Source organism: Paraburkholderia sp. MM5496-R1 (assembly GCF_050436205.1).
GTDB classification, from domain to species: domain Bacteria; phylum Pseudomonadota; class Gammaproteobacteria; order Burkholderiales; family Burkholderiaceae; genus Paraburkholderia; species Paraburkholderia tuberum.
In genome coordinates, this window is the sequence record NZ_JBNDLT010000003.1 from 741588 (window position 1) to 855070 (window position 113483).

The following is a 113483-nucleotide window of genomic DNA, read 5'->3' on the forward strand; positions in this document are numbered from 1 at the left end:
GCCCACGGCGACGTCATTGAAAATCGATGAGAAATACTCAGGGCGAATCACTAGAACCAGATTACCGATCTGCCGATTGTCGCTCTTGTCGATGATGGCGCGCACCATCCCGAGATCTTGCTGACCGGCCCCGTTGTCATAGCTGCCCCAGTAAGGCCGGCCATTTCGATCGGGAGCCTGCTGGACCAGATGCACCACACTCCGCGTCAATTGCGCGAACGCCTGGGTGTCCGTGATCCGGTTGTCCTTGTCGAGCAAATATTTCTGGTTGATGAAATCAACCGCGCCGTAGTGCTCCAGGAGCAGTCGGGTCAGATCCTGGCGAGCTTCGCTCTGCTCCTTTTCATTGCCGTGTGCAACGCGGGTCAGCGCGTCTTGAACCTGATCGGAGAGCACCAGAAGGCTGCTCTCCGTCTCGATCTGCTCCATCCGCAACGAGATGTTTTTGGATACCTGTTTGACTACCTCTTTGGAAAATATCTCCGCTTTGTGCTTGAACTCTGCTGTTGACTCCACATACGAAATGTAGCTGGAGACAAGTATCGGTATCAGCGAAAGCAGGATGAACGCGGTTATCAGCCGGTAGCGAATTTCGACCCGGCGCAGCAGGTCCAACGAGAAGTAGGCGAATGCGCTTCGCAGCCAGGCGATCAGTGGGCTCATTTGTAGTGCATCTTCGCTTCATTCTTAACAGACTCGTCCAGGAGTTTTGCAGCCTGCATTGGCGTGATTTTCCCGAACAGCACATCCTGTATCAATCTATGCAAGCGCTCGATGGAATTGGAAGGTAGAAACGAATAGTACGGGCTGCCGGTCACAGCATAGCGACTGACCATGTTTGTGTAGTCGACGATCTTCTGATCGCTCACCAGCGTCCCTGGGAACTGCTTGAATGGAGAAATGTTCTGGCGCTTGACCTGGAGGATGGAAAACCCCTGCCCAGCGACGAACTCGAGAAAACGCATTGCCGCGGCCTTGTTGGGCGTTTCCGACACCGCAAACCCGGTTTCGCTGCCGATCACGGGCACCACCTGCTCGCCTGGCGCGTTCCAGGGCGGGATGAGCACGCCAACTTCAAAGGGATTGCCGTGCAGCAACAGACCGGCTGCCCAGCTACCGTGAAAAGCCATCGCGACTTTGCCCTCCTTGAATAGCCGTATGCCATCGTCGTAGCCAGTTGTCGTGAACGATTCCTGTACGAAACCCCGTTCCGGCATCAGCCTGATCCTGGCGAAAATATCCGCTACCTGGGAGGTGTTCAAATCCAGCGTGCCATCGCTGATTTTGTCCTTCCAGTCTGGCTCGCGCGCAACCACATTGTTAGCAAAGCCTGAACTGAAGGGGCCGTTGCCGAGCATATTTGGGAAGCCGCCGTTCCACATTATTGGCGTATAGCCCGCACGTTTGAGCTGTTCGCAAACCGCCAGGAATTCGTTGAAATTGGTCGGCAGCTCCCTGATTCCCGCCTTCGCAAACATGTCCTGGTTGTAATAGATCAAAGTCGTAGCCATTCCCCCCGCTATTCCAAAGTGCCTGGATTGGCGACTGGTCCAGTCCTTTTTGAGAGGATCGAGCATGTTGTTCCAGGCGGATGTCTTGCTAACGTCGGCGAGGAGCCCTTGATCGGCCAGGTCGGCCGCGTAGGCATTCGGGTTGATACTCACCAGATCGGGCAAGTTGCCGGAGGCGATCCGCGGCTTGATATTTTCTTCCACCGAATTGCCAATCATGAACTGCACATCCACGTGTATGTCCGGATTCAGCTTGCTGAATTCGGCAGCAATCTGAAGCATTTCTTCCGGCCAGTCAGGAGCCCAGATCAAGGCGGTGATGGTGGTACTGGCCGGCCCGCTCGTGCTCGAAGAATCGTGGTCTCGCTGATGGCAACCGCACAACGAGAAAAGAATGAAACAGGCCAAGACCGACAGCAAGGAGCCAAACTCAGTTTGTCGCACGTGGGGTTCACTTTTTCAGATTCGGCTTGGATTGGGCGGCCCTCGGCAGAGGCTATGGGCGCATTCGATGGCAAACCGGTGAAACTTTCATCGCGGTCGAATCACTTGCATAACCATGGCGGCGTCCCTGCAGCGGTAAGTTGTGACGAAGCCCGGCATGCCGCTGCGCATTTCATCGCAAATCTTTCTCGCTGCCGGCCGATCTTTTGTCATCGACGACGCCTATCGATCGGCACCGGAATGTTTATAAAACAGGGCTGCTTGGAGCGCTTGACGGGTCGGCACTCACACGGCATATCGGCAACAGACGCAGATACTTTAACTGAAGGGAACGCCTGTACTTCCGGTCGTCCGCTCAGGGCCGATGACCCGCCGAGCGACTGGCAGGAATGGATCGCCGCTGTAGTTTGGAAGCTGCCGAATATGTGGTGACGGGTTCACGGTCGGCTTGGGGTCGATTTGACGCAATCGCGGACCACCTTACTCCCGCAAGGGATGTCGACCGCGCGGATCAATCACGAACTGTGGCAGCAGTCGTTCACCGACCTCGCATAGTTTTCATTTCCTGTGACACCGGCCACACGTCTACGCGTTAACCCTAAAGGTTCCGTCGACTTATATCAATTTTTGCAACAAACATTACCTACCTCACAACTTACTCTGGCCAGTTCGCCAAATTACAATGCAATCACTGACTACGAACAAGCAAGTTCGCAGCAAGATAAAACCCTGAACTGGAGGTAAGTATCATGAAATCGCTGATTCAAGCCGTTGTCATCGCCGTCGCTGTCGCCGCTCCGGTCGCCGCGTTCGCGCAAGCCAACCAGCCCGTGACCCGCGCTCAAGTGCGCGCCGAGCTGATCCAACTGGAAAAGGCCGGCTATCAACCTGGTCACGCCGACCCGCACTACCCGGCTGACATCCAGGCTGCGCAAGCCCGCGTCGACGCGCAAAACGGCGTCGGTCAAGCCGCTACCGGCTTCGGTGGTGTGGTGAGCGGTACGTCGCAAACGAGCCATGCGGCTCCGACGAGTGGCCCGAAGTCGGTCTACTTCGGTCAGTAAGCGGTAGGTGGCAGGCGGTTCGTCAAGCGCAGCTGTGTGGCCACGAAGCCCTACGGCGAAACGAACCGCGAGCACTTCCAAATAGCGCGTCCTTGCGACGCGCACCCCGATTCAAATGAACTGGCCCGCGACTCGGGTATCTCCGAGCGCGGGCCAGTTCGTATGTGGTTACCTCCGTCATCGGGCTCCCGATGACTTCGCCCAGGCCTTCACGGTCTGGGCGCTTTTTCGTGCCGCTCTGCGTGCGCCGCGATGAATTCTCGGCTGCCCGCGCTCAGTCGCGTGCGATCAGATTGCCCACCTGGCCACGCCCGGTCACGAGGCAACTCGACAGGAAGCTCTCGCTCTGCGCGCTCGCGCCAGCGTCACCAAAGCCCTTTTTCAATGCGTCCGATTTGACGAGCGCCGCGCCCTGGTGACACGTAATCGTGCCGACCTCGCCCGCCTGCGCACGCATCAACGCCCGATCCGCCATCAGATAGCCAAGCAAAAGCACCAACGCAATATTGAACGCTTGTCGCATGGGTCGCCTCCTTTTCGAAGAGACTAACGTGAAGCGCGAATGCAGTGGCCTGGGGCTTTCCCGATTGTTGAAGATTCAATGATCCAGAATAAATCGCGACTACTGCGGGCGATTCGTAGTGCATTGAAGCGATTCAGTTTTATTCGATGCGCGTGACTGTGCGCGCAACCGTAGGCGTTTACGCCTACAGCCGAGTCTCGATCCGCGCGATGCGGCTATTGATCGCATGGCGCACCAGCGCATTCGACGGCACCAGCAGCAGCGATGACGCGATGATCCGATACACGTCATGGCGCGTCACCTTCGACACTTTCGCCGGATCGAGCCACGCGTCGTTATCCGCGAGCAGCAGTAAGGTGTCGAGGCCGATGAGGATCGGCCACAGGCAGGCGAGCCGCAAGCGCACCGCGCTCACCGGAATCGCGAGCGTATAGTCGAGCGCCGCGCGGAAATGATCGAGCGTCTTGCGCAGCAGTTCGGCGAGCAGCGGCCGCGCGCGCATCGAATTGGCCGGTTGCAGCAGATCGCGCGCGCTCAGACCGTGGCGCTCGAGCATGCTCTGCGGCAGATAGCAGCGGCCGATGCGCAAATCTTTTCCGCAATCGCGCAGCACGTTGGTCATCTGCAATGCCTTGCCGAAACGCACGCCACGCTGCTTCATCGTGTCGGGTTGTTCTTTCAGCGTGCCCGGCATGTGCGCGTAAGTCATCGTGGTCCAGAACTCGCCGACGCAGCCCGCGACCAGATACGTATAGCGATCGAGTTCGTCGTATTCGCGCAGCGCCGCGATCTGGCCGGAGCGTTCGTCGGGGAACGTGCGTAGATCGAATTCCATGCCCTCGGTCAGCGTCGTGACGATCGCGCGCACCGAGTGGCAGTCGGACTCGCTCAGTTGCGCGAGCACGTCGAGCGCGGGGCTCAACGATTCGAGCAGCAGCTTTTCATCCGACTGCGCCTGCTGACCCGCGACTTCCGCGGCGATGCGCTGGAACGGCGCGCTGTCGACGGCCACGCCATCGACCTGATCGCGCAACGCGAGCAGCAATTCGAGGCGTTGGCCTGGCGCGATCAGCGAAGTGTCCGCAATCGTATCGGCCGCGCGCGCGAGCAGATACGCAAGGCCGATCGGATCGCGCATGCCGATGGGCAGCACGCGCAGCGTCAGATAGAAGGAGCGTGAAACGCCTTTCAGGAGCGGGCCGAGAAGAAAGGCCCGGGTCGGATTCGGCATGGGTTGGATCGGTTGGCAAATAGGCGGGTGTAAGCCCGCTGGGATCAGGCGCTGCCGAATTGTATACGGCGCGGCGCGTCACCCGGTACACCATGAACCAGCATCAGAAGCCGTCCGCCGAAGCCGGCGCCACTCGCAGCCGCCGTTCGAACCTGCACCTGACCTATGGGATCGGCAGCCTCGACCGCAGCCTGCGGCGCCGTATGAGCGAAGTGCTCGCCTTTCCGTTTCATTGCATCGGTTTGCAAGTTCGACCGGCCGCCGCACTTCACTCCCCCTCATACCGCATGCACCGGCTCCTCGCCGCCGGCCTTTTTCGCCCTCTCACGCCGCCATGTCGAGCACACGCCGTTCGCCGGGCAAGCGTTGCCGGATAGACTCCCCGCATTTCACGCCGCGGGAGACTGTCGCTCGCGATCGGGAATGGGGATTGCTGCCCCAACGGATTTGAGCATAGGACGGTTACGACCAGGCCGTCGCTTGCACTTTGAACGACACATCGACAATGACTACCGACGCATCCAACACGTCCCGCCCGTCCGACGCAGCGCGACCTAACGCGGCCCGGCCTGACGCGGCGCGACCTGACGCGGCCCGGCCTGACGCGGCGCGACCTGACGCGGCCCGGCCTGACGCGGCGCGACCTGACGCGGCCCGGCCTGACGCGGCGCGACGCAATGTCGAAACCGGCGTGCCCGGTTTCGACGAGATCCTCGGCGGCGGTCTGGTGAGCGGTGGCGTCTATCTACTGGAGGGCATGGCCGGCGCCGGCAAGACGATCCTGTCGAGCCAGATCGGTTTTCATCGGGTGCGGCAAGGCGAGAAAGTGCTGTACATGACGCTGATCGCCGAATCGCACGACAAGCTGCTCGGTCACCTGAAAGGCCTGAGCTTTTTCGACGAAGCCGCGGTCGCGCAGCAGATGCTGTTCGTGTCCGGCTATCACGAGCTGATGCAGGACGGCCTCGACGGTTTCCTGAAGCTGATCGCGTCGAGCATCTACGACTACCGGCCGAGCCTGATGATCATCGACGGCTTTCGCAGCGCGCGCGAATTCAGCGAAACCGAGCTGTCGCTGTCGAAGTTCATCCACGAGCTGAACGCGCTGGTCGCCGCGATGGACTGCACGACGCTGCTGCTCGCGCCGCTGTCGGGCAACGAGTCGCATCCCGAGCACACGCTGGTGGACGGTCTGATCGAGCTGAACAGCTATCACGACGGCATGCGGCGCGCGCGCGAAATCGAAGTGCACAAGATGCGCGCGCGCGATCATCTGATGGGCAAGCACTTCTTCCGCATCGCCGGCAGCGGGCTGCTGATGTTCCCGCGCCTCGAAGCGCAGTGCGCGGAGCAAGCGGGCCCCGTCGATCTGAAAGCACGGCTCGGCTTCGGCTTGCTGCACCTGGACAACCTGCTCGGCGGCGGCTTCGCGCAAGGCGCGACGACCACGCTGATCGGTCCGTCGGGCGTCGGCAAGACGCTGCTGTGCCTGCAGTTCCTCGCGGCCGGTCTCGCACGCGGCGAGCGTTGCGTGTATCTCGGCTTCTACGAGAGTCCGCAGAGACTCATCGGCAAGGCCGAAGCGGTGTCGATCGCGCTTGCCGATGCGTGGCAGGACGGTCGTCTGATGGTGCTTTGGCACCCGGCGATCGAACTCGCGGTCGATGAAATCGCGTCGAAAGCGCTCGCCACCGTCAAGCAGACCAGCGCGACGCGCATCGTGATCGACGGCGTCGAGGGCTTTCGCGATTCGGCGTTGCGTACCGAGCGCTTCGACCTGTTCCTGAACGCACTGCTGCATCAGTTGCGCGAAGCGGCCATCACGACGCTCGTCACGGAGGAGCTGCCGCTGTACAGCGATCCGGGTCACGCGAAGGCCGTGCGCGTGTCGGCGCTGACCGAAAACCTCGTGCTGCTGCGCTACGCCGAGACCGAAGGCGGACTGCGGCGCGTGATTTCGGTGGTGAAGCAACGCGAAAGCGCGCACGACACGTCACTGCGCGAACTGTCGATTTCGTCGCAAGGACTCGACGTGATCGACGGCTCGCCCGGCGCCGCCGGCATCCAATCGACGCCGGGCCTGTCGGCCACGCTGCAATTGGGGCGAAAAACCTAGCCGCCCATGAAAACCATTCTGGTGGTGGACGACGAGTTCGACATCCTCACGGTGTGGCGGCTGCTGCTGGAACGACACGGCTATGCGGTACGGACGGCGTCGAACGGCTCCGTCGCGCTCGAACTGGTCCGTTCGAGCCGGCCCGATATCATCGTGTCCGATTGCATGATGCCGGTCATGTCGGGCCTCCAGTTGTGCACGACGCTGTATGAGGACCCAGAGCTGCGCGAGATTCCGATCATCCTGTGCAGCGCCGCATCGGACATTCCGGTGCAGCCGAATCCACATTTTGCCTACGCGCGCAAGCCGCTTTCGTTCGACCAACTGCTGGCGATGCTGGTGCGCATGGGCGGTTGACGGCCGCCCTTCCTCCCCCCGCCTTCTCTGCCCCTTTCCCCCGCTAAAACACAGCTTGAGACGCTCGCGCCATTTGTCGAGCGTTTGCAGCGTTCTGCGATTCTCCGTGGCCTTTTACAGTAGGCCATCGATCGCGCATGGCCAGCAACCCGCAGCGCGACGCAACTTTCGGAGGTCGTCATGAACAGCAATCGTGGTGCGGTTCCCGCTGGCTTCTTGAGCATCGCGGTGGGCTCGTTGGCGCTGGCCAACCTGTGGCGCGTCGCAATCCGCCTGTGGCACTTGCCGGCCGTCGCCGGCAGCGTGGTGACGATCGCGGCGCTCGCCGTCTGGGTCATCATTCTGTTCGCCTACGCGCACAAGTGGTTCGCACGGACCGACGACGCACGCGCCGAACTGAATCATCCGGTGCAGTCTTCGTTCGTCGCGCTCGCGCCGATCTCGACGCTGCTTGCCGCGCAACTGCTGCAGCCGTACGCGCATACCCTCGCGCTGACGCTGTACGGCATCGCGGCGATCGCGCAACTTGGGCTCGGCGTCTATCTACAGGGCAAGCTGTGGCAAGGCGGCCGCAAGCCCGAACTGACCACGCCGGCGATCTATCTGCCGACGGTCGGAGCGGGCTTCGTCGCGGCGGCGAGCTCGGCCGCATTCGGCTTCCATCAACTGGGCGAGCTGTTTTTCGGCGGCGGCATGCTGGCGTGGCTCGCGCTCGAATCGATGATCCTGCATCGCGCCGCCGTGCATGAACCGCTGCCCGAAGCGCTGCGCCCGACCCTCGGCGTGCAACTCGCGCCGCCAGTCGTCGGTGGTGTCGCGTATTTGAGCCTCACCAGCGGCACGCCCGATCTGTTCGCCTACGCGCTGCTCGGCTACGGTCTCTATCAGGCGCTGATGCTGCTGCGTTTGCTGCCGTGGATCCGCCAACAGGCATTCGTGCCCGGCTACTGGGCGTTCAGCTTCGGCGTAGCGGCGTTGCCGACGATGGCCCTGCGTCTCGTCGAACGCGGCGCGACGGGTCCGATCGAATTCGCGGCACCGGTTCTGTTCGTGGTGGCGAACGCGATCATCGCGATTCTGGTCGTGAAGACGCTTCAGCTGCTCGTGCAAGGCAAGCTGATGCCGCCCGTGGCGGCGAGTTCGACGGCGGCGGCGCCGGTCACGCAAGTCACGACGGCCGTGCGAATCGCCCGGGTTCAATAAGCTGCGGGCAGCGACCGAACGCGGCGGCGACGCGCAAAGCGTCCCGCCGCGTTTTTGCATTTGTGTCAGAACCCGTGCAACGATACGACGATCAACGCAGCCGCGACGATCGCGACCACGTCCTCGATCAACGCCGCGGGCGCATCGCGCCCGAACATGCTGGCGAGCGAACTGCGCACCTTCGCGCCGCCGAGCGTGCCGATCACCGCGCCTACCGCGCCGACCACCGCGCCCACCACCCCGACGATCATGCCCCCCGCCAGGCCGCCATGCGCGCCGCTAATCGCCGCGCCGCTCAGCGCACCGAGCACGATTCGCGCGCCGAACTGCAGCGGCACCTTGCGGCTCGGCGTTTCGGGCAATTGATCCGTGATCAGTTCGATGACCGCCAGCACGGTGAAGATATACGGCGTGGCCGCGAAGCCGAGGAAGGCAAGCGACGTGCCTTGCAGCGGCAGCCATCCCAGACGCGCGGCCCAGCTGACGGCGGTGGGGGCGATCATCGAGCGAAGGCCGGCGACGACGCCAATCAGCAAGGCCAGAACATACACGGACATAGCGGACTCCCGATCGAGGGCAATGATGCAAGGTTGCACGAGCCGACGGCTTACCTGGACGAACGTCGGCAGAACATGTCGAGCATTCCATCTGGACAGTCAACTTCTCACCACCTACATCGAGGCAATCCGCGGCGGCCGTTCACCGTCGCTCACAATTGCCGGCTCTTCATTGCCGACTCGCCACCGCGCGTCTGGCGCGGCGCCGGGCATACGATTGCCCCCGTCGATGTGGCCCCAGTGTCGCACAATTCGACTAGCGAATAAGAGACAGGGAGTCGGCGAAGTGGGCCGATGGTGATAAGTTAGCCCACTCACAAGAAAATCTTGTATCTGCACCATGAGACCGTATCTTCCGCTCAACGCGCTGCGCGCGTTCGAATCGTCCGCGCGGCATCTGAGCTTCACGCGCGCGGCGCAAGAGCTGAACGTGACCCAAGCCGCGGTCAGCCAGCAGGTCCGCTCGCTGGAGGAGCGGCTCGGCACCGCGCTATTCAAGCGTTTGCCGCGCGGCCTCGCGATGACCGACGAAGGGCTCGCGCTGCGCCCCGTGCTGTCCGACGCGTTCGATCGTATCGAGGCGGTGCTCAAGCAGTTCGACGGCGGGCATTTTCACGAGGTGCTGACGGTCGGTGTGGTCGGCACGTTCGCGCTCGGCTGGCTGATGCCGCGCCTGAAGTCGTTTCGCGACGCGCATCCGTTCGTCGAGCTGCGGCTGCTGACCAATAACAACCTCGTCGACCTCGCGACCGAGGGCCTCGATTTCGCGATCCGTTTCGGCGATGGCACGTGGCCCGGCTCGCTCGCCACCCAACTGCTCGACGCCCCGCTCGCGCTGCTCTGCACGCCCGAGATCGCCGCGCGCCTCGCGCGGCCCGACGATCTCGCCAACGAAACGCTGCTGCGCTCGTACCGCATGGACGACTGGATGAACTGGTTCGCGGCCGCGGGCATCGCGCCGCGGCCGGTGCGCGGACCGGTGTTCGATTCGTCGCGGTTGATGGTGGAAGCGGCGATACAGGGCGCGGGCATCGCGCTCGTGCCTGCGTTGATGTTCGAAAGGGAGATCAATACCGGGCGTCTGGTGCGCCCGTTCGACGTCGAGGTCAAGGCGGGCAGTTACTGGCTGACCTGCCTGAAGGGCAAGCCGATGACGCCGGCGATGTTGCTGTTCAGTCAGTGGCTTGCCACGGAAGCGGCCACGGCGGGTCACGCATGAGTTTCTACGCGGCCGTGCGGCAATACCCGTTCATCGCGGGCCGCTCGGCTTGCGGCGGGAACACGTTCCACGATCCGTCGCCGTGGCGGAAGAAGAAAATCGACAGCAATCCTGCCGGCTTCAACGCCTGCACACATACATAGCGTTGCTGTTGCGACGCGCGATGGCAGAACCGCACCACGCGCGCGGGCATCGACGGCGTGGGCGCGAGCCATTTGTCGACGGCCCAGTGCAAGCTTTTTTCTGCGGCTACCATGATGTTCTCCTCGAATCGTCCCGTTCCCGACGCGCTGCGTTCACGCGACTTGCGCGAGTTGCGCCACGCGGTGTTCGTTCCTCGCCCCGCTCTCGACAAACGCCTTCACGAGGCACAGCAGTGCGCGCATGCCCGTGCTCGGATGGCGCAAGCAGCAATGCACCTGTTCGCTGCGGCTTTCGCCGAGCAGACACCACGCGCAGAAGTGTTCGCAGTTGTTGGTCAGCAGGCGATAGCGGTTTTCGCCGAGGCGGGAGCGCGCGCGGCGCACCGCATCGGCGCCGACGTAGATCGCGCTCGGCGTGGCGCGAACCGACAGCGAATGGCCGGCGGCGAAGCGCGCGAGTTCGACTTCCTCGACCGGTCCGGGATGCGCGGAGGCCGCAAAGCCCGAGTAGTGCACGACGCGGCCATTGCCGACATAGATGCCGTGATGTTCGTAGCCGTTGCGTTGCGTGACCAGGTGCGCGCCGATCGGCAGATCGATCGTCGATGATGCGGTGTCGCAAGCGGCTGCGGATTGCGGGTCGTCGTCGCGTGTATCGAGCGTTTGGGTGTTCATGGCTGGCCTCGTTCGCATTTCCAACACTGTTGCGACAGCTTGTGCATCATCCGGGCCAGGCGCCGGAAAACCCCTGTTTACAGGGTTGACGGCCGATCGAGCGGTTTTCTGAAGAGGAAGATGTCAGGACGGGACCAACAGAAATCGCGCTGATCTGTTGGTGTGCGACGCTCATTTGCGAGTCGTGTCGCGGGTTGATTTCAACTGAATGGAGAACCCGTGGGACCCCGCCGAATGTGTTGGGTCTCACACCTGTTCGAACGTGGGCTTGTTGGCCGCGAGCCGACCGATCGCGTCGACCGCGTTCGTGGTAAAGCCGCGCAAGCCGCGCCAGTCAATGCGCCGCGGGCTTCGCGTCGAATCCGCCCCCGATTGGCATGGCCTTTGCACCGTCTGGTGCAGAGTCCATTCAGCCGCGCGCATTGCGCACGCGGCCAACCGGAGAACGACATGTCCTGCATCAAATTGAACGACCTCTCGCTGAACCTCGCGCTCGATCGCAAGGCGATGGCGGCGATTCGCGGTGGCGGCGGCGCGCCATGGATCTATGGCTGGATTCAGCCGTACGTGCCGCAAACGCCGAGCATTGGGCCGGTGGTCAATCTGTACGAGGTCTCCAACAACTTCTATGCTAACCAGATGATCAACCAGTTCCAGTCGGTCGACGTACGCAACACCGGCGCGAACGCGAACCTCACCGTGTCTCCGGACGCACGCAACCGAAACGATATGGTGTAGCCGTTGTGACATGCGAGAGCCAATTTCGCTGGACGTCGTCCGCGCGTTCCGACACGGGACGGGTCCGCGAAATCAACGAAGATGCCTGCCTCGACGAGCCCGAAGCGGGACGCTGGGCTGTCGCCGATGGGATGGGCGGTCACGCGGTCGGCGACGTTGCCAGCCGCACCGTGATCGACGCGTTGACTCAACTGGCGGCGCCGCACGGCCTCAGGATGCTGATCGCCGATGTACGCACGCGTCTGCAAACCGCGAACCGTCAATTGCGCGACGAAGCCGCGCGCCGCCAGGTGCAGCGCATCGGCAGCACCGTGGTCGTGCTGCTTGCATGCGATCGCTTCTGCGGCTACGTGTGGGCCGGCGACAGCCGCATCTACCTGTACCGCGCGGGGCAATTGCGGCAACTGACGCGCGATCACAGCCAGGTCGAGGAGCTGCGCTCGCTCGGCGTCATCACCGACGAAGAGGCGCGCCATCATCCCGCGCAGCACATGATCACGCGCGCGGTCGGGGCAACGGATTCGCTCGAACTCGACGACGACGCGATCGAAGTCGCCGATGGCGACGTGTTCCTGTTGTGCAGCGACGGTCTCAGCAACGAACTGAGCGACGACGAGATCGCCGCCGTGCTGACCACGGCGGAGCGCGAAAACGCAAGTTGCGAACTCGTCGACCTCGCGCTCGCGCGCGGCGGGCGCGACAACATCACCGCAGTGGTCGTCGAAGCGCAGGACCCGAATGCCGCGGACAAGACCTTGCTGAACCCGGCGCCTTGATGATCTTCAGGCGCGCGTTTCACCGAGCGGTCAGTGGTCCTTCACTCAGCCTTCGTCGTCTTCCTCGTCGCGCTCGTTCGCGCCGTTCTTCGTGGGCGGCGCATTGCGATTGCGGAAATCCTTCGAGTGCAGGCCGTGCTTTTTCAGCAGCATCTGCAAGTGCGAGCGATTCATATCGATGCGCCGCGCCAGTTCGGCGACGGTCCCGCTGACTTCACGCAGTCCGCGTTCGAGGAACGCTTTTTCGGCGTCGTCGCTGGCCGCCCGCTTCGCGTCGCTCAACGACATCAGATTCGCGACGCTGATCGGCTGCTCGCCGCTCGCCTGCCCGCCCTCCGCCTGCGCCGCCGGCGAACCGGGTGCGGCGGGTCGCATATCGAGCGGCAAATGCTCGATGTCGGCCATGTCTGCAGCCAGACATGAGATGCGATACATCACGTTGCGCAATTCGCGAATGTTGCCCGGATACGCGTAGCTCAATAGAAAGTCCCGCAAACGCGGCGTCAACCTGACTGGCCGGCGTTTCAGCGTGCCCGCCGCTTCGTCGCCGAACCACGCAATCAGCAACGGAATTTCGTCGCGCCGTTCGCGCAGCGGCGGCAACGTCACGTGAATCACGCTAAGCCGGTAGAACAGATCCTCGCGAAACCGGCCTTCCTCGCTGAGCTTGCGCAGATTGCGATTGGTCGCCGCGACGATGCGCGTATCGACCGCGATCGTTTCGTCGGAGCCGACGCGTTGAATCTCGTGCGCCTCGAGCACACGCAGCAGCTTGACCTGGCCCGCGAGCGGCAACTCGCCGATTTCGTCGAGAAAGATCGTGCCCGTATGCGCGCTTTCGAATTTTTCCCTTGCGGTCGCTCGACGCGCCGGTGAATGCGCCCTTGCGATGCCCGAAAAGTTCGGATTCGAGCAGATTTTCCGGAATCGCGCCGCAGTTCACCGAAACGAACGGCTTGTCCGCACGCGAGCCATTCGCGTGAATCACTTTCGCCATCAGCTCCTTGCCGGTGCCGCTTTCTCCATCGATCAACACCGGCAAATCGGTTGGCGCCGCTTTTTCCGCGATTTCGAGCGATTCGAGCAAACGCGGGTTGTCGCCGAACGTGCCCTCGAAAATGAAGCTGCGTTCGAGTAGTGCCTTGCGGCGCGCACCGCGCGATTGCTCCGCGCTCGTCTGCGGCTCGCCCGCGGTGGCCGCCTGCACGAAGCGCTCCTTGTGCGAAAGCTGCATCACTTCGTCGCGCAACGACGTGGCCTGCCTCAGCAGCTTGTCGATATCGGCGCGTTCGAGCCGCGACGACCAGCGCAACGTGGAGCGCAGGATCTCGATCCGCTCGATCAGTCCCGCGTACGATATCGCGGGACTCGCCTCTTCAATCTGGTCGAGTATCTTCATCATGATGCACTCAACTGTTTCTGCACGAGCTGATAGTACATGCCGCCGCGCTGGATCAGCTCCTCGTGACGGCCCTGTTCGACGATCGCGCCTTCATACAGCACGAGAATCTTGTCCGCGCGCATGATCGTGCTGAGCCGATGCGCGATGATCACCGCCGTGCGGCCCTTCAGGATGTCGTGCATATTGCCGAGAATATTGCTTTCCGATTGCGAGTCGAGCGCCGACGTCGCCTCGTCGAACACGAGCAGACGCGGATCGTGATACAGCGCACGCGCAATGCAAAGCCGCTGGATTTGACCGCCCGACAAACCGATGCCGCGCTCGCCGACGATCTGCTCATAACCGAGCGGCATCTTGCTGATGAAGCCATGCGCGTCGGCCATTTTCGCGACTTCCTCGATGCGGCGGCGCTCCGGCGCGTCGTCGCCGCTTGCGATGTTCTCGGCGATCGTGCCCGAGAACAGCAGATTGCTTTGCATCACGTAGCCGATTTGCGCGCGGAAATAAGTCTTGTCGATCACGCCGGAGTCATAGCCGTCGATCGTTATTTTCCCTTCGCTCGGCTGATAGAAGCCAACCAGCAGCTTCGCGAGCGTGGTTTTTCCCGACCCGCTGCGCCCGACGATCGCGACCAGTTCACCCGGCTTGATATCGAAGCTGATGTTCTCCAGCACATAAGCGGAATCCTCTTCGCCATAGCGGAAGTACACGCCTTGCAGGCTGATTTCGCCTTGCAGCTCCGGCAGCATCACGCGCGAGGACAAATCCTGCGGCTTCTGTTCGGGCTCGATATCGAGCACATCGCCGAGCCGTTCCATCGCGACACCCGCATCGTTGAGCATGCTCCACAAGCCGACGAGACCCATCAGCGGACTCAATACGCTGCCCATGAATGCATTGAACGCGATCAGCTGACCGATCGTCAATTCACGCGCGAGTACCAGATTCGCGCCGACCCAAAGAATCGCAATCGTCGTTGCCGCATTCAGCAATTGACTGCCGAAGCCGACCAGAATATTGAATGCGTGAGCGCGATATTGCAATTCGAGCGCCTTTGCGTATTTCTTCTCCCAGCGCAACCGTACCGGCCGCTCGATGCCCATGCCCTTGACGGTCTCGACGCCGGACAGAGCTTCCATCAGGAACGACTTCGCCTCGGTCGACGCCGTGAACACCTCGCGGGCGTAGCCCTTGATCTTCGGCGTCGCGATCACCGTGAGTCCCATGATCGGAATCACGAACGCGATCAACACCAGCGTCATCTTCACGTTGTACACGAACATGATCGTGAAGTAGATGAAGATCATCAGCAGATTCAGCGCGGTCGTCACGGTGGATTCGGTCAGGAACGCGCGGATCGTCTGGTTTTCCTGAAAGCGCGCGAAGATATCGCCGGTCTTGCGCTTCGCGAAGAACGAGAACGGCAGCGACAACGTATGCTTGAAGAACTGCGACATCATCGCGAAGTCCATGTTGCGAACCATGAAGTTCGCCAGATACGCGCGAATCGTCGACATCAACTGCGTGAAGACATTGGAGATGATGAGCCCGCCGATCAGCATATGCAGCAGACTGACGTTCTGATGCACGATCACGCCGTCCAGAATGTTCTGAATGATCAGCGGTGGAATCACGCCGAGCACCTGAATCACGAAGGTCGCCAGAAACAGATAGCCGAGTATCTTGCGGTACGGCTTCAGATAGCCGACAAAGCGAATCCACGGCGAGCGCTCGGCCGACATCTGCAGCAGCTGCGATCCGCCGGTAAACAATAGGCAGGTGCCGCTCCACCCGCGTTCGAAATCTTCGACGCTCAGCTTTCTGAAACCGAGTGCCGGGTCTGCCACCCAGACATAGTCTTTCGACAGCCCGTACACGACCACGTAGTGATAGCCCTCCCAATGCACGATGAACGGCAGATCGAAGCCGCGCAGCGAATCGAACGTGCATTGCACGCCGCGCGTCGTGAAGCCGAGCGACTCGCCCGCGCGCGCGAGGCTGTCGAGCGTCGCACCCTGCGTCGTCACGTTCGCGAGTTCGCGCAATTTGCCGAGCGTCATCGGAATGCCGTAATGGCGGCAGATCATCGCGAGACACGCGGCGCCGCAATCCATCTCCTCGGCCTGCTCGACGAGCGCGAAACGCCGGATGATCTTCTCGCCGAGTTCCGGTTTGCTCTGCAGGTCGAGCATCAACGGCAGCTTGCGCCGCTGTTCGAGCCGCTTTTGCCGCTGTAATTCGCGGTCGCCATAGCGGATGCGCTCGTCGAGCACTTCTCGCAGTTTCGGATTGCGCTCGAGAATGAAATGAACGGTGCGCTCGGGGATGACCAGCAGCCGCGTGTCGGTGGTTGCAACGACCGATGCCATCTGTTCCTGGCGCATCAGGCACGCCTTCTCGCCGAATATCTCCCCTTTGCCGAGCGTCGCGAGCGTATAGTCGTGGCCCTCCTCCTGCCGCACGATGCGCACCTGGCCTTGCCGCACCACATAAAGCCGCCTGTCGTCGCGGCCGTCCTGTTTCAGAATCTCCTTGCCGGCAGCGACCCGTTTTGCGCCGACGCTGCGCACGTACTCTTCGAGTTCCGCCTTGTTCAGCTTGCCGCGCAGATCGAACAATTGCGCGACGAAGCCCCCGGCCGAATTGATCGCCACATAGCTGGCGACGAACGCCAACGCGGCGGCGTTGCCCGCCATCACCGGTTCGATCGCGCTGCGCGGAAGGAACAGCACTTCGGTCTTGCCCGACGAACGTACCGACGCTTCGTGAACATACGAGCGCAACATCGCAATGTCGGCAAAGATCTCGCCCGACTTGCGCACGCCCATGCTGGTTTCCTTGCCGTGCTCCTCGGAGAAGATGCGTACCGTGCCCGAGCGGATCACATAGAGACCTTCGGCCACGTCACCGGCCGAGCACACCGTTTCGCCGAACGGATAGAACTTTGCCTGCGCGTACTCGGCAAGCCGCTCGATTTCGTCGCGCGAGAACGGCGACAGGATCTCCACCGAAGCGAGAAATTCGGCGGTGGAAGGCGCGGATGGCGCGGTCTGGAGGGCGTCCATGTATCGGTGAGCCTCGCTTTATCGGGCGCTAGTCGGGCACTAGCGCGCTTCGATCACGTGTTCCTGGGCGCGGGCAATGAGCCAGCTCTCGCGCAGCAAACGGCGGATTTCGGTGGCCACGTCGGCATCGAGCGTGGCCGGATATTTGGCCGTGACCGCGAAGATCTCGAAACACGAACGGTCGGCCGACGGAAACGGCCCAAGCAGATCGCCGACCGCCGCATTGAAGATCTTCGCCTCGATATCGGGCTTCAGCGAACCGCGCAGTACCTTGCCGATCACGCCGCCCGACTCGCGCGTATCGGCAATCGAATGCTCGCGCGCCATCTCGCCGAAGGCGTCGGGGTCGTCGTGCAGGTACGAGATCATTTCCTTCGCCTTGCCTTCGCTATCGAGCACGATATGGCTGACTTCGATCGCGTCGAACTTCGGTGAATTCAGCGCGAAGTAATCATGGATCGCCGCCTCGTTACCGATGTTGTCGAGCATCTTCTCCTGATAAAGCCCGTCGGTAATGAACGCCTCGAATTCGTCGAGGCTCACGTGCAGCGCGTCGAGATAATGATTCATGTCCGCCGCGCGATGCAGCCCGCGCACGCGGCGAAACTGGTCCGCGCGCTGCTGGATTTCGTCGGCGCTGACGGCGACGCCCTGCTTCTTCGCCGCATGGACGGTAAGCTTGTCGCGCACGATCTGCTCGACCAGGCTCTCGAACTGGCCGGTCAGTTTCAGAAGACGAATGAACTCGTCCACGTCCACGACTTCATCATCGATACGCACTATCGCGGTCATTTGCTCGGCTCCTTTCGTGGATGTTTGATTCGCGCGCTCAACCCGCCACCTCTCTGAACGGATCGAGACCGAGGTCGATCAGGCGCCGCTCGCGCACGACGATTTCCGCATTGGCGGTCATGCCGTAACGCAGCGGATAACGCGTGCCGGCCACCTGGTAGTAGTCCTTGTCCAGCGTGACACGGCCTTCGTAGACCGGTTGCTTGTCCTGCGCGGATGGCTTCGTGGCCGGCGAGATATAGGCGAGCGTGCCGCTGATCAACCCGTAGCGCTGGTAAGGAAACGCGTTGAACTTCAATTTGACAGGCAGGCCCACGTGCAGAAAGGCGCGGTCGTGTTCGGAGATTTCGATCTTCAGCACGGGCCGCGCGTCTTTTGGCGCAATGCCGCCGAGCGGTGCATTCGCCTGAATCTTGTCGCCGCGCTGCGTCGACGTGACGTCGGTGATCACGCCTGAAACCGGCGCGAGAATCAGCAGAAAATTGTCTTTATCGATGTTCTCGAAACGCACCCGCGCGGCGGCATCAGCTTCGAGGCGCGCGCTTTGCAGTTGCACGCGCAGTTTGTCTTCCGCATCGGTGATGTCGCGCACCGCCTGATCGTATTGCAGCTGCAGATCGGTGCTTTGCTGGCCGCTCGTCGCCAGTTGCGCATTGGCCTGCGCGTATTCATGGCTCAGACGAAAGTCGAGCTCGGCCAGCTTCGACTGCGCGACACGGTAAGCGTTATCCGCTTCGAGCGCGGCCGTGCGTTTCTGCTCGACCTGTAATTCGGCAATGCCACCGCCGCCCGGCTGCGCGAACAGCCGCGAATAGCGATCGAGTTCCTGATTCGCCGCTTCGCGCGTGCGGCGCGCGTTGTCGAGCGAGCTGCGCGCTTCGTCGAGTTCGGCCTTCTGCCCTTCGGCAAGCTTCGTCGTGCCTTCTGAAACGCGATTCTCGTGCAAGCGCTCCTCGACTTCGAGTTGCGCTTTCAACGACGTGGCCTTGCGTTCCATCAACGCCTTCTTCTCCGGGAACTGCTTCCATTCGCGTTCGGCGTCTTCGAGCTTCAGTTGTGCCTGTAACGCGTTGCTCGCTGCCTCGATCGCGCCGCGCGCATTGAGCCGCGCGAGCACGTCGCCTTTCGACACCGGCTGCCCCTCGGCGATATACAGATCCGCGAGTTCGCCGTCGATCGGCGTATAGATGCGCCGCACCTCCGATTCCGGCGCCAACGTGCCGGGCGCGCTGACGATCACATCCGCGCGGCCGACGAACGACCACAGCAAACCCGACACGACGAGCGCGACCATCGCCCAGATCAGCGCGCGCGCAAGCCGCACCGGCTCGGACGTCAGAATCGCAATGCCTTCGACGCTATGATCTTCGAGCGCCTCCGACAACGGTCTAGGGTGAGGATCGCGTTTCACTCTGATCGCCTCCAATCAACGCGAGCTTCGCTTTCAGCAGCCCAGGGTCCAGCACCATGCGCAACTCGGTCAACGAGCGGCGCTGCAAACTCGCTTCGGCTTCGATATCCGCGAGCAGGCGATCGAAGTCGGCGGGATGATCGGCCTTCAACTGCGTATAGATGCGCATGCCCTGGCGTGCCGCCGTCTGCGCCTCACTCAGCAGACGCGCCTCGTTGCGAAAGCCCGGCGAGATGCCGGCTTCGAGCCGCTGCGTGCCGCCGATCGGGCCGTTCGCGCGGTACGCTTTCCACAGGCTTTGCGCGCGCACCAGCAGATCTTGCGCATGCGCGAGTGCCTTGTCATGCAATGCGGCCACGTCTTTCTGGATCGCCTGCACGAACCATGCGTCGGTCCGCGGATCGAGGCTCGCGTAGAACGACAGCAGACGCTGGTCGTAATCTTTCCCGTCACGCGTTTTCCGCAGATCGTTGTATTGATCGGACAACGCCTGCTTGTGCGTCGCTTCGGCCGCGAGCACATCGGACCACGGGCTCGCCGGCATCGACTGCAAATCGTTCAGCGCCTGCTGCGCGTCGCCGCGCTGCCACGCGGCATCGACCGCGTCCTGCCGTTGAACGATGTCCGGCGACGGCAAGCGCGTCGCCGCAAGCTGCTGGAATTGCGCCTGAAAAGGCGGCGTGCTGAAGCGCACCGTTTTCATCATCGCCAGCAATGACGTCAATTGACGGCTCAACGCGGCATTCAGCAACCCGGTGTATTGGCGCAAATCGTCGCGCACTCTATCGAGCCCCGCGAGCCGCGGATAACGCTGCGCGTAATCGTCGAGTACCGGCGGCAGCGCGTCGGGTTTGTCGCGCGAAAGTTCGGTATGAATTACGCCATTGAGCCGATCGATCGCGGCGACGTACACCGAATCGTCGCTTTCGAGCTTGCGCAGATGGCTGAGCGTGTGTGCGTAGGGCTCCGCGAAGACCGGCACGTAACTCGCAATCCGATCGAGCGCGCGCTGGTGACTCGCCGCGTCGTCGTCCCAGCGGTGCAGCAGACCGTTGATCGTCGCTTCGTCCGTATACATGCGGATCGGCGCGTCGACGCCGCCACGCGCCGCGACGAAGCGTTCGAGATCGCCGACCCATTGCAATTCGCCGACCAGCGACGCGGCATCGGCGTCATTTCCGCTCAACGCCCTCATGTTCTTCAGCAGCGTGTCGGCCTGGTCGAACTGCGCTTTTTGCACGGCTTCGATCCAGCCCGGCAAGTTCGCTTTCAACAACGCCTCGCTCGCGAGCGCGCTGATTTTCGTGTCCGCCGGATGCGTGGCCCGATAGCCGCGCGCCATCGTGAGAGCGCTCGAGTAATCGCCGCTCGCGAGCAGGCTCTTCAACTCCCGTTCCGATGAACCGTGCAGATAAAGGCCCACGCCAAGCGCAACCACGATCGCGATACCCGCTGCGCCCCATGCCGCCGCGCGCCGCACATTGGTGCGCTCGCCGTCCGCTAACGCCTTGTGGAGTTCGCCGGCGACCATCTTCCAGCGACGCGGCTGACCTCTTGCCGCGCTTTTAGCTTTGCCGCTTCTTTCGTTCGCGCCGTCTCTCGTATCGGCGGGATGCCCCGCCTGCGCACCTTTGGCGCCCTGCGCGCCATTTGCCGTCCCTACTCCGTCACGCTTCGCGCGCGCGGAGCCCGGCTGCGCCGCTTCATTCACTTCGTCTTCGCGTTGCAGCGCCGGATCGACGCAAAAGATGTCGAGAAACGAATGCGCAGCGCCGACGAAGGTCGTCTTGTCGGCATCGGCGGCACTGTCGACAGCGGGCTGAAGAGAGAGCTGGGTCACGGTGGGTTCGCCGTCGGCGGAGCTCTGTAGCGACACCCTGTAGACGAAGTGGTCGCCACCAAATGCAACGACGTCGCCCTCCGCCAGTGCAAGCGCCGATTCGCCGATCCGCTGTCCATTCACGAACGTGCCATTGGTGCTGCCGAGATCCTCGACATAGAGCTCGCCGCCCTTCAGAAACAGGTGCGCATGGCGCCGGGAAATGTAATTGACCTGATGCGGATACCGGTCTTTGTAGCGCGAGAAAACCTCGTCCGTTTTACTGATCAGAAATGGAAAAGCCAGCACGTCGACCGGTTGCAGACCCAGGTCATCGCGCTGCGGCACCAGCAATAGATGAATGAGGGGAGAAGCGCTTCCACCCGTGACGACGCGCGCGCGCGGCTCGATGCCGACGCGATAGCGCAGTTCACCGCCAAAGCAGAGTTCATCGCCGGCGCGTACACGCGCGGGGGTCTGTCGCACCGCGATGCCGTTGACCGTCGTGCCGTTCTTGCTGCCGAGATCGGCAACATACATCGCGCCATGCTCGATGAAAACGCGCGCATGTCGGCGCGAGAGAGCGGCGGTCCATGGTGCGGGATAGTCGCTGAACGGCGCTTCGCTGCGGCCGACGGCGAACAGGTTGTCGACGATGCGAATGGCGTCGAGCGCGGGGCGCTGCGCGCAGGCAACCGGTGACAACACCACGTCGAAGGCAGCGTCCACTGTCACGCGCATTTCAGCAATCGGAGCTTCGCCGGTGGCCATTTTATCTGGATCGCTAAGCGTTTACCTGCCGCGGCGGGAACGCGGGGCGAACTGGACGAAGGACAACGGCGCAACGATATTGTCGTGAAGAGCCACGCAAACGCTGACCCCTAAAGGATTGTAAGTCACGCATCGAGAGTGTCAATTTGGATATCGCCGGATGAGAAGACCGCGGATAAGCCGTCAGCCGACGAAATACCCGCGCGGTACGCCAACTCGTGGATTAGCTCAATGTTTCGTTACTTCTCTTTGACCTGCGCTTGCACGTCGACACCGGGCCATCCGCCGCCGAGCGCCTTATAAAGCGTTACCGTGTCGGACAGAATCAATTGGTGGTTTTCCAGCAACGCCTGTTGCGCCTCCAGCAAGGTCCGCTCGTCTTCGAATACTTCGAGTTGCGACACGACGCCAAGGCGCAGTTGCGACTGGATCTGATCAGCGACGATCTGCAGGCGCGACACCTGCTGCAGCAATTCCGCGTGCTGCGCCTTATGGGCACTCAGATTGACGAGCGCGTTCTCCACTTCCTCGAATGCGCCCATCACGGCCACGCGATATTGCTGCTCGGCGACTTTCGATTGCGCCTCGGTCACCTTCACATGTGCGCGCACGCCCGGATCGAACAGCGGAAAATTGATGCTCGGCATCAGGCCGAACGTGAACGACTTCAGCAACTGGTTAAGCGCGTAACTTGCCGTGCCGCCTTGCGCGGTGAGGCCGATGCTCGGCAATTGCGCGAGCTTCGACTGACCGACGAGGTCATAGGCCTCGAGCACCCTGAATTCGGCCGCCACCACGTCGGGGCGGCGCGACAGCAATTGCGCGGGCAAACCATCGGGCACGCCCGGCAATTTCACGCGCTCCTGTAAATGGCCCTGCGGCACATGGAATTCGCCGGCCGGCACGCCGAGCAAGGTGCATAGCGCGTTGTCGGAGACCGCCCGCGATCGGCGCAGATCATAGAGATCGTTGGTGAGCCGGTTGATCTCCGCCTGCTGGCGCAACACCTGCGTTTGCGGCACGAGCCCATTGCGCGCCTGGCCTTCGTAGATCGCCAGGATTTGCTTGTTCGTGGCGATGGTCTTTTGCTGCTGTGCGATCTGGTCGTCGAATTGCAGGATCTGGAAATAGGTACTGGCCACATTCGCGACGAGTTCGAGATATCCCGCGCGCCAATCCGCCTCGCTCGCGTGGAATTCGGCCTTTTGCGCCTGCACGCCTTTTTCGACCTTGCCCCAGATGTCGATGTCCCAGTTCACCTGCAGCGCGAGGTTGTACGTCTTCGTCAAAGGCTGGCCAGTCGTCTTCGTGTAGTCGGCGCCGGCACCGAGGTCCGCGGTCGGCAACGCGGCCGCGCCTGTCTCGCTGATCTGCGTGTGCGCGACTTCGATACGCGCGGCCAGCACCCGGATATCGAAGTTGCCGTCGATCGCCTTGTCGATCAGCGTATCGAGGTACGGGTCCTGGAAGCCCTTCCACCAGTCGCGCTCGATCGTCTCCGCGGCCGATACCGGCGCGCCATTGCGATCCGACCACGATGTCTTGGCCGGCGTGTCCGGGCGTCGATAAGCCGGCATGCTGACGTCGACGCACGCGCTCACTGCCAAAGCGCACATCGTTGCCGCGCAGATCCCGCTTAGCACACGGGCTATGCGGCGAGGCGTCCTGGCTTCAGCAGGAATCCGCTGAAGGTCCAGCGAATCACACGACGAATCGAACGATGATTCCGGCAATGCTGACACGGTGGTCTCCAGTTGCACCCGCCTGTTTCGCACGAGATGCCCGGTTTTTCAGCCCGAGCCGCTTCCGCGCGGCTTCGGCAATGAAGCGGCGGAAAAGTCGATGCGGGGAGCGGCGGATACGCGAAGGATGCGTGGAAAGGACGATTGGATTAGCGGTCTTTTGAGCGATGCGCCTGTTGGGGCACGCACACGCGGCCGCCCGGGCCGCGTGTGCGCCGCTCACTACCCGTTGTTGACGTTGCTCGAGTAAATGGTCGGTTGGATGTAGGTGGCCGTACCGCTGACTAGCGCCGAGTCGTTGCCGTTAGCGCTCTGGATGTTCATTTCCGTGTTGATCATCTGCGTCGTGGAGACGTTCTTGATGCTAGTCGGCGCATAGACGGGCGCATAGCTGAGGTACGACGGCATCGAATAGTAGCCGTTGCCACCGCGCACGGCGCTCATCGCCTTGCTGTCGAGTTGTTCGGTGTTGGACAGGTCCTTGATCATCAGCGTGTTCATGGCAAATCTCCTGGGAATGGGAAAGCGCATCGTGGTGCGTCGGGTTCGAGCAACTTGTCTGCTCGGGCGCTACTGATGCATGGCCTATGCCAGGAGTGCCTTGCTTTCGTCATTCGCGTCCTGAACGCCTTGTAGCAAAGACCAGGAAGATCGGACCCGCTGTCCCGACGCTGACGAGCGGCACAGCGAGACCAGTGAATGGTGGATCGCAGCCAACAGCGCGCGCGACATTGTTGGCTGCTCGATGACAGTCAGCGCGCGATCACCGTGATCTTCTTCGAATACACCGGCGGGTTGTGCGGCATATGCATGTCGTCGCCCATCAACAGCTGCAGCGTATGCTTGCCCGGCGGCAATGAAATCATCGTTTCCGTTTCGCCCGCGCCGAAATGCAGATGATGGCGATCCGAGGGTATCTCCTGATCCATCGGCGGCAGATCGGTATCGATCAGAAGATGATGGTGGCCTGTGTTCGGGTACTTCACGCCTTTCGGCGCGACCCCCATGAAACGCAGACCGAACCACACGCGAAACGGTTTATTGGCGGGCACCACCTGGCCATCGTTCGGATAGCCGATATACGCGTAGGCGCCGGGCGGCGACGGCGTCGCTGCCCACGCGCCCTGCGGCGCGGTCGATACCGTCAGCGCCGCTGCGACGAATGCCGCGGCCGCAATGATCTTCTTCATCAGGACTCTCCGTTCCGGCTTGACCGGTTCGAACGAACGGACCGCGTTAGTTCTTTAGCACGGTGATGGTGATCTTCTTCGAATACACGGGCGGTACGTGCGGCACGTGATTATGGTCGCCGAGAATCAGCTGCAGCGTGTGCTTGCCGGGCGGCAACTCGATGCGCGCGTCGGTTTCGCCCGCGCCGAAATGCAGGTGCTGGCGATCCGATGGAATCTCCTGATCGAGCGCGGGCAAATCCGTGTCGATCAGAAGATGATGGTGGCCGGTATTCGGAAACGCGACGCCCTTCGGACACACGCCCATATTGCGCAGCCCCATGCGCACCCACAACTTGCCGCCGTGAATCACCGCGCCATCCGACGGCCAGATGATGTACTCCTCGGCCCCCGGCGGAGACGGCGTCTGCTCGGCGCGCGCAATGCCGCCAGTGCCGATACCGAGGCAGACCGCGACGAGCGTCGCGCACACCGCCGCGCGTAATCCGCCGCGACGCGCTTGCGCCGGATCACGACTGCCGAAAAGAAAGGAAACATGGGTTCTTCGCATAGCGCACTCTCCCGAACAGGAGTCATGGCTGGGGCCCGGCTATCGATGACAATCCGGGTGTTCGAGCGGCATGTCGCGGGTCGAAACCGGCAGGCAGCCCACCTAGTTAAAACGACCGAGTGACGTGACTTTCTGAATCAGCTTAGGACGTAACTTGCCAAAAAGATACGCAATGCTCGTTAACCGTATGACGCGTTAAGGACTCCCGGACAGTTGTGACGCAAAGCGCGTGCTATCGTTAATAAAGAGCGCGGGCAGCGCGAGCCTGGTGCACGAATGCCTGAACTCTGTCCGGTACAAACGGGATATAAAGATGTGGCGACGATTCCTGCTGGTGTGCATGGTTGGGGCAATCCAGGCGCAGTGGGACGGTGCCGGTGCCGCGACGCAACGTGAAAGCATCGAGCCGAGCCCGGCTTGGGTAGCGAGTCATCCGGCGCGGCCGGCGGAGACCGCTTTGCTCCTTTCACCCTTTGCTTCGTCACGCGACGACACGCATTCGCGGCGTGTCGCGCTCGTGATCGGAAATGGCGAGTACGGTGACGCCACTAACCCGATCCGCGCCAACGCGCCGCGCGACGCCGAATCGATCGGCGCTGCGCTCCGTGCGCGTGGCTTCGAAGTCATCACGCGCACGAATGCTACGCCGCCGCAAATGCGCGCGGCCATCGACGAATTTCAACGACGATTGCAAACAGGCGATATCGGAGTGTTCTATTTCGCCGGACACGGCATGCAGGTAGGCGCACAAACGCTGCTTTTGCCGGTGGGACTCGATGCGCGAGGCGATATCCGCGCGCCGGTGTCGCTACTGAATAACGGCGTCGATCTGAATACCGTTTTGCATGCGATGCAATCCGCCCGTGCCGGCCGGCTCAATCTCGTGATTCTCGATACGTGCCTCGACAATCCATTTGCCCCCGCCGCGGTTGCGATCGATAAACCGAGGATCGCTGCCAACACCGTGATTGCCTATGCAACCGCACCGGGCGGTTTCGCGGCGGACGGTCCGCGGCATGGCGTCTATACCGATGCCTTGCTGCAAGCGCTCAACGACGCCGACGCATCGTCTCGATCGCTCGCCGCGCTGTTCCGACAGGTCGGCGCCGAAGTACGCGCCGCTACACGCGGAACGCAGCAACCCTGGCTCTCTGTCGCGCGGTCATCCATTCCCACAAGTGGCGAAGGCGCTATCGAGTCGTCGAATACATCAGAGCGTCGGGCCATCACGCCGCGCAGTCGCGGCATCATGCCCAAGGAAAGCGGCGAACAATACGAAATCACGTTCTGGGATTCGATCAAGGACAGCAACTACCCAGCCGATTACGAGGCTTATCTGAAGGCCTATCCGAATGGCCGCTTCGCCACACTCGCGCATGCGCGTATCGATCGATTGCGCGCGGCGGCATCGACTCCCGCGGTGAGTGCCGCGCCGGCTGCACCGCCAGCCGCGCCCGCGACGCAGAGCGGTCACGTCGCGCCACCCACGCCGCCTGCCCAGGTCATGCATCCCGCGACGCAAGCCAGCGCAGCCGCGCCGCCGCCGCGCCCCGCTGCCGCGCCATTCGCCGAAAAGACCGTCGCCCATCCACCGACGGCCGGTGAAATCCGCGACTGCGCGGCCTGTCCGGTCATGGTCGCGGTACCCGCCGGCTCGTTCGCAATGGGCAGCAATACCGACGATCCGTCGGAAAAGCCCGTGCATCACGTGAGCATTGGCGCGCCCTTCGCGATCGGTAAATTTCCCGTGACGGTCGAGCAATGGAATGCGTGCGTCGCCGCCGGCGCCTGCCAGAAGCTGACGCCGGAGAGCAATAGCATCAAGACCGCACCCGCGCGCGATCTCAGTTGGGACGACGCGCAGCAGTACGTCAAGTGGCTCGCCAAAACGACCGGCAAACCGTACCGTCTGCCGACCGAAGCCGAATGGGAATACGCGGACCGCGCCGGCACCACGACCGCGTACTGGTGGGGCGAGCAGATGCGCAAGGGCAACGCCAATTGCAAGGACTGCGGCGACCCGTGGCACAAGGAAGGCCCGGAAAACGTCGGCACGTTCGCCGCGAATCCGCTGGGTCTGTACGACATGAACGGCGGCGTCTGGGAGTGGACCGCCGACTGCTGGCACAACACCTATCAGGGCGCGCCCGTCGATGGCCACGCGTGGGACTCGCCCGGCTGCGAGATGCGCGCGATTCGCGGCGGCTCATGGCGCGAAGGCGGCGACTACATGCTCAGCGCGACGCGCTTCAAATACAGCGCGGGCGTGCGCCAATCGCAGAACGGTTTTCGCGTCGTCAAGGATCTGCACTAAAAGCCGTGTCGATTGGCTCCCTGACGGATCATCGCGTCGCGGGTTTGGTCGTAATCGGGGCGAAGTCCGCCAACAGGCGATCCTGCCCGTATTGACCGCCAATCTGCTTGAGCCGGGTCTCGAGCGCGCGCAGATAAACAGCGCGCGCTTCGCTTTCCGGGCGCAGCTTGTCGAACAGCGGCACCGGCGTCACCACCAGCACCACCATTTCCGAGCCGAACGGCTTCGATACGGTCCAATCGCCCGCATTGCTGCCGATCGTGTACGGACCGCCGTTCGCCTGCATCTGATTGTCCGGCCACAGACGACTGGGCACCATGTGCACGACGTGGCCGTCTAGCTGGTAGTAGTCGACGGTCGCAAAGGAATCGAACGGCGGCGCTTTCAGGTCGACCACCAGCGAGTCGTTCTCGGTCAGAAAACCGCTTGGCGGACGCATCTGCAGCGACGCCACGCGCCCCGCCTGCCAGTTGCGCACCAGAAACGGCGCGAGCGTTTTGACGAGGTCGCATTTATCGTCGGCGAGCGGCCGCACGTCTAGCGAAACCGTATCGACGCCAGGCAGCGCCGCCAACGTCTCCTTCAGATGCGCGGCACCGTATCGCTGCGACAGGAAACCGCGTACCGTCAGTGCGTGGTCCTGCACCGCGCCCGATAGAGCCGAACAGGGCACCTGGGCAAGCGTGGGCGTGATCGCGGCGAGCGTCAACGCGGGCTTCGGCGCGGGCGCCGGCGTTGTCTGCGCGACATTCGTTGCAGGCGCGACAGCGGACGCCCCAGCCGCCCGATCGACCTGATCGCCCTGCGATCGCGCCGCCTCGGTTGGCGCGGCTTGGTGCCGGCTGGACCCCGAGCGAAAAGCGAACACGCCCACGGTGACCGCGCACACGACGGCGAGGCCTGCGAGCCCTACCCACGCGAGCGTCCCGGACTTCTCCGCGCGCGCTTCATTGTCGAACTCGGCGATAAAGCGCACGACGCTCGGCATCCGCGTATTGCGATCGAACGACAACGCGGCACGCAACGCGCGCCACTGTCGCGCATCGAGATTCGCCGGACGCTGCGGCTTGAAATCGGCATTGCGCGCCTGCGTGGCCGACAGGCGATCGAACGGATGATGTCCCGTCAACAGCTCGTACGTGATGCAGCCAAGCGCGTAGATATCGTCGCGCGGGTCCGGCTCGCGATGCTCGATCATCTCCGGGCTCGCATAGGCCGGCGTCAACGCGCCCAGACTGCCGGGATCGAACACCGTCGCGTCGCTCTCCTCTTCAGGCCGCTGGAATACGCGCGCGATGCCGAAGTCGATCACTTTCACTTCGGCATTCGTGGTCAAAAACACGTTCGCGGGTTTGAAATCGCAATGGACGAAGCCGCGCTCGTGCGCGTACGCGAGCGCCGCGCACATGCCGCGCACGATCGGCAGCGCGGCCCGCACCGGCATGCCCTGATAGCCCGGCGTGCGCAGCAGCTGGCTCAGGGGCTTGCCGCTCAGGTACTCCATCGTCAGATAGACGATCGGCCCGTCGCGGTCGAAGTCGTAGACGGTGATGATGTTGCGATGCGCGAGTACCTGCGCCTTGCGCGCCTCGCGCTGCAGCGCGACCAGCGAATTCGGATTGCCGCGAAACTGGACGTTCAGCACCTTGATCGCGAGATAGGGCTTGCGATCCGACGCTTCGAGCTTGCGCAGATCGAGCGCCTTGTACACGGTGCCCATGCCGCCCACGCCAAGGCACTCCTCGAGCACGAAGCGGTTGTTCAGCGTATCGCCGATGCCTTTGATGGTCTCGTGCGCGGCGCTTCCGGCAGTACTCGCGGCGCCCGCACTGCCAGCGCTCGACGACCGCAGCGACGGTAGATCGACCGTGGTCTGGATGCCGGTTTCCTCGCCACCCGCCGCGACGTTCGACACGCGCAGCAACTCGATGCGCCGCCGCACTTCCAGGTAGAGATCGTCGGGCAACGGCGACCGATGATGCGCGGCGTACAGCGTCTCCAGCAGCCGCGTCGGACCGAGTTGCTCGGTCGCCAACGCGCTGTCGAGCTGCGCGACGAACTCGTCACGCGATAGCTCGCCGCTCTGGAAGTCGAGAATCACACGCGCAAGGCTAGCCATTTGTGCGAAGCACCGCCGTTGCCGCTGGACCGTGTCGCATGCGACCGACGCCACGCGGGTCGATAGAAAACCTGTCGTATCCAGTTACATGTGCCGTTTCGATACTAGCTCCCGGTCCGCGCTTTCGCAAACCAGGCAAACCAGGCATGAGCCGCGCGCCGCGCCGCGTGCTGGCTCGCGCAATGTCGTGCGCCATCCAACAGGGTCCGCCGCGATGTCGGACCGCGGCCACCGCTCCGAGCGCGTCAGCGTGCTTCGAGCTGACCGGCACGGTGGTCCCTCCACGCGCAAAACCCTTATACGACAGGGCTGTGCCGATTTCCTCAGGAACCTTGATTAATACTGGCACAGCCTGTGCGTTAGTGATGTCCGAGCAAACGAATTGCTCGAAACCACTCGCAACACTGCGAACACTTCTTTCAGGAGACTCACCATGAAAACGCTGATGATCAAAGACCTGTCCGTCACCGAACAACTCGACAGCAAAGCCATGCAAGCCGTACGCGGCGGCTTCGGCCCGAGCAAGTACTACAGCTTCGCCCCGGTCTATGCGCCGACCAGCGTCAAGAACACCAGCACCACGCAACTGATCAGTAACGAACTGAACTTCCAGAACGCCAACGGCAACGATGTTGCGCTCGCCACCGGCATCACGTCGGACTTCTCGCCGTATATCAATTCGAGCAACAGCAACCACTAATAGTGCGTGGTGCGGCGAGGCGCCCGCAGCCGCGGGCCGCTTCGCCGCGAGCCATTCATGTCCGCTTTCCGTACGTCTTTGGAGAAACGCCATGTCATCCCTCATGATTCGCGATCTGTCCGGCACGCGCGAACTCGACCGCCGGGCCATGTCCGGGATCGCCGGCGGCACCGGCAGCAACGTGCCCATGCCTTCGGGCCTTGGTGGTCTCGGCAGCCTTGCCGGCATCGCCAACGTCAACGTCAACGTCAACGTCACTCAGAATCTGGCTCAGCAGCAAATCGTCAACGTCGCAGCGCTCAATGACATCGGTTCGATCGGGCCAGGCGTCGTGCTGCCGCTGAAGCTGAAAGTCGACCCTATCCTGTCGGGCGCCAATTACTCCGCCGTGTAAGCCGGGGCAGCAGCGGGGGACTGGGGGTTCCTTCACTGCCGCGGCAACACCACGGCCATGCGCGCCGCGAATGGATTTCCTATACTGATAGTGCGTTGAGACCGCGGCACAACGAATGACACGCCGAACACATTCCGAGCACGGCGGCCGGCACCCGAACGGGTCTGGCCGCCGGAGCGTTTTTCTGGAGCCATCATGGCCAAGCTGAGCATCAAGGATCTGACCGAAAGCGTCGAACTGGACCGCGAGGCGATGGCCGCGATCGTCGGCGGCGCCCGTGTCGGCGCGCGCTCGAGTCTCGCCGCGCCGCTGGTGCCGGCCGCGATGCGCGTCGTCGAGTACCCGCCGGGCTTTCCGGCCGCGCATCTGCGTATCGCGGAAGCAGCCTCGCCGCGTAGACGCCAGCGCCGCTAGCATTCCTCGCCGGGGCGTTTCACCATCACGGCACGCGCATATGGCGCGTGCCGTTTCTGTTTGCGCTTGCGATTGAGTGTTGGACGCCTGAGTTCGCCGCGCGCGACGCTGCGCTGCGCCCCAACCATTCGCTCGTGACTCGTGGGACGCGCGCAAACACATCGACGCGCAATCGCGATCGTGTTCAGTGCGATTCAACGCGGCTATCGCGCGGATCCTTGCCAGGCTTCGCATCGCGGCCCCCGCTCCATGTTGCGGCGCACGTTCCCTCACATTGGCATAGGCCTTGCAGAAATCGATGCGGGCGCCGCACTGTGCTCGCCTTTCCACGTCAAGGAGAAATGCCATGAAAGCCACTGTGATCATCAAAGACCTGCCGCCCGGCGCGGGCGAGCCATCCGACGAGAAAACGCTGAGCACCGAACAGATGAAGACGCTGCGCGGCGGCCGCTCGGTAGTCGTCAAGGTGGACGGTGGCGGCACGGGTACCGTCGACGATTGGGACATCAACACCGCGATCTTCGAAGGCCGCATCAGCGGAACCTATCTATAGGACGCGCGACGTGTCCGCAATTGGAAAAACGGCACCCGGCTCAGGTTTTGAGCGCGACGGGTGCCGTTTCAATTGGCTCGAGAATCTCCGCACGTGCTGCGCGTCGCCCCGGTGATCTGATTAAAGGATCGACCTTGGGCACAAGGTTTGCTGCCTGGGGATTACCCTGCGGCCCTGTGGCCAACGTAGATAAAGCAGGTCTCTCTCAACCAGGCGGAGGTCATAACATGCTAGGAACCATTCTTCTAATCGTGCTGATTCTGCTGCTGATCGGCGCATTTCCAGCGTGGCCACACAGCCGATCGTGGGGCTATGGTCCGACCGGTGGACTCGGCATCGTACTGATCGTGGTGATCGTTCTGCTGGTTGCCGGTGTGATATAGACCACGCGTAGTGGACTGGAACATGAGGCGGCCCGCCGTCTATCCGCGCGATGTCGCGCGCCGGTAGTTGGCGGCTTCGCTTTTTCGTCGTTGCCGAAGCACTCGATGGAAAAGTTACTGGCCAATCAGATCGCGCTTATTACCGGCGCGAGTTCGGAATCGGCTATGGCATCGATATGGCTAAAGCCGATACGCGGACCATCGGCGTTGCCGTCGATCGATTGCTCGAATAGATCGACATCTTCGAGCCAGGCACGCTGCCTGCTGAAACTCCTGCGTATTCGAACTCCAATACGAAAGGAGATGACATCATGCCTTACCTACTTGGCTGGCTGCTCGGCGTTCCAGTGATCGTACTGATCATCCTGTACCTCATTTTCCATTGATATCGCGCGGTACAGACGATAAGGATGACGTTGTTCCCGCGGCGGCGGTATGCGGATCGTTTCATGGTCAGCGTACCGCCGCCATCAGCGTGCCCATCCCTACCAGCAAGCTCCCCATCAGACGGTTCACGATGCGCAGCCGCGTCGGCCGCTGTAGAACCGTACGCAGACGGTGCGGGAAGATTGCCGCCGATGCCACGCCCAACGCGAATATCAGCGCAAAAGTACTGCCCAGCAAAAGGTACTGATGATTGGCCGACCAAGGCGCTTCATTCGACGAGGTACTGATGGGACAGAACCGGTGAAGCCGCAAACGTGCCGCATCTCCATTGTCTGAAGCCTCGAAAACGAAGGGTATATCCGCGGCTATGTCGCATTGCTCGATCAGCAAAAACAAGATCGCAGGCATTCGCCATAGCCGCTCGATGTTCGCGCTGCGCTGCATGAAGAGCATTCCGTCAATCGCAATCTGATTGACGAGACTGCGGGCGCTTCAATGCGCGGCCCGCGAGGCGGCGATGATCGCGTCGGCCACGGCCTGCGGCTGGCTCAGCATCGCGACGTGGCTCGTGGCGACGCGCGTGATCTTCGCGTCGATGTGTTTCGCCATCTCCAGTTGCAAGGACGGATCGATCATGCGGTCGCGGCCCGACACCACGAAGTACGACGGCTTGCCATGCCACGCGGCGTTCGTCACCTTGTCGTCGATACAGCCAGCGGCCCAAGGCTGCTGGGTCGCCGCGATCAGGCGCTTTTGCGGCAGCGGCAGATCCTGCGCGAAGTCGTCCAGCACCGCCTGGGTCGATAGCGTCAGATAACCCGCCGAGTCCTTGCGCAATTCGCTCGCCCAGACTGGCGCGGGTTGGTCCTTCGTGATGTCCGCAATGGACTGACTGTTGTCCGGCGCAAATGCCGCGACGTACACGAGGCTTTTCACCTTGTCGTCGTTGCCGGCCTCGCTGACCACCACGCCGCCCCATGAATGGCCAACCAGAATCACAGGCCCGTTCTGCTGCGCGATCACGCGCCGGGTTGCCGCCACGTCGTCGGCGAGCGAGCTCAGCGGATTCTGCACGGCCACCACGTGCAGGCCGCGCGCTTCGAGCAATGGGATCACTTTGTCCCAGCTGGACCCGTCAGCGAAAGCGCCGTGTACGAGAACGACGTTCTTGCCCTTCAGGTCATCGGACGGCGCGGCCTGCGCGGACTCCGTGGCCTGCAACGCGAACAGTCCGCCCAGCAACAGAACGGAACCCAGAATTTTTTTCAGCACCGTGGTCATCGTTTTTGTCTCGACAGGTGAGTTAAACAAGGAGTCCGCGCGTCGACGTGAGCCGATGCACGCGGACGGCCTGCTCATTTGCATCGATCACGAATGCGCGTAGATGGAACCGAGGCTGACGATGTCGGAGCCGTCGTACACGCGATCCGCCGCCGCATGCATCATCGGCACGTGCGAGCCCGAAGCGGAACTGCCGTTCGCGACGCCACCGTAGGCGGGCGCGTCATGGCCCGCGCTGATGCGCGCCTCGGCCGCTTCGATGTTCTGCGGGTATTGCGTGTTGTCGCTGGCCGGGTTGTAGCCGGCCTTTTCCAACTGGACCAGTTCCGCGCGGACTTCGGCACGTGTGAGTGCCTGTTGCGGTTGCGATTGCGCGAACGAAACGACGGGAACGGCGACGAGTGCGGCGACGATCAGCGATTGAACGAGTTTCATGAGTCTTCTCCGGGTATCGAACCATCAGGGATAAGGATTGAGCGGGACGCGAAGCCATCGACGCGGATACACTGTGACGTCCCACCTGATTCACGCAACGTTGTGAATCAACCTTGCGTGAAGACATTAGAACGCTCCAACGTATCTGCAATGTTTTCGTCACCCCCCATTTCTGCAAGCGTGTTTGTCTGCGTATGCCGTTGATACATTGCGATACCAAAACCCACTTCCGAACCTGCCGAGCAGGGCCGGCGTCGCATGTGTCGTGCGGGTTGCAGGTGGGTTGCAAATGGCCCGCTCATGAAAAAACCCCAGCAGCCGTACGTTCGACTGCTGGGGCCCGTTCAGAAGAAGCCGGCGCGCGCCGGCTCCATCAAAGGCGGGTAACGTCGAGAATCGCATCCGCAAAGGCTTTCGGCGCTTCCTGCGGCAGGTTATGGCCGATGCCGCCGCTGATATTGCGGTGCTGATACTTGCCGGTAAACTTCTTCGCGTATGCTGCGGGCTCGGGATGCGCGGCGCCGTTCGCATCGCCTTCGAGTGTGATGGTCGGCACCGCGATCGTCGGTCCGGAGGCGAGGCGCTTTTCGAGTTCGTCGTATTGCGGCTCGCCCTGCGCGAGTCCCAGACGCCAGCGATAGTTGTGAATCACCACGGCAACATGGTCCGGGTTATTGAACGATTCGGCGGAGCGCTCGAACGTGGCGTCGTCGAAATTCCATTTCGGCGAGGCGGTATGCCAGATCAGCTTGTTGAAGTCATGACGGTTCGCTTCATAGCCCGCGCGGCCGCGCTCCGTGGCGAAATAGAACTGATACCACCACGCCAGCTCGGCCTTCGGCGGCAACGGCGCGCGGTTCGCGTCCTGGCTGCCGATCAGATAGCCGCTCACCGACACCATCGCCTTCACGCGTTGCGGCCACAGCGCGGCGACGATGTTCACCGTGCGCGCGCCCCAGTCGAAGCCGCCGAGCACGGCCTTGTCGATTTTCAGCGCGTCCATCAGGTTGATGATGTCGACCGCGACCACCGCCTGTTGACCGTTGCGCGGCGTATCCGCCGACAGAAAACGCGTGCCGCCGTAGCCGCGCAGGTAAGGCACGATCACGCGATAGCCGGCCGCCGTCAGCAACGGCGTCACTTCGGCGAAGCTGTAGATGTCGTAAGGCCAGCCATGCAGCAGAATGACCACCGGTCCGTTCTGCGGGCCCGCTTCCGCGTAGCTGACGTTCAGCGTGCCCGCATTGATCGAGCGAATCTTCTCGAACGACGCCACGCGCGCGCCCGCTTTCGCATTGCCGGCCGCGTCGGCCGATTGCGCATGCGCGAGCCCGCCCAGTCCCAATTCGAGCAGGCTGATACCGGCAACCGCCGTTCCGAGAAAGCGGCGGCGGCGACTATTGATCTGATCCGACATGGTTGTTCTCCTTCAAGCAAAGGCTTTGATACGGAATTGATCGGGTCCGCTCGCGCGCGATATCGCACAGCCGCATGCGGGCACCGTGCAGGCAGAGCAGACTTCAATGGCAATCTGAAACGAATCGAACGAGACGGGTAGAACGAATCTGAAACCGGAAATGCCTTGACGACTGAACCACTGGCTTACCGCTGTCGCACCGCTTGAGATGGATAGTGACAGCGCAAGCCTTCATCAGCAAGAGCAACTAAGTTCACAAATCGTTGCCTTGTGGGCAACACATTAACCGCAATCGACAAATCACATGCGCGAGATCAACCAGCAACGCCTTCGCTACTTCAACGAGGTGCTCACGCACGGCACCATCCGCGGCGCCGCCGAAAGCATCAATACGTCACCCTCCGTGATCACGCGGCAGATCAAGCTGCTCGAGGACGAACTCGGCGCGGTGCTGTTCGAGCGGCAGCCGCGCGGAGTCAGGCCGACCGAAGCGGCCACGCATCTGCTCGAATTCTGGCGCGGCTACCGTTCGCAGCAGGAGAAGCTCGAAGATCAATTGCATGCGTTGAAAGGCCTGCAGCGAGGGCAGATCCGGCTCGCGGTCAGCGAAGGCTTCGTCGATACGCTGGTCGACGATGTGCTCGCGCCGTTCTGCGTCCAATATCCAGAACTCGAAATCGGCCTCGATATGCTCGCGGTCGACGCAATCCAGGAAGAAGTCGCCGAAAGTCGTGCGCATATCGGGCTTGCGTACAATCCGCCGCCTCATGCGCGCCTCGAGCATCGCGCGAGTTCGCCGCAGCCGGTCGTATTGTTGCTAAGAAGCGACCATCCGCTCGCGAAGCGCAAGCGACCCGCGACGCTCGACGACCTGCGCGCGTGGCCGCTCGCGTTGATGCCACCGACCTTTGGGATCGGTCATGTCGTCAAGATGACGGAACTCGCCGAAAACGTGTCGATTCCCGCGACGCTGACCACCAACTCACTGAGCGCATTGAAGCGCTTCGTCACGGTCGACAACTTCATGACGCTGATCGGCGAATTCGCTGCCTACCGCGAAATCGCGAGCGGCGAATTGACGACGATACCGATCGCGCATCCGCTGTTTTCCGGCGCGCAGGCGCGTGTGCTCGTCAAGACCGGCCGGCCGCTCGCACCGGGACCTCTCGAATTGCTGCGCTGGATCGAGGAGCGTATGCCGATGTTCTCCACGTCCAGCGCAAATAGCGTCGCGGCCGCGACGGGAATCGCGGTGCGTAAGCGCAGGGCGCGCTGAGCCAGCGTTCGGCTACCGCCGCCTCGCCCCCCGCGCGCATCGGTTCCTCAACCGATTTGTGTCGCAATGTATCCGCGCCATACGCAAACACACTACATTGCAAGCGCGCCTGATCCCCGACATAAACCAGATACGTGCGGGCGTTCCAATACGGCCATCCCAGCCAACGGAACGCCCATCATGCACAGTACGCTCGAAACTCCGCTCGCCCTGCTCGCCGGGCTGCTGACGATTGCCTCTCCCTGCGTGCTGCCGGTGATGCCGATCCTGCTCGGCACTTCCGTCGAACGACCGAGCCGCACGCGGCCACTGTTCATCGTCGCCGGCTTCATTCTGACTTTCGCGTCTTTCGCGCTGCTATTGGGCGCGGTGTCGAGCACCGTGCACGTCGCGCAACAGGTACTGCGCAATACCGGCATTGCGTTGCTCGCGCTGTCCGGGCTTCTGCGTATCTGGCCGCGACCTTACGACTGGCTCGTCGCGCAACTGCAAGGGCCGCTCGAGCGCATCGGCGCGGCCATTGCGCCAGGGACGCAACCCGGCAGCGGCAACGCGGGCGGCTTCGTGCTCGGCATGTCGCTAGGCGCGGTATGGACGCCCTGCGCCGGCCCCGTGCTCGCGTCGATTCTGGTGCTCGTCGTGAAGGCTCAGGATCTCGGTTGGTCGGCTCTGCTGCTCACGCTGTATGCGATCGGCGCGGCGATTCCGATGCTCGCGATCATCTACGGCGGACATTACGTGACGCGTCATGTCCGTGTGGTCTCACGTCACGCGGAGCGCCTGCAACAGGTATTCGGCGTACTGGTGATGCTGACCGCCCTCGCCATCTATTTGCAGTACGACGTGCTGCTGTACGCGCGGCTCGCCGGTCTTTTCCCTTCACTCAAAGGACTTTGACATGACTACCCGCCTGAAAACCTTCGCACTGTCCACCGCGTTTGCCGCCTGCGCGTTGATCGCGACGAGTACGGTCGCCATCGCCGCGCCGCCAGAAAGCGGCTCGCCCGCACCCGAGCTCACAGGCATCACGCAATGGCTCAATAGCGAGCCGCTCAAATTGCAGCAATTGCGCGGCAAAGTGGTACTCGTCGACTTCTGGACCTATAGCTGCATCAATTGCGCCAACACGCTGCCTTACGTAAAAAGCTGGAACCAGAAGTACAAGGATCAGGGGCTCACGGTGATCGGCGTGCATACGCCGGAATATCCGTTCGAACGCGACACCGGCAACGTGAAGACCGCGCTGAAACGGCTCGGTATCAGCTATCCGGTTGCGCAGGACAACCAGTACGCCACCTGGAATGCCTATAACAACCAGTACTGGCCCGCGTTCTATCTGATCGACAAGCAAGGTCATATCGTCTACACGCACTTTGGTGAAGGCGACTATGCGCGGACCGAAGCCAGGATTCAGGCGCTGCTCGCGCAGAAGAATTGACGAAGCGCTTGCTGACTCGTAGAACGGGAAAGCCCGCTGCACCCACGCGATCGGGTGCAGCGGGCCTTCGTTTTTGGCGGACGACTAAAAGAGGTAATTGGCAAAAAGGCCGTACGTAATCTGACTCGTCTTTTCGGTGATGGGGCTGTCGGTCGCGTCGCCGCGCAGCCACGCGAACGACACGCTCGCGCCAACGTTCCAACGCGTTGCGATCCGATAAACCCCGTTGACTGAGAAGCGCAACTGGTTCAAACCGGAGCTGGCCGAGTAGGTCGGCAATCCCGAGCGCGCGCTCTGCTCGGAATTCACGCCAAAATAGGTTTCGTTGTACTTGTCGCTTCCCCACGTCAGGCCCGGGCCTGCGCTGAGCGTCAGTTGCGCAATGGGTTGATAGCGTCCCAACAGATCGAAAGTCGCGACGGTGCCGCGATCGTTGCCGGCAATATCGGTCAAAACGCTCGCGCGCGCCGTGACGAACTCCCACGTATAAACACCGAACAGCTCCGCGTGCGCGGTGCGTTTGACGTCGCCCAGTCCGTGCAGCCGCGAGTCGTCGGACTCGCTGCGCGGTTCGATGAAATCGTAGGTCAACGCCGCGCCGACGCGCCAGTTACTATCACGATACAGATATGCGCCCAGCGATAGCACCGAGCCCGCGTCTGGGTTCGCACCGATAAAGAAGCGGTCGTAATTCACGCTCACCGACGGCACCGCCTCCCATTTCGTGCCACTCGCGCCCGGAAATTTCGGCATGTTCACGACCCCTGCGCCAACCGCAAAGCGCCACGGGCTCGCGCTCGCGCCAGGCGCCTGCGTCACTTCCGGCGCGCCGATGGAGAACAGGCTTTCCGACAAACCGAGCGTATCGTCGGCCATCGCGGTGACGGCAAACAGCGACAAGCCGGCCCCCGCCAGCACCTTGAGCATACGCGGCTTTGACACATCGATCATTTCTGTTTCTCCGTGAAAAATTAAAAAAGACTGAATGCGACTTTTCCGATCCCGGCATTCATGGAGTGGCGGCGAAATTGTGAAATAGTTGAGTTTCTAATTGCAGCGGCGTTAAAAGAATGACCGATCGCCTCGCTCGATAATCGCGATGATAGAAAATACGTTTGTAATAGCCGATGCATCCGCTTTATTGGGACGTTTGTTTGGCGCATCTCCCCCCCAAGCAGGGTAGGGAATCGTGCCTTATTTCGGGGGATTCACTTACAGAATACGTGGCGTGAGCATAGCCCGATCTTTTCGCCGGTCGCAAGCATATTTTTCTAATTACATGCTGCAACCGCGTAATCGAGTAATAGATGCAATTTCAATGCTTGTATCAAGCGACGCGGAATTTGCCATCCTCGTTCGTAGGCGATAATCTGTGCGGGCTTGACTTTCGCGTCGCCAGGTGTGAAATGTAGTCAGATGGCGGCTTTCGATGCACGGTGATCTACGTTACAGGTGAGCTATGCCTTCAGGAAAGTACATCGGCGATAAAGCAGTCAGTGCGTCGTTTTCATGTCTTTGTGACAAGTCTCAAGCGCAGTATGCCAACCGCCGTATCAGTGCCGATCTGTCGCGGCGCGGCTTCGTCACCGGTCTCGCCGCTTCGATGCTGAGCCTGGTTCTGCCCGGTCTTGGCAATGCTCAAACCACCCAACCGCCAGCACCGCCGGACAAGCCGGTGCTGTTCACGAACTTCCGCTTGTTCGATGGCAAATCGTCGACGTTGCGTGACGGTCTCTATATGGTTGTCGAGGGTGACAGCATCAGCCAGTTGGGTCGGGGTCAACCGGCTTCGATCGACGGCAAAACGCTCGTCGATTGCGGTGGCAAGGTGATGATGCCCGGCATGATCGACATGCACTGGCACGCGCTGCTCGCGGCAGTGCCGATTCAGGTCATCCTTCAATCCGACATTGCTTTCGTTCATCTTGCGGCAAGCGCTGAAGCCGAACGTACGCTACTGCGCGGCTTCACAACGATACGCGACGCGGGCGGCCCGTCATTCGCGCTGAAGCAGGCAATCGATAGCGGCATGATTTCCGGGCCGCGAATCTATCCGTCCGGCGCGATGATCACGACCACCGGGGGTCACGGCGATTTTCGTGCGCTGAGCGATCTGCCGCGCGCCGGCAACCAGGTCACCCAACTGGAACGGGACGGTGGCTTCGCGATCGCCGACAGCGAAGACGAAGTCCGCTTGCGGGTGCGCGAGCAGTTCATTCAGGGCGCGACGCAGATCAAGCTGGTCGGAGCCGGTGGGGTATCGACGCCGCGCAGCCCGCTCGACATGCTCACGTTTACCGAAAAGCAGTTGCGCGCGGCCGTCGAAACAGCGGCCGACTGGGGCACCTATGTCCTCTCGCATGCGTACACGCCCGAAGCGGTTCAGCGCTCCGTTGCGGCAGGCGTGCAGTGCATCGAGCACGGTCATCTGATGGACGACAGGACTGCGGCGTTGATGGCGAAGAACGGCACGTGGTTGAGCACGCAGCCGTTCGTCAACGAAGACGACGCGGGTCCGCTCGCCCCACCGATCCGCGAAAAATTTCTTCAGGTGATCGCGGGCACCGACAGGGTTTTCAAACTCGCGCGCAAGCATGGCATCAAGGTCGCGTTCGGCACGGACCTGATCTTTTCGCAGGCCGTGGCCGCACGGCAAGGCACGATGCTCACGCATATGAAGGCGTGGTATAGCGCAACCGAAGCATTGGGCATCGCAACGGGCACCAATGGCCAGCTACTCGCGCTGTCCGGGCACCGCAATCCGTACCCGCGCAAGCTCGGTGTACTCGAGGAAGGTGCGTACGCCGATCTGCTGCTCGTCGACGGCAATCCGCTCGAGAATCTCGACCTGATCGCGAACCCGGAGCAGAACCTGCGCATCGTGATGAAGGATGGAAAGTTCTACAAGAACACGCTGAAAGCGTAATCAACAATTCAGGCGGGCGCGCAACCTGGCGCGCCCGCATTCGCTACACCGTCACACTATTTAGCCGTGCCCCTGCAGACGGATGTCGCGCGACGATGCGCCGACGTACACCGAGCTGCCCGGCACATAGAGCCAACGGTTGCTCGTCGTATCCCACACGCTCTGCATGCGCTGCGTCACGACAACGTGCACACGACGCGATTCGCCCGGGTTCAGACCCACCTTGTCCCAGCCGACGAGACGCCGCGGCGGTTCACCCTGATACGGCACGCCGAGGTACACCTGCGGCACTTCCGCACCGGCGACGCGACCATCGTTACGCACGTCGAACGACACGTCGATCAGGCCGCCCGGCAGATGCTGAACCGACAGACCCGAGTATGCGAAGTGCGCGTACGACAGGCCATAGCCAAACTCGAACATCGGCGTGATGTTCTGCGAGTCGTACCAGCGATAGCCCATATCAAGCTTCTCGGCGTACACCGGGTTCGCCGCGAATGCGCCATTCGTGCCCCACGTCGGCGTATCCTGGTCGCGCACCGGGAACGTGACGGGCAGCTTGCCGGAAGGATTGACCTTGCCGAACAGCACGTTCGCAATCGCATTGCCGCCGCCTTCGCCCGGATACCATGCTTCGATGATCGCCGACACGCTATCCTTCCACGGCATCAGCACCGGGTTGCCGCTTTCGACGACGACGATCGTGTGCGGATTGGCCGCCGCAACCGCTTCGACGAGTGCATCCTGGTTGGTCGGATTCGCGAGGCCCAGGCTCGGCAGATCGCCGATATCCTCACCGGCCGGCTGCGCGACCACGACGATCGCGACGTCGGAGTTGGCCGCCAGCGTGGCCGCCTGGGTGATCTGCTGCTGCGTGTAGGCGGCAAACGGCGACTGCTGATCGCTGTTGCCGGCGAAGGTCACGGTGGCCTGCGGCGCGAGCGCCTTGATCGCCGACACGATCGGCGTGTTTAGCTTCAGCCACGGGTTGGTCCACCAGCTGCAGCCCGTCTCCGTGCCGAACGTCAAGCCGCCGCAACCGGCGAACGCGCCCGTCACCGGATCGCGCGTGTTGCCTGAACCGCCGCCCGTCAGCACCGCCGCGTCAGCATGGCCGCCGATCACCGCGATACGCGACAGCGAACCAGCGGCGAGCGGCAACTGATTGCTGGCGTTCTTCAGCAGTACCATCGACTGCTCTTCGACCGACTGCGTGAAGGCTCTCGCGGCCGAGAAGTCGATGGTCGCGCCACCCTTCGGCGGATCGTCCATCACGCCCGTGCGGATCATCACGTACAGCTTGCGCTCGACCATGTCGTCGAGGCGCGCGGTCGACACCGAGCCGTTCGCGATCGCCTGTTTGACCAGCGTGGGCGTCAGATAGACGGTCGAACCGACGTCTTCCTCCTCGTCGAGACCCGCATTGATCGCCGGTGCCGTGCTATGCGTCGCGCCCCAGTCCGACTGCACCTGACCTTCGAAGTGCCAGTCGTTCTTCAGCACGTCGTTGAGAATGTGTGGGTTCTCGCAGGCCTGGATGCCGTTGACCTCGTTGTAGCTGCACATCACGCTGCCGGGCTGCGCGCGGCGCGCGGCGATTTCGAACGGCAGCAGATAGAGCTCGCGCATCGTGCGCTCGTCGATCTGGCTATTGCCGCCGCCGCGGTTATGTTCCTGCTCGTTGCCCATGTAGTGCTTGATCGTCGCGATGACCTTCTGGCTTTGCGTGCCGTCGGTGCGCTCGGCGAGCATCTCGCCGGCAAGCACCGGATCTTCGCCGAGATACTCGAAGAGCCGGCCACCGCGTGGCTCACGCGCGAGGTTGGTGCCACCGCCGAGCCCCATGCCGAAGCCCTGCTGACGCAACTGGATCGCGATCTGCTTGCCGAAGTTCCACGACAGCGCGCGGTCCCAGCTCGCCGCTACCGCGAGCGTCGCCGGGAAGGTCGTCGATGGCTGGTTGGTGCTGCCCGAACCCGTGGCCGAGTCGACCATGTTCAGGTCGGGAATGCCGAGACGCGGCACGCCCTGAATGTAGCCCGCGCCGCCGCCCGGCACGGCGGACATTGCATACTGCGAGTGAATGAACTGCAGCTTTTCGTCGATCGTCATCTTGTTGACGAGCGTTTCCGCGCGCCGATGCGCCGCTGCCGACGCGAACGCGTTCAGCACCGTCGACATGGGCGCGAAGTCGAGACCAGGAGCGGGTATTTCCGCGTGCGCAGCGGCGCTCACGGCCGCCGCTATCGCGACGGCCGGCCATAGTTTCTTCTGCATAGGTGTCTCTCCGAAATTGTGCTTTTCTGGGGCAACGGAGCGCGTCGGGGGATGGAAAACGGACGCGAAAACAGGCATGCAGCGATGACTGCAAACGTTTGCCTGTGGGAAGAAGAATCGGCGCAACTGGATGGGCTGTAGCGACTCTTCGTGGTGAGTAATGTAAGAATGTAGTCTGACTACAGCATCGGTATTTATACCAATACGTGTAATTTTATGCGTAATGGGGCGTAAGGCTTTTCCGACACAGGCTAATTGAAAGTTAGCGAATCAAAGCGAATAAAGAGTCGGCAATTTTGTGCGGGCTTTTATTCAAATTGGTGAGTGGGCATTTGCGCATTGACAACAAAAAAGCCGCCGTCTAGTTTACTGGAAGCTACATCCCTTAAACTGGATTACATGGACATCAACGCCCAGATCGCGCGCCGGATCAAAGAACTGCGCGACGCTCAAAATTGGTCGCTCGATGCACTGGCCGAGCGCAGCAAAGTCAGCCGCTCGAATATCTCGCTGATCGAGCGCGCTCAGAGCAGCCCTACCGCGACCGTGCTCGACAAACTCGCGACCGCGTTGAACGTGCCGCTCGCGTCGCTATTCGAGCAGGATGGCGCGCCGGCTGCCGAGCCATCGCCGGTCAGTCGCGCGACCGAGCAGGCGGTGTGGACCGATCCGAGCTCGGGGTATGTGCGACGTCATCTGTCGCCGACCGCGCGCTCGGCGATCCAGTTGGTCGAGGTCCACTTTCCCGCCGGTCAGCGCGTCAGTTACGAAACCGGCGCGCGCGACGCGGACATTCATCAACAGGTGTGGATGCTCGACGGGTCGATGGAAATCACGATCGGCGACACCTGTTGGCGGCTCAAGACCGGCGACTGCCTGGCAATGCGGCTCGACAGCCCGATCGTGTTCCGTAACCCCACTCGCAAACGCGCGCGCTATCTCGTCGCGCTGACCACATCGCCAGTCAACGAACGGAGAAACGGATGAGCGATAACGTGACCATACGGCGCGTCGGCGCGAACGAAGCTTCGGCCTGCGTCGAAGCGCTCGCCGACGTGCTGATCGACTGCGTGGAAGGCGGAGCATCGGTCAGCTTCATGCTGCCGATCTCGCGTAACACGGCGCTCGCGTTCTGGCGCAACGTCGTGGAGAGCGTCGCGCGTGGCGAGCGCGTAGTGCTGATCGCCGAAGATCACAGCGGCGATATCGTGGGCACCGTGCAGCTGATTACCGCGCAACCCGAAAATCAGCCACATCGCGCCGACGTAGCGAAGATGCTCGTGCACAGAAAAGCACGCCGGCGCGGCGTAGCGCACGCTCTGATGCGCGAACTCGATCGCATCGCGCGGGAAGAGAAGAAATCGGTTCTCGTGCTCGACACCGTGACCGGCGGCGATGCCGAACGGCTTTATCAGCGCGCCGGCTGGCTACGCGTCGGCAGCGTGCCGAATTGCGCGCTGATGCCCGACGGCGCGTTTTGCGCGACGACGTTCTATTGCAAACAGCTTTGACTGCGCCGGCCCTCCGCTCCGTGCAAGTATTTGAAAATTTCAACTACTTGCCTATAATGCCTGCACTGCGTATGACGGTCGACAGCGGAGCAATTTCTTGTACTCGGACTTCCTGACTTTCAGGCTCGACCTGACCAGCGCGTTGCTGATCAACCGCGCGAATATGGTCTATCGCGAGCGCTGGGATCTCGACGTGCGTGCGTTGCGCGTGCTGCGCCTCGTCTGCGCGGAGCCCGACATCACGCCCAAATCCGTTTCACAGCGCGCGCTGATCGAAAAAACGCTGCTTTCCAAAGTCCTCGCCGAGCTTGAAACGCGCGGCCTGATCACGCGCAACATGCATGCGTCGGACCGTCGTAGCATCGCGTTACGCGCCACCGCGAACGGCCTCGAGGTCGCGCAGGCGTCCGAAGCGGTGGGCACCGAACTCGAGGTCGAGCTGGCGAAGGCGCTCAGCGCGAACGAACGCAAAACGCTCGAACGTCTGCTCGGCAAGCTTTCACACAGCCTGCTCGAAAGCGAGTCCGCAAGCGCGCCGCCTGCGCGATCCTGACAGACGGTCCGCATTTGCCGCCTTCCTTCCCTGGCGTTCATGGCAACAAGGAGCCCTCCATGTCGAAGCTGATCCAAACGATGTCGAGCGCGATCGACGCGCTGCTGCCTGAACTCGAAGCGATCTACAAAGACCTGCACGCGCACCCCGAACTGTCGATGCAGGAGGTGCGCACCGCGGGCATCGTCGCGGACTACGTGGAAAAGCTCGGTTACGAGGTGACGCGCAACGTCGGCGTGACGGGCGTCGTTGCGTTGCTGCGCAACGGCGACGGTCCCACCGTGATGCTGCGCGCCGACATGGACGCGCTGCCGATGGCCGAAGCGACCGGCCTGCCCTATGCGAGCACGGTGAGGGCGAAAGACGAAGACGGGCTCGAAGTCGGCGTCGCGCATTCGTGCGGCCACGACATGCACGTCACGTGGCTGCTCGGCGTCGCGCGTCTGATGGCAGGGCATCGCGACGCATGGCGCGGCACGCTGATGGCCGTGTTCCAGCCCGGTGAGGAAGTCGGCCGCGGCGCGCGCAGCATGCTCGACGACGGCATGACCACGCGCTTTCCGAAGCCCGACGTGATTCTCGGCCAGCACGTGATGGTCGGCGCGGCGGGCTCGGTCGGCTATCGCAGCGGCACGATCCTGTCGGCCGGCGACAGCATCAAGATCAAGCTGTTCGGGCGCGGCGCGCACGGCTCGCAGCCGCAGACGTCGATCGATCCCGTGATCATGGCAGCGTCGACGACCTTGCGTCTGCAAACCATCGTGTCGCGCGAAATCGCGCCGAGCGACAGCGCCGTGCTGACCATCGGTTCGCTGCAAGCCGGCACGAAAGAGAACATCATCCCCGACGACGCGACGCTGAAGCTCAACATGCGCACTTACGACGATGACGTGCGCGAGTACATGCTCGGCGCGATCCGCCGCATCTGCTGCGCCGAATGCGTGGCGTCGAACGCGCCGCGCGAGCCAGAATTCACGACACTATCGAGCTACCCGCTGACGATCAACGACGCGGCCACGACCGAGCGTGTGCGCAACGCGTTCGAGGCGCAGTTCGGCGAGCGCGCGTACGAATCGCCGCCGGCCGCCGCAAGCGAAGACTTCAGCGTGTTCGGCCGCGAATGGAACGTGCCGTACTCGTTCTGGTTCGTCGGCGGCACCGAGCCCGAAGTGTTCCGCCAGGCGCTCGCCGCGAAAAAACTCAACGAAATTCCGAGCAATCACTCGCCGAAATTCGCACCTGTGCTCGACCCGACCCTGCGCACGGGCCTCGAAGCCATGCTGTGCGCGGCCGGTGCCTGGCTCGATCAACACGAAACCACTCAGTGAATTCACACGCTGTCTACACCATTCTCGACCTGATCGGCACCTTCGTGTTCGCGATCAGCGGCGCGGTGGCCGCGCGTCAACGACGGCTCGACCTGCTCGGCATCGTCGTGATCGCCTTCATGGTCGCGTGCGGCGGCGGCATCGTGCGCGACCTGTGCATCGGCGCGATCCCGCCTGCGGGGCTGTCGAACTGGCGCTATCTGGCGACCGCGCTCGCCGCGTCGGCCGTGACGATTCTCGCGTATCCGCAGGTGCGCCGGCTGCGCCAGCCGGTGCTGTTCTTCGATGCGATCGGGCTCGGTCTGTTCGCGGTGTCGGGCGCGCAGAAAGCGCTCACGTATGGCCACAATGCCGAACTCGCGATTCTGCTCGGCATCGTCAGCGCGGTCGGTGGCGGCGTGATGCGCGACGTCGTGCTCTCGCGCGTACCCGCGATTCTCGAACGCGAGATCTATGCGTCGGCCGCGCTGTTAGGCGCGGCGGTGCAAGTCGGTTTTTCGTACGCGGGCTGGACGGACTGGTGGACGCCGTGGTTCGCGACATTGGCTTGCGTGTTGGCGCGGCTCGCGTCGCTGCGCTATGGCTGGCGGCTGCCGATCTTCCAAGGCAGACGCACGGCCGAGACACGCGACAACTCATAACGAGCCCTTCGCGCTTCAGCTCGCGGTTTGCGGAATCGGCACCGCCGCCGCGCCACGTTGTCTCGTGCGTTCCACCGGCTCTCTCCGTTCATTCCCCATGTCGATCCGCTCGCGACGAAGTGCGTGGTCATGTGCCACCCGCCATGCTCGGCGGCAGATCGCGATAGATATGAATCATCGCGGGCCCCATCAGCACGACGAACAGCGCCGGAAAAATGCAGAACATCAACGGAAACAGCAACTTCAGCGCGATCTTCGCGGCCCGCTCCTCGGCGCGCATCCGGCGGCGCGCGCGCAGCGTATCGGACAGCTTGCGGGCGGGCCGCCCGCGCTCGGCATCGCGCTAGTCGTGTGCGTGGTGCCGCCGCTCACGTTCGTCGCGCATCGGTGCTGGACGTATCGCTAAATACGAAGCACGCACAAGGCGACTCACGTCGCGCGCAACGTCTTCTGACACGCCGCGAGTACCGCGCCGGCCGCTAGCAGCAGCGCCGAATACACGAGCCCGCGCGCGAGCCCGGCGCCATCCGACACCCAGCCGATCACGACCGGCCCGACGATCTGCCCGAACGCGAACACGATCGTGAAGGCGCTGATGCCCTTCGCCCAGTGGCTCGCGGGCAGATTGTGGCGCACGAACGCGGTCGTCGACGCGACCGCCGACAGGAACGTCGCGCCGAACAGCGCGCCCGAAACGAACGCGACCCACGGCAGTGTGAAGAGCGCGGGCAGCAGCGTCGCGATCGCCAGCAGCGCGTTGAGCAGGGCGAGCGCCTGGCCCCCGCGCATGCGATCGAGCAGCGTCGACCAGATCCGCGCCGACACCACGGTCGCCGCGCCGAGCAGTAGATAGAAACCGGTGACGACCGCCGCGCTCATGCCGGCGTTGCGCAGCAGCGCGACGATGAACGTCATGTAGCCGATATAGCCGACGCCGAACAGCCCGTAGCCCGCGAGCGCGGCCGCGAAGTGCGGCCAGCCCGGGGCAGGGGTGGCGCCGGCTGCATGCGCCGCAGCCGCCGCGCTCGTGTGCGCGCGCTCGATTCTGCGCGACGCGCCGATCGCGACCGCGGAGAACAGCGCGCAGGCCGCCGCGAGCGCGAACCACGCGAATTGCCAGCCGTGGGCGGCATCAAGGATCGCCACCGGCACCAGCACCGACGACGCGACGATCCCCCAGCCGGTGCCGCCGTAATACAGACCGAGCACGAGCCCCGCGTCGCGCGGTCGCGCCGACGCGAGCCGCGCCGCAAGCACGCCGCCGCCGATGAAGATCGCCGCGCTGCTCGCACCGGTGATCACGCGCAGCGTCAGCAGCGCATGCGTGCTGGCGGTGAGGCCGCTGCCGGCCATCAGCAGCGCGGTCAGCACGCAACCGGCCGCGAACAGCGCGCCGGCCGACCAGCGGCGCGCGAGGCGCGGAAACACGAGCGCGCCGAGCAGATAGCCGAGCGCGTTGGCGGTGTTCATCGCGCCGGCCTGCGCGAAGCTCCAGCCGAGGTCGAGTTTCATCGACGGCAACAGCAGCGCGTACGCGAAGCGCGCGAAGCCGAGCGCTGACGCGCTGCCGAGCGATAGCGCGGCGGCCAGCAGCAGGGTCGGCACACGTTCGGCGGTGGTCGTTGATGGGGCGTGCGATGCGGTGTCGGCGGAACGGGAGGACATGGGCGGACGGATGTAAACGGGAACGCTGCGAGCCGATTCTACCTGGAGCGACGACGAAAGTCGCGCAATGTGCGCGGCTTACCCGCCCGCCCCTTCCGGCTCATGCGGCATGAGCCGCGCCTTCGCGTGGCGCATCTTTTCCAGCGTCTCGGGCCCGGCCTTCAGCGCGACGCCGATCGCGAGCGCGTCCATGATGCACAGATGCACGAGCCGCGACACGCCCGGCGTGTTCGGATCGATCGGGCTCGCCACGCGCAGCAGCAGCGGAATATCGACGAGCCATGCGAGTCGCGAGCCGACGTTGGTCAGCGCGATCGTCGTCGCGCCGCGCTCCTTCGCGATCTGGATGCTTTCATTCACTTCGACGCTGCGCCCCGAATGCGAGATCGCAAACGCGACGTCGCCCGGCTCCATCAGACCCGCGTATAGACGCTGCAAATGACCATCGGTAAACGCGGCCGCCGCGATGTCGATGCGCAAAAAACGCAGCGCCGCGTCCTGCGCGACGAGCCCCGAGCCTGAGCCCACGCCGAAGAAAAACACGCGCCGGGCGCTCGAAAGCGCCGCGATCGCGCTTTCGACCACGGCAGGATCGAGCGCGCCGCGCGCATGCGTGATGCCGTCGATCGCCGCTTCGCCGACCTTGTCCATCAAGGTCTGCACGTCGTCGTCGCGCGCGACCGCGGTCGATGCATACGGCAGCCCGCCCGCGACGCTCTGCGCGAGCTGCATCTTGAAGTCGCGCAGACCGTGCGCACCGATCGCGCGGCAAAAACGCGTGACGGAAGGCTCGGACACTTCGGCGCGCTGCGCGAGTTCGGTGATGCTCGCGCGCATCGCGAAGTCGACGTCGGCGAGCACCATGTCGGCGACCTTGCGCTCGGCGGGCCGCAGACTCGCGAGTGCGTTGCGGATGTGGGGAATCAAGTTCGGTGCGGACACCCGGTGTTCCTTAGGGGCTGTTTCATATGGATCCGCGTCGCTCGCAGCTTGTTCGGCTTGAATCGGCCTGATCAAAGTTCAAGCCGCACGCGGTTCAGACCAGCCTGCGTCCACTCTCCGTATCGAACAGATGGATGTGTTCGGCCGGCAGACGCAGCGCGACACGCTGACCGGGCTCGATCTTCGAGCGCTCGCGCGTGGTCACGCACCACGAAGCGCCGCCTATTTTCCCGTACAGGTGCGTTTCGGCGCCAGTTGGCTCGATCACTTCGACGTCGAGCGCGGCATCCGGTATCTGCGTCGTGATCTCGACGTGCTCGGGCCGCACGCCGAGCGTGGCCTTCGCACCGACCACGGCCGACGCAGGCGTGCGTTCGAGCGCGACCTCGCTGCCGTCCGCGAGCTTCAACGCGAGGCCCGCACCCTGCGTGCGATTGACGATCACGCCCTCGGCGAAATTCATCGACGGCGAGCCGAGGAAGCTAGCGACGAACAGATTCGCCGGCCGGTCATAGAGTTCGAGCGGACGGCCGATCTGCTCGATACGTCCCGCGTTCATCACGACGATGCGATCGGCCATCGTCATCGCTTCGATCTGATCGTGGGTGACGTAGATCACGGTGTTCTTCAAGCGCTGATGCAGGGCCTTGATTTCGGTGCGCATCTGCACGCGCAGCTTTGCGTCGAGATTCGACAGCGGTTCGTCGAACAGGAACAGCGACGGCTCGCGCACCACCGCGCGGCCCATCGCCACGCGTTGCCGCTGACCGCCCGACAGTGCGCGCGGCAAGCGGTCCAGATAGTCACCGAGGTTCAGCATCTTCGCGGCCGCATCGATGCGCGGCTTGAATTTCTCCGAGGATTCCTTGCGGATTCTCGGACCGAACGCGATGTTTTCATACACCGACAGATGCGGATACAGCGCGTAGCTCTGGAACACCATCGAGATGTTGCGCTGCTGCGGCGCGAGCGTATTCGCGCGCGTGCCGCCGATCATCAGATCGCCGCCGCTGATTTCCTCGAGCCCGGCCACCATCCGCATCAGCGTGCTCTTGCCGCAGCCCGACGGACCAACCAGCACGACGAACTCGCCGTCGTCGATGTCGAGATCGATGCCGTGCACGACCTGGGTGTCGCCATAGCGTTTGAAGATGCCGCTCAGTTGCACTGCTGCCATGCTGTCCTCATTGTCTTGCTGTGTGTTGTATTGCCGATGTTGTATTGCCGGTGCCGTAGTGCACGCGCCGCGCGCGGCTCAGAACGACTCGAGCGTCAGCTCCTGCGCCATCAGGCGGTTGCCCGCCATCAAGCCGCCGTCGACCGGCAACGCGACGCCGGTGATCACGCGCGCTTGCGGCGATGCGAGGAACAGCACCGCATCGGCGATGTCGTCGGGCGTCGCGAAGTCGCGCAACGGGTACCACTTCTTCAGTTCCTCGAACACCTGCGGATTCTTGTCGACACGCGCCTGCCACGCCTGCGTCTTCACAGTGCCCGGACAGACGATGTTCGCGCGAATGCCAAAGCGGCCCAGCTCGATCGCGAGCGCCTTCGTATAGCTGATCAGGCCGGCCTTCGCGGCGCTATATGCCGGATGACCGAGCGCGGCGAGACCGTTCACCGAGCCGATCAGCACGAGCGCGCCGCGCTGCCGTTCGATCATCGACGCGCGCACCGCCTCCACCGTGTGATACGTGCCGTTCAGATTCAGATGGATGTCGCGCTGCCAGCTTGCGGCGTCGGTGGTCGCGAGCGACGCGCCGAGCGCCGCGCCCGCGTTCGCGACCAGTACGTCGACCGGTCCACGCTGCGCGACCGCCGCGGCCACCGCGTGCTGCACCGCAGCGGCGTCGCCGAGATCGACCGCGACCGGCACGACCCGGTCCGCGCCCTGTTGCGCGCCCCGTTGCGCGCCGAGTCGCACGCTCAACGATTGGAGCGCGGTCGCGTCGATGTCGAGTGCGAGCACGGTGTCACCCGCCTCGACGAAGCGCTCGCATAACACGCTGCCAATACCGCCGCATGCGCCCGTTACCAATACGACACGATCCATGTGTTCCTCGCTCGTTGGCCTGGCCGTTTCGGCCGTCTTGCCGGCGCCGTCCGCCACCCGGCTCGCGCTACGCGCAACGCTGTAAATTTCCTACATATCCAACCCGCGACGACTGCCGGCCATCCCGAAGAGTGGGTTTCCGTCCCCGTCGCGCCGTGCAGAATACCCATGCTTTACAGCATCTTATGCACAAAACAGCCCGAGAAAAAATATCGCAGACCCTACGTGACAAGCTATTTTGCGTCATGTAGGATTTTTTCAAACAATTTACCCAAGGCGGCCGGCGACGGCAGCAAACCACCCACAGGAGAGAGAAAAATGTCGTTGCATGCCCGTGCTTCCCTCGCGCTCGGCAAAGTCGCCGTGGCGCTCGCGTTTGCAGGTATCGCCGTCTCGGCCCATGCCGAGACGGTCCGCGTGACGGTCGCTCACTACAGCGACGCGACCGCGCCGTACTTCGAGAAAATGGCCCGCAACTTCGAGAAGGCCAATCCCGGCACGACCATCAAGATCGAAGACGTGAACTGGGACACACTGCAACAGAAGCTGCAAACGGACATCTCCGGCGGCGCCAACGCGGACCTCGCGATCGTCGGCACGCGCTGGCTGCTCGACTTCGTGAAGGACGACGTCGCCGAGCCGCTCGACGGCTATATGGACGCGAACTTCAAGGCACGCTTCATCGGTCCGTTCCTGGCTCCCGGCCAGATCAACGGCAAGACCTACGGCCTGCCGATCGCCGCTTCCGCGCGCGCGCTGTACTACAACAAGGATCTGCTCGCGAAGGTCGGCTACCCCGACGGCCCGAAGACCTGGAATGAAGTGATCGATGCATCGAAAAAGCTGAAGGCGCAAGGCATCGCCGGCTTCGGTCTGCAAGGCAAGGAAATCGAAACCGACGTCTACTTTTACTACGCGCTGTGGACGATGGGCGGCGACGTGGTCGGCAAGGACGGCAAGGCCGCGTTCAATTCGCCGGCGGGCGTGAAGGCCGCGACGATGTACAAGCAGATGATCGACCAGGGTCTCACGCAACCGGGCGTCACCGGCTATAGCCGCGAGGACGTGCAGAACCTGTTCAAGCAGGGCCGCGTCGCGATGGTGATCTCCGCGCCGTTCCTCGCCAAGCAGATCAAGAAGGAAGCGCCGAACCTGAAGTACGGCATCGATCCGGTGCCGATGGGCACGACGCACGCCACCTACGCGGTCACCGACTCGATCGTGATGTTCAAGAACTCGAAGGTGAAGAAGACCGCGTGGAAGTTCCTCGACTATCTGTTCACGAAGGAACCGCGCGTCGAATTCACGACGACCGAAGGCTTCCTGCCGACCACGAAGGCCGAAGCGGCGGACCCGGCGTTCAACGATCCGGACATCAAGGCATTCGTCGCGCTGCTGCCCACGGCTCACTTCGCGCCGACCGTGACCGGCTGGGAAGACACCGCGAAGGCCGTGACCGACGCGATGCAGGCGATCTACCTGAACAAGGCGCAACCGGCGGAAGCGTTGAATGCGGCCGCTGCGCAGGCGAACAAGTCGCTCGGTCACTGATACGCGGCTTTTGACAGTAACGAGACGAACAGGGGACGCGCGGCGCCGTAGCTCACGCGCCGCGCGTTGCGCCGCGCCACTCCCACATTCGAGCCTATGCAGCACGATGCACCCTCCGGCCCATTCCGTCGTGCCCGCCGCCAGAGAGCGGGCGCGTCTTACGATCGAGCACGCATGAGCCGTTCCGTTTCTTCGCGCGCGCAGGCGCCCTGGTTGCTGATTGCGCCGAGCCTCGTGCTCGCGCTGTTCATCATCAGCTATCCGATTTTCAACATCGTGTGGCAATCGCTGCATGAGGTATCGCGCTTCGGCGCGATCCGCGACTTCACCGGCGCGCAGAACTTCATCAACGTGTTTCAGGACCCGGTGTTTCTCGATTCGGTACGCCGTACGATCATCTGGACCGTGTGCGTGGTGGGCGGCACGGTGCTGATCTCGGTACCTGTCGCACTGATTCTGAATCAGGACTTTCACGGCCGCGGCGTGGCGCGCACGATCGTGATGCTGCCGTGGTCCGTCTCTTTGACGATGACCGCCGTCGTCTGGCGCTGGGCCTTCAACGACGACTACGGCATGGTCAATGTCACGCTGCAGCGGCTCGGCCTGATCGGCGGGCCGATTCACTGGCTCGCGACGCCCGAGTTCGCGTTCCCCGTCGAAATCGCGGTCGGCATTCTGGTGTCGATTCCGTTTACGGTGACGATTTTTCTTGGCGGCCTGTCTTCGGTGCCAAGCGATATCTACGAAGCCGCGCGTATCGACGGCGCGAGCGCCTGGCAGCAGTTCCGTCAATTGACGATGCCGCTGCTGCGCCCGTTCATCAACATGGCGATCCTGCTGAACGTGATCTACGTGTTCAACTCGTTTCCGATCATCTGGGTGATGACGCAAGGCGGCCCCGACAACAGCACGCACATCCTCGTCACTTACCTGTACGAACTCGGCTTCCGGCTCGGACGTCCCGGCGAAGCGGCAGCCGTTTCGCTGATCATGCTCGTGATGCTGTTCGTGTTCTCGATCGCTTATCTACGTCTGCAACGCGCGAAAGAAGGAGTGCCATCATGAGTCTGAGCGCGAAGACGAAACGCTCGCTGTGGTGCTGGATCGCACTGACGCCGCTCGTGATCGTCATACTGTTTCCGTTCGCGGTGATGTTCTTCACCGCGGTCAAACCGGCCTCGGAGATCTTCGTCTATCCGGCGCGCTGGCTGCCGGTGCAGTGGCAGTGGCGCAATTTCATCGACATGTGGGACGCGGCCAACTTCGGCGTCGCGCTGCGCAACAGCACGATCATCAGTTTCCTGTCCACCGCGCTCGCACTCGCGGTGTGCCTGCCCGCCGCTTACGCGCTCGCGCGCTTCCCATTTCGCGGACGCGGCCTGTATCGGCAGTTCCTGCTCGTCACGCAGATGCTGTCGCCGATCCTGCTGGTGGTCGGCCTATTCCGGCTCGCGGCGATGATTCCGTGGGGCGACGGCAACCTGGTCGATTCGAGGATCGGCGTGATCGTGTCGTACGCGGCGTTCAATATCGCGTTCGCGGTGTGGATGCTGTCGTCGTACTTTCAGACCGTGCCGCAGGATCTCGAGGAATCCGCGTGGCTCGAAGGCTGCAGCCGCACGCGCGCGGTGTTCAAGGTGTTTCTGCCGCTCGCGGTGCCGGCGATCGTCGTGACCGCCATCTTCACGTTCATCAATGCGTGGAACGAGTTCGCGGTCGTCTATACGCTGATCCGCTCGCCGGAAAACAAGACGCTGACCGTGCAGGTGACCGATATGGTCGCGGGCAAGTACGTGGTCGAATGGCATCTGGTGATGGCCGCGACCTTGTGCGCGACGTTGCCGGTTTCGATCGTGTTTGCGTGGTTGCAGCGTTATATGGTGAAGGGGCTCGCGCTCGGCGCGGTGAAGTGAGTGACTGCGCGGCGCGTGCCGCGCAGTGTTCGCTTGCGGGTCGTGCGTCAGTCGGTGCCGCGCACGATGCGCAGATCGCGTTCGACGCCATCGCCCAATGCGGCCAGCGCCTTCTTGTACTCCTCGCTTTCGTAAGCGGCGACGGCCGCCTCGTACGTCGGGAACTCGATCACGACCGTGCGCTCCTTGAGGCCCTGCTCGCGCGCCTCGTCCGCCACGCCTCGCACGAGGAACTTGCCGCCCGCCGCCGCCACCGCGGCCGGGGCCAATTGCGCGTACGCGGCCAGTTTCTGCGGATCGTTCGTCTTGCGGTACGACGACACCCAATAACCTTTGCTCATTCGAATCTCCTTGTGTGATGGACCAACAGGGGACTAAAGGGGACCTAAGCAGTCGCGGTCTTACATAGTAGCAAAGCGGGCCGGCTCGCGGTGCCGAGCGGTACCGCGCCGCCGCGCGCCGCGCGCCGCGACTTGGACAGCATCTGCCACCACCAGCCCGTGATCGCGCATAACGGGAAGTGTCTCTTTCAGCATCGCCAAAACGATTTAGCCATTAAACGGTTTGTGCACTAGGCTTGCCTTTGCACACTTCAAGCGATGGACCAAAGGAGACAACGAATGAGCGAGCGAGACGAGTCGTTTTGTGCATGCTGCGGCGGTCCCGACCACCGGGCGATGAGCCGACGGACTTTCATGAGCCTGCTTGCGGGGAGCGCCGCCGGACTCGCCATGCCGCCGGCGTTCGCCGCGGACACACCCGCCGTGCCCACGATTGCTTACGACTCGATTGCCAACCCCGTTCGTTTGCCGAACGACAGGTACTTCGGTGAATGCTCGGGCGTCGCGCTCAATTCGCATGGCCATATCTTCGTGCTGTCGCGCGGCAACACCACCGGCCCCGCATATGGCGCGGCCGCCGCGCAACTGCTCGAGTTCGCGCCCGATGGACGCTTCGTGCGCGAGATCGGCCACAACCTGTATGCGTGGTCATTCGCGCACACGGTGAAGGCGGACCGGCACGACAACATCTGGGTCACCGACAAGGGCTCGGACATGGTGATCAAGTTCACGCCGGAAGGACGCGTCGCGATGGTGTTCGGCCGCAAGCAGGAAGCATCGGACGAGGAGACGGCGCCGCTCAAGCATCCGAATCCACCGCTGCCGTCCGAACCCGGACGCTTTCGCCAGGTGACCGACGTCGCGTGGGACAAGGCGGGCAACACCTATATCAGCGACGGATACATCAACTCGCGCGTCGCGAAGGTCGACCGCGACGGCAACTGGCTGAAGTCATGGGGCGATCGCGGCACGGGACCGGGGCAGTTCCATACGCCGCATAGCATCGCGGTGGATGCGCACGACCACGTTTATGTGGCCGATCGCAGCAACCGGCGCATCCAGGTGTTCGATACCGAGGGCACGTTCCTGCGCCAGTTCACGATCGACGTACCGGTGCCGCCGGACGCGCGCCCCGCGATCGGCAACATGCCGAGCGAGGCGGACCTCGCCGCGGGCACGTTCGCGCCGGGCTCGCCTTGGGCGATCTGCATCTCGCCGGGACCGAATCAGGTGCTCTATAGCGCCGACGCCTTTCCGGGCCGCATCTACAAGATGACGCTCGACGGCAAAGTGCTCGGTGTGCTTGGCAAAGCGGGCAAACAGCCGAAGCAGTTCGGCTGGATTCACGAGATGGCGTGTCCTTCGGAAAACGTATTATTCGTTGCCGAGTTGCTGAACTGGCGTATTCAGAAACTGGTTCTGCATGCGTGATGGACGAGGGCCGCCGCATTCGTCTGTGATGCGGACGCGGACCGGCCCTGTCGATGTCATGCCGTCTCAGTCGTAACGACGATGCTTGTGATGGTGCTTGCCCGATTGGTGGCCGCGGGAGTAGTCGTTGGCATACGAGTTCGAGCGCGAGATGTTGCCGCCGAGCGCCGAACCCGCGCCGCCGCCGAGCGCGGCGCCGACCAGGCCGCCGGTGCGGCCGCCCATCGCGTTGCCGGCCGCGGTGCCCGCCCCGCCACCGAGCGCGCCGCCAATGATCGCGCCGGTACGTTCACGACGATTCGACGTGACCGCGCCGCCCGCCCCGCCGCCCACTGCGCCGCCGATCACCGCGCCGGTGCTGCCGCCCACCGCGCCGCCGACTGCCGCGCCAGCGACGCCACCGAGCGCACCACCGAGCATGTTGTTCATATCACCGGCGAGTGCCGGCAACGACGCCGCGGCGCTCAATGCAGCCACGGCAACCATCTGAATGATTTTCTTCGACATATCGGGTCTTTGTTTTAGTGAGACGGCGCCGAGTATAGCGGGGCTTTCGAAAGGCCTTTGTAACCACGAGAGTCTGCGGCGGTAAGACGTGTAACAAAATGAATGGGGCATTGTTCTTTGCGGTGACCGTGAAAAAACAAGGGCCGCTCGTGATGAGCGGCCCCTGAAAATTGAATGCCGATCAGTGAATCAAATCTATCCTTCTACCCGCGCCGCTTCTTCTTCAATTCGATCGTCTCGAACAGATCATATTCCGGTGTCGGCGTCTGATCCGCGCCCGGCGCATGGTAGTAGTTCATCGTGATCGTGGTGTCGCCGCCGCGCTGCCCCGGATCGTAGTCGAACACCGCGATGCCGTAACCGGTGCCGGTATCGCGTTGGGCGGACCAGATCGCGTCTTCGACCGCGTCGGCGCTCGCGCGCACGAACGTGCCCGCGGTCGTCGACGGCACCGGGCGATTCGGCTTCGTGAAGATGCGCGCCTGCGGCAGGCCCGTGCCGGTATCGACGCCGTACACGTCGAGCGGCGCGCTCGTGCCGCCGCCGCCGAGAACCAGGTGGATCGTGCCGTGGCTCGTATCGAACGTCGATGCACCCGCCGATACCGCCGACATGATCGGCTTGGGCTGCAACGTATCGACCGGGTGCCCCGTCGCGATGTCGGTGCCCTTGTTGTGATTGCAACCGCGCACCGGATAGCTGCGCTCGTAGTCGTGATCGTGACCGCACAGCACGAGATCCACACCATAGCGATCGAACAGCGGCAGCCACGCTTCGCGAATGCCCTTGTCGGAACCGTTGCCGGTCTTCGACGAACTGAGCGCGTCCTGATGCATCTGCACGATGATCCAGTCCACGTCGTTATCGTGCGATGCATGCCGCAGCACTTTTTCGAGCCAGCGTGTCTGCTCGCCATTGCTATAGCCGCGCACGTACAGCGACGTGCCCGCCGGAATCGGCGGATTGCCGGTACTCGCGACCGGCGTCAGCGGCGCGGGCCCGGCGACGAAAGCGGCGGCATCCTGATAGACGACGTCGTCCGCATCGAGCGAAATGAACAGCACCGAGCCGACGCGGAAGCTGTACCAGCGGCCCGGAAAACGCGTGTGATTATCGGGCAGCACGTAGCGCGACAGATACGACGCAAGGCCCTGCTCGCCGTTGTTGAATTCGAGCTCGTGATTGCCGGGACACGGCATCCACGGCCGGTTCGACGCCGACGTCTGCGCGTTGTTGCCGAAGTCGCGCCACACCTCGGGCTGCTGCGTCGGATTCAGATTCGCATAGCAGAGGTCACCGTTCAGCAGATGGAAGAGCGGCTGAAAGCGCTCGACGGCCGCCACCGCAAAGCGGCTTTGCGGCGACGACAGCACCCAGTTCGTATTCGGCGTCGCGAGATCGCCGTAGCTCGTCCAGCGAAACGGCGCGCGGCCGCGCGGCGCGGTACGAAAACTCGCGGTGAAGGGTTGCGCTGCATTGCCGTCGTTATCGGCCGTCACTTCGTACTGATAGCTCGTGTCGGCCTTCAACTCGCGCACGCGCGCGTGATAGTTGAATACGACCTCGCCGTTGAGGCCGTCGGTGTACGTGCTTTGCACCGCGTGCACCGTATGTTTCGCGTGGTCCCCGTTATTGGCGCCGCTTATGCGCACCTGCGGATTGACCGCGGGCGCGAGCGACGACCACGACACGGTAATTTCGCTCGTCGGGTCGCTGCCCCAGGTCAGATGGATCTGCTCGGGCGTGCCATCGGGTGTGCCGCTATTGGCGCCGCGCGCGGTCGATGCGAGCACGCCCGCCGCCGTCGCGAGACTCGATGCGCCGGCGAACTTCAGAAAGCCGCGACGCGAGACGATCGATGCGCCGTGCTCATCGGCAGGCGTTGTCTTGACGATTTTTCTGTTCGACATGTCCGGTATGGTTGTTCAGGTGGAAGAATGCCAGCGCAAAACAACGCCCCGCGGGGCGAGCGCGGACGGAAAGTGACGGACGATCGTAGCCGGACGGCGATGACAGCCCGATGAAAGATCGGGCGAATAGCGGAAGGAGGGTTCGATATCGAAAGGTCTATAAAAACAGATTGCCGGTGCAGCGCGTGATTCGATCGCGCGCATGCAACCGGCAATCCGCTTGACGTCCGTTCAGGTCTGGGAACTTGTATCGTCCGCGGCCTGAGCGTTGTCGGCGTCGTCCTGCTTCTCTTCTTCTTTCTTTTCCACCAGCGATTCCAGCTTTCCAGCGCCTTCGAAACCGGCGATAGCGGCCACGCCTTTGGTCAGCAGACCCGCTTGTGGATCGACTTTCTCCGCGGCTTCAACGGCGGCAACCGCACCGGCAATCTTGCCCACTTCGTCCAGAAGTCCCATGTCGCACTCCAACAAAAATAAGTGAAATTGCATCGTCTCACGAACTTCGCGGCATGTCCTCAAATGTTAAACCGCTTGACCATGAAGCTTTCGGACTGAAATTTAAGCGGCTGCCTCACACGCGGGCGGGCGGCTGCGGATTGTTCGCGGGATTCGTGTCGTACCTCGAAACGCGAAGAATACCGTTCGCCTCGATCAGCTTCGACAAGCCGGCCTCGAGGGCATCGGCGACGTCCTTGTCATACACTTCGTCGCCATTCACGTGGAGCGTGAACGACTGCAGGTACTTCGCTTTCTTCTCCGGGTTCTCGATGGTTTGCCGTGTCCATTGATAAAGCGGGTAGTTCCCGATGCCCATTTTCTGCGCTTCGCTCACGTAGTCGGCGAATGCATCGAACTGGCATTTGAGCGTTGCGTGATGCGTTTGCAAAATGGCACGTAGCGCTGGATGCGCGGCGCACGAAGGGTCCGCGCGCAGCGAGTTGGCAAGTTCCATCGACGCGGTGATTCGCAGTTGAAATTGCAAGGGAGACGACATTACGACCTCGATCGCATCGGTAACGGATATCAAAAGTCCGCAGGCGCGGCCTTGTCGGCGACACGCGCGTCGAGCACCGCTGCGCACTGCTCGATTTCTTCGTTGCACATCGGCTTGCCGAGCAGATAACCCTGCGCATGCGTGCAACCGCATACGCGCACGAAATTGAGCTGCTCCTGGGTTTCGATGCCCTCGGCCGTGGTCGGCATGCCGATCTCGCGCGCCAGCGCGACGATGCCGCGCACCACGGCCGCCGATTCGCGCCGATGCACGGACTCGCGGACGAACGAACTGTCGATCTTCAGCTTGTCGAACGAGAAGCGCACGAGCGTGGACATCGTCGAAAAGCCGGTGCCGAAGTCGTCGAGCGCCAGCCCGATACCCAATGCGCGCAATCTGGTGATATTGCGGCGAGTCACTTCGTCGTCGTTCAGCAGTGCCGTTTCCGTGACCTCGAGGTTGAGCCGCGTCGGCGGCAGCCTCGTTTTCCGAAGTATTGCCGTCACCGTCGATGCGAACGATTCCTCGCGCAATTGCACCGGCGATACATTGACCGCGACGATCACCTTGTCGCGCCACGCCGACGCCGCCATGCACGATTGCAGCAGCACCCATTCACCCAACGCGAGGACCAGGCCGGTGCGCTCGGCGGTCGGAATGAACGCGGACGGCGACAACTCGCCGCGCGTCGGATGGGCCCAGCGAATCAGCGCCTCGCGGCCCGCTACCGCGCCGGTATGCAGATCGATGATCGGCTGATACTCCATGCGCAAACCATTGAACGACTTCAGCGCGCCTTCGAGGTCGCTGCGCAGCAGGCTCAGGCTTTCGTCGGATACGTGCTTCTCGGCATCGAAAATCGCGAACGCGCTTTTGCCGCTGCGCTTGACGCCGTACAACGCGCGGTCCGCGCAGATCAGCAATTGCGGACCCGTTTTCGCATGTTCGGGATAGAGCGCGATGCCGACGCTCGCGCCGATATGCACGAGCGCTTCGCTCAACACGAACGGCCGCGCCAGCGTTCTGACGATGCGATCGGCCAGCACGCGCACGTCGCGAAGCTGCCCGGCGTCGTCCGAGATCGCGACGAACTCGTCGCCCGCCAGGCGGCCAACGTGGTCGCCGCTCGGCAGCAGATCGCGCAAACGGGAGGCCGCTTCCTGCAGAATCTGGTCGCCGGCGGCATGACCGAGACTGTCGTTGATCGCCTTGAAGCCGTCGAGGTCGATCAGCAGCACCGCGAACGCCTCGCCCTGCCGCGTCGAACTCTCGCCGGTGCGTTCGATCAGCAGCTCGTTGATACGCGCGCGATTCGGCAAACCGGTCAGGCTATCCTGGCGCGCGAGGCGATGACTGTTTTCCCGCGCGAGCAGCAACGCAACGGTGTCGCGATTACTGCGCAGCGCAACCGTGAAGAAGCCGGCCGCGCAAAACGGAGCCTGAAATAGCAGCACGAGCTTGCCATTGCCCGGCGACATCGCCGCGCCGACACTCAGAAAGCCGAGAATAAAAACGATCTGCAATAACGCAAGCCGCGGCGTGCCCGCATTGCGCCCGGACAATCCGCCGATCACACCGACCGCACAGACGTTTCCAAGCAGAAAAAGCGTGGGACTTCCGCTGATATTGCACAGGAATGTGCCAAACCCGAATAACGCGCTCCACAACAGACTCGCGAAAATAAACGCGGAAGTCGGCGTGGGCAGCCCAAGGGCTGCCCGCGTGCGGCATAGCCAGATCAGCGTGAGCCGCGCGATCAGCAATGCGACGACCGCAATGCCCCACGCGGCATATAGAGGAATCGGATAAAGATAATACGCGGTTGCGCATACGCTGATTTCGCAAATCGACGCGAAAACGATCGATGCGGTTCGCGTGAACAGGTTGGCAAGCAGAATCTGCCGGTTGTCCGGACTCAGGTTCTGGGCCGAGGATACGACCCACCTGGAAAATGGAGACCTTGGTTCGGTAAAAGCCATGACCTGCGCATTCGACGGTGGGTGGGTCCGAATCGGCATGCGAATGGACGGCTCGTGCAGCGATTACATAAACATAAAGTATCAGATTAATGCATGCAATGGCGTGAAATGACCGGCAGCCGTGGATCAAAAGCACTGCATGAGCGCGAATCACGACTTGCTCGACGGAGTACGAGCGTTCGGATTACATGTTGTTGCGGCGCAACGGACCGCTCGATATAGCGCGATTCCGAAGTTGCGGAACGGCAATAAAAAAGAGGAAGATCGTGGCTCTCCCTCTTTGAGGATTGCCGCAGCCTCGGCTTCCCGAGTCGCGATCGCCGGCCTCGCTTAGTCGTACAGCACGGCTGCGATCTTCGGATCGTTCATGTTGGTCTTGTCGTACCAGTAAAAACCGGTGTCGATCTTCTTCGGCAGCTTCTCGCCGTGCAGCGCCTTGACCGCCGAGTCGACCGTGCATTTGCCGATACCGACCGGATTCTGCGTAATCGCGCCGGCCATCAAGCCCGACATGATGTTCTCCTTCTGCTCCTTGCCGGAGTCGAAGCCGATCAGCACGAGTTTCTTGCCCGATTCCTTGACGCCGATCGCCGCGCCTTCCGCGGAACCTTCGTTTGCACCGAAGATACCCTTCAGGTTCGGATTCGCCTGGATCATGGTCTTGGCGATTTCCGCGGACTTCAGGTGATCGCCGGCGCCGTATTGCACGGACACGATCTTGATGTTCGGATGCTTCGACTTGATCTGATTGACGAAGCCGTCGCGGCGATCGACACCGGTGCGGCTCGTCTGGTCGTGCACGATCACGCCGACTTCGCCGGAATTGCCGATCAGCGCGGCCATCTTGTCGGCGGCGAGCGCGGCGGCGGCGACGTTGTCCGTCGAGCAGGTCGTCAACGGAATATCGCTGTCGACGCCCGAGTCGAATGCAATCACCGGAATCTTTTCGTTCTGGGCGCGCTTGAGCAAGGGGATGGCCGCCTTACTGTCGAGCGCCGCGATGCCAAGCGCCTGCGGCTTCTTCGCGAGCGCGGCCGACAGCATGTCGATCTGCTTATCGACCATCGCTTCCGTTTCCGGTCCCTCGAACGTGATCCTGACGTTGTTCGCTTTCGCGGACTGCTCGGCGCCCGATTTGACGGCTTGCCAGAACTGATGCTGGAAGCCTTTCGAAATAAGCGGAATATACGGCTCGTCCGCATACGCGAGACTACTTCCGCCGACGAGCGCACCGACACCGACCACGATACCGATCAGTCTTCTCTTCAACATGGGGCCTCCTCCAATGGTTGGGCTGTCAAGCCGCTATCGAGCTTTCGAGGGAGCCTTCACGTGCCCCTCTCTCTCCTGCTCCTGCGTTCCCTGCTTATTTGCTGCTTCCTTGCTCCTGCGTCAACTTCTCCGGCTGCGCCGCAGGATGTCCGCATACACCGCCAGAATGATGATCAAACCGGTCACGACGATCTGCCACTCCTGCGCGACCGACATGATGCGCAGTCCGTTGGTCAGCACGCTCATGATGAAAGCGCCGATGATGGTGCCGAGTATCGTTCCCGAACCGCCGCTCAACGACGTGCCGCCGATCACGACCGCCGCGATCGCATCGAGCTCGTAGCCTTGACCGAGCGCCGGCTGCGCCGAATTGAGCCGCGACGCGATCAGCAGACCCGCGATGCCGCAGATAGCGCCGCCCACGCCGTAAATCGCGATCTTCCAGCGATCGACATTGACGCCCGAGAGCCGCACCGCTTCCTCATTGCTGCCGAGTGCGAACGTATAGCGGCCGAGCGCGGTGCGATTGAGCGTAATAGAACTGACGATCGCGAGAAAGAACAGGATCAGTACCGCATTCGGAATCGGCACGCCCGGCAGGAAATAGCCGATCAGCGAATCCTGGGAAATACGGTAGAAGTTCTCGGTATCGGTGAAATAGATCGGCTTGTCCGCCGACACGACGAGCGAAAGACCTTTGAGCAGCATCATCATGCCGAGCGTCGCGATGAATGGCGGGATCTTCATTTTGGCGGTCAGCGTACCCGATACCGTGCCGCACACCGCGCCGGTCGCGAGTGCCGCGAGCACGCCCGTCCACATCGGCAGATGCCAGTATGTGAGAAATACTCCGCAAATCACGGCGGTAAATGTCATCAACGTACCGACCGACAGATCGATGCCGCCCGTAATGATCACGAACGTGGCGGCAATCGCCAGCACGCCGTTCACAGCTGTCGCCTGAAAAATGCCGAGAATGTTGTCAATCTGCATGAAGGCCGGCGATGCGAAGCTGAAGAACACCAGCAACAGGATAAGGCTCGCGAACGCGAGCATCTTTTGCACGGCGGTCGGCGCGAAAATTCGGCCTTTCAGCCCGGAAGTGCGCCTTTCGTTGTCCAGCGCCGCGGTATCCGTTCGCAATGTCATGTCGTAGACCTCTTCAGGCTTGTACCGTTTTCAGGGTTTCGCGCAGCGTCGCGAGATGCATGATGCGCTCCTGCGTCGCTTCGCTGGCGGACAGCTCGCCGGTAATGCGGCCTTCGCACATCACGACGATGCGGTCGCTCATGCGCAGAACTTCCGGCAGCTCGGAGGAGATCATCACGATCGCCTTGCCTTGCGCCGCCAGCGAGCGCAGCAGCTTGTAGATTTCGCTTTTCGCGCCGACGTCGATGCCGCGCGTCGGTTCATCGAAGAACAGTACGTCGCAATCGCGCTCGAGCCATTTCGCGATCACGATCTTCTGTTGATTGCCGCCCGACAGGAGCCGCACCTGCTGCGTCGCCGAAGGCGTGCGAATCGCAAGCAGCTTGATGAAGTGCTGCGCTCTTTTGCGAATCTGCCCGCGGCGCAGAAACATATTGATTGACAGGAACTTGCCGAGATCGGCCATCACGATGTTCGATTCGACATCCATTCCCGTAGCGAGACCGAAGCGCTTGCGATCTTCGGACAGGTAGCCGATGCCGCGCTTGACCGCATCACTGGGCCTCTTGATCGACGCCTTCACGCCTTTCACGAGTATCTCGCCCGATTCGACCGGATCGGCGCCGAACACCGCGCGCGCAACCTCCGTGCGGCCCGCGCCCATCAAGCCTGCGAAACCGAGTATTTCGCCCTTGCGCAATTCGAAACTGACGTCGCGCACGAGCGGACCTGCGACGAGATTTCTCACTTCGAGCGCGAGTTCGCCTTTCACCGGCGCGCTCTCGACCGGCGTCACGTCGCCCAGCGTGCGTCCGACCATCATGCCGATGATCGTCTCGACGGCGGTGCCCTCGGTCGGCACGGTGGCCACATACTCACCGTCGCGCATCACGGTCACGCGATCGGTGATCTGCTTCAACTCGTCCATCTTGTGCGAGATATAGACGACCCCGACGCCTCGCTCTCTCAATTGACGGATGATCCGGAACAGCTCGGCAATCTCGGCATCGTTGAGCGCGGACGTGGGTTCGTCCATGATCAGCACGCGCGAATCGAAAGACAGTGCTTTCGCGATCTCGACCATCTGCTGACTCGCGACGGTCAGCGTACCGACCATCGTGCGCGGATCGAGTTTCACGTGCATGCGGGCGAGGATCTCGCTTGCCTGCGCATTCAGTTTGTCTTCATCGAGGAACAGACCCAGACCCTTGCGCGGCTCACGGCCGATAAAGATGTTCTGCGCGATGCTCAGATGATTCATCAGTTGCAGTTCCTGATGAATGATGCCGATGCCGACAGCTTGCGCGTCGCGCGGACCTTGAAAATCGACGGGCTTGCCGTCGAAGAGAATTTCGCCGGAATCGCGCGTATAGACGCCGGCGAGAATTTTCATCAGCGTCGACTTGCCCGCGCCGTTCTCGCCCATCAGCGCATGGACCTCGCCGGCCATGAGTTCGAACCGGACGTCATGAAGCGCTCTTACGCCCGGAAAGCTCTTGCAAAGATTGTTGACGGAAATGAGTGGGTTCATGTGCTGGTCTGTCGACGGCTGCCTATATCACCGACGTTGTTACGGTGGAGCTTTTTACGGCTTTCATTGCAGCTTTCATTCAAGGCGCGAACAGGTCGGGCCGCTCTTTTGCGGACCGGTGCAATTCGGCGACGACCTGGTCGAGATGATCGTGCATCGCTTTCGCGGCCGCATCGCCGTCGCCGGCGCAGAGGGCCTTGAAGATGCTCTCGTGCTCTTCCAGCGTATGCGTGAGCCGTTCTGGACTCGCGAGCAATTGTCTCGCGCGGTCCAGCGCATTGCGCGACACCGCGACGATCTCCTTCACGCGCGGCAGCTTCACCGCGTCGAGCAGGATTTCATGGAAAGCCAGATCGAGCGCGTGAAACGCCAGACGTTCGCCATTTCCAGCCAGACTGCGCTGCTGATCGAGATTGCTTGCCAATGCGTCGAGCGTCGCCCTGTCGTGCATCAGCGCGACCCCACGCACCGTCTCGACTTCCAGTGCGCTGCGGATGAACAGATGCTGGCGGATGTCGTCGAGCGCGATCGGTTTGACGCGCGTGCCGCGTTGCGGCAAAACCTCGACGAGACCCGCATGCGCAAGCCTCGCCAACGCGGATGACACCGGAAAGCGCGACACCCCCATGCGTTCGCACACGGCCATCTTGTCGATCATCATGCCGGGTTCCAACGCCAACGTAACAATCGCTTCTCGCAACGCCGCCTCGACCGCGTCGGTCAAGCTGCCGCGCTCGCCGCCGCCGACTTTTTGCAGTGCGACATACGGGTCCCCGGCGGCATTCTCAAGTTCGGTCGAGGAATTCACGAAGGCCTTGATTTCGAGAAGACATGCTAGCATGCTAGAAAGTGAATGCCGCGTTGTCAACGCGTACAAATGCCTGGAAATACCTAGGGATGCCTGGTATCTGGCAACTCCGGGCTTACCCGTACGCGCAGCAGGAACGCGCGCACAGAGAACGTGCGCACGAAACCGATCCGTCTGCGTCCGCGGACGACAAGCCGAGAGCCACAGCCCCGGAGGGTGCGCAGATGACAACGATCACAAGGCTGTCCGTTCGGGACATCCGGTTCCCCACCTCACGTTCGCTGGACGGCTCCGACGCGATGAATGCCGCGCCGGACTACTCCGCCACTTACGTCACGCTCGAAACCGACACGCCGAATCTCACCGGCCACGGCCTCACGTTCACGATTGGCCGCGGCAATGAAATCTGCGTGACCGCCGTGAATGCACTCACGCCGTTGATCGTCGGCAAGAAGCTCGAAGATATCGCTGCGAATATGGGCGCTTTCTGGCGCGCATTTACTTCGGATAGCCAACTGCGCTGGATCGGCCCCGACAAAGGTGCGATTCATCTTGCCACCGCGGCGGTCGTCAACGCGGTGTGGGACCTGTGGGCGAAATCCGTCGGCAAGCCGGTCTGGAAGCTGCTGGTCGACATGAGCCCGGAAGAACTCGTGCGATGCCTCGACTTTCGCTACGTGACGGATGCAATCACGCCGCACGAAGCACTCGCGATGCTGCATCGTCATGCGAAGACCAAGGGCGAGCGTGAAAAGGAAATGCTCGCGCACGGCTATCCGGCCTATACGACATCGGCGGGCTGGCTCGGTTACGACGACGACAAGATTCGCCGTCTCGCGCGCGAAGGCGTCGCGCAGGGATGGACGCATTTCAAGCAGAAGGTCGGCGGCGATCTGGAGGAAGACGTACGGCGCGCGCGCATTCTGCGCGAAGAGATCGGCGAGAACCGGAAGCTGATGATGGACGCGAACCAGGTGTGGGACGTCGATGAGGCGATCGCGAACATGCGCCGTCTCGCCGAGTTCGACCCGTGGTGGATCGAGGAGCCCACGAGTCCCGACGACATCCTCGGTCATGCGGCGATTCGCCGGCGGCTCGGTTCGATTGGCGTCGCAACCGGCGAGCATTGCCACAATCGCGTGATGTTCAAGCAACTGCTGCAGGCGCAAGCCATCGACTTCTGCCAGATCGACAGTTGCCGGCTCGGCGGACTCAACGAAGTGATCGTCGTACTGCTGATGGCCGGGAAGTTCGGTGTGCCGGTGTGCCCGCATGCGGGTGGTGTCGGCTTGTGCGAGTACGTGCAGCATATTTCGCTGTTCGACTATATCTGCGTGTCGGCGTCGCTCGAGAATCGCGTGCTCGAATACGTCGATCATTTGCACGAGCATTTCGTGGATCCCGTGGTGATCCGCAACGGGCACTATATGCCGCCGCAAAGGGCCGGGTATAGCATCGAGATGCTCGAAGGGACGCTGGACAGGTACTGGTATCCGGAAGGAGAAGCGTGGCAGGAATGATGCTGGAGGGTAAGGGTTGGTGTCGTCGCGCAGATCGTCGCGGCGACGGGCGACCGGCTCGAGCGTGTTCATCGCGAGCACGCCGGCCGTCACGCGCGCAGCGCGGTGGATGTTGCGTCGCTGCCGGCAGGGGTCGCCGTCGAGGTCGAAGCGGTTGTCGCCTTGCAGAACGTCTGAATTCAACTCATACACTCGGAGCCGCCAATGTCTTCTCCGCTGTCGCCCGCTGTCATCGACGCAATACGTGCCCGCACACCCGGTGTTCGCAGTACCACGCACTTCAATCATGCGGGCGCGTCGCTGCCGTCGGCCGCCACGCTCGAAGCGATTCACGCGCATCTGTTGCGCGAAGCCTCGATGGGACCCATGGAAGCGGGCGCGGCTGCCCGCGAACAGACCGAACGGGCGCGCACGCTCGCCGCGCGACTGCTGAACGCTCAGCCCACCGAGATCGCGTTGACGACTGGCAACTCGCCGGGCTGGGGCGCTGCTTTCGCGGCATTGGGTCCGTGGCGCGAGGGGCAACGCATCCTCGTTGCGCGGCACGAATGGGGCGGCAATCTCGCGACGATGCGTCTTCTGGCGCAGCGCGCGGGCGCATCGATAGAGACGATTCCTTCCGATGAGAGCGGCAGGGTCGATCCTCGCGCGCTCGAAGCAATGCTCGACGACCGGGTCCGACTGATTGCGCTGACGTGGCTGCCGGCCAATGGCGGACTGATCAATCCGGCCGCCGCGATTGGGCGGATAGCACGCCGTCACGGCATTCCGTATTTCATCGATGCGGCGCAGGCCGTCGGACAGCTTCCGATCGACGTCGTCGAAGTCGGCTGCGATGTGCTGGCCGGCGCGGGCCGCAAGGCACTGCGTGGACCGCGCGGCACCGGGCTGCTATACGTCCGACGGGATTTTCTGCCCCGCTTGACGCCGGCCTTCGTCGACACGTATTCCGCGCCGCTCGACGTCAATGGCGACCCTGTACTGCGCGACGATGCCGTGCGTTTCGAATCGTCGGAAGCGTCGCTTGCACTGCATTGCGGATTGGCGAATGCATTGGACGAAGCGCTGGAAATCGGCATCGACAACATCCGCGCGCAGATCGATCGGACCGCGCAGACATTGCGCGAGCGGTTGGCCGCGATGGAGGGCGTGCGGGTGCTCGACCAGGGTGTCGAGCGATCAGGTCTGGTGTCGTTCAATGTCGCCGGACTCGATGCCATGTCGGTGCGACGCGCGTTGGCGGCACAGGGCATCACGATCGGCTCGAATGGCGTCGCGTACACGCCGTTCGATATGACTAGCAGAGGGCTGACACAGATCGCGCGCGCATCGGTCAGCTATCTGACCACCGACGCCGAAGTTGATAAATTACTGGCTGGGATAGGGACGTTGACGCATTGAGCACTCGAGTCAATGAGAACTTTGCGTCAGTCAAATGAATGGAAACGTCTCTTTCAACTCAATCGCCCGCACACGACCATGAACTCCGCCTCATCGCACCGCCTCGATTTATCAAAGTTTCCGCGCCATGCGCTTCTCGAAGGCCCGACGCCAATTCAGCACCTTGCGCGTCTGAGCGCTCGCCTCGGCGGGGCGGACATCTACGTCAAAAGAGAAGATCTGACGGGACTAGGTGGCGGCGGCAACAAGTTGCGCAAGCTCGAATTCCTGATTGGCGAAGCGCTCGCGCGCGGCGCGGACACCATCGTTACCGTCGGCGCGCGGCAATCGAATCATGCGCGCCTCACGGCGGCCGCGGCGGCTCGCGTCGGACTTCGATGCGAGCTGGTGCTGACGAGAACCGTGCCACGTTTCGACCACGACTACATGGAGAACGGCAACGTGCTGCTCGATGCGCTATTCGATGCGCGCGTGCATGATCTTCCCGGCACGGCCAACGCATTGCAATTCGCCGAGGAACGCGCGAACGAGTTGCGAGCGCAGGGCCGTAACGTCTATGTGTGTCCGTTGGGCGGTTCGAGCCCGGTCGGTTGTCTCGGCTACGCGGACTGCGCAGCTGAACTCGTCGCGCAATCGCAAGCGCAAAACGTGGCCTTCGATCGCGTCGTGGTGCCGAATGGAAGCGGCGGCATGCATGCGGGGCTGGTCGCGGGTCTTGTTGCGCTGGGCCTGGATCCGTCGCGTGTTGCCGCATTCACGGTGTATGGGAATGCTGGCCACGCGCGCACGGTTACTCTGGATAAGGCGAATCAGACGGTCCGGCTGATCGACCCGGGCCTAAGCGTGAGTGATGACGCCATCTCGATCGACGAAGAGCACCTCGGACCCGGCTATGGCATTCCAACCGATAACATGCGCGCGGCTGTTCGGCTGATGGCATCGACGGAAGGTCTGTTGCTCGATCCCGTGTATAGCGGCAAAGCATTTGCGGGTCTTGTGGAAAACGTGAGCAACGGGAAGTACAGTGCCGGACAGAAAATTCTATTCGTGATGAGCGGCGGGCTTCCGGGGCTATTTGCCTATCGGAACGAGTTCTGAGCGCAGAAGCGGAGACAACGCGATGGTCTGATACGGCCGCCGTTGTCTGAAGAAAGCGCGAAGCGCTTGAAGATTCGAATCGACGATTCGAAATGGTGCCCAGGGCGGGATTTGAACCCACACGCCTTTCGGCGCTACCCCCTCAAGATAGTGCGTCTACCAATTTCGCCACCTGGGCAGAGGGGCGCCATTGTATCAGCCTGATTATTTTTTTGAAGCCCCTCGCGTGATTTTGTTCTGCAGTTGCAATACCGGTCGAAAAACCGACGAGGCGTTCACCCCGTATCGCTGCCCGGCGACCGATTCGAGCGCGGCCCGGCGCCTCGCAAGAGCTCGTAAGGTCTGACGCTTGTGGGCCGCTACCCGGGTGAATGCGACAAATGGTGGGCCGCTATGCTCATACGCTGATGCGCTGAAAGAGCGCCCTTCACGCCGAACATATCATGTCACCACGACGCACATCTTCTTCGCGACTTCGGTATCGTCTTTTTCTCGCGTCGCTGCTGGCGTCGATAACGCTGCTGCAGGGTTGCGCAACGACGGCGGAGAACCTTGCCGTAGGGTTTGGTCTCGGCGCGGTCGGCGCCGTGTCGGCGTTAGGCTGCCTGCTCGCCTGCGAGATGGCCAATCAGCACTGGTGAAAGGCTGCATGGCGCGCGACGAGCAGCTAGTATTCGAAGCTCGACATCGATGACTAACGAAAACGGAGCCCCTGTGGCACACCCGCCCTTCCACCTCTACACCGACGCCCAATTCGCCAGCCCCTACGCGATGTCCGTCTTCGTCACGCTTCGCGAGAAGCGCTTGCCGTTCGACCTTTCGACCGTCGATCTCGCGAACAAGGCGAATCACGCCACCGACTATGCGGCCCGCTCATTGACGCGGCGCGTGCCGACCCTGATACACGAAGACGGTCGATAGAAGTAACAAAGACCAGCAAAATAGCTGAATACGAAAGTATTAAAAGATGCGGTAAAAGCGAATATTACATTCGCGTTTTATCAGAGCTTCGCTGCTCCGCCATGGCCCGATTCCGCGCCCGCTCCCTTTGTTTCCTCGCGCGTACGATGCTGACAACGATCAGCACGATCGCAAGCAATGTCAATTCGATCATTGCGGGAATTCGGATGGGATCATGAAACATGGCGGGCCTCCGTCACATGATTTCATCATAGTACGCCGGGCAGGTCAGCCTGAAGTATTGCGCCGCACCATTGCAATCTTACCGCCGCCATTACACCGGCTTTTATCCAGCCGGCAAAAGCCTCGAGTGACAAATTGAAAACATTCTGTCACGCAAAAACTTACAGGATTCAGATAGCCGTCCCTAAACAGTTTATTTGCGCTAGAGTACGTGAGCGATCAGTTGGATCGTGAGCCGTCCCGACAATTCGAAGGCGTTATCTGTCACGCGTTTGCTTGCGTGTACTAAGAAGCACCTGGACTCGTTGAAGACATCGCCCATGCCATATTTTCCTGTCGCCTACTGTGGTCCCGCGGCTGTCCCTGAAAGCTTGTGGCTGCGCTGGAATACGGATCCGCCATTGCTCGTCGCGCTCGCGGCGCTCGCATGGCTCGTGGCCAGCAACCGCTCGGCGAATGCACGGGCGGGATGGGGCGCCGTCGCATTGATGGCCCTCGTGTTCGTGTCGCCGCTCTGCGCGTTGTCCTCGGCATTGTTCTCCGCACGCGTCACTCATCACGTCATTTTGATCGCTGCAGTAGCTCCATTGCTCGCCCTCGCGTTTCCGCTGCCGCGCCTCGCGCATCCGCCGCTCGTGCCGGTGGTCGCCGCTCATGCGGTGATCATCTGGCTGTGGCATGCGCCTGGGCCTTATGCGTGGGGACTCGCGACGGTACCCGGCTACTGGCTGATGCAGATTACTTTGCTTGGCAGTGCATGGCTCATGTGGCGCAGCATCTTCTCGCCGTCGCTGCCGACCGGCCCCGCGCTGATGGCGCTCGTCGCGACGATCGGCCATATGGGTTTGCTCGGCGCGTTGATCGTGTTCGCGCCGGTGCCGCTCTACGTCGCGCACTTCGCGACCACCGCCGCGTGGGGGCTCACCCCGCTCGCCGACCAGCAACTCGCCGGACTGTTGATGTGGGTACTGGCGATGATCCCTTATCTCGCGGCAGGACTTTCGCTCGTCTGGTCAAGCCTGCGCGTCAGAGAGCCCGCGCTGTGACGACCCTGCTGAAGTTCATTCATCTGGCCGCGATCGCCGTCTGGTCGGGCGGTTTGATCGTGCTGCCGTATCTGTTCTGGCAGCGCCGCGGGCTCGTGGCGGGCACCGAACTCGACCGGCTGCACCGCATCACGCGTCTCGTGTTCGTGGAGTTGACCTCGCCCGCCGCTTTCGTCGCGATTGCGAGCGGCACCGTGCTGATTTTTCTGCAGGCCACCTTCGTCGAATGGTTCACCGCGAAGATGGTATTCGTCGGCATCATGGCGATGCTGCATGTGCTGGCCGGCCTCGTACTGCACGATCTGTATCTGCCCGACGGCAGGTTCAGCCGTGCCTCGGCGATCGCGCTGACCATCGCTTATCTGATCGTGATCGTCGCGATCATCTGGATCGTGCTGGCCAAGCCTCACATCGACTCGAACCTGCTGGCCCCGCATCTGTTCGAGCCCGGTGGACTTGGCCGCTGGCTGCATCACTCCTTCGGCGAAACGAGAATTCCGACGCCATGATCGAACACGAGCTTGCCCCCATGCCAGCCGGCGAAGCCCGTCATCACCGAGCTGAGCACCGACAGCACGAGCCCATGCGGCAGGATCTCATCGGGGTAATAAAGGCGCACGCCCCAGTTCGCACCCGCGAGCGCGACGAGCGTCATCGCGGCGACCGCATGCGACCAGCTCGCTTCCTTCAGGCGGATACCGCGCACCAGCAGCAGCTCGGCGGTACCGACCACGCTCGCAGCCACCCCGCTCCAGAACGCGAAGCCGGCGGCCCACAAGCCGGCGCGAATCCAGAACGGGTCGCCCGTCCACCAGTAGATTACGTCGACGCCCAACGTCGCGACGACGAACGCGATCGGGAAATGCACCATCATCACGTGAATCGGATGACCGACGAGCGCCACCACCGACCCCTTGTCGAGCCGCAACAGCTCGAGCATCACTTCGCTTCGCGTCTCGTTTCCAGCATTGCCTTTGTTTGCCATGATGGTGTGTCCTCGCATCGGGTGCCTGGTGGTGCAAACCATCATAGCTGCTTGCGCCTGGCCGTCCAAGCCGGATCGCTCGCCGCGTTGTCCGGCTGCACCGGGCCGCTCTCGACGCTCGAGCCATCGGGTCCGGCCGCCGCATCGATCGCCGGGCTGTGGTGGGTGATGCTGGCGGGCGCCGCGATCCTCTTCGCGATGGTGCTCGTACTGTTTCTGATGACGGTCTTCCGGCCCGGCTGGGGCTCGCACGTGTCGCCCGCGCGCTGGATCGTGCTCGGCGGTCTCGTGCTGCCGGCAGTGATCCTGATCCCGTTGATCTGCTACGCGCTGTACGCGGGCGAGCTGCTGCTGCCGCTGCGCGCGCATGCGCCCGCGCGCATCGAGGCGATCGCGCAGCAATGGCGCTGGACCTTCCGCTATCCGGAGCTCGGCAACGTCGAAACCGAGAACGTGCTGCATCTGCCCGCGGGCACGCCGGTCGACATCGTCGTGACCAGCATGGACGTCGTGCACGCATTCTGGATTCCGCGCTTCGCGGGCAAGATCGACGCGGTCCCTGGCCACCACAACCTGCTGCGTATCCAGGCCGATCAGCCCGGCCAGTACGCCGGCCAATGCAACCAGTTTTGCGGCATCGGTCACGCGGGGATGCACTTCACCGTGATCGTCGATCGTCCGGAAGATTTTCCGGCTGCTGTCAAAAACGCCGCCGCCAACGGGGAGGTGAAGAAATGAGTGTGCCCGTCGAGCCGCCATCACAGGGCATCACCGCGCTGCGGCTGCATCGCCAGCTTGCCGCGATCTGGGCCACCGGGCCAGGCGTGCAGAGACTTACCTCGGTCAACCATACCGTCCTCGGCTTGCGCATCATGATCACGTCGTTCGTGTTCTTCGCGATCGCGGGGATTCTCGGCATGCTCACGCGCGTGCAGCTCGCGACGCCGCATGCGGCCTTCATGGATGTTGAGACCTATAACCAGGTCTTCACGATGCATGGATCGATGATGCTGTTCCTGTTTGCGATCCCGATGGTGGAAAGCTTCGCGGTCTACCTGGTGCCGAAGTTTCTCGGCGCGCGCGACCTCGCGTTTCCACGGCTGACCGCTTACGGCTACTGGTGCTATCTGTTCGGCGGCACGATCCTGACCGTGTCGCTGATCCTGCACTCCGCGCCGGACGGCGGCTGGTTCATGTACACGCCGCTCAGCTCGAACGTGTACACGCCCGGACTGAACGCCGACGTGTGGCTGCTTGGTATCACGTTCGTCGAGATTTCAGCGCTTTCGCTCGCGGTGGAACTCACCGTCTCGATCCTCAAGATACGCGCGCCGGGCATGTCGATCGATCGCATGCCGATCTTCGCGTGGTACATCCTCGTCACCGCGATGATGATGATCGTCGCGTTTCCGCCGCTGATTCTCGGCTCGATCCTGCTCGAGGTGGAGCGCGCGTTCAACCTGCCGTTCTTCGATCCGACGCGCGGCGGCGATCCGCTGCTGTGGCAGCATCTGTTCTGGCTGTTCGGCCACCCGGACGTGTACATCATCTTCCTGCCGATGGCCGGCGTGCTCTCGACGATGATCCCCGTGTTCGCGCGCCGCAAGCTAGTCGGCTATCGCACGATCGTCGTCGCGATCATCGCGCTCGCGTTCCTGAGCTTCGGTATCTGGGTGCACCACATGTTTACGGTGGGCATTCCACATCTGGCGCTCGCGTTCTTCTCGGCGGGCTCGGCGATCGTCGCGGTGCCCACCGCGATCCAGTTCTTCGCGTGGCTCGCCACGCTGTCGCACGGCCGCCCGCGCTGGGACGTGCCGATGCTGTACATCTTCGGCTTCTTCTTCGTGTTCACGTGCGGCGGGCTGACCGGCGTGATGCTCGCGATCGTGCCGTTCGACTGGCAGGCGCACGACACCTACTTCGTCGTCGCGCACCTGCACTACGTGGTGGCCGGCGCGCTCGCGTTTCCGATGCTCGCGGCGTTCTATTACTGGTTGCCGCTGCTGACCGGGCGCACCGCCGTGCATAACCTTTCGGTGCCGGCGTTCTGGCTCGTGTTCATCGGCTTCAACATGACGTTCTTCCTGATGCACCTGACCGGCCTGCTAGGCATGCCGCGGCGCGTCTTCACCTATAGCGGCGACGAAGGCTGGAACTGGCTCAATCTGCTGTCGTCGGTGGGCAGCTTCGTGATGACGATCGGCTTCGCGCTCGTCGTGATCGACATCGTCGTGCAATTGCGTTTCGGCCAACGCGTGCGACGTAACCCGTGGCAATCGACCACGCTCGAATGGGCGATGCCGATTCCGCCCGCGCCGTACGCATTCGCATCGATCCCGCACATGGACGCCGAAACCGAAAAGGTGCCCCCGGGCCAGCTAGCGACCTCTCTAGCGCGCGGCGAGGGTTACCTCGGTTTCACGCGCAACGGCTGGCAGGAGACGCTAGGCGTGCATATGACGTCGGGCGAGCCCGAACAGCTGATCGTGCTGCCGAACTCGACGTATCTGCCGCTCGTCACCGCGCTCATGACCGCCGCCGCGGTGCTCGCGATGCTGTTCAAGTTCTATCTGCTGTCGGTCGCGTTCGCATTCGTGACGTTTGGCCTCTTCATCTACGCGGGCCAGAGCGCGGGGCACGCGCGCGATTACGGCGCGCTGCCGGTCGGCCGAGGCGTCAGCGTGCCGCCGCATACCGAGGTCGTCGGTTCGCCGTCATGGCTTTCGATGATCTGCGCGCTGATCGCGAACAGCACGCTGTTCACCTCGCTGATCTTCGGCACGTTCTACCTGTGGATTGCCGCGCCGAACTGGCCGGCAGCCGTGACGCCGCATCCGAACCGCGGGCTCGCGCTCGTCGCGGCCGTCGCGCTCGCGGTGGCCGCAGCCGCCACGCGTGGCTCGTTGCGCGCGGCCGCCGCCGAGCGCAAACCGCACGGCACGATCGGGCTGAGCGCGATCGCGCTGATCGTCGCGCTCATCGCCTGCGTGATGCTGATCAACGGCGTGACACCGAATCCGCGCGAGCATGCGCTCGGCGCGACGGCCGCGGCGCTGCTCACGTACATCGCAGTTCACGCGGGCGTCGGGTTGTTGTTCCTCATCAGCAACGTGCTGCGCGTCGGCGCGGGCTTCGTTTCCGCGCGACGCCTGACCGATCTGCGTCTCACCCGCCTGTGGGTCGATTACACGCTGGCGACGGGCATCATCGCGCTTGGACTCGTGCTCGCGCTGCCGAGCCTCGTCGCCGTGCTGGGAGCCAGACCATGAATGCGCGTCCGCTTTCGCCGCGGCGGTTGTGGTGGCTCGCCGTCGGCTTCGCGATCTGGTGTCTCGCGTTCGTGATCCTGTATGCGCTGCACGCGATCGGCTGCGCGTTCGCGTGGCCCACCGGCCCGCTGCGCGCGAGTCTCGCGATCATTCTGCTGCTGCATCTGATCGCGCTCGGCTGGCTATGGCGCTATCGCGCCGCGACCCGCGACCCTGGTCCCGAACGCATCAGCTCGTTCATGCATACCGTCGTCGTCTGGACCCTGATCGCGGCGCTGGTCGCGACCGTGATCACGTTCGGGCCCGCGCTGCTGCTCACCACCTGCGTTTGAACGCGGACTGAGCGCGAGCGGGACCGCCGCACCCGGCATGGAGAAGCACCGATGCAGTCTCGAGATCTCGTGCGCAAGGCCGTCTGGTCGGTCATCTATCTACTGTTCATTCTCGCGCCGCTGTTTGCGCTGCTGACCGGCACGCTCCCGCCCGCGCGCAACTTCGGCACCGAATTCTCGGTGGCGCTCGGCTATTCCGGACTCGCGATGATGGGCCTGCAATTCGGCCTCACCGCGCGCTTTCGTCACGTGACCGAGCCGTGGGGCGAGGACGTTATCTATCATTTCCATCGACGTGTGTCGCTGCTCGCGGTCAGCCTGGTCGTCGCGCATCCGCTGATCCTGTTCGCGATCCGCTCGGACAAGGTCGCGATGCCCGGCTCGCTGCTCGAGGTACCGTGGGGCGCGTGGTTCGCGTTCCTGTCGATCGGCTCGGTGATCGTGCTGGTGATCACCGCGCTATGGCGCAAGCAATTGAAGATTCGTTACGAGCTGTGGCATTTGTCGCATATCGGGCTCGCGTTAGTCGCGATCTTCGGCGGCGTGCTGCATATGATCGGCTGGGGCTTCTATCTGACCGATCCGTTCAAGCGCACGCTGTGGATCTGCATGACAGCATTCTGGGTAGCGCTGCTGCTGTACGTGCGTCTGTTCAAACCGCTCTTCATGATCAGGCGTCCGTACCGGATCGCGGAAGTGCGCGCCGAACGCGGCGACACGACGACGCTCGTGATGCAGCCCGACGGCCACGCTGGCTTTCGCTTCAAGCCCGGTCAGTTCGGCTGGCTCAACGTGTGGGGCAGCCCGTTCAGGATCACCGGACACCCCTTTTCGTTCTCGTCGAGCGCCGAGGCCGCGAACGGCCGCGTCGAAATGACGATCCGCAATCTCGGCGATTTCACGAGCCAGGTGAAGACGATCGAAACAGGTCGGCGCGTGTATCTGGACGGACCGTATGGCGCGTTCACGATCGGGCATCCGACCGACATGCACGTGCTGATCGCGGGCGGTATCGGCATCACGCCGATGATGAGCATGATCCGCTCGCTTGCCGATCGCGGCGACCAACGTCCGCTCGTGCTACTGTACAGCGGCAAGACTTGGGACTCGCTGACTTTCCGCGAGGAGCTCAATGCGCTGAAAGCGCGGCTCGATCTGCGCATCGTCTATGTGCTGTCGGACCCGCCCGAAGGCTGGAGCGGGGAAGTCGGGCGCATCGACGCCGCGATGTTCCGGCGACATCTCCCGCCCGAGTTCGCCGATCACGAGTATTTCATCTGCGGCCCGGACTCCATGATGGATGCGATCGAAACGGCGCTCGGCGAAATGAAAGTGCCGCGCATCCGCTACCATTCCGAACGCTACAGTTTCGTCTAGGAGACTTGCGATGCGCCGACTGTTGGCCAACCGTCTCGTCGTTGCCACCGGCGTGATCGTCGTGGCGTTGTCGCTTCTATTCGCGTATCTGCGGGTCGGTTCGCTGCATTAGGGCCCGGTTACGCCAAAGACGGGCTCGCGGCGCGCTTTTCCTCATGCTCGAAGGTTGAATCGATATGCCCTACTTTTTTGGAATTGGTCTTCACGTTTTCATCGCGATCTTTTTCGCCGTCCACGCGATGCGCAATAACCAGGGCATCTACTGGCTATTCATTCTGTTTGCTTTTCCGCTGCTCGGCAGTGTCGTGTACTTCTTCGCAATCTATCTGCCGGGTCTGCGCCACTCGCGCGGCGCGCGCGTGGCCACGCAGGCGATCACCCAATTCGTCGATCCGAATCGCGCGCTGCGTGAAGCGCGCGCCGCTTTCGACCGCGCGCCGACCGTGCAGCATCGGATGCGGCTCGGCGAGGCCTTGCTCGCGGCCGGCAATCCGCGCGAAGCGCTCGAACATTTCCAGACCGCGGCGAACGGCCCATTTGCAAACGATCCCGCGCTGCTGCTCGGTCTCGCGCGCTCGCAGTTCGCGCTCGGCGACTACACGGCCGCGGACGCGACGTTGGCGGATCTGTTCTCGGTCAATCCGCGGGCACGCAACCAGGGCGAGCCGGCGCTGCTGAACGCGCGCACGCTGGCCGCGCGGAATGCGCCGGGCGCACGCGCGGCATTCGAACAGGCGCTGACCTGCGCGACCGACGTCGCGCCGCGCTGCCTGTTCGCCGACTGGCTCGCCGCGCAACCGGAAGATGCGGACCGCCGCCGCGCCGGCGCGCTCTATGCCGAAATCGTGCATGACGCCAAACATTGGCCGCGCCACGCGCGCGAGCACAATCGCGAGTGGCTGCAACGGGCGCAGGCCGCGTTGGCGGCCGGCGCGGCTCGAACGTGAGCAAGCCGAGGAGAACTTCGATGCGACGCACGACCCGGTCTTTTGCTTCGGCGCTGTGCGCCGCGCTTGCGGCGATTGCATTCGGTGCCGGTGGCGCTTCGACTTCCGCGCAGGCTGCTGGCATGGACAAGCAGTTCGAATGGCCCGCGTCGTTCGTCGTGCTCGGCGATGGCTATCCGCACTCGGGCGATGCATGCCGGCGGCTCGGCGAATCGGCCGCGACCGTGAACTATCTCGACCATATGGCGATGCTGGTCGGCTGTCCGGGCTCGCGCGACAGCACCGCCGTGCGCGCGATCGTCGGGCATCAGCGGCACGCGCGCGTGGTCGGCGAAGCGGAAGGCGTGACGCTGATTTCGATTTCGACTGAAAGCGCTCAGGCCGGCTCGCAGAACGGCCACGGGCCCGTGAAGGAATCGCCTATCAGCGCGAGCGGCACGTTGCCGTGCGAGCGCGGCAACGGACAGACCAAAACGATGTGCAAGTTCGGCGTCGTGCATCACAGCGATCGATCGACTACGGTCGTGGTCTACTGGCCCGACGGCACGACGCGGGCGATTTTCTTCGGCGTCAACGGCCGGGTAGTCGGCACGGCCGCGTCCGCGAGCGATCGGCCGATGCCCGGCGACACGCTGACGCGCAAGCATGCCGGCATCAATCTGATTTCAGTTGGCAATGAGCGCTACGAAGTCGAGGACACGGTTCTGTCCGGCAGTTGAATTGCGTTGAAGCACATCGGCGCAAGCCATCCGCGGTCGAACGCCTGATTCGACGCACGCCACGTTCATTTCTATCCCCAGTAACGATGACGCTGACGGCACCGGCGGGATCGAACAACGCGCAGGTATTCATCGATCCGCCGACCTCGAGCAGCGCAGGCGTGCGCTCGCAGCAGGCCGCGTATCTGAGCGCGACGCACTACTGCCCGAGCCTCGCGATCCTGAGCGGCGCGAAGTCGTAAGCGGTCAGCGCGACGCAGTTATCGATGATTCGTTGACGCGTCGCGCAATCGAAGGCACACTCGCTCACTATGCAAGCCCTCACGTACCGCCCGACTGCAAAGCATCATCATGCGCATGCCCGCGTGGGACTGCCTGTGGGGACTCGCATACGCATACGCCGCTAGACATCATTCGCTGCGACATGCGCCAGAAAGCCCCGCCGGCAACGACGGGGCTTTTTGTTTTCCGCGACCTTATCCGCTCATCGAACGAAGGATTGCCGCCATGACACAGGAAGCACAGACGCCTGCCGTATCGAAGACCTTTGCGGCGCCCATCGATCTATACCGCGTCCTTGCACGCGTATGGGCCGGCGATACGTCGAGCCCCACGCACGCGTGGTCGTCGACGAATCCCGCGCAGAATCATTGCAGCGTTACGTCTCTGATCATGCAGGACTATTTCGGTGGCGAGATTCTGACGACGCGTACGTCGGGGGGCACGCACTTCTACAACCTGATCGACGGCAGCAGATGGGATCTGACGGTCAGCCAGTTTGCCGAGCCGATTCCATTCGACGATACGCGTTCGAGTCGTGAGGCGGCGTTCGCTGATACGTCGCGGGAGAAATACGAACTGCTGAAGTCGAGGCTCGCGCAAAGCCAGCTGAAATAAACGCTCAATCAAACACGCGTGGCCGAACTGCATCGATACGCGGTTGGCCACGCCATGTCACCTCAAACAATCACTTCCTGCTTCCCCGGAATGCCTTGCCCGCGCAACGAACACCCGCGCGTTTCAGGCACGTAGATCAACGCAATCGCCCCCACCACGCACGCGGCCATCATGTAATAAGCGGGCACCAGCGCATTGCCCGTATGCGCGACCAGCCATTCGTTCGCCATCGGCGCCGTGCCGCCGAAAATCGACGTCGACACGTTATACGCAATCGCCATCCCCGCGTAACGGACCTGGGTCGGAAACATCGCGGGGAACATCGCCGAGATGCTGGCCAGTTGCGGCACGTACAACAGCCCGAGCACCGCAAAGCCGATGAACGCGCCCGCCACGCCGAGCTTCATCAGCAGGAACATTGGAATCGCCGCGACGAACAGGCCAATCAGCGAAAACCACCAGACGTTCTTGCGTCCCACGCGATCCGAGAACGTGCCCGCGAACGGCAGAAACACCATCATCGCGAGCATGCCGATCAGCGGCACGAGCAGGGACATGTTGTCGCTCATGCCAAGCTGCTTCTGCATGAAAGTCGGCATATAGGCGAGCAGCACGTAGTTGACGACATTCAAAGCAACCACGAGTCCACCGAGTTGGATCAGCGGTTTCCAATAGTCGCGCAGCAATGCCTTCAGCGTGACGCAGCTATGCTGCTCCTTGTGCATCGTTTGTTCGAGCTCGCGAAAGACCGGCGTGTCTTCGAGCCTGGAGCGCAGATAGAAACCGATCAGGCCGAGCGGCGCTGCAATCAGAAACGGCAGACGCCATCCCCACGCATGCATTGCCGTGTTGCCGAGCACGACGGAGCAACCGAGCATCAGAAACGCGCCGAGCGAGAAGCCCGACAGCGTCGCGAATTCGAGGAAGCTGCCACAAAAGCCGCGCTTATTGTCCGGCGCGTATTCGGCCATGAAAGTCGCCGCGCCGCCATATTCGCCGCCCGTCGAAAAGCCCTGGATCATCCGCAGAACGACGAGGATAACCGGTGCCCACCAGCCGATGCTCGCGTATGTCGGCACGAGTCCGACCAGCAGCGTTGCGACCGACATCAGGATGATCGTCAACGCGAGGACGTGCTTGCGGCCGAGGCGATCGCCGAGCGGCCCCCAGAACAGGCCGCCAAGCGGACGTACGAGAAACGAAATGGCGAACGTCGCGAGCGCGAACAACGTGGCCTGCGCGGTGCTGCCGGGAAACAACGCGGCCGAAATATAGCTCAGGCCGTAGGCGTAAATACCGTAGTCGAACCACTCGGTCGCGTTTCCGAGTGCCGACGCCGCGATTGCGCGTCGCAGCAAGCTGCGCGCCTGCGGTTGCGCGCTCTGCGCGGTCCATGAATGTACGTAGTGCATGTCTTCTCCTGGGATGTTTCTATGCGACACAGGCAACGTCGCCCGAATCCACGATACCGGTGACCCGCGCCCGCAACGATGTTCTAGGACGATGCAGGCATCGGGGTTTTCCATAAAGCCCGCAACGGCTGCGGTAATCCGTACGCGTGCGTCGGCATGCGTCGCACGCGTTCGGGAAAAACAACATGATTGGCGTCGCGCAGTGCTCTCAGCGCATCAGCAACGGCAGCGTCATCAAACGACCCCGCTGTGGCCTCGCCTCGTTCTCGCCGCAAAGGCGCAAACACATCCACGCGGTCGCGAGGTTGCTGCTCCACCTCGTCGAACAGCATGATCCGCGGTGCGAGCGCGAGCGCCCGCGCGATCGCCACGCGCTGTTTCTGCCCGCCCGACAGTTGCGCGGGAAGGCTCTTCGCCTTATCGGCCATGCCGACCATGTCGAGCAGTTCGAGCGCGCGCCTCTGCGCCGACTCACGGCTCTCGCCCTTCGTCAGCATCGGCGCGAGCGTCACGTTGTCGAGCACGCTCTTGTGCGGAAACAGATTGAAGTGCTGAAACACCATGCCGATCTTCTCGCGCATCTTTTGCAGATGCCGTTCGTTCGCGGGCACCATCTGGCAGCCGCGGCATATGGAACAGCTGTTCGCCGTCCACTTCGATATGGCCGCCGTCGATCGTCTCCAGCGTCATCAGGATGCGCAGGATCGTCGTCTTGCCCGATCCCGACGGACCGATCAGCGCGAGCTTCTCGCCGGGCATCACGTCGAGCGACAGTTCGTCGAGAACGGTCAGCGCGCCATATCGTTTCGTGATCCGGTCGAGCCGGATCAATGGCTTGCCCGCCGGGCTTTCGTCTCGGCGCGCCGGTGTGCTTGCGGAGGCGACCGCGCGCTCTTCGGAGAAAAGACTTGCCGGGGCGATGCCTGAAACGCTCAACAGATCGGTAACTCGCGCGGTGTTCATATCGATTCGATCCCGTTCGTCGTACATGTAGTGCGAACCAGAATACGCAGCCATATTTGCGATCCAGATTGCTCTAGAACAATTCTTTTCTACACGCGGGCAAGGGCGGCGCAGCGTGTACTGCAACAAACACGCAGCGTCCGTCGATAACGTCGCGAACATTGAACTAGCACATTCAGCGGCGTTTTTTCGCGGCATTAGACTGCGGCGAGAGATACCCGTGGACGCCCCGTTCACTTGCACCGGGCGCCACTTTCCGCAACGACGTCACGCTCATAGAGAGGGGAAGATGTTAGATACGACGCAACACGAATCGCGAATCGCGGCGCCCGTCGTGCGCCTGCCGTTCGAACGCGACGAGTACGCCGCGCGTCTTGCCAAGACGCGCAAGGCCATGCAGGCGGCCGGCATCGAACTATTGATCGTGTCGGACCCGACCAATATGGCCTGGCTCACCGGCTATGACGGCTGGTCGTTTTACGTGCATCAGTGCGTGCTGCTCGCGCTGGATGGCGAGCCGGTCTGGTTCGGCCGCGGTCAGGACGCGAACGGTGCCAAGCGCACCGTCTTCATGCAGCACGATCAGATCGTCGGCTATCAGGATCATTACGTGCAATCCACCGCGCGTCATCCGATGGACTACCTCGCGCGCGACGTGATCGCCGCACGCGGCTGGGCCAACGCGAAGATCGGCGTCGAAATGGACAACTACTATTTCAGCGCCGCCGCTTATCGCTCGCTCGTCGCGCATTTGCCGGACGCGAAATGGCAGGACGCAACCGGCCTCGTCAATTGGCAACGCGCGGTCAAATCCGCGCGCGAGATCGAGTACATGCGCGTGGCCGCGCGCATCGTCGAGAAGATGCACGCGCATATCGTCGAGCGAATCGAACCGGGTATGCGCAAGAACGACCTCGTCGCGGAGATCTACTCGGCAGGCATTACCGGCATCGATGGTTATGGAGGCGACTATCCGGCGATCGTGCCGCTGCTGCCGACCGGCGCCGACGCGGCCGCCCCGCATTTGACCTGGGACGACACGCCGTTCGCGAAGGACGCCGGCACGTTCTTCGAAATTGCCGGCTGCTTCAAGCGTTATCACTGCCCGCAGTCGCGCACCGTGTACCTCGGCAAGCCGCCGAAGCATTTCATCGAGGGCGAGCGTGCGGTGGTCGAAGGGATCGAGGCCGGGCTCGCCGCGGCGAAACCGGGCAATACCTGCGAGGACATCGCCAATGCGTTTTTCGCGGTGCTGCATAAATACGGCATCGAGAAGAACAGCCGCTGCGGCTATCCGATCGGCGCAAGCTATCCGCCGGACTGGGGCGAGCGCACGATGAGCCTGCGTCCTGGGGACAAGACGGTCCTCGAACCCGGCATGACGTTTCACTTCATGCCGGGCCTGTGGCTCGACGACTGGGGCCTGGAAATCACCGAGAGCATTTTGATTACGCGGACCGGCGTCGAGACCTTTTGCAGGACGCCACGCAAGCTGTTCGTCAAACCGTGATTGCGCGGGCGTCGTGCCCGCGTGAACTCGCGAAGCACGACGCCCGTATCAACGAAAGGGGCAACATGCTTCCGAAAACGATGAAGGCCGTCGTGCTGACCGCGCACGGTGGCCTCGACAAACTGGTCTATCGCGACGACGTGCCGGTGCCCTCGTGCGCGGCTGGCGAGGTACTGATCCACGTCACCGCATGCGGTCTCAACAATACCGACGTGTGGGTCCGCCAGGGCGCCTACGGCACCGAGGACGATCCGCAAGCGGTGTCGACGTGGCGACGCGGCCGCTCGACGCTGACGTTTCCGCGCATTCAGGGCGCGGATATCGTCGGACGCGTGGTCGCGGTGGGTCGCGGCGTCAGCGACGCGCGTATCGGCGAGCGCGTGATCGTCGACGCGTCGATCTACAACCGCGACGACGACAGCCTCGCCGATATCGACTACATCGGCCACGGCCGCGACGGCGGCTACGCCGAATACACGGCCGTGCCCGCGGAAAACGCGCATCGGGTCGACTCCAGCTATTCCGACGCCGAACTTGCCACGTTCTGGTGCGCTTATCACACCGGCGAGCAAATGATCGAACGCGCGGGCCGTCAAGCACGGCGAAACGGTGCTGATTACCGGCGCGTCCGGCGGCGTCGGCTCGGCCATCATCCAGCTGTGCCGCGCGCGCGGCGCGATTCCGTATGCGGTGGTCAGCAAGGGTAAGGAAGAGGCCGTGATAGCGCTCGGCGTGCAAGGGGTGATGCTGCGCGACAGCGGCGATTTCGTCGGGGACGTCGAACGGATGACCGAGGGGCGGGCCGTCGATGTAGTCGCCGATCTTGTCGGCGGGGCGCTGTTCGGCAAGCTGCTGAACGTACTGCGGCCCGAGAGGCGATATACGACCGCGGGCGCGATCGCAGGTCCGGTCGTGCAGCTCGATCTGCGCACGATGTATCTGAAGCAGTTGCAGTTGAATGGATCGTCGCAGGGCACGCGCGGTGCGTTCAAACGCGTGCTCGACTATATTCAGAACGGGACGATCCGGCCGGTTCTCGCGGCGAGTTATCCGTTGTCGAAGTTTCATGATGCGCAGACGCGGTTCATGGAAAAGCGCTTTGTTGGCAATATCGTCGTGATTCCGGATCGGCATTATGGCGACTCGGTCGCACGCTGACGCTCGATGCAATAAAGCCGCCGGCCGCTGCAATTAATCCTCGACGGCGAACCAGGCACACTGCGAGCCCGCCCTTCAAGGCGGGCTTTTTTTCGCGCCTAACGATCGTTAATTGTTGTCAATTTACATTTTTCTTTGCCTTGAATCACTGTCCGGTCGTCCATCATTAGGGGCAGCGTAGCGAAGGCGCCGCTCAGACAAGGTGCGCCTTTCCCGAAAATCAACGCTGCTTTCAATCAAAGGAGCATTTACTCAGCATGGGCATTCCCGCACATATGTGGCTAAAGGATGATGGCGGTGCAGATATCAAGGGTTCGTCAACCGTTCAGGATCGGGAAGGAAGTATTGAACTTATCAGTTTCGGTCACGGCGTTAACCTGCCGGTCGATAACGCCAACGGGAGAATTACCGGCGCACGCACTCCCCGGTTTCGTTTGAAAAAGAGTTTGATGCAGCAACGCCCTATCTGCAACAACGCCCTATCTTTACAAGGCCGTGGCGAAGGGGCAAACGCCTGACGTCTGCGGAGATCAAGTGGTATCGCATCAACGATGCAGGAAAAGAAGAAGTCTATTTTGTGATGACGCTCGAAGGCGTGAAAGTGTGCGGCATCAGCCCCGGCATGGCCAATACCAAGCTGGCGCAGGCGTCCGCACTCAATCACGTTGAATCGGTCTCCATGATGTATGACCGTATCACGTGGCATTACCTTGATAGCAACATCAAATACACAGACTCGTGGAATGAGCGCGAATAAGGGGCTTGAAAAATGGCTTATATGGGAAAGTTTTTAGTGAATAACGAACCTCTGTCACCGCTGACCATTTTCGGGATTGGAACATTCAACGCCTTTTCTGGTAATGACCAATACCTGAATCGGGGCGGATGCACGGCGGTGCCGAATAACGGCCCGATACCTGCCGGAAAATACTGGATCGTAGACCGGCCCACGGGCGGCATCGGCTCTCGGCTTTACGCGCAGGCCAAAGACAGCCTGAATACAATTGTCGGCCGTCCGTCCCATCACGAAGAGTGGTTCGCGTTGTACCGGGATGATGGCAGCGTTGACGACATAACCTGGGTTAATGGAATTAAGCGCGGGCAGTTCCGGTTGCATCCGGCAGGCGGCCGCGGTATTTCACTTGGCTGCATCACACTGCCGAGCTATCGCGATTTCATGAGAATCCGCAACGCGCTTCTGCATACTGTCACCATCCCCGCGCGCAGTTCGGGCCTGCGGGCATACGGAACTATTGAGGTCATCACGTATGGCAACACTTGTCCGTAGACTTTTCAAGGTCGTGCTGTTTTGCGGCCTGTTCCGTCTTTTCCTGCCTTACGTTCACACGTACCCCATACCGATGCCCAGAAGCCAGGAGCTTGCATGGCTACATATGGCCAACCGGCTTGGTATCCGCGATCCCGATGACCTATTTTTCGCGGTGACGGTCGCGATGAATCTTATCGCGGCGACTCTAGCTTACGTGGCGATCATGAAGCTATGGCGGCACTATCGACGAACAAGGCGCACAGTGAGAGATAACGAATGACAGTCATCGAGGTCATCACGTATGGCAACGCTTGTCCGTAGACTATTCAAGGTCGCGCTGTTCATTGGGTTGTTTTTTATATCAGCCCGTTATATCCCACTATCCAATGAGTGGACAGAAGGCGAAGCGCATGCATGGTGGCGTGTTTCGGATTGGCTCGGTACTCGCGATCCCGAGGATTTGTATTTCGTGGTGTGGATGACTATTGAATTGATCGTGGCAGCGCTTGCCTATGTGGCCATCATGAAGCTATGGCGCCACTACCGCACGAAGCAAATAAAAGCCCCGACCGCATGACATGACAGCGGCCGAGGCTCTCCTTCACCTCACTTGATCAAAGCGAAGCAGCCGGCGTAAACACCTGCGACGCCACCTCATCCACCGCCTCGCGCGTCAGCTTCACGATCTCGTCCACGTCGCCGCGCGACGTCACCAGCGGCGGCGCAAAGCCGAGAATGTCGCCGTGCGGCATCGCCCGCGCGATCAGTCCGCGCTGCATCGCGGCAGCGGACACACGCGGCCCGACCTTCAGCGCCGCATCGAACGGCGTGCGGACATCCTTGTCGGCCATGAACTCCAGCGCGGCCAGCATGCCCACGCCGCGCACTTCGCCGACGAGCGGATGCGAGTCGAACGCCGCATGCAATTGCTTCAGCAGATAAGCGCCGGTTTGTGCCGCATTCTGCATCAGGTTCTCGCGTTCGAGAATCTCGAGGTTGGCGAGCGCCGCCGCCGCGCAGATCGGATGGCCCGAATAGGTCCAGCCATGCCCCAACGCACCCGATTCCTGCGATGCCTTATCGATCACGTCCCATACGCCTTCGCTGACGATCACGCCGGACAGCGGCGCGTAAGCACTCGTCAAACCCTTCGCGACAGTGATCAGATCGGGTTGAATGCCGTAGTGCTGCGCACCCATCTTCGAGCCGAGCCGGCCGAAACCGCACACCACTTCGTCGCAGATCAACAGGATGTCGTGCTTCTTCAGCACCTGCTGGATCGCGGGCCAGTAACCGGCCGGCGGCGGTACGATGCCGCCCGTGCCCATCACCGGTTCGCCGATGAAGGCCGCGATCGTATCGGCGCCTTCGCGCGCGATCAGTTTTTCGAGTTCGTCGACGCAGTACGCGACGAACTGCGTTTCATTCATACCGGCCGGCGCGCGACGATACCAGTGCGGACACACGGTATGCTTGACGCGCTCGATCGGCAGATCGAAGAACTGGTGGAAGCTCGGCAATCCCGTGAGACTGCCGGTGACGATGCCCGAGCCGTGATAGCCGCGCTCGCGCGAAATGATCTTCTTCTTGTTCGGGCGGCCCTTCACATTGTTGTGGTACCAGACGAGCTTGATCTGCGTTTCGTTCGCGTCCGAACCGGACATGCCGTAGTACACCTTCTTCATGCCCTGCGGCGACCAGTCGATGATGCGCGACGACAGCTCGATGATCGTATCGGTCGAGTGGCCGACATACGTGTGGTAATACGCGAGCTTCTTCGCCTGCTCGTAAATCGCTTCGGCCACTTCGGTGCGGCCGTAGCCGATGTTCACGCAATAAAGGCCGGCAAATGCATCGATAAAAGTCTTGCCTTGATGGTCCTCGATGCGGATACCTTTCGCGCCGGTCACGATCCGGCCCGGCAGCGCGCCGCTCGCGTGATCGTGCGCGTGCGTCGACGGATGCATGAAGTGCGCGCGATCGGCGCTCAGAAGTTGATCGAATTGAGTCATGGGTCGCTCCTTCGTGTGATGTCTGGATGAATGAATCGGTAGGTTCAGGCCATTGCGTCCGTCGCCATCGCATGTGCAGCGGCACGAGCGGGGGCGCTGTCGCTGACCGGCAAGCCAAGCTGGCCAAGGCAGAAATAACGTGTCTCGACAAACGGCTCGAAGCCTTCGACGCCGCCTTCGCGTCCAAGCCCCGACGACTTGATGCCGCCGAACGGAATCGGTGCGCCGGTGAACTTCGCGCCGTTGATGGACACCATCGCGAAGTCGAGTCGGCGGATCAGTTGAAACACGGTGTTCAGATCTTTCGCGCACACGTAGGCGGCGAGTCCGTACTCGGTGTCGTTCGCGCGTTCGACCACTTCGTCGAGCGAATCGAACGGCGTGACTGCCGAGATCGGCGCGAAATTTTCTTCGTCGTAAATGCGCATGCCGGGCGCCGCATCGGCGACCACGGTCGGCTCGAAGAACCAGCCGCCGCGCTCGTGCGCCGCGCCGCCTACCGTGACACGCGCACCCTTCTCACGCGCGTCGGCGACGCGCTGCACGGTCGTATTGAACGCGGCCTGGTGCATCAGCGGGCCGACGTCCACGTTCGGGTCGAATGCGCCGCCCACTTTCAACGCCTTCACGGCATCGCTATATCGCGCGACGAACGCTTCATACAACGAACGCGCGACGAAGATCCGGTTTGCCGCGCAACAGTCCTGGCCCGAGGTCTGGAACTTCGCCGCGACCGCGACGCGCACGGCCTGTTCGAGGTCCGCATCTTCGGTCACGATGAAAGGCGCGTTGCCGCCCAGTTCGAGCGCGGTCTTCTTGATGCCTGCCCGCGCGGCCGTTTGCATCACTAGGGCGCCGACACGCGTCGAGCCGGTGAAGCTGACCGAGCGCACGCGGCTATCTGAAACCAGCGTTTCCATCGCCATTTGCGGCTCGCCGAGCACGACGTTGAACACGCCGGCCGGAAAGCCCGCTTCTTCGGCGAGTTGCGCGAGCGCGAGCGCGGAGAACGGCGTCTCGTGCGCGGGCTTCGCGACCACCGTGCAACCGGCGGCGAGCGCGGCGGCGGCCTTGCGGGTGAGCATCGCGCACGGGAAATTCCACGGCGTGATCAGCGCGGCCACGCCGACCGGCTCGACGATCGTGCCCAGATGAGCGCCATCGATATGGGTCGGAATCGTGCGCCCATTCAGGCGCCGCACCTCATGCGCGAACCATTCGACGAAGCTCGCGCCATACGCAATTTCGCCGCGCGCTTCAGCAAGCGGCTTGCCCTGTTCGAGCGACAGAATCGCGGCGAGATCCTGCTGATGACGCAGAATCAGTTCATGCCAGCGCAACAGCAGCGCCGAACGTTTGGCGACCGGCACCCAGCGCCACGTGTCGAACGCGCGCTGCGCGGCATCGACCGCGGCGGTGATCTGCGCCGCGTCGAGCATTGGCACATGGCCGAGCACTTCCTGATTCGCGGGATTCTGCACCGCGACGCTCGCGGCGCTCGCGCTATGAACCCAGCGTCCATCCACGTAGCACAGCGATTTGAATAAGACCGGATGACCCAGCAACATGACGACCTCCTCTGTGCGATGTCTGCTATCACTGTAGGTCCGGCGGCACTGCGGTTTTTTTTGTTGTCGCTTCTCGAAGGCTACGTTTTTTCTGCAATTCGCCCGCATGGTTATCGTTTTTTCGGGTGGGGCTTTTCGTCGTACGTCGACCGCAAGTAGCGCGCCACTCAGCCGTTCTCGCCAATCGATTGTTCCGCCCATTCGGGCAAGCCTTCGGCCCCGCTTTTCACCACCTTTGTGACGATATAGGTGAAGTACTTTTCGATGCCCAAGTCGTCGGTCAGCAGCGTATCGATGAAGCGCTGATAGTGGTCGATATCGCGCGACAGCACCTGCATCACATAGTCGACACCGCCACCCGTCGCGAGACATTGCACGACTTCGGGCGCGGCCGCGATGCGCTCCTCGAAGCGCCGCATGTCCGGCGCGGTATGACGCGCGAGCGTGACCTCGACCACCACGCGGCTGCCTTTGAACGCGCGCACCCAATCGATATCCGCGCGATACCCGCGAATCACGCCCTCTTCTTCGAGGCGCTTCACGCGCTCCCATGCCGGCGAAATCGACAGATTGATTTCTTCGGCGAGGCGCGACTTCGTGATGCGTCCATCACTCGCGAGAATGCGCAAAATCGCGAGATCGTAGCGGTCGAATTTCATCGCGCGTTCAGACCGTTACCGGTATGCCTCGTTCGAGCACGTCGGCGACCACCGCAACCGTGTCGCCAATCCGCACGAGCCCCGGAAAATGCCGCGCGGCCAGCATGCCGCCGCGTCGCGCGCGATACTCGATCGGCACGGCGCCGGTGCGCTTCGCGTCGTAAATCCGCGCGATCACCTCGCCGCCGTCGACCATGTCGCCGAGGTCCTTGCACAATTCGAGCAGGCCGTCGTGCTCGCTCGTCGTGTAGCAGGTGCCGTCGGGCATATCGAGCAGCGTCGTCGTGCGCGGCGCGCTCGTGCTCGTGCTCGTGCTCGCGCTCGAGTGACCCATTGCTTCATCTCGCCTGATGATTCCCGCATGCTGCAGAAAGCCGCGCACACCACGCTCCGTAATCGCCACGCTCTGCACGGTCGCCGTGCCGCCACCCCCGAGTTCGGTCGACACGAACACCTTGCCCGCTTCCTCGACGGCCGTGTCGTAAAGGCCGACGCTATCGAGTTCTAGCATCCGCATCGAGTACGGCGCGCCGAATGCGCGCATCGCTGCCTCGCAGCGCGCCTGCTGCGTCGTGTCGGGCAGCACGTGAATCGCGGCGAACGGCACGAAGTCGAGCGTGCGGCCACCCGCGTGCAGATCGAGCACATAGTCGGCGAGCGGCAGCAGATAGCGCTGAAAATAATCGGCGATCTTCTCGGTCACGGTGCCGTCCGGCTTGCCCGGAAAGCTGCGATTCAGATTGCCGTGATCGATCGGCGACGTGCGCGTGCCCGCGCGAAACGCCGGAAAATTCATGAACGGCACGATGATCACGCGCCCGCGTACGTCACTCGCCTTCAACGTGGCGGCGAGCTTCGACAGCGCAATCGGCCCTTCGTATTCGTCCCCGTGATTGCCGCCCGTTAGCAGCGCGGTCGGTCCCTCGCCGTTGCTGATCACGGTGATGGGGATCATCTCCGCGCCCCATGCGGAGACGTCGTGCGAATGAGGCAGCTTCAGGAAACCATGCTGTTCGCCGTCGGCATTGAAATCGACCGTCGGTTGAATCGGGGATGCCCGCATCTGTACTACTCCTTCGTGAGCCGCTTGCGCGGCGTATTGCCGTTCATCGCGCGTCATTTAAGCGGCGCGTCGTTGCCGAATGTCGTTCCCGCCTTCGCGGCACGCGCGCGCTGCAATGCGAGCGCGGCGATAGCGGTGTCCTGCGCGCCGGTTCCGGTCAGATCGCAGATCGTCACGTCGGCGTCGCTCGTGCGGCCCGCGGCCTGTTTCGCGATCACCTGGCCCAATTCGACGATCGCCGCATCGTCACGCATCGTGCCCGCGGCGAGCGCGTGATGCAGTTCGCCAAGCACGCGCGTTTGCTGCGCGCGGTCGGATACGTAGCGCGCCGCCGCCAGCGCGGCCGGCGCGATCTCGTTCTTGTGCTCGGCGTCCGAACCCATCGCGGTGACGTGCAGGCCCGGATGCAGATCGGCGGCTTCGATCAGCGGCGTGCGGCTCGGCGTGGTGGTAATCGCGACGTCCGCTTCGGCGAGCGCGTCATGAACGCTGGCCGCGACATCGCATCGCACGCCGAGCGTGTCGTTCACTTCCGCGGAGAAACGCAGCGCGCTCGCCGCGTCGCGCGCCCAGACGCGTACGTGTTCGACGCGGCGCACCAGCATCAAGGCCCGCAGTTGCAAACGCGCCTGCTCGCCCGCGCCGATCACCGCGACCTGCGGCGTGTGCGCTTTCGCGAGCCAGCGCGCCGCGACCGCGCCGGCGGCCGCCGTGCGTATCGCGGTCAGATAGCCGTTGTCGAGCAGCACCGCTTCGGTCAGCCCGGTCTTCGCCGACAACACCAGCATCAGACCATTCAGGCTCGGCAGACCGAGCGACGGGTTGTCGAAGAAACCTGGACTGACCTTGATCGCGAAGCTGTCGAGGCGTGGCAGCCACGCGGTCTTCACGTCGACTTCGCCGTTATGCGCGGGCAGATCGAGCCGCAGGATCGGCGGCATCGCGACCGCCTCGGTCGCGAGCGCGACAAAAGCGGCTTCGATCTGATCGATGGCCGCGAGATCGAGCGGCACGAGTTTGCGAAGCTCGGCTTCGCCAAGGAGCGTGATCGAGGTCATGATGGGGTGTGTGAGTTCGGTGACGGCGCGGCTTGCGAGGATTCGTTGCCGATGATCCGCCGATGCAGATTCATATCGATGTTCGCGCCCGTCACGACGAGCACGAGCGGCCCGCGCGCGATGCGTTCAGCGGGCAGCGCGCGATCGAGCACCGCGGCAATCCCCACCGCCGCCGCGCCTTCGACGACGAGCCGTTCCTGCCGATACGCATGCGCGATGCCGCGCGCAATCGACGCCTCGTCGAGCAGCACCGTCTCGTCGATCAGATCGCGCGTCAGCGCATACGTATAGCGGTTTTCGAGTCCGATGCCACCGCCGAGCGAATCGGCGAGCGTGTCGACTTCCTCGACCAGCACCGGCCGACCGGCGGCGAGACTCGCATGCATCGCGGCGCCGCGCGCCATCGTGACGCCGGTCAAGCCAATCGTGGGATTGGTGCTTTTCGCCGCGAGCGCGATGCCGGCAAACAGTCCGCCGCCCGACAACGGCACGACGATGTTCGCGACATCGGGCAAGGCCTCGACGATTTCGAGCCCGATCGTGCCCTGTCCGGCGATCACGCGCGGATCGTCGAATGGCGGCACGTATGCATAGCCTTCTTCGCGCGCGAGCCGCAATGCTTCGTGCTCGGCCTCGTCCTGACTTTGGCCGGTAATGCGCACGTGCGCGCCGAGCGCCCGTACCGCGTCGACCTTATTGGCGGGCACGAGGCGCGACAGACACACGGTCGCGTCCATACCGAGCGCGCGCGCCGCATGCGCGAGCGCGCGGCCATGATTACCGGTCGATGCGGTCACCACGCGAGTGCAGCCCTGCTCGGCCACCTGCGCGAGCGCATTGGTCGCGCCGCGCAGCTTGAAGCTGCCGGTCGGCTGCACGGTTTCGAGTTTCAGATAGACCGGCGTGCCCGCGTGCGCCGACAGGCTCGGCGATTCGACGAGCGGCGTTCGGCATACGCGACCGTCGATACGGCTGCGCGCGCGGTAAATGTCGGCTAACGAAAGATTGGTTGACGATGGAACGGACATGCACCAGGCCCTGCATCAAAGAGGTCGATTCGCTATTCGATGCGGGCACGGCTATCGCAGATAAACGCAGTGACTCGCGACCGCATCGCTTTCCATGCAGCCCAGTCTAGTGTTCTAAAAAAGGATTTTTATTGTCCTAGTTCATTTCGGTCAGCGCGTTACGCAATTCGCGCACCGGCGCGATCAGGTGAAATCGTGCACCTGCGGGTACTGCTCGAACACGTCGCGCATCGTTTCGAGCGCGGCTTTATAGGCGTCTTCGCTGACCTCGGCGCCGACGCAAACCCGCACCGCGTTGGGCCGGTCGGCGTCGCGCACGAGAAACGGATCGGGCGACGTGACTGCGATGTCGCGGTTGCGCAGTTCGCGCACCAGCCGATCGGTGCGCCAGTGATCGGGCACCCGCAGCCACGCCGAAAGCGCCTGCGGATGCGCGCCCAGGACATATTTACCGAGCGTCTGCTGCAATTGCGACTGACGCCGCCCGAGCCGCTCGCGCTGAATTTCGACGAGCCGCGCGGCCGTGCCGTCGACAATCCAGCGCGCGGCGACCTCGGCCATCGGCGGCGTCGCCATCCAACTGCTCACGCGCAGTACGCTCTCGGCGCGCAGCGCAAGCCGGCGCGGCGTCGTCATATAACCGATGCGCAAGCCGGCCATCACCGACTTCGTAAAACTCGTGCAGTAGAACGAAAGATCCGGAATCAGGCTCGAAATGGGCGTGGAATGTTTGGCCGGCAACGGCCCGTACACGTCGTCCTCGATCACGTATACGCCATAGCGTTCGGCGATTTTCGCAATCGCGCGACGCCGCGAATCGGGCATCAACGCGACGGTCGGATTGTTCAGCGTCGGTGTGCAGACGAGCGCCGAGATGCGCTCGCTGTCGCACATCTCCTCGAAATGCTCGGGGTGAATGCCGTACTCGTCGATCTCGAGGCCCTTCAGCGTGAAGCCGAGCACGTTGGCCGAACCTATCACGCCGTGATCCGTCAGGCTTTCGCACAGCACGGTGTCGCCCGGCCCCACCAGCGAAGCGAGCGCGAGAAAAATGCCGTGGGCGGCGCCGTTCGTGACGAGCAGCGTATCGGCCGAAGCCGGCATGCCGAGCGACGCGAGCCATGCAATACCCGCCTGACGATGATGCTCGAAGCCCGCGATCGGCCGGAACGCGCGAATCCACGGCTGATCGTCGAGCGTCGACAGCGTCGCGCAGACCTTGCGCCACATCGCGTCATGCTCGGACGTGTGAATGATGCGCGCGATCGAAAAGTCGACCACCGAACGCTCGGCCGTATCGAGCATGTAGCTCGACATCGTTTCGGTGACGCGCGCCGCGACGAAGCTGCCGCGCCCGACCTCGCAGCGGATCAGGCCTTGCCGCTCCAGTTCCTTGTACGCGTTGGTCACGGTCTGCACGCTGATCGCGAGTTCGGCGGCGACGTCGCGCTGCGGCGGCAGGCGCGCGCCCGGCGGCAGCGACGTGTTCTCGATGTCGCCGGCAATCGCCTTGACCAGTCGCTTGTATTTCGATTCCACGCCGTGCACCGCGCGCACGGCCTCGCGCCACTGCTCGATCACCGCTGCTCCTCCGTTGTGGCGGGCGCTGGCTCCATATGGAGTCGCGTCGTCTTGCTCGATCTCCATAGTGAGGCCAAAACGAGGCGGAAAAATATTGTCCTAGAGCAATTCGCGGAAGATTCCGCTGATAGGAGTGCTTCGAAGTCATTCCCCGCGTCCCGCGTTGAACGGAGTCGATCCCGCCTGACATGCTTACCGTCGAGACAGCGTTCGCAACACGCCTACTTAAATCTCCTGAGCATTTGTGTCGCACTCGGACTGAAAAACAGCACTCTTTTTCTTGTCGAGTGCCCGCAACGGCATTTTGTTCCGATCGGCGTCGCGCATGGGTCCGTTGCAATGCCTGGCGTTTCGATACATCAGGACGGCACTGTAAGGGTGGTGACATGACCGCGTGGACGCGCCGGGAGATGTTGCACGCAACCGCTCTAGCCGTGGCGGCGGCGGTATCGGCGAAAGTTCATGCTCAGCATGGAAACATGGGGCCGGTCAGACCGCCCGTTCGCCTCACCGATGTTTCGGTAGTCGACCAGACTGGCACGACCCGAACGCTCGAAGCGTTGTTGCGTGAAGGCATCACTGCGGTGCAGACGATTTACACGGGTTGCAGTTCGGTTTGCCCCCTACAGGGAGCGCTATTCAGCGCCGTTCAAGACCGGATGCTACAAGCCCGTACACGCTATCCCATCCGCTTGCTCTCGATTGGAATCGACCCATTTGGCGATGTACCGTCCGCGTTGCGCGAATGGCTCCTGCGTTTCAATGCCGGTCCGCGATGGAATGCGGTCACGCTGGCGCCAGATGACGTCGACCGAACACGAACTGAGTTGGCGGGGCGCGCATCGCTGCCACGCAATGTCGCCGATCATTCGACCCATGTCTATTGCTTCGATCACGACGCGTTGTTGCGCTGGCGCAGCGCTGATCTTCCACGAGTCGAAGAAGTTTGTGATGTTCTCGGTGTACTGGGAGTTTGAATACGTTCGAAGTGATTTGCCTGACCAAAGTTGCCGATCACACCAGCCATACATGTAACCCGAAAAAGGGGGCATCGCGATGAAAGGAAATCTGTTTCCAGCAAGTCAAATACCACCGGCAAAGCCGGTGGCTTGAGATTGTGAGCGCCTCAAAGGCGCCCATAAAACCGTGAGCCGCCCGAGGCGGCTTACTCCATGGCCAGCTTCATCTGGTCATACCGCTCGCCCTCTTCTTCCTGATTGCGGATGTACGCTCGCACCATGTGCTCGTCCAACCCCACAGTGGAAACGAAGTAGCCTCGGGCCCAAAAATGCTCGCCCGTGAAATTTCGTTGCCGGGCTCCGTACTTTCGCGCTATCTGAATCGCGCTCTTGCCCTTGATGTAGCCGACCACATTCGATACCGCATACTTCGGCGGAATGCTCAGACACATGTGAACGTGATCCCCCATCAGGTGCCCTTCGACAATCTTCGATTCCTTGTGGGACGCCAGCTCATGAAACATTTCCCCAAGCTGCCGCCGCAACGCCCCGAAAATCCGTTTCTTCCGGCGCTTCGGGATAAACACCACGTGGTACTTGCAGTCCCATCGCGTATGGCTCAGGCTTTGATACTCTTTCATCGTGAATCTCCTTCTCTTGGCAGAGGTAGGAAATTCGCGCTGACCGTCGTAAAGGTCAAACCTTGGTGAGTCCCCCGGCAAAGCCGGGGGCTTACCTCACTGAGTTATCCAAAGTCGTCAGTAACGGACAAAAAAACGTTGACCCTGATAGTCCTCGGGTCGATGTTGATTGCGACGTGCGAGGATGTAGCAGCGCAGACCGCGCCGCCGTCGCAGTGGTCTGCACCGATTTCTTTGCCACTAGTGCCGGTGGCAGCAGCTAATCTGCCGAATGGAAAGGTGCTGGTCTGGTCAACTGCCAGCTCGCGGTGACGAACGCCTGCGGCACGAGCAGCAGCGCGGAGACGGCGAGGCAGCCGACGATCACGTTCCAGTGCCCGACGCGATCGGCGAACTTACCCAGCCATGACGACGAGATCATGCTGCCGAGCGCCGCGCCCGACATCACGAAGCCCGCGACCATCGTCACGCTTTGCGGCTTCGTGAGCTGCGCGACGTAGACGGTGATGATCGGCTCTATCGACATGTTCGCGACCATCAGCAGCAGACCCGTGGCAAGCATCGCGATGGCCGGCCCCTTGTCGTCCACCGAGGCCCACGCGCCCTGCTTCGGCGCGCTGTCCGCGCGCTTGCGAACCGGCATTTCCCGAATCAGGAACGCCGTCGCGAGAAAGGCGACGAAGATCGCCGCGCCCGAGGCCCAAAAGGTCGCGCGGATGCCGATCAACGGCGGCAGGAAGCCGCCGATCAGCGGGCCGACCAGATTGCCCGCCATGATCCCCGACGACAGCACGCCGAGCGCCCAGCCCGAACGCGCCTTCGGCGTCTGCGTCGCGACGAGGATCATCGAGCCCGACGCATAGCCGCCCAGCAGCCCCGCGAGCAGCCGCAACGCGACCAGTTGCCACGCCGAGTGCGCCATGCCGATCAGCGACATCGCGACCGCCATGCCGAGGCTCGAGCGAATCAGCATCAGCCTGCGGCCGTAGAGGTCGGCGAGCTTGCCCCGCAGCGGCGCGACAAGCGCGGCACTGAAGAAGGTCGCGCCGAACGCGGCGCCGGACCACTGCACGATCGCCGCGTGATCCTTGACGCCGAGTTGCTCGACGTAAAGCGGCAGGAACGGCAGCAGCAGCGTCATCGCGACGATGGTCGTGAACGAGCCGAACACGCATACGCCAAGATTGCGCTGCCAGTGCGCCGTGGCTTCGTCGGCCGTCGTGGCCTGCGCTTGCGGCGGCAGCGGTTCCGCCGATGGGACGTCGAGCTTGCGATTCATCTTTGGGAGTTTCCAGGTTGACTAGAAGCCGGTCGAGCTATCGAAAGCATCGTAACGGCGTGCGGCGCCATCAGGCAGTCAACCCGTCATCCTGGTATCGCTAATACCTCCTCCATAACTAATGGCCCGCGCGCGACGTACTGTGCGACGTCTGCGGCGCGGCCGCCGTCGATGCCGCCGCATCCGATACCCCGACCGCACCGCCCGGCAGATCGGCCCGCTTCGTCGAACTCACCGCATCCGGATAGAGCTGCATCAGCACGCGCAGCACGCCATTGGTCCAGCCGAAACCGTCCTGTAACGGATACTCGCCGCCGCCCGCGGACTTGTCGCTCGCGTCGCCGCCGAAGCGGGTGTTTATTGCCCCATTTCTTTAAAAGCGCTAGCGACTAGCGCTCTGGACGGGGTCGCCGGGTGTGCCGATCTGCTTCCAGCGAAATCGCGCATTCGGATGAAGCAGCCGAACGGTGTGTGAGCCTTGCATTACTCAATAGGGACAATTCTTTGTCCGCCAGATCGTAGTCCCTAGCGGACATTTCCTGCGCTTGATTTTTGATGGCCTAGGATTAACCTCACGATTTGCTAATATTTCCAAGAGGTGGCTACATGAATAACGCACACAACGTTATCGACGTTTTCGGCTCGTTGCAGCTTTGATCCTCGCCGGCATGGCGGCCTCGGGCGCACAAGCGCAAAGTTCGAACGCGGCACCGGCTGCGGCATCTGCGCCGGGTCTTGCAACAGCCGCTCAGGCGTCGTCAAACGCACTGAACCCATTCCCTCATGGCACGCACCCGTCTGGCGTCGGACCGAAAGTGCCGCCAGCCTTCGCCCTCGATGGATCGGACGTAGACAAACAGAACGGCGGAGACAAGATCAATCCGAATAAGTTCCTCGACGATACCGGGCCGGCGGTGGATACGCCGTACCAAGCTCCCGAAGCAGCGACTAAAGCTACATTGAGCCGGACACCAGGGGCCGTCGCCGCGCCAACCTTTACGACGACCGACTGGCCGACGTATGGCATGAACAGGCAGCGGACTGGGTATAACTCAGTCGAGACGGTGCTCACCCAGACCAACGTGACGACGTTGCAACAGCACTGGAAGTCACTTGTCCTGGACGGTGCCATCCTGACTCAGCCGGTACTGGCTACCGGGGTGACAATCAAGGGGGTGCCAACCGATATCGTCTATGTTGCGACAGAGGGGAACACTACATGGGCACTGAATGCCGCGACAGGGGCGGTCATTTGGCAAAGCGCCCCTATCCCTCAAGCTATCTTGACGAAGAACTGCACCGGGCTGTTCCAAGGCAAGATCGGGGTGCAGGGCACGCCCGTCATCGACCATGCCAACAACCGGATTTTCGTTGTGAGCGGGCGAGGCTACCTGCATGCGTACGACCTGGAGACCGGCGTGGATCTCCCGGGCTTCAACCTGCCACTTCTAGACGCAGCCAACGCTTCTCCAACAACGATGGTCTATGGCGGCTTGACGCTCAGTCCCGATAGTTCGTCGATATACGTGGCGACAGCCGGCGACCCCTGCGATACGGAGCCGTACCATGGACAGGTTGTCCACGCGTCCACCACCAACCCAGCTGCGATTCTGCAACGCTGGTACCCAGACGGCGCAAGCGGGCCAGACGGGGGCGGTATATGGGGTGCGGGAGGCGTATCGATTCCGCCTGATGGGACGGTCGTCTATGCACTCACGGGCAACGCATTCGCCAATCCGGAAAATGCCGCGTTCGCGGAGCACGTCGTGAAGCTCACGCCGACCCTGGCGGTAGCCGCGTCGAACTCGCCGCTTTCTCCGCCCAGCACGGACTCCGACTTCGGCGCTACAGCATTGCTCTTCCAGCGTCCAACCTGCCCGACGATGCTCGCGGCCTACAACAAGTCCGGCAGCCTCTTCATTTATAACCGAGCCACTATTCAGCAGCAGGGCCCCATTGAAAAGTTGACGATTTCCCTCAGTTCAGTCGACGGCAGCAACATAGGCCTTCCTGCATTCGACCCGGTGCTAAATCGGCTTTACGTCGTGTCCCCTGGCGGTTCGGGGAGCAACAACTTATACCAACACGGGGTCATTGCACTGTCGATCGACAGCAACTGTACTGTGAACCCCAAACCCGTGTGGCAGGCGGAAGTCGGCTTGAACAGGTCCTCGTTCAACCCGGCTATCCCGCCCGTCGCCGCAAATGGTGTGGTGTATTACGCAGACGGTTTGGGCAACGACTTTTACGCATTGGATGCAGCGGACGGGACCATACTCTTCCACGACCAATACACGCCAGTTCAAACCGGCGAGGGTAACTTCGCGTCGCCGATGGTCGTGAACGGGCAAGTCTTCGTCGCTGGTAGCGACCACGTGGTTCATGCCTATGGCCTCTGACTGCTAAATTCGTTAGGAATACGGTACCTTTTTCGCAAGAGTAACCATTCTGCCCTTATTGCGCGCAGTGATTCGCAGTATCGCGCCGCTGCGCGCGTCCTGCGGACACATCGCAATTCGATGTCGTCGACGCAGGCATTGCCGCGAGCGCTTCATGACATCGCGAATCTTTTTTAATAGTTGATAGCAGCGCGTTCCTTCGCGCTCGGGTCCTTTATTCACAGTGCCCTGACATCGAGTTCGACGAGCCTATCGTCTTAGCTCACTTTGTGGCTGCCATGAAAATGGAAGAAATATTTCGATGTACGAATAACAGCGTCGCAGATTTGACTGCACTCCTTAAAAATCAGATTGAAAAGATAATTTCTCCAACCGATACCGGTGGGACCAGCACGTTCGTTCCCCAGCCGACAGAAGGGATCAAGCTACTGAATTTCGTTTATCGAGAGCCCACGCTGGAAAACGTCAAACGCATGATGAATGTGTTTGTTTATGATCCTTCGGCACTGACCGATGACCTGCTGCAACAGCGTGTCAATAACTTGCAAGCCAACAAGCACCACGTCGAAAACTGGGTGGCGAGTATGGCAGGCAAACCCCAGGCAGTTCACAGACTACCAACTGCGATTGTCGGAGATCAAGGCGCCGACACTGATCATCTGGGGTAGAGAAGATCGATTTTTGCCCTTTGACATCGGGTTGCGCCTGCTATCCGGATTGCAGGAGGGATCGCCGGCCCGAAGCGTGCGTAGCATCACGGGTAGGAGGCGGTCGGGAACGGTTGAGGTGGCACATGGCGACGCTTTCCGGGCGGCAGTCGGCGTTTGCTGCCATCCGCCATGATGGTTTGGCGGATTTTAGCGCACTGAAATGTCCGATAATTCATAAAACGTCCTCCCCGCAGTTGATTGGCCTAGAACAGCGACGCGCTATGGAATACGGCTTCACTTCATCTTCGCTTGTACTATGATGAACCGGTGTGTTCCGTCCTGTCTCTTGAGTAGTCGCGATCGGTGCTGCGACCGGAGGCGCGGTTATTAGCATCGGCACCGTTGGTGTTGGCATATTCGTGATGCACGTGATGCCAGGTTCGGTGCCTTCCGATATTCGCATGTATGTTCCGTGGGCAATGTGCTCGTCGCTACCTACGAAGGAGTAGCATGACTGCATCCGGTTCTAACGTGGCATCGAGGCGAGTCGCCATTCTGGTCCTGCTCTGTCGCGACTACGCAGCGCTCGAACTCACCCTCGCCAGTCACATGGCGTACCGGCCAACAGGCGTCGAGTTCATCCTGCTTCAGAACTGCCGGGGCGGCTATGACGCGGAACGCACGCTTGCCGTCGCGCGGCGCTACGCAAGACTTTTTCCGGGCATCGTTCGGGTCGTCGACGACATTCCGCCTGGCCCACCCTATCGCACGATCAAAAAACTACTCTCGCAACCGGCGCTCGCCGAAATCGACTTGATCTGCAAGGTGGACGACGACGCGTTCCCGATCGCCGGCGAGTGGCTCGACAAGATGCTCGCCACGTACGACGCGGCGGAAAATGAAAGCGCGAACGAGCTTGCCTACGTCACCCCGCTGATCAACAACAACAACTTTGGCTTCCCTGAGGTGATGCGTGTGATGAACCTGGAGCGCGAGTACTTCACGAGCCAGGCGCATCCCCATTTCGTCGGAGCCGACGGGGACAAGCGCTTTCCGATGCGAATCATCCCTGCGGAGCAGATCGAGATCGGCACCAATGGCACGATATGGGGCTATCCGCACATCGCGCGCTGGCTGCATGAACGGACCACGCTTCAGCCTGATGCTTTCATCGCTGCCACGCGGGACCTCGAACCTTGCGAAGTGCCGTCAGAATCGCGCTATTCGATCGGCTGCATTCTTTTTCGCAAGCGGTTATGGGACATGATCGACGACGGTGGGCTCGATGACGAGCACATGATGCATGTCTACTGTGCGCGGAACCGGTTGCGAATCGTCTGTGCGCGCAGCGTGCCATTCGTGCACATCGCGTACTTCTCCCAGCGCGAGGAGAACCGCGACATCGTCGATGCCGCTCGCGCGCTTTACGACGCGAGGCTTGGCCATCCCTTCCCGATTGCACTCTACGCGGACCGTGAACGCGATATCGAAGCACGGCTGCGCTGGCTCGAAGATCACCCGCCGCAGGCCACCAAGGGGACGCTTGAAGCGTCGAAGCGTGTGAGCCGCGCGATCTATCGGCGAGTGCGCGCGCTGTGGAAAAACGGTCGCCGAGCGTGGTATGTCGTGACTGGCAAGCGCGATGCGACGAGCGGCCGACGCTCTCCGTCGCCATGACGATGCGCAAGATCCATCCCCGGATCTTCTATTGCTTCGTGAGAAGCCTCAATAGCCGCTGATCCTGCGAAATGCGCCATCTGGCACATAACGCAGAGCGCGCTGCTATCTATCGAATCGAGTGCGCACTGCGCTTGTTCATGGCGGTGACTCTGGTGCCGTCAACTATCCGAACGATCACGAATACACGAGGATTACGGAGTTCAAGTACCTCACCGGGCAGCAGCATCAGGGAACCTCGATCGTCAGGGAGTATCCGCGAGCCGAAGGCGAGTCGTACTATCCGATTCCACTCGGGCGGCTCAGGCGGTCAAGGTTTTCGACGATCAGCGTATCGCCGGGTACGACGTCACCGGCCTTGATACGCTCGATGAACGCGCCGAGCGCGCCGCCTTTCTTTACGTGCTCGCCCTTGTGAGCGCACTTGCCGCGGTCCTCCATGCGTAAAGAGCGATCGAGTATCAGGCCGTGCTGCTTGGCCCACGCTTCTGCGTAGGCATCCTGCCGCGCGATCGAGCTACCGTCTGCCTGCTGTGAACTCGAAAAACGGGCGCATGTATAGATTCGTGGCGTGTTGCTTATCGCGCTTTGCGCTTTCGTTGACATGGTTCATCTATCCTGTGGCGTACTAGCTATATTCAGCAAATCTATTCGCGGCAATCGAGCTTCGTCGAACTCATCGCGTCCGGATAGAGCTGCATCAGCACGCGTAGCACACCAGCGGTCGAGCCTTCGCTTCCATTCGGCTGAAGCCCTTGCTGGACGGAGCCCTGCGGGCATTCATCTATTGTGCTTTGAGGTCCAACGAGCTTGCCGGTGCGCTGGTAGTACGCGACGTCGGTGCGGATCCAGCGCGTCGCGATATCGCGCGCGAGTTCCGGCTCGCTATAGCGGCGGCGCAGCCCGATCACCGCGAGGTATTGCAGCGGCGCCCAGCCGTTCGGTTCGTCCCACTGCTGGCCGGTGTTGGTCCGCGTCGTCGCGAGGCCGCCCGGGCGCAGCAGATCGCGCCGGATCGTCTGCGCCACTTCACGCGCGTCGTTGCGTGGCGCGACGCCGGCGTAGAGCGGATACACGGTCGCGGCGGTGAGCCGGTGCGTCAGCGTGCCGTGCACGAAGTCGTAGTCGCCGAATGCGTGCAGTTGCGGATCCCACAGGACGCGGCGGATTGCATCCGCGCGCACGCGGGCGCGTAGTTCGAGGTTCTCGGCGTGGCCCGCATCGCCGGTCACGCGGTAGGCTTTCGCGAGTGTGCGTTCGAGGTCCACCATCAGGCAGTTCAGGTCCACTGGCACGAGCGACGTCACTTCGATGGTCGCGAGTGTCCTGCCGTCGGCGAACCAGCGCGAGCTGAAATCCCAGCCGGTTTCGCCGCCCGCGCGCAGTCATCGCTGCGAGTCACACCGGGCTGATCGGTGCGGACCGCCGCGATGACATTGCGTCCATCCTCGTCGAGCTGGGCGAATACGTCGATCCAATCCGCGAAAATGGTCCCCGTGGAGTAGTACTTCTCTCCTGTGACGGTCCAGCGTTCCGCGTGTCGAAGAAGTTTGTGATGTTCTCGGTGTACTGGGAGTTTGAACAACAGTGCCGATTACACCATTCATATCATGTCACCAGAAAGGGGGCGTCGCGATGAAACCAGACCGATTTCCGCCAAGCCATTTAAAGTCGTCAGCAACGGGCAAAAAAGCATTGGCCTTGATAGTTCTTGGGGCGATGACGATTGCGACGTGCGAGGTCGCAACAGCGCAGACCGCGCCGCCGTCGCAGTGGTCTGCACCGATTTCCGTACCACTAGTGCCGGTAGCAGCGGCTAATCTACCGAATGGAAAGGTGCTGGTCTGGTCGGCTGATAGTCCGCTGGATTTTACGGGCGGCGAAGTGAATTTGACGAGGCACGAGAACAACCGGGGCACCTATACCGCGATCTTCGATCCGGTGGCGGGAACGAGCACGCAGCTGTTTGTGACCAATATCGGCCACGACATGTTTTGTCCAGGCATCGCCAATCTTCCCAACGGCGATATCTTTGTGACGGGTGGATCGACTAGCGCGAAAGTCAGTGCTTTCAACACCGCCTCGGGACACTGGACAGTACAGAAACCGATGAACATTCCGCGCGCCTATCAAGGCAGCGTGACACTGAGCAACGGTGATGTGTTCGTATTGGGGGGCTCGTGGAACGGTGGGCTAGGAGGCAAGAGCGGAGAAACGTGGAGCAAGTCGGGCTGGCGCGAGGATTCCGCGGTAACTGCCAACCTGGGCGACCCTGACATAACCAACGATGCCGAAGGGATATTTCGTGCGGACAACCATATGTGGTTGTTCGCGGATTCGAACGGCACGGTTTTCCACGCAGGGCCGAGTCGAGCGATGCAGTGGATTAGCACCGCGGGCACCGGCAGCATATCGGCGCCGGTCAATCGAGGGGCTGACAATGACGCGATGACCGGCAACGCGGTCATGTATGACGTCCGCAGAATCCTCGCGGTCGGTGGTGCGCCTAACTACGGAAACGACTACGCGACGTCGAACGCAACATTGATCGATATCAGCAACGGAGGGGCGAGCACGCGCACGGTAGCGCCAATGAATTATCAGCGCGCGTATGCCAACAGCGTTGCCTTACCCGACGGCGAAGTCGTCGTGGTTGGCGGTCAAACCTATGCGCTGCCTTTTTCTGACGACAATGCGGTTCTGACGCCGGAGATCTGGAGCCCCGCGACCGAAAGCTTCACGCCGCTTGCGCCCCAGGCCGTCCCGCGCACTTATCACAGCGTCGCGCTGCTTTTGCCGGACGGACGCGTTTTGAGCGGTGGCGGGGGCTTGTGCGGGGGATGTGCGACCAACCACCCTAACGTCGAAATACTGACGCCGCCGTATCTTCTCAATGCGGACGGTTCGCCAGCATCACGCCCCACGATCTTGTCGGCGCCTTCCAACGCAAGTCTGGGTTCGTCGATCTCAGTGAGCACTGATAGAGCGGTCAGCGCTTTTTCGATGATGCGCCTATCGTCGGCAACGCATTCGCTCAACAACGAGCAGCGACGTGTTCCGTTAAGCTTTGGCGCGAGCAAAAAGCCAGGCCAGTATGAGCTGCAGATTCCGGGCGATTCCGGAGTCGCCGTGCCCGGCTATTACATGTTATTCGCGCTCGACGCGAACGGCGTACCGAGCGTCTCGACCACGATTCGAATCCATTGATGACGCGCGCCTCGAATCGGGCCGCCTTCAAGATATACGTGGTGGCGGCCATATTTCTGGTTGCGGTCGAACCCGCGGCAAATGGCGTCGATTCGTCCCGATCCATCGAACTGGGACGTGAGATCTTTAGCGGGCAGCACGCGCTGGTCGCGCACTTGCGCGACGACAATCGTACGCTGCCTGACAATGCGGTCCGGTGTATCAATTGCCACGGCCACGCGGACAACGCAGCGTCTTTTGCGCCCCCGTTGACAAGCCAGTATCTGCTCAGCGATACCCGCCGACGCGGCGGCCCGCCGAGTCGTTACGATTTGGGCTCGTTCTGCCGGGCCTTGAATGTCGGTGTTGATCCGACCGGAATCGTCCTGAAAAAGGCGATGCCGCAATACACGTTCAGCGATACAGAATGCGCAGCGCTTTGGAGCTTTGTCACCGCCCGGTAGGGCTTCGCCCGCTGGACATGTGAAGTTTTCTCGCATGGCTCATTGAACTGGATGACGCATACACTCGAACAAACGCGCCAGATCTTCAGCGCTTCGGGTCAGTGTTTCAAATGCCCTCGCGCCAAGGACTATATTCAAACTCTGCCTTCCGGCTGATCGCCCGCTACGGGCGTCGACGGATCATTCCGTCGACTACTTGCGTCAGGACAGATCCAAGGGTGTGTGTCATGAGATGTCCCATTCGTGCATGGTTGGTGCGGCGGCCTACGCAGGTGACGGCGGTCTCGCGGTTTAGGCGATGCTGTCGGGTCCAAGGGGGCTCGCGTTCGGGCGTGACGGAGCGCTGTATGTCGCCGATGGTTTCAGGATCCGCAAGATCACCGGACTCCCAGGTCGTCACCGCTGGGATTGCCGGGACAAACGGCGCTACGGCCTTGACGGCAACGATGGTGACGAAGATTGAGGTCAGAGTTGCAGAGCAAAACAACGGGCATCGCTTGGCCCGGAGAAACCGAAGCTTCCAGGAGCCTGTCCATGTCCGCGCCGAGAATCAGCGTTCTGCTGCCCGTCTACGAGGTCGAGGACTATATCGAAGACTGTCTGGATTCCCTGCTGTCACAAACCTGCACTGATTTCGAAATCATCGCCGTCGACGACAGCAGCCCCGATCGCTCAGGTGAAATCGCCGCCCGCCCGCTCGCGCAACAGGATCGCATTCCATGGAAGTTGATCAGGAACACCGACAATAAAGGGCTCGCTGAAACGCGAAAAATCGCCGCATCGGAAGCGCGCGGCGACTATGTGCTCTGCGTCGACAGCGACGACCACGTTCATCGCGATCTGATTCGCACCGTGCTGCGCGAAGCCGACCAGCACGACGCCGATATCGTCATTTTCGCCGCCGAACACGTGAGCCCCGATGGCGCCGTCAACGCTCGCATCGATTCCGGCGACTGCATCATCACCGGCGTGCAAGCCGTGCAGAAAATCATGGGACTGGAACTGCAAGCCTTTTGCTGGAACAAACTCGTGCGCCGTTCCATTTTCGTCGCGGCCGACCATCCGTGCGCTCTCATCTACGAAGACCTTTGCGTGACGGTGCAGACGCTCGCCACCGCGAAAATCGTGCGGCTCATTCCGGACAGCCTTTACTCATACATGTTCCGCGAATCGGCAATTTCCAGGCGCTTCAACCCGCTGGTCGTCGATCTTTTTGTCATCATCGACCGCGTTGAAAAACGCACTGCGTTCCTCCCGATTCCCGACTACAAACGTCTGTTGTTCCGGCTCAGATACATCTTCGGATACCGCACGATCGCGTTTCAGGCCGCTATGACCGCGCCGAGCTACGAGCTCGCGAGCCCGATCCTATATAGCGTTTCGAAGAAGCTGCGTGTGAAGCGCCTGATCGGCATGTATGCGGACGGGCGGCCGAAGCTCTCCGTTGCGGTGACGATGCTCAAGATCCATCCGTGGATCTTCTATTGCTTCGTGAGACGCTTCAATCATCACTGATCCTGCGAAATGCGCCATCTGGCACATAACGCAGAGCGCGTTGGAAGTATCCGTTTAACCCTCTGAAAGGCACGGCGTTTGCGTACCCCAACGGGCCGCGCCTACTGACGACGAAATCTGGTGACCCTGTGCGTATGACATATATGATGGGCTTATGCTTATGCCGCGCTTGTCCTGAACTTTCATCGAAGTATTGAAAACGGGCTAACTCATGGCGAATCCACTCCGACAGAACATCGTTGCGCTGACAATTCTGCAAGCAGCCAACATGCTGCTGCCGCTTGCAACATTTCCCTACCTGTTGCGCGTGCTGCGCCCGGAACACTTTGGCGCATACATCTTCGCACAAGCCATCATTGGCTACCTCGTACTGCTGACCGACTACGGTTTCAACTGGTCATCGACTGCCCACGTCGCACGGGTCCAGAATGACCGGTACGCGGTGTCGAAGATCTTCTGGGCGACGCAAGGCGCCAAGGCGCTGATCGCGGTGGTCTGCCTCGCGATGCTGCTGTTAGTGGCGTTGTTCGTGGCAAGACTGCGCGAATTGCTGCCGGTTCTGCTGGCGACCTATCCGGTCGTGATCGGAACGGTGCTGTTTCCGCAGTGGCTGTTCCAGGGCCTGGAGCAGATGACGCTGACTACCGTTTCTATGCTGAGCGCGCGGCTGCTGCTGTTTCCGCTCACGTTCGTCCTGGTGCACTCGCCGGCCGACACGTGGATCGCCTCGCTGATCAGCTCGATGAGCGTGGTTGCTGCCGGACTCGTCGCCTCGTTCCTGATCGTAAAAGACCGGATGATTGTCGCGATGGTGCCGGGCAAGGCGGAGATCCTGGAGACGCTTCGTGACGGCTGGCACACGTTCATTTCCACCGCAGCGATCAGTTTGTACACCACCACCAATAGCGTGGTGCTCGGATTTATTGCGGGGGATGCCGCTGTTGGCTTCTTTGGCGTCGCCGACAAGATCCGCAACCTCGCCCAGGCGCCGCTCGGACCGGTCGCCAACGCGGTGTACCCGCGCGTGACGGCGCTCTTTTCCGAAGACTCCGCCAAGGCGTTTGCGCTGGTGCGCAAGATGTTTTACCTGGCGGGCTCGTCCATGTTGCTGGCTTCGGTCGCGCTGTGGGGCGGCGCCGAGTTGATCGTTCGTATCGCGATGGGCTCCGGGTACGAACCGGCCGTGATCGTCCTGAAGTGGATGGCGCCGATGCCACTGCTCATCGGGCTAAGCGGTGTATTCGGCGTTCAGCTGATGCTGCCGCTCGGCATGAAGAAGAAGGTCAGCGAGATCCTGATCGTCGCCGGCCTGTTCAATCTTGCCATCCTCGTGCCGCTTGTATGGTTTTACGGCGCTCAGGGCGCGGCAATGTCAGCGCTGGCCACCGAGTTTCTCGTCACGGCCTCGATGGCGCTTTACCTGATCAAATGCAAGGTTCCGGCTTTCCAAACGAGGGTGCGCACAGATGAAATATGACTTCCTTATCGTAGGCGCCGGCTTTGCGGGCGCGGTCTGTGCCGAACGCCTCGCGGCAAGCGGAAAACGCGTGCTCGTCGTCGACAAACGGAATCATATAGGCGGCAACGCCTACGACCGGCACGATGAGAACGGCGTGCTGATCCATCCGTACGGTCCGCATATCTTTCATACCAACAGCAAGCGGATATTCGAATACCTGTCGGCTTTTACCGATTGGCGCTTCTACGAGCATCGCGTGAAAGCCTATGTAGACGGGGGCCTCTATCCAATACCGATTAATCGCACGACGATCAACAGGTTATATGGCCTCGACCTGAACGAGCAGGCCACCGTGGCGTTTCTCGAGTCGGTACGTGAAGCGCGAGGAACCGTCTCCACCAGCGAAGACGCGGTGCTCAGCAGCGTTGGCCGCGATCTGTGCGAGAAGTTTTTCCGTGGCTACACGCGCAAGCAATGGGGACTCGATCTGTCTGAACTGTCTGCGGGTGTCGCTGCGCGAATCCCAACCCGTTCGAACGACGACGACCGGTACTTCACCGATACTTTTCAATTCATGCCGGCGCAAGGCTACACCGCGATGTTCGAAAAGATGCTTGGCAGTCCAGATATCGACGTACGACTGTCGACCGACTATAACGAGGTGAAAGCGAGTATCGAATGCGGCCACCTTGTGTACACAGGACGGATCGACGCGTATTTCGGCTATCGCTTCGGCAAGCTTCCGTACCGCAGCCTGGATTTTCAGCACCAGCATCTGAGCGACGTGGAGCGCTTTCAGACGACAGGTACCGTCAACTATCCGAACGATCACGAATACACGAGGATTACGGAGTTCAAGCACCTCACCGGGCAGCAGCATCCGGGCACCTCGATCGTCAGGGAGTATCCGCGAGCCGAAGGTGAGCCGTACTACCCGATTCCACGCAAGGAAAACGAGGCATTGTTCCTGCGCTACAACGCGCTTGCGGAGACAGTTGCCGATATTACTTTTGTGGGCAGGCTCGCGCAGTATCGCTACTACAACATGGACCAGGTCGTTGGTGCGGCGCTCAAGACTGCAGAAGGACTCATCCAGGGAGCGGGAATAAGGGAGTTCTAGCTGGCACCTGCCTTCGCCTGCGCATCGGGCGCGCCGTAGTAGCTGTTTCATGGTTTCGCGCGATCGGCGTCGGTCAAATGCAATTCTTCGCGGTGACTGTCTTTCCGTGTCCCGTAATCTGCTCTCAACGCATAGGGAGATTGAGAGATGAAAAAGTACCTGGTCGTTCTGAGGTGTGGAGACAGTTCCTTGCATCCGCAATGGTTCAGCGGCGGACAGGCCCCCAACTTTGATTTGATGCTGAGTTACTACGGGAAGAACGAAGATTATGCAGACATCTTTGCCAAAGCCATACATCGATTCAAAGGATCAAAATGGGAAGGTCTTAACGACTTCATGTTGCAAAATGCCCAATTGATTCTGCAATATCGTTACATCTGGCTCCCGGACGACGACATCCTGACGGATGTTCAAACCCTGAAC

102 protein-coding genes, 1 tRNA gene and 13 pseudogenes (2 of these 116 cut by a window edge) are annotated in these 113483 nt (G+C 62.1%); 61 read left to right on the plus strand and 55 right to left on the minus strand.

Going from position 1 to position 113483, the window contains the following annotated elements:
• Both OKW38_RS29655 and OKW38_RS29660 read right to left on the minus strand, forming a co-directional pair.
• Window positions 1-663: the 5' end (the start) of a bifunctional diguanylate cyclase/phosphodiesterase gene (locus OKW38_RS29655; RefSeq protein WP_429364449.1), read on the minus strand. It extends 2286 nt beyond the left edge of the window; 663 of the gene's 2949 nt are visible here — the first part of the coding sequence; it begins with the start codon at window positions 661-663; its stop codon lies beyond the left edge, outside the window.
• Window positions 660-1895, minus strand: a complete 1236-nt coding sequence (locus OKW38_RS29660; protein ID WP_429365550.1) for an ABC transporter substrate-binding protein — start codon at window positions 1893-1895, stop codon at window positions 660-662. Before OKW38_RS29660 ends, OKW38_RS29655 begins: the two co-directional genes overlap by 4 nt.
• 809 nt (window positions 1896-2704) lie before the next feature.
• Here OKW38_RS29660 and OKW38_RS29665 point away from each other — a divergent pair.
• A complete protein-coding gene (locus OKW38_RS29665; RefSeq protein ID WP_184024579.1) occupies window positions 2705-3019 on the plus strand; it encodes a DUF4148 domain-containing protein in 315 nt (104 codons plus the stop codon).
• Between the two features lie 274 nt (window positions 3020-3293).
• Here the strand turns inward: OKW38_RS29665 and OKW38_RS29670 are convergent, their stop codons facing one another.
• Together OKW38_RS29670 and OKW38_RS29675 are read right to left on the minus strand one after the other, a co-directional pair.
• The gene (locus OKW38_RS29670) at window positions 3294-3542 is read right to left on the minus strand and encodes a hypothetical protein (RefSeq protein WP_129961873.1); all 249 of its coding nucleotides are present in this window, start codon (window positions 3540-3542) and stop codon (window positions 3294-3296) included.
• A gap of 184 nt (window positions 3543-3726) precedes the next feature.
• Window positions 3727-4773 (minus strand): phytoene/squalene synthase family protein, encoded by a 1047-nt coding sequence (locus OKW38_RS29675; RefSeq protein WP_429364451.1) that lies wholly within the window; start codon window positions 4771-4773, stop codon window positions 3727-3729.
• Window positions 4774-5464: 691 nt separating this feature from the next.
• Between OKW38_RS29675 and OKW38_RS29680 the strand changes: the two genes are divergently transcribed.
• From OKW38_RS29680 to tehA, 3 genes are all read left to right on the plus strand, one after another.
• Window positions 5465-6889, plus strand: a complete 1425-nt coding sequence (locus OKW38_RS29680) for an ATPase domain-containing protein (RefSeq protein WP_187610684.1) — start codon at window positions 5465-5467, stop codon at window positions 6887-6889.
• 6 nt (window positions 6890-6895) lie between these two features.
• Window positions 6896-7246 carry a response regulator gene (locus tag OKW38_RS29685; protein WP_090807552.1) on the plus strand — a complete coding sequence of 117 codons (351 nt, stop codon included), beginning with the start codon at window positions 6896-6898 and terminating at the stop codon, window positions 7244-7246.
• A gap of 180 nt (window positions 7247-7426) precedes the next feature.
• Window positions 7427-8449, plus strand: a complete 1023-nt coding sequence (gene tehA / locus OKW38_RS29690; protein WP_429333351.1) for a dicarboxylate transporter/tellurite-resistance protein TehA — start codon at window positions 7427-7429, stop codon at window positions 8447-8449.
• Window positions 8450-8514: 65 nt separating this feature from the next.
• On the opposite strand, the gene OKW38_RS29695 is transcribed toward tehA, so the two are convergent.
• Entirely contained in the window at window positions 8515-9006 is a 492-nt protein-coding gene (locus OKW38_RS29695; protein WP_090807556.1) for a DUF4126 domain-containing protein, read from the minus strand.
• 340 nt (window positions 9007-9346) lie between these two features.
• Between OKW38_RS29695 and OKW38_RS29700 the strand changes: the two genes are divergently transcribed.
• Window positions 9347-10225 carry a LysR family transcriptional regulator gene (locus OKW38_RS29700; RefSeq protein WP_429364453.1) on the plus strand — a complete coding sequence of 293 codons (879 nt, stop codon included), beginning with the start codon at window positions 9347-9349 and terminating at the stop codon, window positions 10223-10225.
• Between the two features lie 4 nt (window positions 10226-10229).
• On the opposite strand, the gene OKW38_RS29705 is transcribed toward OKW38_RS29700, so the two are convergent.
• Complete coding sequence (locus tag OKW38_RS29705) at window positions 10230-10481, minus strand: hypothetical protein (protein WP_090807560.1); 252 nt, start codon at window positions 10479-10481, stop codon at window positions 10230-10232.
• 40 nt (window positions 10482-10521) lie between these two features.
• A complete protein-coding gene (locus OKW38_RS29710; RefSeq protein WP_090807562.1) occupies window positions 10522-11043 on the minus strand; it encodes a lecithin retinol acyltransferase family protein in 522 nt (173 codons plus the stop codon).
• A 450-nt stretch (window positions 11044-11493) separates the two neighbouring features.
• On the opposite strand from OKW38_RS29710, the gene OKW38_RS29715 reads away from it, so the two are divergent.
• Window positions 11494-11781 (plus strand): hypothetical protein, encoded by a 288-nt coding sequence (locus OKW38_RS29715; RefSeq protein WP_090807566.1) that lies wholly within the window; start codon window positions 11494-11496, stop codon window positions 11779-11781.
• A 5-nt stretch (window positions 11782-11786) separates the two neighbouring features.
• On the plus strand, window positions 11787-12557 hold the full coding sequence (locus OKW38_RS29720; protein WP_090807568.1) for a PP2C family protein-serine/threonine phosphatase: 771 nt from the start codon (window positions 11787-11789) through the stop codon (window positions 12555-12557).
• 45 nt (window positions 12558-12602) lie between these two features.
• On the opposite strand, the pseudogene OKW38_RS29725 reads toward OKW38_RS29720, so the two are convergent.
• From OKW38_RS29725 to OKW38_RS29765, 9 genes and pseudogenes are all read right to left on the minus strand, one after another.
• A pseudogene (locus OKW38_RS29725) lies at window positions 12603-13959 on the minus strand (sigma-54 interaction domain-containing protein).
• Window positions 13956-17024, minus strand: coding sequence for a peptidase domain-containing ABC transporter (locus tag OKW38_RS29730; RefSeq protein ID WP_429364455.1), 3069 nt, complete (start codon window positions 17022-17024; stop codon window positions 13956-13958). The pseudogene OKW38_RS29725 and the gene OKW38_RS29730 overlap by 4 nt, the downstream one beginning before the upstream one ends.
• A 39-nt stretch (window positions 17025-17063) precedes the next feature.
• Window positions 17064-17816 (minus strand): peptidylprolyl isomerase, encoded by a 753-nt coding sequence (locus tag OKW38_RS29735; protein ID WP_090807575.1) that lies wholly within the window; start codon window positions 17814-17816, stop codon window positions 17064-17066.
• Window positions 17817-17853: 37 nt separating this feature from the next.
• Window positions 17854-19227, minus strand: a complete 1374-nt coding sequence (locus tag OKW38_RS29740) for an HlyD family efflux transporter periplasmic adaptor subunit (RefSeq protein WP_429364457.1) — start codon at window positions 19225-19227, stop codon at window positions 17854-17856.
• Entirely contained in the window at window positions 19205-21817 is a 2613-nt protein-coding gene (locus OKW38_RS29745) for an FHA domain-containing protein (RefSeq protein ID WP_429364459.1), read from the minus strand. Before OKW38_RS29745 ends, OKW38_RS29740 begins: the two co-directional genes overlap by 23 nt.
• 239 nt (window positions 21818-22056) lie before the next feature.
• Window positions 22057-23433: an efflux transporter outer membrane subunit gene (locus OKW38_RS29750; protein ID WP_429333345.1), complete on the minus strand. Its 1377-nt coding sequence runs from the start codon at window positions 23431-23433 to the stop codon at window positions 22057-22059.
• A 348-nt stretch (window positions 23434-23781) separates the two neighbouring features.
• Window positions 23782-24060 carry a hypothetical protein gene (locus OKW38_RS29755; protein WP_184061603.1) on the minus strand — a complete coding sequence of 93 codons (279 nt, stop codon included), beginning with the start codon at window positions 24058-24060 and terminating at the stop codon, window positions 23782-23784.
• A 251-nt stretch (window positions 24061-24311) separates the two neighbouring features.
• Window positions 24312-24749, minus strand: coding sequence for a DUF4399 domain-containing protein (locus tag OKW38_RS29760; RefSeq protein WP_090807583.1), 438 nt, complete (start codon window positions 24747-24749; stop codon window positions 24312-24314).
• 46 nt (window positions 24750-24795) lie between these two features.
• Window positions 24796-25299 carry a DUF4399 domain-containing protein gene (locus OKW38_RS29765; RefSeq protein WP_429364461.1) on the minus strand — a complete coding sequence of 168 codons (504 nt, stop codon included), beginning with the start codon at window positions 25297-25299 and terminating at the stop codon, window positions 24796-24798.
• Between the two features lie 313 nt (window positions 25300-25612).
• On the opposite strand from OKW38_RS29765, the gene OKW38_RS29770 reads away from it, so the two are divergent.
• Complete coding sequence (locus OKW38_RS29770; protein ID WP_429364463.1) at window positions 25613-27613, plus strand: SUMF1/EgtB/PvdO family nonheme iron enzyme; 2001 nt, start codon at window positions 25613-25615, stop codon at window positions 27611-27613.
• Window positions 27614-27641: 28 nt separating this feature from the next.
• On the opposite strand, the gene OKW38_RS29775 is transcribed toward OKW38_RS29770, so the two are convergent.
• Complete coding sequence (locus OKW38_RS29775) at window positions 27642-29732, minus strand: protein kinase domain-containing protein (RefSeq protein ID WP_429364465.1); 2091 nt, start codon at window positions 29730-29732, stop codon at window positions 27642-27644.
• Window positions 29733-30165: 433 nt separating this feature from the next.
• Between OKW38_RS29775 and OKW38_RS29780 the strand changes: the two genes are divergently transcribed.
• The 5 genes from OKW38_RS29780 (at window position 30166) to OKW38_RS29800 (ending at window position 32176) form a co-directional block, all read left to right on the plus strand.
• Complete coding sequence (locus OKW38_RS29780; protein WP_090807590.1) at window positions 30166-30432, plus strand: hypothetical protein; 267 nt, start codon at window positions 30166-30168, stop codon at window positions 30430-30432.
• A gap of 91 nt (window positions 30433-30523) precedes the next feature.
• On the plus strand, window positions 30524-30826 hold the full coding sequence (locus tag OKW38_RS29785; RefSeq protein WP_090807592.1) for a hypothetical protein: 303 nt from the start codon (window positions 30524-30526) through the stop codon (window positions 30824-30826).
• 195 nt (window positions 30827-31021) lie between these two features.
• Window positions 31022-31240 carry a hypothetical protein gene (locus OKW38_RS29790; RefSeq protein WP_184005151.1) on the plus strand — a complete coding sequence of 73 codons (219 nt, stop codon included), beginning with the start codon at window positions 31022-31024 and terminating at the stop codon, window positions 31238-31240.
• A gap of 346 nt (window positions 31241-31586) precedes the next feature.
• Window positions 31587-31793 carry a hypothetical protein gene (locus OKW38_RS29795; protein ID WP_429364467.1) on the plus strand — a complete coding sequence of 69 codons (207 nt, stop codon included), beginning with the start codon at window positions 31587-31589 and terminating at the stop codon, window positions 31791-31793.
• 227 nt (window positions 31794-32020) lie between these two features.
• Entirely contained in the window at window positions 32021-32176 is a 156-nt protein-coding gene (locus OKW38_RS29800; RefSeq protein WP_018423731.1) for a DUF3309 family protein, read from the plus strand.
• Window positions 32177-32629: 453 nt separating this feature from the next.
• On the opposite strand, the gene OKW38_RS29805 is transcribed toward OKW38_RS29800, so the two are convergent.
• Complete coding sequence (locus OKW38_RS29805) at window positions 32630-32800, minus strand: hypothetical protein (RefSeq protein ID WP_410452386.1); 171 nt, start codon at window positions 32798-32800, stop codon at window positions 32630-32632.
• A 157-nt stretch (window positions 32801-32957) separates the two neighbouring features.
• Between OKW38_RS29805 and OKW38_RS29810 the strand changes: the two are divergent.
• A pseudogene (locus tag OKW38_RS29810) lies at window positions 32958-33035 on the plus strand (AsnC family transcriptional regulator); the annotation flags it as partial.
• A 20-nt stretch (window positions 33036-33055) separates the two neighbouring features.
• Here the strand turns inward: OKW38_RS29810 and OKW38_RS29815 are convergent.
• From OKW38_RS29815 to OKW38_RS29825, 3 genes are all read right to left on the minus strand, one after another.
• Complete coding sequence (locus OKW38_RS29815) at window positions 33056-33844, minus strand: alpha/beta fold hydrolase (RefSeq protein WP_429364469.1); 789 nt, start codon at window positions 33842-33844, stop codon at window positions 33056-33058.
• A gap of 87 nt (window positions 33845-33931) precedes the next feature.
• Window positions 33932-34279 (minus strand): DUF4148 domain-containing protein, encoded by a 348-nt coding sequence (locus OKW38_RS29820; protein ID WP_429364471.1) that lies wholly within the window; start codon window positions 34277-34279, stop codon window positions 33932-33934.
• A 373-nt stretch (window positions 34280-34652) separates the two neighbouring features.
• On the minus strand, window positions 34653-35696 hold the full coding sequence (locus tag OKW38_RS29825; protein WP_429364473.1) for an alpha/beta fold hydrolase: 1044 nt from the start codon (window positions 35694-35696) through the stop codon (window positions 34653-34655).
• Between the two features lie 304 nt (window positions 35697-36000).
• On the opposite strand from OKW38_RS29825, the gene OKW38_RS29830 reads away from it, so the two are divergent.
• From OKW38_RS29830 to OKW38_RS29840, 3 genes are all read left to right on the plus strand, one after another.
• A complete protein-coding gene (locus OKW38_RS29830) occupies window positions 36001-36972 on the plus strand; it encodes a LysR family transcriptional regulator (protein ID WP_429364475.1) in 972 nt (323 codons plus the stop codon).
• 180 nt (window positions 36973-37152) lie between these two features.
• On the plus strand, window positions 37153-37869 hold the full coding sequence (locus tag OKW38_RS29835; RefSeq protein WP_184024474.1) for a cytochrome c biogenesis CcdA family protein: 717 nt from the start codon (window positions 37153-37155) through the stop codon (window positions 37867-37869).
• Window position 37870: 1 nt separating this feature from the next.
• A complete protein-coding gene (locus tag OKW38_RS29840) occupies window positions 37871-38410 on the plus strand; it encodes a thioredoxin family protein (RefSeq protein WP_429364477.1) in 540 nt (179 codons plus the stop codon).
• Window positions 38411-38494: 84 nt separating this feature from the next.
• Here OKW38_RS29840 and OKW38_RS29845 read toward each other — a convergent pair whose 3' ends face one another.
• Window positions 38495-39361 carry a MipA/OmpV family protein gene (locus tag OKW38_RS29845; RefSeq protein ID WP_090807601.1) on the minus strand — a complete coding sequence of 289 codons (867 nt, stop codon included), beginning with the start codon at window positions 39359-39361 and terminating at the stop codon, window positions 38495-38497.
• Between the two features lie 652 nt (window positions 39362-40013).
• Between OKW38_RS29845 and OKW38_RS29850 the strand changes: the two genes are divergently transcribed.
• Window positions 40014-41336, plus strand: coding sequence for an amidohydrolase family protein (locus OKW38_RS29850; protein ID WP_429365551.1), 1323 nt, complete (start codon window positions 40014-40016; stop codon window positions 41334-41336).
• Window positions 41337-41396: 60 nt separating this feature from the next.
• On the opposite strand, the gene OKW38_RS29855 is transcribed toward OKW38_RS29850, so the two are convergent.
• A complete protein-coding gene (locus OKW38_RS29855) occupies window positions 41397-43613 on the minus strand; it encodes a beta-glucosidase (protein WP_429364479.1) in 2217 nt (738 codons plus the stop codon).
• Window positions 43614-44012: 399 nt separating this feature from the next.
• On the opposite strand from OKW38_RS29855, the gene OKW38_RS29860 reads away from it, so the two are divergent.
• From OKW38_RS29860 to OKW38_RS29880, 5 genes are all read left to right on the plus strand, one after another.
• The gene (locus OKW38_RS29860) at window positions 44013-44600 is read left to right on the plus strand and encodes a helix-turn-helix domain-containing protein (protein WP_429364481.1); all 588 of its coding nucleotides are present in this window, start codon (window positions 44013-44015) and stop codon (window positions 44598-44600) included.
• Entirely contained in the window at window positions 44597-45124 is a 528-nt protein-coding gene (locus OKW38_RS29865; protein WP_429333335.1) for an N-acetyltransferase family protein, read from the plus strand. The genes OKW38_RS29860 and OKW38_RS29865 overlap by 4 nt, the downstream gene beginning before the upstream one ends.
• 97 nt (window positions 45125-45221) lie before the next feature.
• Entirely contained in the window at window positions 45222-45677 is a 456-nt protein-coding gene (locus OKW38_RS29870; RefSeq protein ID WP_429364483.1) for a MarR family winged helix-turn-helix transcriptional regulator, read from the plus strand.
• Window positions 45678-45736: 59 nt separating this feature from the next.
• Complete coding sequence (locus OKW38_RS29875) at window positions 45737-47005, plus strand: M20 family metallopeptidase (protein ID WP_429364485.1); 1269 nt, start codon at window positions 45737-45739, stop codon at window positions 47003-47005.
• On the plus strand, window positions 47002-47646 hold the full coding sequence (locus tag OKW38_RS29880) for a trimeric intracellular cation channel family protein (protein WP_090807629.1): 645 nt from the start codon (window positions 47002-47004) through the stop codon (window positions 47644-47646). The genes OKW38_RS29875 and OKW38_RS29880 overlap by 4 nt, the downstream gene beginning before the upstream one ends.
• A gap of 127 nt (window positions 47647-47773) precedes the next feature.
• Here OKW38_RS29880 and OKW38_RS29885 read toward each other — a convergent pair.
• From OKW38_RS29885 to OKW38_RS29905, 5 genes and pseudogenes are all read right to left on the minus strand, one after another.
• Window positions 47774-47974: pseudogene (locus tag OKW38_RS29885) on the minus strand (type II secretion system F family protein); the annotation flags it as partial.
• 101 nt (window positions 47975-48075) lie between these two features.
• On the minus strand, window positions 48076-49311 hold the full coding sequence (locus OKW38_RS29890) for a YbfB/YjiJ family MFS transporter (RefSeq protein WP_429364487.1): 1236 nt from the start codon (window positions 49309-49311) through the stop codon (window positions 48076-48078).
• 78 nt (window positions 49312-49389) lie between these two features.
• Complete coding sequence (locus OKW38_RS29895) at window positions 49390-50253, minus strand: MurR/RpiR family transcriptional regulator (RefSeq protein ID WP_187610637.1); 864 nt, start codon at window positions 50251-50253, stop codon at window positions 49390-49392.
• A 94-nt stretch (window positions 50254-50347) separates the two neighbouring features.
• The gene (locus OKW38_RS29900; RefSeq protein ID WP_090807635.1) at window positions 50348-51430 is read right to left on the minus strand and encodes an ABC transporter ATP-binding protein; all 1083 of its coding nucleotides are present in this window, start codon (window positions 51428-51430) and stop codon (window positions 50348-50350) included.
• Window positions 51431-51508: 78 nt separating this feature from the next.
• The gene (locus tag OKW38_RS29905) at window positions 51509-52306 is read right to left on the minus strand and encodes an SDR family oxidoreductase (RefSeq protein ID WP_429364489.1); all 798 of its coding nucleotides are present in this window, start codon (window positions 52304-52306) and stop codon (window positions 51509-51511) included.
• Between the two features lie 318 nt (window positions 52307-52624).
• Between OKW38_RS29905 and OKW38_RS29910 the strand changes: the two genes are divergently transcribed.
• The 3 genes from OKW38_RS29910 (at window position 52625) to OKW38_RS29920 (ending at window position 55770) form a co-directional block, all read left to right on the plus strand.
• Window positions 52625-53857, plus strand: a complete 1233-nt coding sequence (locus tag OKW38_RS29910) for an ABC transporter substrate-binding protein (RefSeq protein WP_090807637.1) — start codon at window positions 52625-52627, stop codon at window positions 53855-53857.
• 174 nt (window positions 53858-54031) lie between these two features.
• Entirely contained in the window at window positions 54032-54922 is an 891-nt protein-coding gene (locus OKW38_RS29915) for a carbohydrate ABC transporter permease (protein WP_090807639.1), read from the plus strand.
• Entirely contained in the window at window positions 54919-55770 is an 852-nt protein-coding gene (locus tag OKW38_RS29920; protein WP_090807642.1) for a carbohydrate ABC transporter permease, read from the plus strand. The genes OKW38_RS29915 and OKW38_RS29920 overlap by 4 nt, the downstream gene beginning before the upstream one ends.
• A 47-nt stretch (window positions 55771-55817) precedes the next feature.
• Here the strand turns inward: OKW38_RS29920 and OKW38_RS29925 are convergent, their stop codons facing one another.
• A complete protein-coding gene (locus tag OKW38_RS29925) occupies window positions 55818-56111 on the minus strand; it encodes a DUF1330 domain-containing protein (protein WP_018423759.1) in 294 nt (97 codons plus the stop codon).
• Window positions 56112-56390: 279 nt separating this feature from the next.
• On the opposite strand from OKW38_RS29925, the gene OKW38_RS29930 reads away from it, so the two are divergent.
• Entirely contained in the window at window positions 56391-57542 is a 1152-nt protein-coding gene (locus OKW38_RS29930) for a peptidyl-alpha-hydroxyglycine alpha-amidating lyase family protein (protein ID WP_429364491.1), read from the plus strand.
• 66 nt (window positions 57543-57608) lie between these two features.
• Here OKW38_RS29930 and OKW38_RS29935 read toward each other — a convergent pair whose 3' ends face one another.
• The 9 genes from OKW38_RS29935 to OKW38_RS29975 all read right to left on the minus strand — a co-directional run bounded on the left by OKW38_RS29935 (window position 57609) and on the right by OKW38_RS29975 (window position 67725).
• Window positions 57609-58049 carry a hypothetical protein gene (locus tag OKW38_RS29935; RefSeq protein ID WP_090807646.1) on the minus strand — a complete coding sequence of 147 codons (441 nt, stop codon included), beginning with the start codon at window positions 58047-58049 and terminating at the stop codon, window positions 57609-57611.
• 203 nt (window positions 58050-58252) lie between these two features.
• Window positions 58253-59959, minus strand: a complete 1707-nt coding sequence (locus tag OKW38_RS29940) for a purple acid phosphatase family protein (protein ID WP_429364493.1) — start codon at window positions 59957-59959, stop codon at window positions 58253-58255.
• 231 nt (window positions 59960-60190) lie between these two features.
• Window positions 60191-60415 (minus strand): hypothetical protein, encoded by a 225-nt coding sequence (locus tag OKW38_RS29945; RefSeq protein ID WP_090807650.1) that lies wholly within the window; start codon window positions 60413-60415, stop codon window positions 60191-60193.
• 115 nt (window positions 60416-60530) lie between these two features.
• Window positions 60531-60953, minus strand: coding sequence for a hypothetical protein (locus tag OKW38_RS29950; protein WP_090810266.1), 423 nt, complete (start codon window positions 60951-60953; stop codon window positions 60531-60533).
• Between the two features lie 29 nt (window positions 60954-60982).
• The gene (locus OKW38_RS29955) at window positions 60983-62932 is read right to left on the minus strand and encodes a putative bifunctional diguanylate cyclase/phosphodiesterase (protein ID WP_429364495.1); all 1950 of its coding nucleotides are present in this window, start codon (window positions 62930-62932) and stop codon (window positions 60983-60985) included.
• A 330-nt stretch (window positions 62933-63262) separates the two neighbouring features.
• The gene (locus OKW38_RS29960) at window positions 63263-64204 is read right to left on the minus strand and encodes an ABC transporter substrate-binding protein (protein WP_090807654.1); all 942 of its coding nucleotides are present in this window, start codon (window positions 64202-64204) and stop codon (window positions 63263-63265) included.
• A gap of 120 nt (window positions 64205-64324) precedes the next feature.
• Complete coding sequence (locus OKW38_RS29965) at window positions 64325-65353, minus strand: ABC transporter permease (RefSeq protein ID WP_090807656.1); 1029 nt, start codon at window positions 65351-65353, stop codon at window positions 64325-64327.
• Between the two features lie 13 nt (window positions 65354-65366).
• On the minus strand, window positions 65367-66884 hold the full coding sequence (locus OKW38_RS29970) for a sugar ABC transporter ATP-binding protein (RefSeq protein ID WP_090807657.1): 1518 nt from the start codon (window positions 66882-66884) through the stop codon (window positions 65367-65369).
• Window positions 66885-66963: 79 nt separating this feature from the next.
• A complete protein-coding gene (locus OKW38_RS29975) occupies window positions 66964-67725 on the minus strand; it encodes a GntR family transcriptional regulator (RefSeq protein ID WP_429364497.1) in 762 nt (253 codons plus the stop codon).
• Between the two features lie 191 nt (window positions 67726-67916).
• Between OKW38_RS29975 and OKW38_RS29980 the strand changes: the two genes are divergently transcribed.
• The 4 genes and pseudogenes from OKW38_RS29980 to OKW38_RS29995 all read left to right on the plus strand — a co-directional run bounded on the left by OKW38_RS29980 (window position 67917) and on the right by OKW38_RS29995 (window position 71711).
• Window positions 67917-69212 carry an L-fuconate dehydratase gene (locus tag OKW38_RS29980; RefSeq protein ID WP_429333323.1) on the plus strand — a complete coding sequence of 432 codons (1296 nt, stop codon included), beginning with the start codon at window positions 67917-67919 and terminating at the stop codon, window positions 69210-69212.
• Window positions 69213-69227: 15 nt separating this feature from the next.
• A pseudogene (locus OKW38_RS29985) lies at window positions 69228-69389 on the plus strand (RidA family protein); the annotation flags it as partial.
• A gap of 27 nt (window positions 69390-69416) precedes the next feature.
• On the plus strand, window positions 69417-70613 hold the full coding sequence (locus OKW38_RS29990; protein WP_429364499.1) for an aminotransferase class V-fold PLP-dependent enzyme: 1197 nt from the start codon (window positions 69417-69419) through the stop codon (window positions 70611-70613).
• Between the two features lie 78 nt (window positions 70614-70691).
• Window positions 70692-71711 carry a D-cysteine desulfhydrase family protein gene (locus OKW38_RS29995; RefSeq protein WP_429364501.1) on the plus strand — a complete coding sequence of 340 codons (1020 nt, stop codon included), beginning with the start codon at window positions 70692-70694 and terminating at the stop codon, window positions 71709-71711.
• Window positions 71712-71804: 93 nt separating this feature from the next.
• Here the strand turns inward: OKW38_RS29995 and OKW38_RS30000 are convergent.
• A tRNA-Leu gene (locus tag OKW38_RS30000) sits at window positions 71805-71889 on the minus strand.
• A gap of 265 nt (window positions 71890-72154) precedes the next feature.
• On the opposite strand from OKW38_RS30000, the gene OKW38_RS30005 reads away from it, so the two are divergent.
• The 4 genes and pseudogenes from OKW38_RS30005 to OKW38_RS30020 all read left to right on the plus strand — a co-directional run bounded on the left by OKW38_RS30005 (window position 72155) and on the right by OKW38_RS30020 (window position 74409).
• Window positions 72155-72352, plus strand: a complete 198-nt coding sequence (locus OKW38_RS30005; RefSeq protein WP_429364503.1) for a hypothetical protein — start codon at window positions 72155-72157, stop codon at window positions 72350-72352.
• A gap of 49 nt (window positions 72353-72401) precedes the next feature.
• Window positions 72402-72623: pseudogene (locus tag OKW38_RS30010) on the plus strand (glutathione S-transferase N-terminal domain-containing protein); the annotation flags it as partial.
• 551 nt (window positions 72624-73174) lie between these two features.
• Complete coding sequence (locus OKW38_RS30015) at window positions 73175-73900, plus strand: cytochrome c oxidase assembly protein (protein ID WP_244144895.1); 726 nt, start codon at window positions 73175-73177, stop codon at window positions 73898-73900.
• The gene (locus OKW38_RS30020) at window positions 73897-74409 is read left to right on the plus strand and encodes a CopD family protein (protein ID WP_429364505.1); all 513 of its coding nucleotides are present in this window, start codon (window positions 73897-73899) and stop codon (window positions 74407-74409) included. The genes OKW38_RS30015 and OKW38_RS30020 overlap by 4 nt, the downstream gene beginning before the upstream one ends.
• Here the strand turns inward: OKW38_RS30020 and OKW38_RS30025 are convergent.
• Entirely contained in the window at window positions 74373-74885 is a 513-nt protein-coding gene (locus tag OKW38_RS30025) for a DUF2231 domain-containing protein (protein WP_184040085.1), read from the minus strand. The two genes, OKW38_RS30020 and OKW38_RS30025, sit on opposite strands and share 37 nt — an antisense overlap.
• Before the next feature lie 51 nt (window positions 74886-74936).
• Between OKW38_RS30025 and coxB the strand changes: the two genes are divergently transcribed.
• From coxB to OKW38_RS30065, 8 genes are all read left to right on the plus strand, one after another.
• Window positions 74937-75623, plus strand: a complete 687-nt coding sequence (gene coxB / locus OKW38_RS30030; protein WP_090807672.1) for a cytochrome c oxidase subunit II — start codon at window positions 74937-74939, stop codon at window positions 75621-75623.
• Window positions 75620-78157 carry a cytochrome c oxidase subunit I gene (ctaD, locus tag OKW38_RS30035; protein WP_429364507.1) on the plus strand — a complete coding sequence of 846 codons (2538 nt, stop codon included), beginning with the start codon at window positions 75620-75622 and terminating at the stop codon, window positions 78155-78157. The genes coxB and ctaD overlap by 4 nt, the downstream gene beginning before the upstream one ends.
• A complete protein-coding gene (locus OKW38_RS30040; protein ID WP_090807675.1) occupies window positions 78154-78489 on the plus strand; it encodes a hypothetical protein in 336 nt (111 codons plus the stop codon). The genes ctaD and OKW38_RS30040 overlap by 4 nt, the downstream gene beginning before the upstream one ends.
• Window positions 78490-78540: 51 nt before the next feature.
• Window positions 78541-79866, plus strand: a complete 1326-nt coding sequence (locus tag OKW38_RS30045; RefSeq protein ID WP_429364509.1) for a ferredoxin reductase family protein — start codon at window positions 78541-78543, stop codon at window positions 79864-79866.
• Window positions 79867-80042: 176 nt separating this feature from the next.
• The gene (locus tag OKW38_RS30050; RefSeq protein ID WP_090807679.1) at window positions 80043-80813 is read left to right on the plus strand and encodes a tetratricopeptide repeat protein; all 771 of its coding nucleotides are present in this window, start codon (window positions 80043-80045) and stop codon (window positions 80811-80813) included.
• 20 nt (window positions 80814-80833) lie between these two features.
• A complete protein-coding gene (locus OKW38_RS30055) occupies window positions 80834-81532 on the plus strand; it encodes a hypothetical protein (RefSeq protein WP_429364511.1) in 699 nt (232 codons plus the stop codon).
• Between the two features lie 86 nt (window positions 81533-81618).
• Window positions 81619-81774, plus strand: coding sequence for a hypothetical protein (locus OKW38_RS30060; protein ID WP_167368682.1), 156 nt, complete (start codon window positions 81619-81621; stop codon window positions 81772-81774).
• A gap of 265 nt (window positions 81775-82039) precedes the next feature.
• Entirely contained in the window at window positions 82040-82429 is a 390-nt protein-coding gene (locus OKW38_RS30065; protein WP_090807683.1) for a YunG family protein, read from the plus strand.
• A gap of 62 nt (window positions 82430-82491) precedes the next feature.
• Here the strand turns inward: OKW38_RS30065 and OKW38_RS30070 are convergent, their stop codons facing one another.
• Together OKW38_RS30070 and OKW38_RS30075 are read right to left on the minus strand one after the other, a co-directional pair.
• Window positions 82492-83841 (minus strand): MFS transporter, encoded by a 1350-nt coding sequence (locus OKW38_RS30070; protein WP_184061532.1) that lies wholly within the window; start codon window positions 83839-83841, stop codon window positions 82492-82494.
• An 83-nt stretch (window positions 83842-83924) separates the two neighbouring features.
• Window positions 83925-84804 (minus strand): annotated as a pseudogene (locus OKW38_RS30075) (amino acid ABC transporter ATP-binding protein).
• Window positions 84805-85093: 289 nt separating this feature from the next.
• Between OKW38_RS30075 and doeA the strand changes: the two are divergent.
• The 7 genes and pseudogenes from doeA (at window position 85094) to OKW38_RS30110 (ending at window position 89319) form a co-directional block, all read left to right on the plus strand.
• Complete coding sequence (gene doeA / locus OKW38_RS30080) at window positions 85094-86314, plus strand: ectoine hydrolase DoeA (RefSeq protein WP_429364512.1); 1221 nt, start codon at window positions 85094-85096, stop codon at window positions 86312-86314.
• A gap of 65 nt (window positions 86315-86379) precedes the next feature.
• Window positions 86380-87021 (plus strand): alcohol dehydrogenase catalytic domain-containing protein, encoded by a 642-nt coding sequence (locus tag OKW38_RS30085; RefSeq protein WP_429364513.1) that lies wholly within the window; start codon window positions 86380-86382, stop codon window positions 87019-87021.
• Window positions 87005-87472, plus strand: a complete 468-nt coding sequence (locus OKW38_RS30090; protein ID WP_429364515.1) for a zinc-binding dehydrogenase — start codon at window positions 87005-87007, stop codon at window positions 87470-87472. The genes OKW38_RS30085 and OKW38_RS30090 overlap by 17 nt, the downstream gene beginning before the upstream one ends.
• Window positions 87473-87747: 275 nt before the next feature.
• Window positions 87748-88229: pseudogene (locus OKW38_RS30095) on the plus strand (Hcp family type VI secretion system effector).
• Between the two features lie 12 nt (window positions 88230-88241).
• Entirely contained in the window at window positions 88242-88760 is a 519-nt protein-coding gene (locus OKW38_RS30100; RefSeq protein ID WP_429364516.1) for a DUF2778 domain-containing protein, read from the plus strand.
• Window positions 88741-89022, plus strand: coding sequence for a hypothetical protein (locus tag OKW38_RS30105; protein WP_429352902.1), 282 nt, complete (start codon window positions 88741-88743; stop codon window positions 89020-89022). Before OKW38_RS30100 ends, OKW38_RS30105 begins: the two co-directional genes overlap by 20 nt.
• Window positions 89023-89043: 21 nt before the next feature.
• Entirely contained in the window at window positions 89044-89319 is a 276-nt protein-coding gene (locus OKW38_RS30110) for a hypothetical protein (protein WP_429364517.1), read from the plus strand.
• Window positions 89320-89356: 37 nt separating this feature from the next.
• Here OKW38_RS30110 and OKW38_RS30115 read toward each other — a convergent pair whose 3' ends face one another.
• From OKW38_RS30115 to OKW38_RS30145, 7 genes are all read right to left on the minus strand, one after another.
• Entirely contained in the window at window positions 89357-90754 is a 1398-nt protein-coding gene (locus tag OKW38_RS30115; RefSeq protein ID WP_429364518.1) for an aspartate aminotransferase family protein, read from the minus strand.
• A gap of 44 nt (window positions 90755-90798) precedes the next feature.
• On the minus strand, window positions 90799-92322 hold the full coding sequence (locus OKW38_RS30120) for an NAD-dependent succinate-semialdehyde dehydrogenase (RefSeq protein ID WP_429364520.1): 1524 nt from the start codon (window positions 92320-92322) through the stop codon (window positions 90799-90801).
• A 167-nt stretch (window positions 92323-92489) separates the two neighbouring features.
• Window positions 92490-92981 carry an Lrp/AsnC family transcriptional regulator gene (locus tag OKW38_RS30125; RefSeq protein ID WP_429364522.1) on the minus strand — a complete coding sequence of 164 codons (492 nt, stop codon included), beginning with the start codon at window positions 92979-92981 and terminating at the stop codon, window positions 92490-92492.
• A 7-nt stretch (window positions 92982-92988) separates the two neighbouring features.
• Complete coding sequence (doeB, locus tag OKW38_RS30130; RefSeq protein ID WP_429364524.1) at window positions 92989-94044, minus strand: N(2)-acetyl-L-2,4-diaminobutanoate deacetylase DoeB; 1056 nt, start codon at window positions 94042-94044, stop codon at window positions 92989-92991.
• A 53-nt stretch (window positions 94045-94097) separates the two neighbouring features.
• Window positions 94098-95102 (minus strand): cyclodeaminase, encoded by a 1005-nt coding sequence (locus OKW38_RS30135; protein WP_429364526.1) that lies wholly within the window; start codon window positions 95100-95102, stop codon window positions 94098-94100.
• Window positions 95099-96130 carry a hydroxyectoine utilization dehydratase EutB gene (gene eutB / locus OKW38_RS30140; protein WP_429364527.1) on the minus strand — a complete coding sequence of 344 codons (1032 nt, stop codon included), beginning with the start codon at window positions 96128-96130 and terminating at the stop codon, window positions 95099-95101. Before eutB ends, OKW38_RS30135 begins: the two co-directional genes overlap by 4 nt.
• Window positions 96131-96313: 183 nt before the next feature.
• Entirely contained in the window at window positions 96314-97711 is a 1398-nt protein-coding gene (locus OKW38_RS30145) for a PLP-dependent aminotransferase family protein (protein WP_429364528.1), read from the minus strand.
• A 410-nt stretch (window positions 97712-98121) separates the two neighbouring features.
• Here OKW38_RS30145 and OKW38_RS30150 point away from each other — a divergent pair, with 410 nt between their 5' ends.
• Entirely contained in the window at window positions 98122-98688 is a 567-nt protein-coding gene (locus OKW38_RS30150; RefSeq protein ID WP_429364530.1) for an SCO family protein, read from the plus strand.
• A 188-nt stretch (window positions 98689-98876) separates the two neighbouring features.
• Here OKW38_RS30150 and tnpA read toward each other — a convergent pair whose 3' ends face one another.
• The 3 genes and pseudogenes from tnpA to OKW38_RS30165 form a co-directional block, all read right to left on the minus strand.
• Complete coding sequence (gene tnpA / locus OKW38_RS30155; RefSeq protein WP_429364532.1) at window positions 98877-99311, minus strand: IS200/IS605 family transposase; 435 nt, start codon at window positions 99309-99311, stop codon at window positions 98877-98879.
• Between the two features lie 292 nt (window positions 99312-99603).
• Window positions 99604-100590, minus strand: a pseudogene (locus tag OKW38_RS30160) (MFS transporter); the annotation flags it as partial.
• 118 nt (window positions 100591-100708) lie between these two features.
• Window positions 100709-100933: pseudogene (locus OKW38_RS30165) on the minus strand (trehalase family glycosidase); the annotation flags it as partial.
• A 310-nt stretch (window positions 100934-101243) separates the two neighbouring features.
• Here OKW38_RS30165 and OKW38_RS30170 point away from each other — a divergent pair.
• From OKW38_RS30170 to OKW38_RS30185, 4 genes and pseudogenes are all read left to right on the plus strand, one after another.
• On the plus strand, window positions 101244-102989 hold the full coding sequence (locus OKW38_RS30170; RefSeq protein ID WP_429364534.1) for a PQQ-binding-like beta-propeller repeat protein: 1746 nt from the start codon (window positions 101244-101246) through the stop codon (window positions 102987-102989).
• A 377-nt stretch (window positions 102990-103366) separates the two neighbouring features.
• Window positions 103367-103709 (plus strand): annotated as a pseudogene (locus OKW38_RS30175) (alpha/beta fold hydrolase); the annotation flags it as partial.
• Between the two features lie 440 nt (window positions 103710-104149).
• A complete protein-coding gene (locus tag OKW38_RS30180) occupies window positions 104150-105316 on the plus strand; it encodes a hypothetical protein (RefSeq protein ID WP_429364535.1) in 1167 nt (388 codons plus the stop codon).
• Window positions 105317-105467: 151 nt separating this feature from the next.
• Window positions 105468-105608: pseudogene (locus OKW38_RS30185) on the plus strand (UDP-galactopyranose mutase); the annotation flags it as partial.
• Here OKW38_RS30185 and OKW38_RS30190 read toward each other — a convergent pair.
• The 3 genes and pseudogenes from OKW38_RS30190 to OKW38_RS30200 form a co-directional block, all read right to left on the minus strand.
• Window positions 105596-105922, minus strand: coding sequence for a recombinase family protein (locus OKW38_RS30190; protein WP_429364537.1), 327 nt, complete (start codon window positions 105920-105922; stop codon window positions 105596-105598). The pseudogene OKW38_RS30185 and the gene OKW38_RS30190 sit on opposite strands and share 13 nt — an antisense overlap.
• Before the next feature lie 193 nt (window positions 105923-106115).
• A pseudogene (locus OKW38_RS30195) lies at window positions 106116-106701 on the minus strand (trehalase family glycosidase); the annotation flags it as partial.
• Window positions 106701-106847, minus strand: a pseudogene (locus OKW38_RS30200) (monooxygenase); the annotation flags it as partial. The pseudogenes OKW38_RS30195 and OKW38_RS30200, both read right to left, overlap by 1 nt.
• 104 nt (window positions 106848-106951) lie before the next feature.
• Here OKW38_RS30200 and OKW38_RS30205 point away from each other — a divergent pair.
• The 6 genes from OKW38_RS30205 to OKW38_RS30230 all read left to right on the plus strand — a co-directional run.
• Entirely contained in the window at window positions 106952-108523 is a 1572-nt protein-coding gene (locus OKW38_RS30205) for a galactose oxidase-like domain-containing protein (RefSeq protein ID WP_429364538.1), read from the plus strand.
• Window positions 108523-108966 carry a hypothetical protein gene (locus OKW38_RS30210; RefSeq protein ID WP_429364540.1) on the plus strand — a complete coding sequence of 148 codons (444 nt, stop codon included), beginning with the start codon at window positions 108523-108525 and terminating at the stop codon, window positions 108964-108966. The genes OKW38_RS30205 and OKW38_RS30210 overlap by 1 nt, the downstream gene beginning before the upstream one ends.
• Before the next feature lie 534 nt (window positions 108967-109500).
• Complete coding sequence (locus OKW38_RS30215; RefSeq protein WP_429364542.1) at window positions 109501-110481, plus strand: glycosyltransferase family 2 protein; 981 nt, start codon at window positions 109501-109503, stop codon at window positions 110479-110481.
• 211 nt (window positions 110482-110692) lie between these two features.
• On the plus strand, window positions 110693-111958 hold the full coding sequence (locus OKW38_RS30220) for a flippase (protein ID WP_429364544.1): 1266 nt from the start codon (window positions 110693-110695) through the stop codon (window positions 111956-111958).
• On the plus strand, window positions 111948-113060 hold the full coding sequence (gene glf, locus OKW38_RS30225) for a UDP-galactopyranose mutase (RefSeq protein WP_429364546.1): 1113 nt from the start codon (window positions 111948-111950) through the stop codon (window positions 113058-113060). The genes OKW38_RS30220 and glf overlap by 11 nt, the downstream gene beginning before the upstream one ends.
• Window positions 113061-113207: 147 nt before the next feature.
• Window positions 113208-113483, plus strand: partial view of a DUF707 domain-containing protein gene (locus tag OKW38_RS30230; RefSeq protein ID WP_429364548.1) — the 5' end (the start) only. 621 nt of this gene lie beyond the right edge of the window; the window shows 276 of its 897 coding nt (coding positions 1-276); the start codon lies at window positions 113208-113210; its stop codon lies beyond the right edge, outside the window.

What these genes read in the sequence shown, in the direction of transcription:
- OKW38_RS29665 (WP_184024579.1), top strand. Translation starts at nt 2,705, where the DNA reads ATGAAATCGCTGATTCAAGCCGTTGTCATCGCCGTCGCTGTCGCCGCT.
- OKW38_RS29670 (WP_129961873.1), bottom strand. Translation starts at nt 3,542, where the DNA reads ATGCGACAAGCGTTCAATATTGCGTTGGTGCTTTTGCTTGGCTATCTG.
- OKW38_RS29675 (WP_429364451.1), bottom strand. Translation starts at nt 4,773, where the DNA reads ATGCCGAATCCGACCCGGGCCTTTCTTCTCGGCCCGCTCCTGAAAGGC.
- OKW38_RS29685 (WP_090807552.1), top strand. Translation starts at nt 6,896, where the DNA reads ATGAAAACCATTCTGGTGGTGGACGACGAGTTCGACATCCTCACGGTG.
- tehA (WP_429333351.1), top strand. Translation starts at nt 7,427, where the DNA reads ATGAACAGCAATCGTGGTGCGGTTCCCGCTGGCTTCTTGAGCATCGCG.
- OKW38_RS29695 (WP_090807556.1), bottom strand. Translation starts at nt 9,006, where the DNA reads ATGTCCGTGTATGTTCTGGCCTTGCTGATTGGCGTCGTCGCCGGCCTT.
- OKW38_RS29700 (WP_429364453.1), top strand. Translation starts at nt 9,347, where the DNA reads ATGAGACCGTATCTTCCGCTCAACGCGCTGCGCGCGTTCGAATCGTCC.
- OKW38_RS29705 (WP_090807560.1), bottom strand. Translation starts at nt 10,481, where the DNA reads ATGGTAGCCGCAGAAAAAAGCTTGCACTGGGCCGTCGACAAATGGCTC.
- OKW38_RS29710 (WP_090807562.1), bottom strand. Translation starts at nt 11,043, where the DNA reads ATGAACACCCAAACGCTCGATACACGCGACGACGACCCGCAATCCGCA.
- OKW38_RS29715 (WP_090807566.1), top strand. Translation starts at nt 11,494, where the DNA reads ATGTCCTGCATCAAATTGAACGACCTCTCGCTGAACCTCGCGCTCGAT.
- OKW38_RS29730 (WP_429364455.1), bottom strand. Translation starts at nt 17,024, where the DNA reads ATGGACGCCCTCCAGACCGCGCCATCCGCGCCTTCCACCGCCGAATTT.
- OKW38_RS29735 (WP_090807575.1), bottom strand. Translation starts at nt 17,816, where the DNA reads ATGACCGCGATAGTGCGTATCGATGATGAAGTCGTGGACGTGGACGAG.
- OKW38_RS29745 (WP_429364459.1), bottom strand. Translation starts at nt 21,817, where the DNA reads ATGGCCACCGGCGAAGCTCCGATTGCTGAAATGCGCGTGACAGTGGAC.
- OKW38_RS29750 (WP_429333345.1), bottom strand. Translation starts at nt 23,433, where the DNA reads ATGTGCGCTTTGGCAGTGAGCGCGTGCGTCGACGTCAGCATGCCGGCT.
- OKW38_RS29755 (WP_184061603.1), bottom strand. Translation starts at nt 24,060, where the DNA reads ATGAACACGCTGATGATCAAGGACCTGTCCAACACCGAACAACTCGAC.
- OKW38_RS29760 (WP_090807583.1), bottom strand. Translation starts at nt 24,749, where the DNA reads ATGAAGAAGATCATTGCGGCCGCGGCATTCGTCGCAGCGGCGCTGACG.
- OKW38_RS29765 (WP_429364461.1), bottom strand. Translation starts at nt 25,299, where the DNA reads ATGCGAAGAACCCATGTTTCCTTTCTTTTCGGCAGTCGTGATCCGGCG.
- OKW38_RS29770 (WP_429364463.1), top strand. Translation starts at nt 25,613, where the DNA reads ATGTGGCGACGATTCCTGCTGGTGTGCATGGTTGGGGCAATCCAGGCG.
- OKW38_RS29775 (WP_429364465.1), bottom strand. Translation starts at nt 29,732, where the DNA reads ATGGCTAGCCTTGCGCGTGTGATTCTCGACTTCCAGAGCGGCGAGCTA.
- OKW38_RS29780 (WP_090807590.1), top strand. Translation starts at nt 30,166, where the DNA reads ATGAAAACGCTGATGATCAAAGACCTGTCCGTCACCGAACAACTCGAC.
- OKW38_RS29785 (WP_090807592.1), top strand. Translation starts at nt 30,524, where the DNA reads ATGTCATCCCTCATGATTCGCGATCTGTCCGGCACGCGCGAACTCGAC.
- OKW38_RS29790 (WP_184005151.1), top strand. Translation starts at nt 31,022, where the DNA reads ATGGCCAAGCTGAGCATCAAGGATCTGACCGAAAGCGTCGAACTGGAC.
- OKW38_RS29795 (WP_429364467.1), top strand. Translation starts at nt 31,587, where the DNA reads ATGAAAGCCACTGTGATCATCAAAGACCTGCCGCCCGGCGCGGGCGAG.
- OKW38_RS29800 (WP_018423731.1), top strand. Translation starts at nt 32,021, where the DNA reads ATGCTAGGAACCATTCTTCTAATCGTGCTGATTCTGCTGCTGATCGGC.
- OKW38_RS29815 (WP_429364469.1), bottom strand. Translation starts at nt 33,844, where the DNA reads ATGACCACGGTGCTGAAAAAAATTCTGGGTTCCGTTCTGTTGCTGGGC.
- OKW38_RS29820 (WP_429364471.1), bottom strand. Translation starts at nt 34,279, where the DNA reads ATGAAACTCGTTCAATCGCTGATCGTCGCCGCACTCGTCGCCGTTCCC.
- OKW38_RS29825 (WP_429364473.1), bottom strand. Translation starts at nt 35,696, where the DNA reads ATGTCGGATCAGATCAATAGTCGCCGCCGCCGCTTTCTCGGAACGGCG.
- OKW38_RS29830 (WP_429364475.1), top strand. Translation starts at nt 36,001, where the DNA reads ATGCGCGAGATCAACCAGCAACGCCTTCGCTACTTCAACGAGGTGCTC.
- OKW38_RS29835 (WP_184024474.1), top strand. Translation starts at nt 37,153, where the DNA reads ATGCACAGTACGCTCGAAACTCCGCTCGCCCTGCTCGCCGGGCTGCTG.
- OKW38_RS29840 (WP_429364477.1), top strand. Translation starts at nt 37,871, where the DNA reads ATGACTACCCGCCTGAAAACCTTCGCACTGTCCACCGCGTTTGCCGCC.
- OKW38_RS29845 (WP_090807601.1), bottom strand. Translation starts at nt 39,361, where the DNA reads ATGATCGATGTGTCAAAGCCGCGTATGCTCAAGGTGCTGGCGGGGGCC.
- OKW38_RS29850 (WP_429365551.1), top strand. Translation starts at nt 40,014, where the DNA reads ATGCTGAGCCTGGTTCTGCCCGGTCTTGGCAATGCTCAAACCACCCAA.
- OKW38_RS29855 (WP_429364479.1), bottom strand. Translation starts at nt 43,613, where the DNA reads ATGCAGAAGAAACTATGGCCGGCCGTCGCGATAGCGGCGGCCGTGAGC.
- OKW38_RS29860 (WP_429364481.1), top strand. Translation starts at nt 44,013, where the DNA reads ATGGACATCAACGCCCAGATCGCGCGCCGGATCAAAGAACTGCGCGAC.
- OKW38_RS29865 (WP_429333335.1), top strand. Translation starts at nt 44,597, where the DNA reads ATGAGCGATAACGTGACCATACGGCGCGTCGGCGCGAACGAAGCTTCG.
- OKW38_RS29875 (WP_429364485.1), top strand. Translation starts at nt 45,737, where the DNA reads ATGTCGAAGCTGATCCAAACGATGTCGAGCGCGATCGACGCGCTGCTG.
- OKW38_RS29890 (WP_429364487.1), bottom strand. Translation starts at nt 49,311, where the DNA reads ATGTCCTCCCGTTCCGCCGACACCGCATCGCACGCCCCATCAACGACC.
- OKW38_RS29900 (WP_090807635.1), bottom strand. Translation starts at nt 51,430, where the DNA reads ATGGCAGCAGTGCAACTGAGCGGCATCTTCAAACGCTATGGCGACACC.
- OKW38_RS29905 (WP_429364489.1), bottom strand. Translation starts at nt 52,306, where the DNA reads ATGGATCGTGTCGTATTGGTAACGGGCGCATGCGGCGGTATTGGCAGC.
- OKW38_RS29910 (WP_090807637.1), top strand. Translation starts at nt 52,625, where the DNA reads ATGTCGTTGCATGCCCGTGCTTCCCTCGCGCTCGGCAAAGTCGCCGTG.
- OKW38_RS29915 (WP_090807639.1), top strand. Translation starts at nt 54,032, where the DNA reads ATGAGCCGTTCCGTTTCTTCGCGCGCGCAGGCGCCCTGGTTGCTGATT.
- OKW38_RS29920 (WP_090807642.1), top strand. Translation starts at nt 54,919, where the DNA reads ATGAGTCTGAGCGCGAAGACGAAACGCTCGCTGTGGTGCTGGATCGCA.
- OKW38_RS29925 (WP_018423759.1), bottom strand. Translation starts at nt 56,111, where the DNA reads ATGAGCAAAGGTTATTGGGTGTCGTCGTACCGCAAGACGAACGATCCG.
- OKW38_RS29930 (WP_429364491.1), top strand. Translation starts at nt 56,391, where the DNA reads ATGAGCGAGCGAGACGAGTCGTTTTGTGCATGCTGCGGCGGTCCCGAC.
- OKW38_RS29935 (WP_090807646.1), bottom strand. Translation starts at nt 58,049, where the DNA reads ATGTCGAAGAAAATCATTCAGATGGTTGCCGTGGCTGCATTGAGCGCC.
- OKW38_RS29940 (WP_429364493.1), bottom strand. Translation starts at nt 59,959, where the DNA reads ATGTCGAACAGAAAAATCGTCAAGACAACGCCTGCCGATGAGCACGGC.
- OKW38_RS29945 (WP_090807650.1), bottom strand. Translation starts at nt 60,415, where the DNA reads ATGGGACTTCTGGACGAAGTGGGCAAGATTGCCGGTGCGGTTGCCGCC.
- OKW38_RS29950 (WP_090810266.1), bottom strand. Translation starts at nt 60,953, where the DNA reads ATGTCGTCTCCCTTGCAATTTCAACTGCGAATCACCGCGTCGATGGAA.
- OKW38_RS29955 (WP_429364495.1), bottom strand. Translation starts at nt 62,932, where the DNA reads ATGGCTTTTACCGAACCAAGGTCTCCATTTTCCAGGTGGGTCGTATCC.
- OKW38_RS29960 (WP_090807654.1), bottom strand. Translation starts at nt 64,204, where the DNA reads ATGTTGAAGAGAAGACTGATCGGTATCGTGGTCGGTGTCGGTGCGCTC.
- OKW38_RS29965 (WP_090807656.1), bottom strand. Translation starts at nt 65,353, where the DNA reads ATGACATTGCGAACGGATACCGCGGCGCTGGACAACGAAAGGCGCACT.
- OKW38_RS29970 (WP_090807657.1), bottom strand. Translation starts at nt 66,884, where the DNA reads ATGAACCCACTCATTTCCGTCAACAATCTTTGCAAGAGCTTTCCGGGC.
- OKW38_RS29975 (WP_429364497.1), bottom strand. Translation starts at nt 67,725, where the DNA reads ATGCTAGCATGTCTTCTCGAAATCAAGGCCTTCGTGAATTCCTCGACC.
- OKW38_RS29980 (WP_429333323.1), top strand. Translation starts at nt 67,917, where the DNA reads ATGACAACGATCACAAGGCTGTCCGTTCGGGACATCCGGTTCCCCACC.
- OKW38_RS29990 (WP_429364499.1), top strand. Translation starts at nt 69,417, where the DNA reads ATGTCTTCTCCGCTGTCGCCCGCTGTCATCGACGCAATACGTGCCCGC.
- OKW38_RS29995 (WP_429364501.1), top strand. Translation starts at nt 70,692, where the DNA reads ATGAACTCCGCCTCATCGCACCGCCTCGATTTATCAAAGTTTCCGCGC.
- OKW38_RS30005 (WP_429364503.1), top strand. Translation starts at nt 72,155, where the DNA reads ATGTCACCACGACGCACATCTTCTTCGCGACTTCGGTATCGTCTTTTT.
- OKW38_RS30015 (WP_244144895.1), top strand. Translation starts at nt 73,175, where the DNA reads ATGCCATATTTTCCTGTCGCCTACTGTGGTCCCGCGGCTGTCCCTGAA.
- OKW38_RS30025 (WP_184040085.1), bottom strand. Translation starts at nt 74,885, where the DNA reads ATGGCAAACAAAGGCAATGCTGGAAACGAGACGCGAAGCGAAGTGATG.
- ctaD (WP_429364507.1), top strand. Translation starts at nt 75,620, where the DNA reads ATGAGTGTGCCCGTCGAGCCGCCATCACAGGGCATCACCGCGCTGCGG.
- OKW38_RS30040 (WP_090807675.1), top strand. Translation starts at nt 78,154, where the DNA reads ATGAATGCGCGTCCGCTTTCGCCGCGGCGGTTGTGGTGGCTCGCCGTC.
- OKW38_RS30045 (WP_429364509.1), top strand. Translation starts at nt 78,541, where the DNA reads ATGCAGTCTCGAGATCTCGTGCGCAAGGCCGTCTGGTCGGTCATCTAT.
- OKW38_RS30050 (WP_090807679.1), top strand. Translation starts at nt 80,043, where the DNA reads ATGCCCTACTTTTTTGGAATTGGTCTTCACGTTTTCATCGCGATCTTT.
- OKW38_RS30055 (WP_429364511.1), top strand. Translation starts at nt 80,834, where the DNA reads ATGCGACGCACGACCCGGTCTTTTGCTTCGGCGCTGTGCGCCGCGCTT.
- OKW38_RS30060 (WP_167368682.1), top strand. Translation starts at nt 81,619, where the DNA reads ATGACGCTGACGGCACCGGCGGGATCGAACAACGCGCAGGTATTCATC.
- OKW38_RS30065 (WP_090807683.1), top strand. Translation starts at nt 82,040, where the DNA reads ATGACACAGGAAGCACAGACGCCTGCCGTATCGAAGACCTTTGCGGCG.
- OKW38_RS30070 (WP_184061532.1), bottom strand. Translation starts at nt 83,841, where the DNA reads ATGCACTACGTACATTCATGGACCGCGCAGAGCGCGCAACCGCAGGCG.
- doeA (WP_429364512.1), top strand. Translation starts at nt 85,094, where the DNA reads ATGTTAGATACGACGCAACACGAATCGCGAATCGCGGCGCCCGTCGTG.
- OKW38_RS30085 (WP_429364513.1), top strand. Translation starts at nt 86,380, where the DNA reads ATGCTTCCGAAAACGATGAAGGCCGTCGTGCTGACCGCGCACGGTGGC.
- OKW38_RS30100 (WP_429364516.1), top strand. Translation starts at nt 88,242, where the DNA reads ATGGCTTATATGGGAAAGTTTTTAGTGAATAACGAACCTCTGTCACCG.
- OKW38_RS30105 (WP_429352902.1), top strand. Translation starts at nt 88,741, where the DNA reads ATGGCAACACTTGTCCGTAGACTTTTCAAGGTCGTGCTGTTTTGCGGC.
- OKW38_RS30110 (WP_429364517.1), top strand. Translation starts at nt 89,044, where the DNA reads ATGGCAACGCTTGTCCGTAGACTATTCAAGGTCGCGCTGTTCATTGGG.
- OKW38_RS30115 (WP_429364518.1), bottom strand. Translation starts at nt 90,754, where the DNA reads ATGACTCAATTCGATCAACTTCTGAGCGCCGATCGCGCGCACTTCATG.
- OKW38_RS30120 (WP_429364520.1), bottom strand. Translation starts at nt 92,322, where the DNA reads ATGTTGCTGGGTCATCCGGTCTTATTCAAATCGCTGTGCTACGTGGAT.
- OKW38_RS30125 (WP_429364522.1), bottom strand. Translation starts at nt 92,981, where the DNA reads ATGAAATTCGACCGCTACGATCTCGCGATTTTGCGCATTCTCGCGAGT.
- doeB (WP_429364524.1), bottom strand. Translation starts at nt 94,044, where the DNA reads ATGCGGGCATCCCCGATTCAACCGACGGTCGATTTCAATGCCGACGGC.
- OKW38_RS30135 (WP_429364526.1), bottom strand. Translation starts at nt 95,102, where the DNA reads ATGACCTCGATCACGCTCCTTGGCGAAGCCGAGCTTCGCAAACTCGTG.
- eutB (WP_429364527.1), bottom strand. Translation starts at nt 96,130, where the DNA reads ATGTCCGTTCCATCGTCAACCAATCTTTCGTTAGCCGACATTTACCGC.
- OKW38_RS30150 (WP_429364530.1), top strand. Translation starts at nt 98,122, where the DNA reads ATGTTGCACGCAACCGCTCTAGCCGTGGCGGCGGCGGTATCGGCGAAA.
- tnpA (WP_429364532.1), bottom strand. Translation starts at nt 99,311, where the DNA reads ATGAAAGAGTATCAAAGCCTGAGCCATACGCGATGGGACTGCAAGTAC.
- OKW38_RS30180 (WP_429364535.1), top strand. Translation starts at nt 104,150, where the DNA reads ATGACTGCATCCGGTTCTAACGTGGCATCGAGGCGAGTCGCCATTCTG.
- OKW38_RS30190 (WP_429364537.1), bottom strand. Translation starts at nt 105,922, where the DNA reads ATGTCAACGAAAGCGCAAAGCGCGATAAGCAACACGCCACGAATCTAT.
- OKW38_RS30205 (WP_429364538.1), top strand. Translation starts at nt 106,952, where the DNA reads ATGAAACCAGACCGATTTCCGCCAAGCCATTTAAAGTCGTCAGCAACG.
- OKW38_RS30210 (WP_429364540.1), top strand. Translation starts at nt 108,523, where the DNA reads ATGACGCGCGCCTCGAATCGGGCCGCCTTCAAGATATACGTGGTGGCG.
- OKW38_RS30215 (WP_429364542.1), top strand. Translation starts at nt 109,501, where the DNA reads ATGTCCGCGCCGAGAATCAGCGTTCTGCTGCCCGTCTACGAGGTCGAG.
- OKW38_RS30220 (WP_429364544.1), top strand. Translation starts at nt 110,693, where the DNA reads ATGGCGAATCCACTCCGACAGAACATCGTTGCGCTGACAATTCTGCAA.
- glf (WP_429364546.1), top strand. Translation starts at nt 111,948, where the DNA reads ATGAAATATGACTTCCTTATCGTAGGCGCCGGCTTTGCGGGCGCGGTC.